The following is a 113,542-nucleotide window of genomic DNA, read 5'->3' on the forward strand; positions in this document are numbered from 1 at the left end:
TTGACGTCGTCGAGGCCATCGTGGTCCCGATCAAGGATGCGGCGGGCTTCGGCAAGGTCAAAGTGGTCCTGCGATGTGCGGCCCCAGGGTACCTGGGTCAGCCAGTCGAGGTAATTGCGGGTGACACCATACTCCGGTGAGCCCTGCTCCAGCATCTGGAGTTTCTGGATCTCGTCGGTGAAGCGCTCGCGAACATGCTCGGGCGGAGTCAGTTCGGCCATGCGCTGCTCGAAGCGTTCGACGTCGGCGGTCTTGTCATCCTTGGCGATACCCAGCTCACGCTGGATCACCTTCAACTGTTCCTTGAGGAAGAACTCGCGCTGGTGCTTCTGCACCTTATCGTTGACCTCCTCGCTGATCTCCGCCTGCAGTCGTGCGACCTCCAGCTCCTTGCCCATCAGCAGCAGCACTTTCTCCATACGCTTGAGCAGTGGCACGGTGTCGAGCACGTCCTGGAGTTCCGGGCCCGGCGCGCTGGTCATGGAAGCGCCGAAATCCACCAGGGGCGAGCTGTCCTCCGGGCCAAAGCGGGACAGATACTGTTTGATGTCCTCGCCGTACAGCGGGTTGGTGCGTAGCAGTTCCTTGATCGCGGAGATGATAGCCAGGGTGTAGGCCTTGAGCTCGTCGGGCTCTTCTTCCGGCGCCTCGGGATATTCCACCTCCACCAGGTAGGGCGGTTTGCGCCGCAGCCACTGCACGATGCGAAAGCGCTGCAGACCCTGGGCAATGAACTGGACCTTGCCGTCGTTGCGTTGGGGGTGGTGGACCCGTACGGCGCAGCCCATCACCTCCAGTTCCTCGCTGGCGGGAATGGCGTTGTCCGGGTCCGGATTGTTGACGTAACAGATGCCCACCACCTGGTGGTCGGTTTCCCCGACCCGTTTCAGGGTGTCGTCCCAGGGGTCTTTATTGACCATCACTGGCTGCACCTGGGCGGGGAAGAACGGCCGGTTCGCCACCGGCAGAACGTACATGCGCCGGGGCATCAGTTGCTGGGGCAGGGCGAGTCCCTTGCTGTGTTCGTCTTTGCCTATGTACTCGGTTACATCCTCAATGGCGTCACTGCTGTTGTCGTTGCTCATCAGGGTCAACTTCTGTCCGGTGAGTGATTGGGCCGAGAACCGTCGGTCCGTTCTTTTTTGCTATGTAACGTCGGCCCCCGGTTTTTCAAGGGTGTGGCGTTGTTAAGCGATATTGCAGGCTCCCTTGAATTTCCCCCTTGCAGCCATCACCTTTGAGCTATCTCTGCAATCATGCCGGCCTGCCCGCCGGCGAACCCGTTAACCGTTAGCCAACAGTCAGGTGCCCAGCATGAGTGAATCGCCCCACGTATTTGATGCCACCATGGAGAACTTTCAGGAGTCGGTCATGGAGGCATCGGCGCAAACGCCGATATTGATCGACGTCTGGGCGGACTGGTGTGCCCCCTGCAAGCAGTTGATGCCGTTGCTGGAAAAACTGGCCAATGAGTACCAGGGGCAGTTCCGGCTGGCGAAGGTGAATGCCGATGAACAGCAGCAACTGACCGCCAGCCTCGGTGTTCGCAGCCTGCCCACGGTGATCCTGGTAAAGGATGGCCAGGCGGTGGACGGCTTCAATGGTGCCTTACCGGAAAGCGAGATCCGCCAGGTGCTGGACAAGCACGTAGAGGCGCCGGCGGAGGACCCCTATGAGACCGCACACCAGCGTTGGCAGGACGGCGACGTTGAAGGCGCGCTGGCGATCCTGACAGAGCTGAACCAGAACGATCCCGACGACCTCAAGGTGCTGATCGATATTGCCCAGCTGAAGGCGGAACTTGGGGATGTGGATACCGCGGAGCAGGTGCTGGATAGCCTGCCACCGGAGGAGAAACTGCAGACCCAGGCCAAGCAGTTGGCGGCACGCATCAAGTTTATCCGCCAGGCCGGTGAGCTGCCGCCGGTGGCGGAACTGGAGCAGACTCTGGCCGCTCATCCGGACGATCCGGCGGCACTGCATCAGCGGGCATTGCAGCATGTGCTGAAAGAGGAGAATGCCGACGCAATGGCGTTGCTGATTCGGTTGATGCAGGTCGACAGCGGTTACCGCGACGGCATTGCCAAGACCACCCTGATTGAACTGTTCGACAAGCTCGGCAGTGGTGATCCGGATGTGCGTACCTACCGAAGAAAACTCTACACCCTGATGCACTGAGTCTGAATAGGGGCGGTCAGTTGCAGGCTCGCCTGCTCTTACCCGCCCCGGCTCCCTAACGATCATGAAACTGCCGCCCCAGCCGGACCATTGCGAACTCTGCCTGCGACCGGTCGCCAGGCTGACGCGTCATCACCTGATTCCCAGGCGGCTTCACCGCAAGAAACGCTTCCAGAAACTGTTCTCTCGTGAAGATCTGATCACCCGTACCCTGTGGGTCTGCCGGCCGTGTTACAACGCCATCCATCAGGTCTGCAGCGAGCATGAGCTGGGGCAGTACTGCAACACCCGGGAACGGTTGATGACACTCGACCCGCTGGTGGATTTTGTCGACTGGCTGCGGGAGAAACCGCCGGAGTTTGTGCCCAAGCGGCGGCCCCGACGCTGACAAAAGCCAACGATCGGGCACAAAAAAACCGACCCCTCGGGGTCGGCTCGGGATGGTCGGGGCGGGTTAGCCGTTGCCCTTGCGCATCTCGTCGTACTCGTCCTCGAAGAAGAACTTCTCCTCCCCGAACGCCGGCTCAAGCTCATGCAGCCAGGTGGCCGTTTCGCTGTACTTGGCGAAGAACGGGCGCTGGAACCAGTCCGGGTTACGGCCCTGGAGGAAGCGCAGTACAAACACCTTCTCGCCATTGATCTCGGTAATGCCCTGCACCTCGACCTTGCCGGGGCCGGCGCTCATGGACGGTCCGCGGGCGGTCCGCGCCAGGCCTGACACCTTCTTCATGGCCTTGCGGTAAATGTTGTAGGCCTCGGCCAGGGGCAGCTCGAAGTAGGCCTTGGCGCCAGTGTCCCGCTCCACGAACATGTAGTAGGGAATGATCCCGAGCTTGACCTGCTTCTTCCACATCTTGGCCCAGTCGTCGGCATTGTCGTTGACGTGCTTGATCAGCGGGCCCTGGGCGCGAATCTCGGCACCGGTGGCGCGGATGCGGCGGATGGCCTCTTCCGCGATGTCGGTGGTGATTTCCTGCCAGTGGTTGTAGTGGGCCATGATGGCCACGTGCTTGCCGGCGTCAACCAGGCGTGCGAACAGATCGATCAGCTCGTCCGCATCCTTGTCGGTGACGAAGCGGTATGGCCAGAAGGTCAGGGCCTTGGTGCCGATGCGGATGCTCTGGATGTGATCAAACTCCGGCTCCAGCAGCGGTTCCAGGTATTGCACCAGGTTCTTGGTTTTCATGACCATCGGATCACCACCGGTCACCAGCAGATCGGTGACTTCGGTGTGCTCCTTCAGGTAGCCGTGCAGTTTCTCCGCCTCAGTGCTGGCCATCTTCAGGTCTTTGTCACCGACAAACTGCGCCCAGCGGAAGCAGAACGTGCAGTAGGAGTGGCAGGTCTGGCCCTGGGCCGGGAAGAACAGCACGGTTTCGCGGTACTTGTGCTGGACGCCGTCGAGCACCTCGCCATCGAGCTCCGGCATGTTCATCTGCATCTGGCCTGCCGGGTGCGGGTTCAGTTCCTCGCGGATCTCTTTGGCAACGGACTGGATCAGCTTTTTGTCTGCGCCTTCGCGATGGAGCTGCGCCATGCGCTCATAGTGCTCCTCTTTCAGCATGCCTTTTTGCGGGAACACCAGCTGGTAGATCGGATCGTTGGGGACCTTGTCCCAGTTGATCAGCTCGTTGATGACGTATTCATTGACACGGAATGGCAGCACGCTGGCAACGACCCGCATTTCGAACAGGGTCTCTTCCGGCAGTTGCTGGATGGCCTCGATCTTGTCGAGCTGGCGGTCCGTATAGACCTGGAAGCGTCGCTCTTCGAATTCCGCAGTGGGGATGCGGTTCGGGAAGGTGACGATGGAATTCATAGATCGCCCTCTGGGTTAGGAAAAAACCAACAAGCCATCCCACAACGGGCTCTGCCCATCGTGATATGGTCTGGAAAAAGTGATGCCGTTGATTAAAAAACGGGCAGGCGAGTATACCCAAATCGGTGAATATTTTCAGGTCTAATTAAAATTCTTTGTAAGTTGGTGTTCTGCCAAGGGTAATGCTGGCCTTTAAGGTAAGGGCTGGTGACGGGGTGGCGGATTCTGGCGCAGTCAAGCTGGCTGAAAAAATCCTTTAGTGTCTGAAATGTTGCTTCGGCATCAACCTACGACCTTGGTCGGGGATGTCTTGAGAGTTTCATAAAAAAACGTCATTCTCCTAAAATTGCGCCGGCAAGTTGGGCTCTTTCTGGGCTTTTTGCAAGCAATGATGTCGTTTTCTTGATTTTTGTTAGTAATACTACGACATAAGATCCGGTGTGGTGGCCTGAGGCCGCCGTCCCGGCCGGCAAGACGGGGGAACTGATCTATGCTGTAGGCAGGCGAGGACCTGCGCTCTGCCCCCGGCCATCGAGCGACCAGCACCGACGGACGCACAGACAGAATTTTCAGGCGGTACCGACCGGTATCGCTGTCCTATTTGTTAATGGGAGGGTTGGATGTACCAGGACGAAGATCCCGTAGAAACCAGTGAATGGCTTGACGCGCTGGAATCGTTGATCGAACAGGAGGGCGTCGACCGCGCCAAATACATTCTGGAGCGGTTGTCTGAACGCGCCAGCCGGGATGGCACCGAACTGCCGTATTCCATTACCACACCGTTCCGCAACAGCATCCCGGTGACCCAGGAAGCGCGCATGCCGGGCGACCTGTTCATGGAACGCCGCATTCGGTCGCTGATTCGCTGGAACGCCATGGCCATGGTGCTGCGGGCCAATCAGCGGCCCGGCGAGCTGGGCGGTCACATTTCCTCGTTCTCCTCGGCGGCGACGCTGTACGACGTCGGCTTCAACTATTTCTTCCACGGCGGTGACGAGAAGCGGGAATCTGACCTGGTCTACTTCCAGGGGCACTCCTCACCGGGCATCTATGCCCGTTCCTATCTGGAAGGGCGTTTTGACGAAGATCAGCTGGATACCTACCGCGAAGAGGTTGACGGCAATGGTCTGTCCTCGTACCCGCACCCCTGGCTGATGCCGGACTACTGGCAGTTCCCCACCGTGTCCATGGGGCTGGGCCCGATCCAGGCCATCTACCAGGCTCATGTCATGAAGTACCTGCACAGCCGGGAGCTGATCGACAAGAGCGACCGCAAAGTCTGGTGCTTCATCGGTGACGGTGAGTGCGATGAGCCGGAAACCCTGGGCTCGATTTCCCTGGCGGGCCGCGAGAAGCTCGACAACCTGATCTTCGTGGTCAACTGCAACCTGCAGCGTCTGGACGGCCCGGTGCGTGGCAACGGCAAGATCATCCAGGAACTGGAAGGTGTCTTCCGTGGTGCTGGCTGGAACGTCCTTAAAGTGGTCTGGGGCCGGATGTGGGACCCGCTGTTCGAGAAAGACAAGGACGGGGTGATGCAGCGGGTGATGGACGAGGTCTGCGATGGCGAGCTGCAGAACTTCAAGAGCAATGGCGCGGCCTACACTCGTAAGCATTTCTTCGGCAAGTACCCGGAACTGGCCAAGCTGGTTGAGAGTCTGTCGGATGAAGACATCGGCAAACTCAACCGGGGTGGCCACGATCCGTACAAGATCTACGCCGCGTACCACCACGCCATCAATAACCACGGTGGCCGGCCGACGGTGATCCTTGCCCATACCATCAAGGGGTACGGTTTCGGCAGTGCCGGCGAGGCCCAGAACACCGCTCACTCCCTGAAGAAGCTGGATGTCGAGGCGCTGAAGGAATTCCGTGACCGTTTCGCGGTGCCGCTGAAGGATGAGGAGCTGAAAGACGTTCCCTACTACCGGCCGGCGCCGGACAGCCCGGAAATGGTCTACATGCGCAAACGCCGGCAGGAGCTGGGTGGTTTCTATCCCAAGCGTCGCAAGGACTGTCAGCCGCTGCAGATCCCCGCGCTGGACATCTTCAAGAATGTGTTGGAAGGCTCCGGTGACCGCAAGGCGTCCACGACCATGACCTTCGTGCGCCTGCTGACCGCGCTGACCAAGGACAAGCGTGTCGGCAAGCGGGTGGTGCCGATCGTGCCGGACGAGGCGCGGACCTTCGGTATGGAAGGCATGTTCCGCCAGCTTGGTATCTACACCTCCGAGGGGCAGAAATACGTGCCCCAGGACCGTGACCAGATCATGTACTACCGCGAGGACAAGCAGGGACAGATCCTCGAGGAAGGCATCAACGAAGACGGCTCAATGGCGGCCTGGATGGCCTGTGCCACGTCCTACAGCACCAACGATTTCCCGTTGATCCCGTTCTACATCTTCTATTCCATGTTCGGTTTCCAGCGGGTGGGCGACCTGGCCTGGGCTTCTGGTGACATCCAGGCCCGTGGCTTCCTGGTGGGTGGTACCGCCGGTCGGACTACGCTCAATGGTGAGGGCCTGCAGCACCAGGACGGTCACAGCCACATCCTGGCCAACACCATCCCCAACTGTAAGGCCTACGACCCAGCATACGGCTACGAGATGGCGGTGGTGGTGCACCACGGCATGAAGGAGATGTTCGAGGACAACCAGAACGTCTTCTACTACCTCACCATCGAGAACGAAAACTACCAGCAGCCGGCCATGCCGGAGGGTGTGGAAGACGGCATCATCAAGGGTATGTATCAGCTGGATTCGGTGGAAGTGGATGGCAACAAGGACGCAACCCGGGTTCAGTTGTTGGGCTCCGGTGCAATCCTCAACGAAGTGCGTGCCGCCGCGGAGCTGCTGCGTGACGACTTCGGGATTGCCAGCGATGTCTGGAGCGTGACCAGCTACAACGAACTGGCCCGTGATGGCCAGCATGTCGAGCGCTGGAACCGCTACCACCCGGACGACACGCCGAAGAAACCGTACGTAACCCAGTGTCTGGAATCCCGTAAAGGGCCGGTGGTCTCTTCCACCGACTATATCAAGCTGCATTCCGAGCAGTTGCGGGCTTACATTCCGGCGACCTATGTCACCCTGGGAACCGACGGCTTCGGGCGCAGTGATACCCGCGAAAAGCTGCGTAGCTTCTTCGAGGTGGATCGCTACCACGTGGCGGTGTCGGCGCTGTCGGCACTGGCTGAAGATGGTGAGGTGAAAGGAGACGTCGTGCTGGAAGCCATGCGCAAGTACGGTATTGATCGCAATAAATCAAATCCGGTGCATAGCTGAGGAGGTGGGTGATGAGTGAACAGGACATCAAGGTTCCCGATCTCGGCGGCGCGGACGAAGTAGAAGTCATTGAGATTCTGGTCAGCGCCGGTGATTCAGTGGCCGAGGAAGACCCGATCCTGACCGTGGAGTCTGACAAGGCCTCAGTCGAACTGCCGGCGCCTGCCGCCGGCACCATTGGCGCGATATCCGTCAAGGTGGGCGACAAGGTCCGCGAAGGGGATGTGGTGGGGACCATCAACGCCGGAGGCGGCGGTGGTTCGGCTGAAGCGTCAGATGCTGACGCTGAAGCGCCGGCGGAGGCCGATAAGTCAGAGGCTGCCGAGGACGCACCGGCAACCGAGGTGCCCGCGTCCGGTGGTTCCCGCACCGAGACCGTCAAGGTTCCGGGGCTGGATGGTTTTGACAACGTACCGGTCATCGAGCTGAACGTCAGTGAGGGTGACACCGTGGCGGCGGATGATCCGCTGGTCACGGTGGAGTCAGACAAGGCCACCATGGAGATTCCGTCTCCGTTTGCCGGCACCATCGACAAGCTGCTGGTGAGAGAGGGCGACGCGCTGTCTGAAGGCGACAGCCTGGTGGAAATGACCGTCACTGAGGCCGGTGGCAGTGCTCCAGAAGAGCAGGCCCCGGCGTCGCAGCCGGCGGCCGCGAAAGCGGACACCGGGACTGCCGCCAAACCTGACCGTCAGCCGGCGGAAGCGCCGGCGCAGACCAGCCAGGAGGTGCCGTCCCCGGGTGCCAAGGTTCATGCCGGTCCGGCGGTGCGCAAGGTGGCGCGGGAGCTGGGCGCGGATCTGACCCTGATCAAGGGCTCCGGGCCCAAAGGCCGCATCGTCAAGGAAGATGTCGAAAGCTACATCAAACAGCAGCTGCAGAAAGTGCAAAGCGGCGGTGCGGTTAGCGGTGGCGCGGGGATTCCCAGCGTCAAGCTGCCGGACTTCAGCCAGTTTGGTGAGATCGAGCGGGAAGCGATGTCGCGCCTGCACCTGGCCACCGCCAACAACATGCAGCGTAACTGGCTCAATGTGCCTCACGTTACCCAGTTTGACGACGCCGACATCACTGACCTGGAGAGCTACCGCAAGGGCCTGAAGGCGGAGGGCGAGAAGCGTGGCGTCAAGATGACCCCGCTGCCATTCCTGCTGAAGGCCTGTGCCCGGGCGTTGGCCGACCTGCCGCAGTTTAACGTGTCTCTCGACATGGAGCGCAAGGAGCTGGTCCACAAGCGCTACATCCATATTGGCATTGCTGTCGACACGCCGGCGGGGCTGATGGTGCCGGTGATTCGTGACGTCGACAAGAAAGGCCTGTGGGAGCTGGCCCAGGAGGCCGCTGAGCTGGCCGCCAAGGCGCGGGACAAGAAACTCAAACCGGCAGAAATGCAGGGGGCCTGCTTCACCATCACCAGTCTTGGTGGCATCGGTGGCACCGCCTTTACGCCCATCGTCAATGCTCCGGAAGTGGCGATCCTTGGAATATCCAAGGCGGCCATGAAGCCGGTGTGGGACGGAGGCGCATTCCAGCCCAGGCTAATGCTGCCGTTGTCCCTGTCCTATGACCATCGGGCGGTGAACGGTGCTGATGCCGCCCGCTTTACCACCCGTCTGAGCCAGCTGTTGGGGGATATCCGGCACCTGCTGCTGTGATCTCTGGCTGGCCGTTGGGCTGACCGAAACCGTGGCCGGTGAGTGATCACCCGCCACGGTTTTTTTATGTCCGCTCCCAGAAGCGGCGTAACTCCTCCCGCATGTCCTCCCTCAGGTAACAGGTCAGGAATCGGCCATCCCTGCGCACCTCGATCAGGCCGGCATTCACCAGCTCCTTGAGGTGGTGCGACACGGTCGGGGCGCCCACTTTCAAAGAATTGATGAAGTCCACCAGCTTGCAGCCGGAATCGGCCACCTCACCGCTGCGCTGATCCCGTATCTGCTGGTAGATACGCAGTCGTGTTGGATTGGCGAGGGCCTTGAAGGCCCTGCAGAGGTGATCCTGGTTGCGGGTGTCCGTATTGCGGGTATCTGTGTTGCGAGTGCCCATGGTGCGCTTGTCCCGATCGGATAAGGAAGAGTGTGGCGGCGGCGTACTAAAGTGGCCTCATTAAAGTTCGATAGTTGTCGAACTGTCAAATAACCCCGATCGGGCAGAGCCCGCAGGAGGATCGTATGACGACCACCCACCCACTGTCCCAAATGTTAACGTTGCCCAATGGCGCGACCCTGCCCAACCGGATTGCCAAGGCGGCCATGAGCGAGGCGCTGGGCTCTGTTGATAACCGTGTGACGGACCGTCTGGCGACGCTCTACCGCACCTGGGCGAGGGGCAAGGCCGGGCTGCTGATTACCGGCAATGTCATGGTCGATCGCCGTCACCTGGGGGAGCCCGGCAATGTGGTGCTGGAGGATCGACGTGACTTGCACAAGCTGCGGGCCTGGGCCGAGGCCGCCTGCAGCGGTGGTGGCCAGGTGTGGATGCAGCTCAACCACCCCGGCAAGCAGAGTCCGAGAATGCTCAACCGGGACCCGGTGGCTCCCAGCGCGGTGCCGTTCCGCAAGGATCTGCGGGGCATGTTTGCCACGCCACGGGCACTGCGGGATGAGGAAATCCGGGACATTGTCCAGCGCTTCGCCCGCAGTGCCGCGGTGGCAGAGGCGGCCGGTTTCCAGGGCGTGCAGATCCATGGTGCCCACGGCTATCTGGTCAGTCAGTTCCTGTCTCCCCATCACAATCAGCGCAACGATGCCTGGGGCGGTGATGCCGAGCGGCGTCGGGCCTTTGTGGAGGCGATCTACCACGCCATTCGGGAGGCGACCTCGCCGTCGTTCTGCGTCGGGATCAAGCTGAACTCGGCGGATTTCCAGCGTGGCGGCTTTACCGAGGCGGAGTCGCTGGCGGTGATCTCACGGCTGGCGGAGCTGGGCATCGATCTGGTGGAGATCTCCGGCGGCAGTTACGAGAGTCCGGCGATGGCCAATGGCGGTGAGGTGAAAGCCAGTACCCGGGCGCGGGAAGCCTATTTCCTGTCCTTTGCCGAGACGGTTCGGCAAACGGTGTCCGTGCCGTTGATGGTGACTGGCGGGTTTCGCTCCAGTGAGGGCATGAATCAGGCGATAGCGTCCGGGGCGACCGACCTGGTCGGTCTGGCGCGTCCGCTGGTGCTGGAGCCGGAGTTGCCCCAGCGACTGCTGGCGGGTGAGTCGGTGACGAGTCTGGTCAAACCGGTGACAACCGGTATTCGCAAGGTGGATGAGATGGCGATGATGGAGGTGAGCTGGTACACCCGGCAGCTCGCTCGGATGGGGCGCGGTAAACCACCACGGACTCAGGACCGGGGGCTGTTGTCACTGCTGGAAGTGCTGGCGGTGATGGCCGGTCAGGGGGCACGGAGCCGACTGCGAGCGGGGTGAGGAAGCGCCCGCGGCCGATCCGCCCCATACCGCATCAGTTGGCGAAGTACATCCAGTCGAAGTAATCGTGCAGGTCCTGCATGGCCATACTTTCAAAAGGATGGGTCAGTTCGAACAGCAGGGTGTGGCTCTTGGCTTCTTTCATGACGTCACCTCAATGGTTGTGGGTCTGACGCTTGGGAGGTCAGGGGCCGTTTAGGCTCCTGGACCACGCTCACACTGTAACAGGAGCATAGTTGATGCCAGTTTCTGAGCGGATGTGCAGGTGATTGATTTGTCGGGGGAACACCAAGGCAAAAGCGGGAATATAAGGAGGGGAAGAGGCGCCGGGCGCCCCGCACTGGGGCGGGATGCCCGGAAATGTCGCGTACGTTGAGCAAAAAAGCCCCGGCAGGAAGGGCCGGGGCCAAAACGCTCATTGTACTGCTTTACGTGCGGAGATTCTTAGAAGTTGTACTGGCCGGCAAACAGGATGCGGCTGGCATCACCGTCGTCGCCACTGACATTCTCACGCTTGAAGTAGGCGTATTCCACGCCCAGTTTGACGTTTTTCACCGGAGACCACTGGTAGTTGGCCATCAGGTTCTGGTTGGTTTCGCTCTTGTCGGCAACGGCGGCACCGTCGTCTTCTGCGTCATCCCAGTCGACTGTGGCGATACCGTAGCCGACATTAACGCTGGAGCCTGCACCCAGGTTGACGCCCATGCCGATGGAGCCGCCATAGCCAGAGATGGCTTCCAGGCTGCTGCCGTCCATGTAGGCGTCTTCAGCGCCGAAGTTTTCACCGGAGCGATACAGATAACCGTTGGCACCGTTGGTGTAGGACACCGTGCCCTGAACTGTCACCGTGTCGCCCAGCGCCATCTTGGCAGCGCCAAAGGCGGCGAAGCCGACGATGCTGTCGTCATCGGTGCCGGTGTCGTAGGTGGTTTGTTTGGCCAGCAGGCCACCAGCATAGGAGAAGCCGCCGGCGGAATCCTCAATGCGGGCGGTGAAGGCGGGCAGTCCCTGCTTGTCGGCGGGGTTGCCAACAATACCGGTGTCGGTGGCTTCCTCAATGGACACCGAGAACGGGCCACTGGTGTAACGGGCCTGGCCAACGCGGCCCTGCAGACCGGCAAGGCCGGCAAGGGAGTCGAAATCCAGGGTGGAGGTATTACCTACGAAACTGTTGTAGTTGGACCAGGTCTGGCCCAGCAGTACGCCCTTGTACTCACCGTAGCCATGACGCAGGCGCAGTTGGCCGGGGCGGAAATCCCCTTCCACAACAATCTTGACGCCTTCCGGCGTGGTGGTGCGAACCCCGAGGCGGGTCTGGACGGCATCGGCGCCGAAATGACCGGTGACTTCGTTGTCTTCTGCTGCGCCGGTGTTGATGGCGGAGAATGCACCTGAACGGGTGGAAATGCCGATCTCTTCATCGATGTCGTAACTGGCATTGAAGCGCGCGTAGCCGTAGATGTCGGCACTGTAGTCGCCTGCGCTGACTTCGAAGGCCGATGCCTGGGAGGCTGTACCCAGAATCAGAGCCGACGCGGTTGCGCGAATTGCGAGTCTCAACTTGTTGCCTTGCATTATTGTTGTCTCCAAGGTTTTTGTTGTTGGGTCGAAATCACATTAGTGACATGCGCATGACACTTCAAAGCCTGTCAGCGCAAAATTAGACGAATGTCTAACCACTTTGTCCGGGATTCGGGACAGCCGGGCAGGGTGCCGTAACGTAAAGCCAGTCGGGGGTTTACCGGTTCCGTGGTTTCAATCGACAGAGCCGGAAGCGCCCTTGCTGTCGTAGAATGGGGCATGACCAAACACAACCTGCTTGCGACCACGACCTTTGCCTTTCTCGATATCGAGACCACCGGCGGCGGCGCCACGTCGGACCGTATCACCGAGATCGGTATCCGCTTCTGGCGTAACGGCGAGGTCACCGGAGAGTGGCAGACCCTGCTGAACCCGGAAACCCGTATCTCCCCGTTTATTGAGAGTTTTACCGGTATCACCAACGCCATGGTGGCCGATGCGCCGGTGTTCGAATCGGTGGCGCAAGAGCTCCGGGAACAGCTGGCGGACTGCGTCTTCGTGGCCCACAACGCACGCTTTGACTACGGCTTCATCAAGTCCGAATTCCGCCGGCTCGGGCAAGCGTTCTCGGCGCGGGTGCTGTGCACCGTGAAGCTGTCCCGCAAGCTTTACCCCCAGCACCGCCGCCATAACATGGATGCACTGATTGCCCGCCATCAGCTGGGCCAGGTTCAGCGTCACCGGGCGATGGGGGATGTCGCCGCGATGTTGGCGTTCTTCGAGCATGCCCTTGCGGACTGCGGCGCCTCCCTGATGGAGTCTGCGATTGGCGAGTTGTTACAGCGTCCGAGCATTCCCTCCCACCTGCCACCGGACATCCTGATGGAGCTGCCGCGCCGTCCCGGGGTGTACCGCTTCTACGGCGAGAACGATGTGCTGCTTTACGTGGGCAAGAGCACCAACATTCAGCAACGGGTGGCGTCGCACTTTTCCGGGGATCACAACAGCAGTCGGGGCATCCGCATCTCGGAGAGCCTGCGGCGGGTGGAGTACACCGAAACCGCCGGCGAGCTGGGGGCGTTGTTGCTGGAACTGAAGCAGATCAAATCACTGCGGCCACTCTACAATCGCCGGTCGCGAGCCGCCAAGCAGCTGGTCAGCATCGAGCTCAGCAAGGATGACCGTGGTTACCTGCGCGCGCGACTGGTGCGGGAGATCGACCCGCAACGGCTGGGGGATTACTACGGTCTGTTTCGCAGCAAACGCGCGGCGGAGCAGGCGCTTCAGGGCATCGCTGCCAGGAATGAGCTGTGCAATCGCCTGCTGGGGCTCGAGAGTGGCGAGCAGGGGCCCTGTTTCCAGCGCAGCCTCGGCCGTTGCCAGGGCGCCTGCGATGGCGGAGAGGACATTGCCCGCTACAATTTGCGTATGCAGATCGCGTTTCATTCACTGCGACTGACCACCTGGCCCTGGTCCGGGGCGGTAGGCATTGTCGAGTGCAATGATGATGGCGAACGCACCGACATCCTGGTGATCTACAACTGGGTTCACGTGACCACTGTGCATTCGGAGGATGAACTCCACGATCTCACCCTGGGTCACCAGAGCCTCACCTTTGACCTGGATTCCTACAAACTGGTGGTCAAATCACTGATGGGACCGGAACGCCACAAACGGCGGATCATCGAGTTGACCGATGCCGGCTTACCCGATGTGCTAATACCGTAACTCGGCGTATGATGGTAAAGGTGTATACGACTTGGGCCGCCGCTGACACCATGCCGGTTGCGGACGGCCAGTCGTCTGGAAACAGAGTGTGAGGATGCAATGAATATAGAACCTGTCAGTCGAGAGCTGTTTGATGATGTCATGGTACCCAACTACGCCCCGGGCAAGATCATCCCGGTGCGAGGAGAGGGCTCACGCGTCTGGGATCAGCAGGACCGAGAATACGTCGATCTGGCAGGGGGCATTGCCGTCACCTCGCTGGGCCATGCCCACCCGGGGCTGGTTGGTGCGCTGACCGAGCAGGCTGAAAAGCTGTGGCACCTGTCCAACGTCATGACCAACGAGCCGGCCCTGCGTCTGGCCAAAACCCTGTGCGACCTGACGTTTGCCGAGCGTGTGTTCTTTGCCAACTCCGGTGGTGAGGCCAACGAGGCGGCGTTCAAACTGGCCCGTCGCTACGCCTGGGAGCACTACGGCGCCGACAAGCACGAGATCATCTCGTTCAAGCAGTCGTTCCACGGCCGTACCCTGTTTACCGTCAGTGTCGGTGGCCAGCCGAAGTACCTGGAAGGCTTCGAGCCGGCACCGGGGGGTATTCACCACGCCGATTTCAACGATCTGGACTCGGTGCGCAAGCTGATCTCGAAAGAGAAAACCTGTGCGGTGGTGGTCGAGCCGATCCAGGGTGAGAGTGGCGTCAAGCCGGCGGACCAGGCGTTCCTGGAAGGCCTGCGGACGCTGTGTGATGAAAACGATGCGCTGCTGGTGTTCGACGAAGTGCAAAGTGGCGTTGGCCGAACTGGTCACCTCTACGCCTACCAGATGTACGGTGTTACCCCGGATATCCTCTCCAGCGCCAAGTCGCTGGGCGGTGGCTTCCCGGTGGCCGCGATGCTGACCACTGCCAAGATCGCCGCCAGCCTGGGGATGGGAACCCATGGCAGCACCTACGGCGGCAATCCGCTGGCCTGCGCCGTGGCGCAGAAGGTGATCGATACCGTCAGCCAGCCGGAGATCCTCAAAGGAGTGGCTGCCCGCTCCAAGCGTCTGCGTGATGGCATGATGGCCATTGGTGAACGCTACGGGGTGTTTGAGCAGGTGCGGGGTGAAGGCCTGCTGCTGGGCTGTGTGCTGACCGAACAGTGGCAGGGCAAGGCCAAGGAATTCCTCAACGCCGGTCTGGAAGAGGGCGTGATGGTACTGATTGCCGGGCCCAACGTGGTGCGTCTGGCGCCATCGCTGATTATCCCGGAATCCGACATCGACGAGGCGCTGGAGCGCTTTGAGCGAGCCGTCAAAACAGTCTGCAGTTAACAACCGGAGGCCTGCCGGTTTGCCGGCAGGCCGCCCTGATTCGCCGTAGATGACAGGAGCCGAGCCCATGTGGCGAGTCCGACCCGTACAACAGGGCGACCTGAAGGACCTGATAAAACTGGCCGGCGACCACGGCAGCCAGGTGTCGTCGACCCTGCCGAAAACCGAAGAGGCCCTGGCCGCGAGGATCGAAGAATCCTTGGCGTCTTTCGCCGGTCAACGCTCTCCTGACCACTACCCCCGTTTCCTGTTCGTGCTCGAAGACCTTGGTCGTGGCCAGGTGCAGGGTGTGGCAGGCATTGATGCCCGCGCCGGTAACGGTCAGCCCTTCTACAACTACCGTATGGACGCCCTGATTCACGCGTCCCACGAACTGGGTGTCTCCCGCCGGGTGGACGTACTCTATCCGTCCCACGCACTGACCGATCGCACCCTGCTGGGCGCCTTTGCTATTGCCCCGAAATTGCGTGGTACGGAGGCGTTCGAGCTGCTGTCCCGGGCACGACTGCTGTTTATTGCCCGTCACCGGGAATGGTTTTCCGAACGCATGGTGGTGGAGATCCAGGGTATCCAGACCGAGGATGGCAAGGTGCCGTTCTGGGACAGTCTGGGCCGGCACTTCTTCAACATGGACTTTGACACCGCGGACCGCTATTCCGGCATGCTCAGCAAGACCTTCATTGCCGAGCTGATGCCACCCAACCCGATTTACGTCACCCTGCTGTCGCCCCAGGCCCAGGAGGCGCTGGCGCAGCCCCATCCAATGACCAAGGCGGTGATGGCGCTGTTGCAGCAGGAAGGCTTTCATGCTGGCCACTACGTCGACATCTTTGATGGTGGCCCGGTCCTGGAAGCCCGCACCGACACCCTGAAAACCCTGGTGACCAGTGACCGAAAACGGCTGCGGCTGGCGGAGACCGATGGCGGCGAACGCTGCCTGTTGGCCGCCTCGGAGGGTGGAGATTTTCGCTGCATCCTGGCGACGGTGTCGGAATCGCTCAACGACGTCCTGCGGGCGCCGCCGGAGGTATTGCAGGAGCTGCAATGCGAGTCCGGCTGCGATGTCACGGTGGCGCCGTTATGATGCGTTCCGCGATCAACCGGCCAACCCAAAGCGGAGGTGACCGATGCTGGTAATACGGCCCCTGCAGGAGCGGGATCTCGACGACCTGATGACCATGGCGGAAGCCGCGGGTAAGGGCCTGACCACCCTGCCGGCGGATCGGGAGCTGCTTCAGCGCAAGATCGATATGGCGCAGGCGTCATTCAACCAGCGCTGCGAACCGGAGGCGGGTCTGTTCCTGTTCGCGCTGGAGGACACCGAGCTGAACCAGTGTGTCGGCATCAGTGGTATCCAGGCCCGAGTGGGGCTGGACGAGGTGTTCTACAACTACCGCCTCAGCACCACGGTCAATGCGTCGCGGGAACTGGGCGTGCACGTGCAGACGCCAACCCTGCACCTGACCAACGACATGACCGACACCACCGAGATCTGTTCGCTGCTGCTGTCTGGTAGTCATCGTCAGGGCGGTAACGGGCTGCTGCTTTCCCGCTGCCGCTTCATGTTCCTGGATGACTTCCGTCGCCATTTCTCCGAGAAGGTGTTTGCAGAGATGCGGGGGGTCTCCGATGCCCAGGGCCAGAGCCCGCTGTGGGATGCCCTCGGCAGTCGCTTCTTCGACATCGAATTCAGTGAGGCGGACTACCTCACCGGCATCGGCTCCAAGTCGTTCATTGCCGAGCTGATGCCCAAGTACCCGATCTACCTGCCGCTGCTGCCGGAGAGTGCCCGGGAGGTGATTGGTCAGGTCCACGACAACACCGCGCCGGCCCTGCGGATGCTGCAGGCGGAAGGCTTCAACTTTAATGGCCTGGTGGACATCTTTGACGGTGGACCGGTGGTCGAGGCGTTCATTCATAACATTCGCACGGTGCGGGAAAGCGTGAACCGCCACGTGCTGATCCGACACAAACCGCTGGAACTGGACGTGCCCGCCGAAGAGCGGGTGATGGTGTCCAACCGGTCGTTCCGGGATTTCCGGGTTACCACGGTGCCGGCCACCTGCATCAGTCCGGACACCGTCAGCCTGCCGCCGGAAGTGGCGGAAGTGCTGGAGGTGGAATCGGGAGATCTGGTGCGGCTGGCGCCACTGAAGGACGGTGGTCCGCTGCCGATCCACACCGCACCCGGACAATCGCGGTAATCATTCACAGTCAACAGCGCCGGGAGGTGCAACAGCATGGCAAAGCTGACAGGTGAACTTTATATCAACGGACTGTGGCTGGATGGCCACGGCCCGTCGCTGGAATCCACCCAGCCGGTGACCGGCGACGAGGTCTGGAAAGGCGAGGGCGCCAGCATCGACGATGTTGACGCCGCCATCCAGGCAGCCCGCAGTGCTTTTCCGGCCTGGCGTCGTCGCCCGCTGGCGGAACGTCAGGCTCTCGTAGAAGCGTACGGACGGCTGCTGGAGGAAAACAAAGAAGCGCTGGCCCACCAGATCGGGCTGGAAACCGGCAAGCCGCTGTGGGAATCCCGCACCGAAGTGGCGGCGATGATCGGCAAGATCGGTATTTCCGTACGTGCCTACGAGGAGCGCACCGGGCTGAAGGAAGAGGATGTGGCCGCCGGCCACGCGGTGCTGCGTCATCGTCCCCACGGCGTGGTCGCGGTGTTCGGGCCCTACAACTTCCCGGGTCATCTGCCTAATGGTCACATTGTGCCGGCGCTGCTGGCGGGCAATACCGTGGTGTTCAAGCCCAGCGAGCTGACCCCCGGTGTGGCCGAGGCCATGGTGCGGTTATGGCACCAGGCCGGGCTGCCGGACGGGGTGCTGAACCTGCTTCAGGGGGCGGCCGATACGGGCAAGGCACTGGCCGGACATGCCGGCATCGATGGCCTGTTCTTTACCGGCAGTTCCAATGTTGGCCATATCCTGCATCAGCAGTTTGGTGGCCAGCCGGAGAAAATCCTGGCCCTGGAGATGGGCGGTAACAACCCGCTGATCGTGCAGGACGTGTCGGACCTGGACGGTGCTGTGCACCATGCCTTGCAGTCGGCCTTCCTGTCCGCCGGCCAGCGCTGTACCTGCTCCCGTCGCCTGCTGGTGCCTCGGGGCGCTGAGGGTGACCGTTTCCTCGACCGCCTGGCGGAAGTGGCAGGCCGGATCAAACCTGGCGCCTTTGATGCCGAGCCCCAGCCCTTTATTGGCGCGGTGATCTCGGTGGAGGCGGCCGACAAGCTGCTGGCGGCCCAGAACAGCCTGATCGATCAGGGCGCCAAGGCGTTACTGACCATGACCCGGGTACAGGAAGGAACGGCCCTGCTGACACCGGGGATTCTCGATGTCACCGGGGTGGAAACCGTGGATGAGGAGTTCTTCGGTCCGTTGCTGACGGTCTACCGCTACGACGATTTCGATCAGGCCCTGACCATCGCCAACGATACCCGCTACGGTCTGTCCGCCGGCATTCTGACCGACGACCGGGCGTTGTATGAGCGCCTGGTGGAGGAAGTGCGTGCCGGCATCGTCAACTGGAACCGGCCACTGACCGGTGCCAGCAGTGCCGCGCCGTTCGGCGGCGTGGGTGCCAGCGGCAATCACCGGCCTTCGGCGTACTACGCGGCCGACTACTGTGCCTGGCCCATGGCCTCGCTGGAGGCGGACAAGAGCACCGTGCCGGCGACCCTGGCACCGGGCCTGGACTTTCACTGACCGCACGGGGGAATTATGCCCAAGCACGCAATTGAGGCGAACTTCGACGGCCTGGTCGGCCCGACTCACAACTACGCCGGTTTGTCCTGGGGGAACGTTGCCTCCAAGAGCAACGTCAACGCCGAGTCCAACCCCCGTGAAGCCGCCCTGCAGGGGCTTGCCAAGATGAAACGGTTGGCCGACCGGGGCTATGTTCAGGGCGTGCTGCCACCCCATGAGCGGCCCCACATCCCGACCCTGCGGCAACTGGGGTACAGCGGCTCCGACGCCGAGATCCTGGCGGCGGCTGCCAAGGACAATCCGGTGGTGCTGGCGGCGGTATCGTCAGCGTCCTGCATGTGGACGGCGAACGCCGCCACCGTCTCTGCCAGTGCTGATACCGCGGACCATCGGGTGCACTTCACCCCGGCGAGCCTGAACGCCAAGTTCCACCGCTCCATCGAGCATGTGGTGACCGGGCGGGCATTGAAGGCAATCTTCTCCGACGAAGCCTACTTCGCCCATCACCCGGCGTTGCCGCCAGTGAGCCAGTTTGGGGATGAAGGAGCCGCCAACCACACCCGCCTGTGTGCGGCTCACGGTGAGCCCGGGGTGGAGCTGTTTGTTTATGGTGCCACCGCGTTTGACGACGACGCACCGGCACCGCAGCGGTTTCCGGCGCGACAGACCCTGGAAGCGTCCCGGGCCATTGCGCGTCTGCACGGTCTCGACGATCACCACGCGGTGTTCGCCCAGCAGAATCCGGCGGCGATCGATGCTGGCGTTTTCCACAACGACGTCATCGCGGTGGGCAACGGCAATGTGCTGTTCTATCACGAACAGGCGTTTCTGGATGAAGCGCGGGTGCTGGCAGACATCCGCCAGCGTCTCAAAGGCGCCGAGCTGGCGCCGGTGCGGGTTGCCGAGAGCGATGTGCCACTGGCAGACGCGGTAGCGTCCTATCTGTTCAACAGTCAACTGCTGAATTCACCGGACGGCATGCTGCTGGCAGTGCCGGGGGAATGCCGTGAGATCGAGTCAGTCAGCCGCTACCTGGATGGACTGGTGGCAGGGGATGGTCCGATTACCGCGGTTGAGGTGTTCGACGTCAAGCAGTCCATGCGCAATGGCGGTGGCCCGGCTTGCCTGAGGCTGCGGGTGGCTCTGCGGGATGATGAGCTCCAGGCCATGCATCAGGGCGTGTTGCTCACCGACGAACTCTACCAGCGTCTCACCACCTGGGTGGAGGCCCACTACCGGGACCGGCTGACCCAGGCCGATCTGGCCGACCCGCTGTTGCTGCAGGAGTGCCGCCATGCCCTGGATGAGCTTACCGGCATCCTTGGTCTGGGCATGATCTACGACTTCCAGCACTGACATCGGTTTATCACGGCCTCGGTGGCTGCTCTGCGGCCACCGAGGTAATCAGCATCGACAGGGTGTATTCGATCAGCTCATCCCGTGGAAAGCTGGCGTATGCACCCGAGCGCCCCATGTCCTGGCGACAGCCCATGATCACCCCGTGCAGGGCGCCACGCAGAAACAGTGCGGTCTGCAACGGATCGCGGATGCGGCTACGGCTGAGAATGCCTGCCGCCAGGCCCTGTTCAATGATCTCCACCATGATGGTCATGACCGCCGTCTCCGAACAGTGCAGCTGCTCGGTCTGGGCATCGTCCGCCTCGCTCATGGTGGTTGCGGCCTGGGTCAGGGCGCCGAAGTACTCCGGCTCTTCCAGGCAGAACCGGTAGTAGGCCCGGCCGATAGCCACCAGTTGTTGCAGGCTGTCGCTGGCGGAGTTCCGCGCCCGTTCAAACCGGCCCCGCAAGCTTTCCCCCGCCCTTAGCACGATGCCGCGCCGGATCGCGCTCTTGTCCCTGAAATACACGTACAACAGGGCCCGGCTCAGGCTGGCGCGACGTGCGATGTCGTCCATGGACGTGCGCTCGTAGCCCTTCTCCGCAAACGTGGCCTCCGCTGCGTCCAGAATGGCGTCATAGCGGGCCTGCTTTTCCCGCTCCCGTCTCGATTTGATTGGTTCGTTCATCGTTTCCGCCGTTGGCCGTGGGTGTGCCCCCCCTCCGTCTGGACGCCTTGTTTCGGCGCCAGAGCCTGGATGGAGCGACGTCAGTATCGCCCAAAAAAACGTTATTGACAAAGTGTCAAAGAGTGACAAGATGTCGAAATCATTTAATGGTGGCCGGTGGACCCGCCGGTATTGAGGGAGGAAAGACCCATGAGGTTCAAGACAGGCGCGTACGGGTGGTTGCTGATCGGTCTGGCGCTGGCCGGCTGCAAGGCGGTGGAGCAGGACGCGGCGGGAGAGGCCGCTGCGCCCTCACGGGAAACCGTGCGGGTGGCCGAGGTGCGATCCGGGGGCGAGGTCAGCGAACCGTTGCGGTTTGCCGGCATCGTGCGCGCCAGTCAGCGGGCGACTTTGACCTTCCAGGTCAGCGGTACCCTGCGGGAACGGCCGGTGGAACTGGGGCAGCAGGTTGAACGGGGTGAGCTGCTGGCGCGAGTCTACAGTCCGGCACTGGAGCCGGCCCGGGACTCGGCGGCGGCGCGGTTGCGGGAGTTGGAGACCCAACTTGAGCAGGCCGAACGGGAATGGCTGCGGTCACAGCGCCTGTATGAACGCGGCGTGGTGTCGGAGCAGGCGCTGGAGCAGCTGGCGGCCAAACGCGACGGCCTGAAAGCGTCGGTGGGCACCGCCCGGGCGTCTCTGGCGGAGGCCTCGCGCCTGCTGGAGGAGAGCCGGCTGCTGGCGCCGTTTGCCGGCCGGGTCGAAGCGCTGCTGGTGGAGCAGGATGAGTTTGTCGGCTCCGGGCAACCGGTGATGCGGCTGTCTTCCCCGCTGGGGCGCGAGGTGGAAGTCCGGGTGCCGGCCTATCTGCTGTCCCACATCGAGCGGGGCGAGGAACTGCCGGTGTGGTCGGTACAGAATCGCGACCAGCCGCCGGTGGTGGGCACTGTGACGGAGATTGCCCAGCCCGGAGCGGTGCGTGGCGAATTGCACCCGGTGCAGGTGCAGCTGCCGGGCAACACGTTGGCGGCCGGGCAGCCGGTGGAGGTGGGCATTGCGCCGACGTTGCCGGCTCACACCACCGTGCCCTTGCTGGCGGTGATGCGCAGTGCGGGTGGTGCCGGTGTGTACCGGGTCCGTGACGGCCGGGCGGAGCAGGTCGCCATTGAGGTGAAGCGCATCCTGGGGGAGCAGGTGGTGGTGGTTTCTGAACACCTGCAACCGGGAGACAAAGTCATCTATGCCGGGCTGACCCGGGTCATCGATGGTGATGCCGTGGAGGTACTGCCATGACGGCCCGCCTGTTACGGTGCCAGCGCCTGCTGGGCATGGTGGTGACCATGCTGGGCCTGCTCGGCATCGCCGCCTATACCACTATGCCGCGGCAGGAGGACCCATCGTTCCCCGCTCGTGCCGGGCTACTGACGGTGTCCTATCCGGGCGCTAATGCCGAGACGGTGGAACGGCTGATCCTGCAACCGCTGGCGGATGAGCTGCTGCAGGTGGAGGAAGTGGACTATACCAGCGGCACCGCCCGAACCGGCGTGGCGGTGGTCAACATTCGGCTGTACCAGACCATCTACGATACCGATTCCGCCTGGGACCGGGTCCGCCAGGCCATGGAACGGGCCCGTCAGGAGTTTCCTGACGACGTCGGGCGGATGGTGCTGGACGACCGTCTCACCAATACCCCGACGGTGGTGCTGGCTGTGGGTGGGGCACCATCGGTGACTGAGCTGAGCGAGGTTGCCGAGCGCCTGAAGACCACGCTGTCGGACCTGCCGGGGCTGTCGCGGATCGAACTGGAAGGCGAGGTGGACGAGCAGATCACCCTGGCCCTAGACGATGCCGCAATCTACCGCCTGGGCATCTCGCCGGCACGGGTGCTGGAGACCCTGGCCCAGCGCAATCAGACCATTCCCGGCGGCTTCGTGGTCAGTCACGGCCGCCGGCTGTCGGTGCTGCCCAACAGTGAGTTCACCAGTGTCGATGCCATCCGTGCCACACCGATTGAGCTGCCCGATGGTTCCCAGGTACCGCTGGCCGCCGCGGCGGAAGTCTGGCGCGGCCCGGTGGAGCCCCGGCAGCCGGAGACCTGGTTTGATGGCGAACGGGTGGTACTGCTGACGCTCTACATGTCGGAGGAATCCACCGATGCCATCCGCTTCGGTCGCGATGTGCGGGAGCGGCTGGCACAGCTGCGCCCGGAGTTCGCGCCCTATACCCTGAAAGAGATGTTCTTCCAGCCGGACAAGGTGGAGGAGCGCCTGGACAGCCTGGCCTGGAGCCTGGTGCTGGCGGTTGCCATCATCATCGCGGTGGTATTCACCGGCATGGGGCTGCGCATGGGGCTGCTGGTGGCGTCGATCCTGCCGATGGTGGCGTTGATCTCCATTGGTCTGTATGACCTGGGGGGCGGCGTGCTGCACCAGATTGCGGTGATCGGTATGGTGATTTCCCTGGGCATCCTGATCGACAACGCCATTGTGATCGTCGAAAACATCCAGACCCACATCGACCACGGTGTTCGCCGGCTCGACGCCTTAAAGCGGTCGGTGCGCGAACTGGCCGGTCCTTTGGGCGCCTCCACCGGCACAACCCTGGCGGCGTTCGCGCCACTGTTGCTGTCCAAGGGTGGGACCGCCGACTTTACCCGGGGAATTCCGGTCATGATCATGCTCACCCTGTCGGTGAGTTACCTGCTGGCGATCTCCGCCGTGCCGCTGTTGGCCGCCCGTTTTCTCAAACCCCGCCGTCGCCACCGTGCCGATCCCCTGGCCGGTCTCGCCGGCCGCCTGGGTAACCTGGTGGCGCGGCGGCCGCTGGCGCTGATCCTGGCCGGCGTGGTGCTGGTGGTGGCCAGCCTGGCGCTGACGCCCTATATGAAGCTGCAGTTCTTCCCCAACGCCGACCGGCCGCGGGTGGTGGTCGAAATGTACATGCCTGAAGGCACCGATCAGGAGCGGACGGCGGAAGTGGCTGCAGTCCTTGAACAGGCGGTTCGCTCCCGACCCGAAGCACTGGAAGTGCATCGCTTTGTCGGGTTTACCGGGCCCAGCTTCTACTACAACTTGTTGCAGGCGCCCCAGGCACCCAACCGGGGGCGGATGGTGATTCGTACCCCAACCCTGGCGGATACAGCGCCGCTGATGGCGTGGATTCGGGGCTATGTGTCGGAGCGGTTGCCGGAGCTTGATGTCACGGTCGGCGTGTTGGGGCAGGGACCACCGCGGGCTGCCCCGGTGGAGGTGAGGGTGCTTCACCCGGATGACGCCGCCCGGGAGCAGGCGGTGCGACAGGTGTATGCCGCGTTGCGGGCGGCGCCCGGTGCTGTCGACGTGCGCCACGATCTGGATCTTGGCGTCGCCAGCATCGCCATCCAGGTGGACGACGCCAGTGCCGCCCGTTACGGCATCAGCCGCTCCGACGTTGCCCAGAGCCTGTATGGCCAGAGTTTTGGTGTGGTGGCCGAACAATACCGCCAGGAGGACGACCCGATTCCCCTGGTGTTGCGTTCTCGCGAAGGCACACAGCTGTCGCTGTCGCGGCTGTTGTCCATCAACATCTACAATGCCCAGGGCCAGGCCGTGCCACTGTCAGCCATTGCCACCGTGCAGACCCGATGGGAGCCGGCCGCGCGTTATCAGCGCGACGGCGTCCGGGTGGGTACGGTGACCAGCAATCTGTTGCCGGGCTACAGCTTTAGTCAGGCGCTGGATGGGCTTGATCAGGCGCTGGCAGAATCGCCGTTGCCTGCCGGCACACGACTGCAGTACGGCGGTGATGCCGAAGGGTCCGGCAAGGCCAACAATGCCCTGCTGACTACCGCCCCGATTGGCATCCTGTTGCTGCTGTTCTTCCTGATCCTGCAGTTCAACTCGTTCCGGCGGGTGGGGATTATCCTGTTGACCGTGCCATTGGCCACGGTGGGTATATTCCCGGGGCTAGTGTTGTCCGGATCACCCTTCGGTTTCCAGTCACTGTTGGGGGTGATTGCCCTGGTCGGCGTGGTGGTGAACAACGCCATCGTGCTGCTGGATGTGGTGGATCGCCAACTGGACCAGGGCGATGGTATCCGCGAGGCGGTACGCCAGGCGGTGACCCAGCGTACCCGACCGATCCTGCTCACCACGGCGACCACTGTCGCGGGGTTGCTGCCGCTGGCCTTCTCCGGCTCCACGCTGTGGCCGCCGATGGCCTGGGCCATCATCTCCGGCCTGCTGGCTTCCACGGTGCTGACTCTGCTGGTGGTGCCGTCGATGTGCGCGCTGGTGATCCGGCGCCCGGTTCCTGAGATGGAAAACGCCCCGGCTTAGTGCCGGGCTATTTAAGCGGTAGGCGCGAGCATCAGTCCGCGTCGGGTCTGGCTCGCACCATCAGGCCCACGCGTTGGCCGACAGGGACGTCCCGGTTGGGGAACACGATGGCTTCCGGGCTTTCTCCGACCTGGTACTGGTTGCGGTCGTCCTCCCAGATCACCGTGCCTGGTGGGTAGCGGGTGAAGTTGGCGACATCGTCTGGCACGTGAAAGCGGAACTGGTCGCCGGAATTGATGATCTCGTGGACCACCTCAAACTCCGTCAACTGGCAGTCTGCGGCCGGCTCGGGCGCAGGCTCGCCGCGCAACAGGCGGCGCAGGGCACGGTGGATACCCTGGAAGCGGGACAGATCGTTGTGGCCAAAGGGCTGCACCTTGCCCAGTTCGATGGTGAAGCTCTCGGCACCCAGATCCACGGAACTGAAGGAGGAGAAGGTGGTGCCGGTCTTGTGCTGCAGCAACAGGGTATCCACCTCGGCCTCCAGCAGAAAGGCGCATTGCTCCGGCGGCACCTGGCGCTCCGGTACGAAGGGGTAGAGGGCGAACTTCTCCCGCTCCGAGGGGCGGATGGCCGTATGCAGATCGTAGTGCACCAGCGCCTCGCTTTCGACGGCGAACTGCCGGCACAGGCGTTCCAGCTGGCTGGCCCGGGTCGCCTCCGGGGTGTCGTGGTAGGGGCGCTTCTGGTGGGCACCGGCAAACAGCCGGTTGAGGTTGAAGTCGATAAAACGCTCGCCCCGGGCCATGGCTGGCGGGTTGCCGAGGATCAGCAGGGCCGGGCAGGCCAGTGACCACTGGCCATCCAGCAGCTCGCTGACCAGCGCATTGAGAACTTCGATAGGGGCGGTTTCATTGCCGTGGACGCCTGCGGACACGATCAGTCTGGGCTGGTCGGGGCCTGGCTGGTCCGGATGCAGTTCCAGCAGACCTGTGTCCAGCCGGTCGACAGTACAGCCGTCCGCCAGGCGGGTGGACACCGCCGGCGTCGACTCGGTGGCATTGGCCAGGGTGTGGGCCAGCCAGTCTTGGTGGTCGCCAAAGAGTTGCTGACGCGGTGTCATGCTCTACTTCTCCCGCCTTGCTGTGAGTGGACGGTGCGCCGACCGTTAGCCCCCGACAGGCCTCTGGTGACGCAGCAGCCGGCGTTCCAGACGGCGGAACACATACACCAGTATAAACGTCAGCAGCATGTAGAGCACGGCCACGCCGATGAAGGCGTCGAATGGCGCGTAGAAGCGGGAATAGATGTTTCGCGCCGCCCCGGTCAGGTCGACGATGGTAACCACACTGGCGATGGCGCTGGCGTGCAGCATGAAGATCACTTCATTGGAGTAGGCCTGCACCGCGCGGCGGGCGGCGCTGGGCAGCACGATGCGGCGCATCCTCAGGGCCCAGCTCATGCCATAGGCCTTGGCGGCCTCGATCTCGCCGACCGGCGTGGCGACGATGGCGCCACGGATAATCTCCGTGGTGTAGGCGGCTGTGTTGAGGGTGAAGGCCAACAGAGCCGGGTAGAACGGCTCGCGGAAGATGGTCCACCAGAAAGTGTCCTGGATGCCCTCAATCTGGGCAATGCCGTAGTAGATGATGTACAGCTGGATCAGCAGCGGGGTGCCGCGGAACAGGTAGGTGTACAGCCAGACCGGACCGGAGATGAACGGCGACTTGCTGGTACGCATGATGGCCAGCGGCAGGGCGACCATCAGCCCCAGCAGCAGGGACAGGAACACCAGTTGTACGGTGGTGACCAGGCCGTCCCAGTAATGGGCGACGGTGATCGCGGTAAAGACTTCGTTCTGGTTCAGCCATTGGGCAATGAAATCGGGCATGGCTCAGTCTCCCTGTACAACGCCGGCGTTGGCACGCTTGTCGAGCCACTTGATGAACAGTTCCGATCCCGCCGTCAGTGCCAGGTAAACGAACGCTACGGGAATGAAGAACAGGAACGGAGAGCGTTCGGCCTTGGCGGCCTCTTCCGCCACCCGCACCATGTCGGTGAGGCCGATGATCGAGACCAGGGCCGTGGTCTTCAGCAGGACCTGCCAGTTGTTGCCGATACCGGGGAGGGCATGGCGGAGCATTTGCGGAATCATCACCCGGCGGAAAGTGTGCCAACGGCTGAAGCCATAGGCTTTGGCGGCTTCGATCTGCCCCACCGGGACCGCCAGGAAAGCGCCGCGGAAAGTCTCAGTCATGTAGGCACCGAAGATCAAGCCGATGGTGAGTACGCCGGAAATGAACGGATCGAACTGGAAGAAAAAGTCGATACCGTAGGCTTCCCAGACGTAGTCGGAGATGTTGTTGACCAGCACCTGGCCGCCGTAAAAGAACAGCAGCATCATCACCAGATCCGGAACGCCGCGGATCAGTGTGGTGTAGGTGGTGGCGGCGCCGATCAGGACGCGGTTGCTGGACAGCTTGGAGGAAGCGCCAAGCAGCCCCAGGACAATGGCCAGGGCCAGTGACAGGAAGGCCAGTTCTACGGTGACGATGGCGCCTTCAAGCAGTGAGGGGCCGTAGCCTTTGAGGTCGAGCATGCGGATGTCCGGAAATCAGGGACGGCCAGCCAGTCCGGCCGCCCCTCTGGGTTTACGCCAGCAGGCGGTTTACATCTTGATGTCGTAGCTGAAGTACTTGTTCATGATGGTGTCGTAGGTGCCGTTCTCCTTCAGGGTGCGCAGGGCGGCGTTGACCTTCTCGGCCAGGTCGCTGTCACGCTTGCGCATGGCCACGGCAACCCCTTCACCCAGCTTGACCGGTTCTCCCACTTCCTTGAAACCGTCCCGGTTCATGATGGTCTGTTCGCCCACCGGATAGTCGACGAAGACCACGTCCAGGCGCTGGCCTTCCAGGTCGAGAACCATGTCCTCGGCGGTGGTGTAGCGCTTGACGGTCACGATGCCGCTCATCTCGTTGGTGACGTGGGTGTCCATGGTGGTGCCACGCTGGACGCCAACCACTTTGCCTTCCATCGCCGCCATGTCGGTAACGTCGGTGTTGAAGTCGTTACGGGCGAACCAGCCACCCGGGGTGTTGTAGTACGGCTCGGAGAACAGCACCCGCTCGGCGCGCTCCGGAGTGATCGACATGGACGACATGATGGCGTCGAACTTGCGGGCCAGCAGCCCCGGAATCATGCCGTCCCAGGCCTGGATAACGAACTCGCAGTTGGCTTCCAGCTCGGCGCACATGGCTTCGGCCAGCTCCACTTCGAAACCGGTCAGTTCGCCGTCAGGGGTCTTGTACTCAAACGGCTCGTAGGGAACATCAAAGGCGATGCGGATGTCGTTCCAGTCCCGGGCCTGGGTCTGGCCGGCGAACAGGGCGAGGGCACAGCTTGCTGCAACAATCAGTTTCTTCATTTTTACTTCTCCAAGTCGTTGCCTTATATGGCTTTATTGTCGACGATGGTCTGTGTTTGTGTGCTCTGTTTCACGCCTTATGCGGCAGGGGGTGAACCCGACGCATAGTGAAACCTGAACTCAAGATAGCACCGACGGCGCATCCCGTCGCCTGTCAGGAGACGCTGGCCAGTGGTGCCGGTCAGCTCAGAACTTGGGTGCGAGGAACTGCTTCATGCGTTCCGACTCCGGGTGGTCAAAGACCTTTTCCGGGGTGCCCTGTTCCTCGATCACGCCCTGATGCAAAAACAGTACCTGGGACGACACATCGCGGGCGAACGCCATCTCGTGGGTGACCACAATCATGGTGCGCCCTTCTTCCGCCAGGCTCTGCATCACCTTGAGAACCTCGCCCACCAGTTCCGGGTCGAGGGCCGAGGTGGGTTCGTCGAACAGCATCACTTCCGGTTCCATCGCCAGCGCCCGGGCAATCGCGGCGCGTTGCTGCTGGCCGCCGGACATCTGTGCCGGGTAGTAGTCCTTGCGCTCGTAGATACCCACTTTCTGCAGGTAGGCCTCAGCGCGTTCAATGGCCTCGGCCTTGGGAATGCCGAGGACGTGAATCGGCGCTTCGATGATGTTTTCCAGCACCGTCATGTGGGTCCACAGGTTGAAGCTCTGGAACACCATCGACAGCTTGGCGCGGATCAGCTCCACCTGTCGGTTGTCGGCGGGAATGCGTTCGCCCTTGCGGTTGGTGCCGAACCGGATTGGTTCACCGTGCACGATTATGTCGCCGGAGGTGGGAGTCTCCAGCAGGTTGATGCAACGCAGGAAGGTACTTTTACCGGAGCCGGAGCTGCCGATCAGGGAGACAACGTCGCCCTTTTTGGTCTCCAGAGAAATGCCTTTGAGGACCTCCAGATCGTTGAAGGTCTTATGGATATCCTTGCAGACCAGGGGCGCTTGTTCCGCCATGAAAGACTCCTGAAACTGTCGCTATGCGGCTGTGTCTGTATCCGGACCCGGGCACGGAAGCCCCGAATCCCTTAAAGAATAGTTGCAATTGGGACAGTACACGAATTTCGCAATTCGATGAAACGTCGCCGTCGGGCGGAGTCGTCCCAGCTGGACCGGCTCCGCAAAAGGGGCCTTTTTTACGGACCTTGGGGCTGGAAATCAACCGTTTTGTTAGTGGCGGCCTACCACAGAATTGCGTGCCTGATTGTCGACAAATGTAAAAAATGTTGCAGTCTTGATGGGATTCACGGTCCCGATCGGAGGCATTGGCAGATGGAGTTCAAGGTCGTACACTCGGGACCATGACCCTATCCATGAGCTCGATCATCGAGGAAATAACAACAATGGCGTCACAGTCGGTCCTGGTTGAGCGTGGCCTGCTTCGAGTGGTTGCACGCAAGCTCGGGGCTGGCGAAGTGTCCTTCAGTAATGAGGGCGTTGCCTACGACGTAGAGATCGATGGTCAGGAAGTGTTGAAGACTTTCCTGTCATTTGGCGAAGCGGTGCAGTTTCTGGACATGGTCTCGCCCAGCGAAACCAGTTGATTCCAGCCCCGGCCAGTCTGCCTCGATGCTGATGGCCTGCCGGCGGTTGGCCGCTTTATCCTGCCCGTTGTGTTGTTACCCCTGCGAATCTGACAAGTCGCGTTGACGCTGGCCTTCCCTGGCCGGTCGTCGCTTAGTGAGTGCTGGCAGCGGCCTGCGCGGCGGGAGAGCGGGCCAGGTAGGCCAGCGCCTGGCGGGTGTCGCCTTCGGTGATGGGATGGAACCCGGGCGAAAGCCAGCGCAGCGTCGCCCGAACCAGGAAGGAAAAGGTCGGCACGTTGCCGTTCTTTCGACCCACCCGCTCCAATTCCAGCAGCACCCGGGGCAGCAGACTCTTGCCAAGCCGGCGCAGACGGGGGGAGTCGTCCTGCCGGAACAGCGTGCGTCCTCCTTCGGCAATGAAGTAGACGATCAGCGGAAACACCAGGGCCATCAGCGCCTGTCGGCTGACGTAGAAGCCGAGCTCGGTCTCGCACAGGTGCTGGAACAGGTCAAACGCCACGGTCCGGTGTTCCACTTCCTCCGCCAGATGCCACTTGAACAGATCCACCATTGTCGGGTCGCCTTCGGCTTCCCAACTGGTGTTGTCCATGGCCCATTGGCCGAGCACGCCGGTGAAGTGCTCAATGGCGGCAATGATCCCCACCCGCAGGATCAGCCAGGGTTTCTCCAGACCCGGTTGTTGCAGTGCCGATACCCCCAGCGGCTGCTCACCCAGCAGGTTCTTGAACAGCCAGTTGACCCGCTCCAGGTAGGCGTCCGAATCCAGGCCGTGGCGCTGCAGGTAGCCCTGGGCCTCTGAGTGGGCCCGCGAATGCACCGCTTCCTGACGAATAAACCCCACCACGTCCTCGCGCAGGGCGTCATCGGTCACCAGCGGCAGGGCCTTGTTGTAGACCCGGCAGAACCACAGCTCGCCCTCCGGCAACAACAGGTGAATGCCATTGATCAGGTGGGTGGAGAAGGGGTCGTCCGGCAGCCAGTACAGTGGCGTCTGGTCGAAATTGAACTGAACCTTGCGGGCTTTCAGGGGATGGTTGGTCATAGCGGCGTTCATGGCGGACTCCTTAACTCGCATTACGGGGTGATATCGAGCTTGGCCACCAGACGGGAAACCCCCGGGGCAAAGCGACTCAGCAGTCGGGTGGCCCGGGCTTCCGGACCCACCAGGGTCAACGCCGGGTTGGTCAGCACGGTCTGCAGGATACGGTCGGCGACGTCGTCAGCAGTGACCACGCTGCCGCGCTGGTACAGCGCTTCGGCCTTGTTCCGCTTGTGTTGCTCCTCTTCTTCGCTGAGCCCGGCATAGACGGTGTTCTGGGCAATGCCGGTGGCGACAAATCCGGGACACACGGTGCTGACGCCAATGTCGTGCTCGTCCAGCTCGGCCCGCAGGCATTCGCTCAGCATGTACACCGCCGCCTTGCTGGTGGAATAGCCGGCCAGCTTGCGGTTGGGGGCAAAGGCCGCGGCCGAGGCCACGTTGACGATGTGACCGCCACGCTGGTTATCCACCATCTGTTGGCCAAACAGGCGGGAGCCGTGAATCACGCCCCACAGGTTGACCTTGAGAATGCGGTCCCAGTCCGCCGTGGAGGTTTCCAGAACACCGCCCGCCATACCAATGCCGGCGTTGTTGATGACGATGTCGGCACCCCCCAGTTCGCGCCCGACCCATTTGGCCAGTCGTTGCATGGCGGTCGCTGAGCCCACGTCCACCTTGCTGGCCCAGGCCTGGGCACCCAGGGTCCGTACCAGGTTGGCCGTCTCCTCGGCGGCGGCTTCATCAATGTCCACACACACCACGCTGGCACCGGCGGCAGCAAACCTGAGGGCGCTGGCCCGACCGAAGCCGGAGCCGGCACCGGTGATGACGGTGACCTTGCGGGCCAGCGGCAGGTGGTCCTGTTCCGGTTGCACCCGGGCCTGCTCCAGGGCCGTACTCATGCGACCGTTCTCCACCCCGGTCACGAACTCGCCGATCCAGCTGGCAATCTGCTCCGGGTGGCTCAGGGGCACCCAATGGCCGGCGTTGATGTCCCGGCGATAGAGTTCCGGTACCCATTGATGCAATCGTTCAAACAGTTGCGGGCCTACGTAGTTGTCGCGGCTGGGGACAATCAACTGAACCGGGCAGCAGGCCGGTCGCTGTTGCGGACGCAGCAGTTTGAAGCGGAAGTTGGCGCGGTAGAGCTGAACGCCGTAGCGGCCATCCTTGCGCTGGCTGGGATTGGGCACCGCCTCGGCCACCTGCTCGCGACGCTCGAGGTAGCTGGGCCAGAGCTTGTCGAGGCCGTTCTGCCAGGCCGCTGGAGCCAACACCGGCAACTGGAAGAAGGCCACGTACCAGGAACTCAACAGTTGGCTGGCCAGTTTCAGCTTGGCGCTGGCCGAGCCGTTCAGGGTCTGTTCCCGCAGCCAGTAACCGACATGATCCAGGCAGGGACCGGAGATGGTAGTGTAGGAGCGGATGCGAGCGGTGAGTTCGCCGCTGGTGACCGATTCCCAGGTCTGGATCGATCCCCAGTCATGCCCGGCCAGGTGAAACGGCCGTTCCGGAATGAGGCTGTCCACCACCGCCTTCAGGTCCGCCGCCAGCAACGGCATTCGGTACGCTGCCACCTCGGTGGGCGCAGTGGACTCGCCGGCGCCGCGGACATCGTAGGCGATCACGAAGTACTTCTGCGCCAGTCGCTGGGCGACGGCGTCCCATACCGTGTGGTTGTCCGGGTAACCGTGAACCAGAACGATAGGCACCTTGCGGGCGTCGCCGTAGGTGACCACATTCAGACGGACTGGGCCGTTGACGACCTGATGGCTCTGTTTCATGCACACGCTCCGAATGTTTCCTCTAAACCCAGAAGGTTATCAGCGCGGCTGCTGGTGGCCATTTGCGCAACGGGCCGCACTGTCGGCATTTCGGGACAGGTCAGAAGCGGAAGGGATTGGCGGGTGTTCAGTCGCCGTTGGTGTCTGGCCGCTGGTTGGGGTCAACCCAGATGATGCCCTGATCCATGGCCTCCAGGGTGTGCATGGAGTCACTGACGTAACGAACGTGGGCCATGGCGGCGTTGCGGGCCGCCCGGGGCTGACCGGCAAGGATGGTGCGAAGGATGCGCTGGTGCTGACGATGAATCCGCTGGCGGAAGTTTTCCCGCGGATTGAGGTTGGCCACCGAGGCCTGAACCGTCATCAGCATCAACTGTTTGACGCTGCTCAACAGGTGCACCAGCACCGGGTTGTGGGAGGCTTCGACAATGGCCAGGTGAAACGCGTGGTCGCGGCGGGCATTGGTGAGCGGATCGGCGGCGGTCATATCCTCGAAGGCTTTGGTGATCAGGTAGCGGTCGCGTTGGCTGGCCCGCTCGGCGGCCAGGTAGGCGGCCTGTCCTTCCAGTTGCTCACGCACCTCCAGCAGGTCATAGAGGGTGCGGGGATGGCCGGCAAACAGCTTCAGCAGGGGACTGTCGGTGTGGGGCTCCGGCAGCATGGGGGCAACGAAGGAGCCGCGGCCATGCCGGGTTTCGATCAGACCTCGTCCCTGCAGCTCATGCAGGGCCTCCCGGACGATGGCCCGGGACACGCTGTAACGGGCGGCCAGCTGACGCTCGGAGGGAATCTTTTCCTCCGGCAACAGACTGCCGTCCATGATCAGCCGCTCCAGCCGATCGCTGATGTCCTGGGCCGTGGTGATCTGTCGTTCGCTCATCGTTCCTGTCGGTCTTTGGTGCTGCCGTTGTAGTCCAGTGGTTGGGCAAGTGGTTGGACCAGTCATTGCCCCTGTAGTTGATGACGGGGCAGTGAGCTGGTATCCAGCAAGAGGCCCACTATGGCGGAGCCCGGGAGATTCCGGCAAGCTCCGGACGGCAAAAAACTGGTCTGACCAGTTGCTCTGGTGCTGGACTTGGCCCACCTGCGGGCACGATCATTTCCTGAACACCTGGGTGCCGGTCGCCTTGATTGGCTGCCTGGCACCTTCCAGACTGACAGGAGAAACCAATGCTGACCGTGACTCGATTGGATCAGGCGGACGCCCGACTGCTGCTCGCCGGGGCTGCGGCCCGGGCCCGGGCGATTGGCGTGCCGATGTGCATCGCCGTCACCGACGAGTCCGGCAACCTGCTGGCCTTCGAGCGGATGGACGGCGGCAAGGTCACCAGCATCACCGTGGCCCAGGACAAGGCATTCACCGCCGCGGCGGCCCGTAAGGCGACCCACGAGTACAACCAGGCCTGTGTGCCCGGCAACCTGGTGTTTGGCATTCACACCGCGTTGTCTGGCCGGTTGAGTGTGGTCGGTGGCGGTCTGCCGGTGCTGGTGGAGGGCGAGGTGGTGGGGGCGATTGGCCTCAGCTCCGGCACTCCGCAACAGGATATCGACTGTGCCCAGGCCGGAATCGATCATTTCCTGCAGCACCGCCAAGCGGTGCAGTCATGACTCTGGACGCAGTAACTGAACAACCGCGACAACAACAATCGGTGGGGCTCTCCGGGCCACACCGGACGACAGGATGAGACCGTCAACATGAGCGACCAACCCAGGGTGAGTCAGGCGCAACTGGCCGCCGAGCTTCGGGCGTTTATCGACCCGGACTACGTCATCACCGACAACGAAACTATGAAACCCTACGAATGCGACGGCATGTCCATGTACTGCGAGATGCCGTTGCTGGTGGTGTTGCCGGAAACCGTGGCCCAGGTACAGCAGGTGATGCAGGTGTGCCATCGCTACCAGGTGCCGGTGGTGGCCCGGGGCGCGGGCACCGGACTCAGTGCCGGGGCGATGCCCCATGCCGACGGTGTGGTGCTGTCGCTGGCGAAGTTCAACCGCATTCTGGAGATCGATCCGCTGGCCCGTACCGCGCGCCTGCAGCCCGGGGTCCGCAACCAGGCCATCAGTGAGGCGGCGGCCCAGTACGGGCTCTATTATGGCCCGGACCCGTCGTCGCAGATTGCCTGCACCATTGGCGGCAACGTTGCCGAGAATTCCGGCGGTGTGCATTGCCTGAAGTATGGGCTGACCGTGCACAACGTTCTGAGTGTGGAACTGATCACCGTCGAGGGAGAGCGGGTGACTCTGGGCAGCGATGGCCTCGATGTCTGCGGCATGGATCTGCTGGCCCTGGCCACCGGTTCGGAAGGTCTGCTGGGGATTGTCACCGAAGTACAGGTGCGGTTGCTGCCCGTGCCGGAAAGGGCGCGAGTGGTGCTGGCGGGCTTCGACAGCGTGCAGAAGGCCGGCGACGCGGTCGGGGGCATCATTGCTCACGGCATCATTCCCGGTGGTCTGGAGATGATGGACAGCCACGCCATCATTGCCGCCGACGATTTCGCCGGTGCTGGCTACCCGCGGGAGGCCAAGGCGCTGCTGCTGTGTGAGGTGGACGGCACCGAAGAGGAAGTGGAAGAACACATCGAGCAGGCGGAAACCCTGTTCCGGGAGCTTGGCGCCACGTCGGTGCGCACCTCCCGCAGCGAGCAGGAGCGGGCGCTGCTGTGGAAGGGCCGTAAATCGGCGTTCCCGGCGGTGGGCCGGATCTCGCCCGACTACTATTGCATGGACGGCACCATTCCCCGCAGTCAGCTGGCGTTTGTACTCACCGAGATGGAGCGATTGTCCCAGGAATACGACCTGCGGGTGGCGAACGTGTTTCACGCCGGCGATGGCAATCTGCACCCGTTGATCCTGTTTGATGCCAATGTCCCCGGCGAATTTGAGCGCACCGAAGCCTTCGGCAGTCGCATCCTGCAGCTGTGCGTGGAAGTGGGTGGCTGCATCACCGGCGAGCACGGCGTTGGGGTCGAGAAAATCCGCCAGATGGCAATCCAGTTCAACGACCTTGAGCTGGCCCAGTTCCACGCGGTCAAGGCGGCCTTTGACCCCCCCGGCATCCTCAACCCGGGCAAGGGCGTCCCGACCCTGAGGTTCTGCCAGGAATACCGATCCCTGGAGCACAAATGCCAACAGCACGCCGTGGAGGCCGACCATGACTGATCGCAGCGAACAACTCCTGGAGCAGGTGCTGGCGGCAAAGGCCGCCGGCCAGCCACTGCGCATTGTCGGGGGCAACAGCAAGGCATTTCTGGGCCGCCAGGCCGATGCCGAGACCCAGGATCTGAACGTCGGCGAGCATCGTGGCATCGTCGATTACAACCCGGTGGAACTGGTGCTGACCGCCCGTGCCGGTACCCCGCTGCGGGAGATTGAGGCGGCGTTGGCTGAGCATGGCCAGGCGCTGCATTTCGAGCCGCCGCATTTCGGTGACAGCGACACCCTCGGCGGCACGCTGGCGGCCAACCTGTCCGGTCCGGCACGGCCCTGGAGCGGCTCGGTGCGGGATCAGGTGCTGGGTATCCGGCTGATCAACGGCAACGGCGAGCACCTGCGCTTTGGTGGCCAGGTGATGAAGAACGTGGCCGGCTACGATGTCTCCCGGCTCCAGGCCGGTGCCCTGGGCACACTGGGGGTGATGACCGAGATCTCGCTGAAAGTCATGCCGCGGCCAGCGGCGAGCCTGACCCTGGTGCGAGAGATGTCGGCCCAGCAAGCGATACAGCAGATGAACGCCCGGGCCGCCGAGCCCAAGCCACTGACCGCTGCCTGCTGGCAGGGAGGCCGGATGTACCTGCGGCTGGCCGGGGCGCAATCCGCGGTGGAAGCAACGGCGGCGAAGTGGGGCGGTGAGGTGCTGGAGCAGGCCGATGGGTTCTGGCGTTCGCTGCAGGACCAGCAACTGGACTATTTCAAGGGTGAGGCACCGCTGTGGCGATTCTCGGTACGCGCCAATGCCGCCCTGGCACCGCTGCCGGGTGCCTGGCTGCTGGACTGGGCCGGGGCCCAGCGCTGGTACCGTGGTGACGCCGAACAGCCGCAGCTGGAACAACTGGCGCGGGAAGCCGGCGGGCAGGTCAGCTTGTTCCGTGGTGGCGACCGCAGCGGTGAGGTCATGCACCATCAGCCACAGGCTCTCGCGGGCCTGCAGACTCGGATGAAGCAGGCCTTTGATCCGCACGGACTGTTCAATCCGGGCCGGCTTTATAGCTGGCTGTGACGGTGCTCCCGAATAACCGACTCCAAAAAATAACGATCAGTAGCGACTGACAACAGTAGATGAGCGACCATGCAAACGAACCTTGTTGCCGAATTTGCCAACACCGCTGAGGGCCAGGAGGCGGAATCCATTCTGCGGGCCTGTGTCCACTGCGGTTTCTGCACCGCAACCTGTCCCACCTATCAGGAACTGAACGACGAACGCGACGGTCCTCGGGGTCGAATCTACCTGATGAAGCAGTTCCTCGAGGGTGGCGAGGTGACCGAGAAGACCCAGCAGCATCTGGATCGCTGCCTGACCTGTCGCAGCTGTGAGACCACCTGTCCCTCCGGTGTGGAGTACGGTCGTCTGGTGGACATCAGCCGCGGTTTGCTGGAAGAGAGGCTGGAGCGCCCGACCCGTGATCGCCTGTTACGCCAGGCCCTGGCGCGGGTATTGCCCAACCGCCGGCTGTTCGGCGTGTTGCTGCGGATGGGGCAGTGGTTCCGGCCGCTGTTGCCGGGCGCACTGCGAGCCAAGGTGCCACCGCGACAGGCGCCCAAGCCGTGGCCGGCGGCCAGTCACTCTCGGGTGGTGCTGGCGCTGGCCGGCTGTGTCCAGCCGTCCGCCACGCCCGGTACCAATGCCTCGGCGGCGCGGGTGCTGGACCGTCTCGGCATTACCATGGTGGAAGCGCCCGAGGCGGGCTGTTGCGGAGCGGTGAACTATCACCTGTCCAATCATGACGCTGGCCTGGACGCCATGCGCCGCAACATCGATGCCTGGTGGCCGGCCATCGAGGCGGGGGCGGAGGCGCTCATCATGACCGCGTCGGGGTGTGGTGCCATGGTGCAGGACTATGGCCACCTGTTGAAGGATGACCCGGTCTACGCCAACAAGGCCCGCAAGATCAGCGAGCTGACCATCGATCTGGGCGCCTATCTGCTGCAACAGGATCTGGAACCCCTGACGGTGCGTCAGACCCCCGGCAAGGTTGCCTTCCACTGCCCCTGCACCCTGCAGCATGCGATGAAGCAGAGCGGCACCGTGGAACAGGTCCTGCGCAGGGTCGGTATTGATCTGGCGGAAACCACTGACAAGCACCTGTGCTGTGGTTCCGCCGGGACCTACTCCATCACCCAGCCCGAGCTCAGCCAGAAGCTGCTGGATAACAAGCTCAAGGCCCTGACCATCGATCAGCCGGCGGTGATTGCCACTGCCAACGTCGGTTGTCAGATGCACCTTGGCAGCAAGGCTGAGGTTCCGGTCAGTCACTGGATCGAACTGCTGGATCGCTGATCAGGGACCTCTGTCCCCGGTTCACTCCAGACGGTTGCCGTTGGGGACGGCCTCGTCCATCGAGGCCAGCACCACGGCGCCGTCCTGCCGGCGCACACCGGTCACCAGGCATTCCGAACGCATCGGCCCGATCTGCTTGGGCGGAAAGTTCACCACGGCCAGCACCTGACGGCCCAGCAGGTCGGACTTCTGGTACAGGTCGGTGATCTGGGCGCTGGATTTGCGTACCCCGATCTCGGCGCCGAAATCGATCTTCAGCCGATAGGCCGGCCTTCTCGCCTCGGGAAAATCCTCCACCTCGATCACCGTGCCGGCGCGCAGCTCCACGCGCTGGAACTCGTCCCAGCTCAGGTCGTTGGTGGACGATATCGATTCGCTCATGTCGTGGCTTCCTCTGTGGTTGGGGATTGGCGGCGACGGGGCCAGCCGGCGATCAGTGAGCCGCCGACGATGATAAGGCTGGCCAGCCACAGTGCGGTACTGGAGCTTGCCTGTCCGGCCAGCACCAGCAGCACCACGGATATCAGCGGCGCGCTGTAGGCCAGGGTGCCCAGCAGCGGCAGGTTGCCGTGCTTGACGCCGTAATCCCAGGTAAAGAACGCGATGCCGACCGGCCCCAGCCCGAGGCCAAGGACCCCGATCCACTGGCTGGTCTGCTGTGGCCACACGGTCTCCTCCCACATCAGGTGGCACCCCAGGGCCAGCAGCGCGGTGACCAGACAGAACCAGCCCACGGCGTCGGTGGGCACCGAGCGCACCAGCCGGCTCAGTACCGAGTAGCTGGACCAGATCAGTGCACAGGCCAGCGCCACCAGATAGCCCGGCAGGCTGTCCCAGGCGAAGCCCTGAGCGTTGCGGCCAACCAGCAGCCAGCACCCGATCAGGGCGAGAACCGCGCCCACCAGATGCTGGCCGCGCAGGTGCTCACCGGGCAATAGCGCCGAGAACAGCACGATCAGCAACGGCCACATGTACGCCAGCAGGCTGACCTCCACCGCCGGTGCCAGGGTCATCGCCTTGAAATAGCAGAAGTGGTAACCGAACAGGCCGCCGACGCCAATCAGCCAGGCCAGCGGCGACTGGCGCAGGTAGGCGGTCCCGGATTCGCCCCGGGACCACCAGCGACCGCACATCAGCAGGAACGCAATGGCAAAGGTGATCGCCATCAACTGGAATTCCGGAATCTCCCCGTCGGTCAATTTGGTCAGCAACGCCAGGGTGCCCCAGAGCAGGACAGAAATGGCGCCGATCAGGGTGGCGGTGGTGCGAACAGGCATGGTGTCAGGTCCGGTAATCAGAGACTCCTTAGTCTATGCCGGCACTGGCGACGCGTCTTTGTCGTTTGGGCGGAGTTATTTCGTGCGTCGGCGGAAATGGCTGGGGGACTGGCCAAAGTGGCGCCGGAAGCGATCGCTGAAGGCCGCCTGACTGCGATAGCCGACCTGTTCTGCCACCGCCTGGATGGGCTGACTGGTGGTTTCCAGCAATTGCCAGGCCTGCTGCATCCGCTTTTCAACCAGGTATTGCTGGGGCGATAGCCCGAGCTGACGGCGGAACAGCTCGGTGAGCTGGCGCACGCTGAGGTGGGCCACGGCGGCCAGCTGCGACAGCACCAGCGGCTGTTGGAAGTGATCGTCGAGGTAGGCCTGCGCCGCCGCGATGCGATGGTCGACCGCCAGCACCGGCTGCTGTCGCTCCTGCATCAGTTGCAGCAACAACAACAGCATCTGGCGCTGACTGGCAGCACTGCCGGCAGCGGAACGGACCTGGTGGTGCAGGAAGGCCAGGTAGTGACGCAGCGCCGGGTCGAGCGGAAAGAACAGTGGCAGGCGATCCATCGCCGGCGCCAGCGCATCGGGAATGTCCGCCACCAGAAACTGGTTGTCGTCGCCGGCGGCAAAACCATGGTCATGCCCGGCCGGAATCACCGCCGCCTGCTCCCGGGACACCGCGCCGCCGGTGTGGGCAATGGTCAGCGACAGCTCTCCCGCCACCGGCAACACCAGTTGGTGGTGATCGTGGTGATGACGGGTGACTTCGTCGCTGTAGCTGCGGAGCTCAAGAGTCAGGGGTGTGGTCATGGTGGTAGTATATCGCGCGCGCACTATTGTGTTCAGGGACACAAGTACCGAGACATCATGAGACAGTTCCTCAATACCTTTTTTCAGGCCAAGGAGGCCGTGCAGCAGTTGGCCAGGCCGTCGACCAGCAGTGCCGGGCAGGGGGCACCGCGGCCGTTGTCCGAAGAGTTCAGGCAGCTGCTGGAAACCCGGGTGGTGCCGCTGCTGGCACCGCTGGAAGACTTCCGGTTGCACAAGCTGGGTCAAAAGAGCTGGCGCAAGACCTGGTTCCTGCGTCTGGGGTGGCTACTGTACCTGCCGGCCCTGGCGCTGGATATCGTCATGCTGGAGGACGGCGATCTGACGATGTACACCCTGTTGGTGCTGATCGCTGCCGTGATCTGGGTGTTCTATCCGGAGATCCAGTACGTGCGGCACTACAAGCAGAAACTGATGCCGGTGCTGGTGCAGGCTTTCGGTGACTACCACTACAGCGAAGACGGCTGTGTCGACCTCGACGCGCTCAAGTCGTTCGAGATTCTGCCGGTCTACTCCTCCAAAAGCAGTGAAGACTACATCCGGGGTTCGGTGGAGGAGGTCGGGTTCGAATTCTGTGAACTCAAGCTGGAGCGGCGCGCCAACCGGAACAGCACCAACGTGCACCGGGGCGCGATCCTGGTGATGACCATGCCGTTCGAGTTTCCCGCCGTCACCGTGGTGCAGCCGGATTTCGGCCGGGTGGGCAATCTGCTTGCCGGTTCCGGTGGCCGCGAGCGGGTCACCCTGGCTCATCCGGAGTTTGGGCAGCGTTACGACGTCACCGCTGACGACCCGGAATACGCCCGCCAGCTGCTGACCCCCGCCATGGCGGAGCGGATCATCGAACTCGATGACCTGTTCCGGGCCCGGGCCCAGGGCTCCGGCCTGAGTTGTGAATTCCGTGGCAACCGGGTGGTGTTCCTGTTGTCCTATTTCGGTAATCTGCTGGATACCATCGACATCGATGTGTCCGCCTACGACCTCGAACACATGCCGCTGATTGAGCAGGAACTGGCGATGGTCACCGGCATGGTGCGCCAGCTCAAGCTGGATTGGCTGGCCAGCCGGCACACGAGCGCGTGGCGAGCGTCATAACAGCGCCTGTGTCTGGCGGTAGGCCCGTTCCGCACCGGGGGTGCCGAGTTCCATCGCCCGCTTGGCGTCGGCGCTGCTGCGTTCGTAGCGATGCAGGTGATAATAGGTCCCGGAACGTTCCAGATACGCCCGGCCATCGTTGGGCCGCAGGCGCAGATAGCGTTGCCAGTACTCGAGGATCAGCTCCAGGCGTCCCTGCTTGAACAGCACCAGATCCGTTACCCGGTAAAGTTCGAAACGCTCTGGCTCAAGTTCAATCGCCCGATCCAGTGCGTCCTTGGCGCTGTCCAGGCGATGTTCGGCAATCTCTGCCTTGGCAAAGTTGAACAGGGCATCGGCATCCTGCTGGTCGACCCGGCCGGTGACCGGGGTGTAGGCCATCAGCTCCCGGTCCGGATGCTGCAGGCGGGAGAACAGATAGCGGCGCAGGCTGATGATGTTCTCGCTGGTCGGGTCCAGGGCGTAGGCGCGTTCGATGTCGTTCAGCGATTCGTCAAGCAGGTTCAGTTTGGCGTGGATGCGGGCACGTTGATGCAGGTAGTCGGCGTCGTCCGGGTAGTCCGCAATGGCGCGGTTGATGTCCGCCAGCGCCGCCTCGGGTTGTTCCAGCCGGCGCAGGGTCTTGGCTCGCAGGTAATAGGCGCGGTGGTCAGCGCCGCGGTTGATGGCGATGTCCAGCCGCTGCCGTGCCAGTGGGTAGTTGTTGGCGATGTAAGCCATGCGCCCGGCTTCGTAGATGGCGTAGCCTGGCAGCTGTTTCAGGTTGGGATTCTGGTCGGCGTAAGCCTGAGTGTCATGGGCAAACGCCATCATTGCTGGCGCCGAGCCACCCCATTTGGGGGCCAGTGCCTGCAGGTAGCTCTGGCGCGCGATGGCGTTGGCTGGGAAGTGTTTGATGGCCCGCCTCAGCGCCAGGGCCGCTCTGCTCTGGCTGCCGTTTGCCTGGGCGGCGCTGATCCGCAGACAGGCGGCCCACAGCGACACCAGGCCCAGTTCACGGGCCCGGTCCAGATCCTCACTGGCGCGCTCGAACCACTCGGTCATGCGGCGGAAATTGCCTTCCGGGGTTTCGTCACGGTAGGCACCGCCACGGGCCTGCCAGGCCTGGTGGGTACGGTAGGTGGCCCGGGCCAGGTAAGCGGTGGCTTCGTTGGGCCAGCGTTCTATCCAGCGATCCAGGCCTGCCGCCCAACGGTCTTCTTCCAGTTCGAAGGCCTCGTAACTGGCTTTCAGGGCAAGCTCCTGGCGGATGTCCTGCTTCAGCGCCGCCTCTGTCCGCTGCAGGCGCTCGCCCAGCAGATCATAGCGACCGTCCTGCAGCAGTTGCCTGAGGGCCAGGGCCTCGCTGGCCCGGGGTGGCTGGTAGCCGTTGGAAAACTGGGAGGAATACTGCTCCGGCCGTGATCTCGGCTCCCGTTCGACACTCAATGTTGGCAATGTCTGCACCGGGTCCGTTCGTGTCGCGTGGGCTGGCGCTTCCTGAGCCTCACCCGGAGCCTCCTCCTGAGCCCGCGGCCGGGCACTCATGTGGGCTGGTGGCTTGTCGCTGAAATGGCGCTGACCATTGGCATCCACCCATTGGTAGAGCTCGGCGGTCGCCGTCAGTGGTGCGATCAACAGGGCCAAAACCAGGCCTGGTGAAACTCTGGTGGTCACAAACGCTCCTTGTCGTGTAAACCGTCATCTTACGGGCAATCTGTACCCCATTTGCCCACACCCGTGATCAAATCGCAATGCTTAAGGAGCCTCCCGAAGATTCTCCAGAGGTACCCAGCCAGAAGCTTTGCCATCACTGCTGTGGCACCAGGCCCAGCCGTTCAGGATTCGAGTGCCAGACAGTGTATCGCCAGGATCAACGTCGAGTTCCCTGGCGGTATAGTCTTCCAGAGCCGTCCCGAAGCCATCCCTGTCCCAATGGATGACCTGGGCGGGAACCCAGCCTCCGGGGAGGCCCTCAACGGTGCAGAAGTACCAGTTATCCCAGTCTTCCGGTCCCTGGTACTGCTCGCCGATGGTCAGCGCCGCCCCTTTGGTGAAGTGGATGGGCTGGGGAAACTCGCTACGGTGAGCGGTGACAACGACGTAGTTCTGGGGCATTACGAAACTCTCTCCGGGGGTCAGGGAATCATGCCGTAGGGCATGGTGCGTAAAAGCTGTATAAGTATGGCTCTTCACTTCTTTTGGTGGGTAACTATTTATTTTCCTATCGTTTTTGGTCACTGTTATCCCATCCGATTAACGCGACGGATGGTGACTACCGTTGGATCAATGCACCCTTTACCAACAGATTCTTGGGCTCTCCTCGCCCTGGTTTGTCTCAGGCGTCGAGCTTGATAAGAGCCAGGGAGACGTTGTAGTCCAGGTCGATCTAGACCGCAGCGCCAAACTGGTCTGCCCTCGCTGTGCCCGTACCTGCCCGGGCTACGACTCACGGGAGCGTCGTTGGCGTCATCTCGATACCTGCCAATTTCGGACGCAAGTGGTTGCTCAAGTCCCTCGAGTACAGTGTCCGGAGCATGGTTGCCTGACTATCAGCGTACCCTGGGCTGAACAGAACAGCCGGTACACATTGCTGTTTGAAGCCTTTGTGATTAGTTGGCTCAAGGCAGCTTCGATCTCTGCCGTCAGCAAACAGTTGCGTCTGAGTTGGACCGCCATCGACAACATCATGGATCGAGCGGTGCGTCGGGGGCTGGCCAATACGCCCAACCGGGATACTACTCGGCTGGCGGTCGATGAGACGGCATTCCGCAAGGGGCACGACTATGTGACGATCGTTTCCAATGCCGAGGGGCAAGTCCTCGCGGTGGAAGACGGCCGGTCTTCAGACAGTCTTGGCCGTTTTTACGAAAGCCTGAAAGAGCCGTGCAAACAGTCGATTATCTCGATCTCCATGGACATGAGCCCGGCCTATCAGAAGGCCACGTTTGACCATATCGAGAAAGCCCACCGGAAGATTGCCTTCGATCACTTTCATGTTGCACAGATGCTGACCCGGGCGCTTGATTCCACTCGCAAGGCTGACATGGCGCGGGCGGATCGTTCGATGCGTCAGGAGATCCACCGAAGCCGATATACCTGGTTACGTCACCGCAAGAGCCTTGAGGGACAGCAGGTTCGGCAAATCCGGAACTTGTCGGATGCGCTTAAAGACACCGGCCTGGTGTGGTACCTCAAGGAAAAGGCTCGAGACATCTGGCAGGGGTATCGTGTCAAAGGTGCTCGTTCAGCTTGGCTGGAATGGGTTCAGATGGCTCGGCTACTAATGCGAAACTTTGTATCCGAACACAGCTCAATACAATGGTCGATAAGGCTGGGTCGCTATAAGCCATTGATATTTTATCGCTTTATTGTTTGGTTGAAGATGTATGGCCGAAACATTTAAGTGTTCAGCTACTTTGTTCCCAATTAGTAATCAGAGAACATAAATCATGAATGTGTTGCTTTTAGTCGGGCTTTGGTATTCCTCGGGAAATGAATCTCTGAGCATCAGCGGCGTACCTCTCACATAAACTGTCAGAGTACTGGATCTCAGACCTGAACCCTGACGCAATTTGTTGTGTTGAAAGCTCCTCAAATCCAACGACCATCGCAGAGGGCAAGGCCTCTTTGTCCCAGCCAGACAGTTTGATGGCATCCAACAATCGCCCGTTGATTAACTCATAGTCTTTGGCGCCCGCATCAGCACCGCGGGACGCTGAAGAATCTGCGCATAACGATAGACCAATGAATACTCTTGCCACGGGGAGGAGGCGCTCATCGTATTTGAAACGCGGAGAAGCCTGAAGGCTAACGGATGCTAATGTGATAGAAAGCGCCAGGACCGACCACCGCACCTTAAATAGATCGGATCTAATCTTCACTCTTTGTATCGTTTTCATCGACACTTTCCTTTTCAGCAATCTTAGTCACAACAAGGTAGCCAGAATGAAGAACGAGCCCGAAAACAAACCATAAAGAGACTGTCAGAAAGTAGCTTAATTCTGCTCCGAAATAACTTGCGACCATTGTCGCACTAACAGCTAGCAGAAAGGCATTTGCACCAACGCACCGGGCCCAGTAAAGCCGCGTTTTCTGTAGATCTTTGGTGGCAAGGCCGAGCAGGAGACAATAGTATAAAAAGCTGCCAGCCAAGCCGGTAGTGATCATAATAACAAGCACGTCAGAGCTCGCTATAAGCCAAAAGCCCCCGAGCAGCAAGCTCTTTTCTCGCCATTTCAGACTCTTTCTTGGCCATGATATTAATGCCAGAAATAACAATGAGAGATGGAACGCTAAACGCGCCTAACGCTCCCACAATGCGGTTACTGAGTCCAAGCCTCTTGGCAACTTCCTTGACCAACTCACTTTCTTTCAGCGCCTGCAATTGAGCGCTCACAAAAGCCCTAGGACCTTTCTGCGACATCAAAAAAACACCGGTGGCAATTGACGAAATAGTAAAATCAGGAAGCGAGAGGGGACTGAACTGACTCGTAAGTTTTTCTTTGTCTTTAGAGAACTGAAAAAATTCTAACAACTCATCATCAGACAAAGACCACATATACCAGAAACGCTGCACACTTAGGTCACCAATCAACCCCATCAACTTGGTTGTCAAACCACCGTAAGGGACATCATGGATTATTGCGCTATTTACCTGTCTTCGATCCGACGCGGGAAGGTGGCGGTACAGAGCGATACCATTTAGGATCGGAGAGTATAATTCTGGATTTCTTGCAATTTGCACTTGGTGCTCACTAAGCCCCATTAGATCGGCCAAAGCAATTAGCGGAGTACTTCTGAAATCAGCTGTAGTGTATCGCTCGGCAGCAGTAACATTGCCCATAACACTCTCCTTGTTGAGCGGGAAATATCCATTATTTACCCCTGGAAATCCTAGCCCGGATTTCTCACGGGGGATAAAAGAAAGCGGCTGAAAGTGCTATGGTTTTAAGAGCCTAACCAATCCACCAAGCACCAACAGCCACTTCCAAAATGGTACCTGAAAAACTAACCTTCTCGCCACTCGCACGCCGCCAGATTGAAGCCGATTTCTCCGGTGGCCATATCACCTCCGATGCCGGATTACTGCTGCTCCGTGAAGTCGACAGACAACATCGGTTGACTTCGCGCCTGGCTTCGGTGCTACAAGACCCGCGAACACCAGAGATGGTGCGCCACAAGCTCGACACCATGGTTCGTCAACGGGTCTTCGGCGTGGCGGCCGGTTACGAAGACCTGAATGATCACGAAGCCCTGCGCTTTGATCAGGCACTTCAAACAGCGGTTGACCAGGACAATGATCTGGCCGGCAAATCCACGCTATGTCGGATGGAGCAGCGAGTAGACCGGCAGGCGATGGTGAAGGCCCACGAGCTGCTCTGGCACCATTTCATCGAGCAGCATGACGAGCCGCCGAAGCAAATTGTGCTCGACTTTGATGGCACCGACATTCCGGTCCATGGCGAGCAGCCGGGCAAGTTCTTCAACGGTTACTACGACCACCATTGCTACTTTCCGCTGTACGTGTTCTGTGGTCGCCACCTGCTGGTCAGTTACCTGCGCACCAGCAACCGCAGTGACAGCCGCCACAGCTGGGCCATTCTGGCGCTGCTGGTGCGCTTCATTCGCCAGTACTGGCCGGATACCCGCATCGTATTCCGGGGTGACAGCGGTTTTTACCGACCCCGGATACTGAGCTGGTGCGACCACAATGATGTCGATTACATCGTTGGCATCAGCAAGAACAGCCGCCTGCTCAAGGAAGTGGACGTGCCCATGATGCTGGTACGCACGACCCAGTGGCAGGTGAAAGAAAAGGTGGCGGAGACCTTCCGCTTCCAGTATCAGGCGAAGTCCTGGAAATACCCTCGCTGGGTGGTCGCCCGCCTGGAAGAAGGCGAGCTGGGCTCCAATCCCCGGTTCATCATCAGCTCCCGTTACGATGACGGGTTCAAGCTCTACTACGAGCAGTACTGTGCCCGGGGTGACATGGAAAACCGGATCAAGGACCAGCAACTGAGCCTATTTGCTGATCGCACCTCCAGCACCCACTGGTGGACCAACCAGTGGCGATTGATCCTGTCGGGCTTTGCCTACACCTTGTTCGAACGGCTGCGGAGCCACCTGAGGAAGACACCGTTCGAGCGTATGAGTGCCAGCACACTGAGACTCAAGCTGATCAAGGTGGGTGCGGTGATCATCCGCAATACCCGTCGAGTCCGGGTGCTGATGAGTGATACCTACCCGTACAAAGATGAACTCTCAGATCTGGTGCGCCGACTGGTTCCGGGATAGAACCCTGGGCTCCCCCGGCCCGACGCAATGGGGGGAAGGGGGTAGTGTGTCCGGAGGACGGCTACCGTTTAAATATTGAGCGGTTAGGGCCTGAGCTGAGCCGGCATGGCGATGGGTCGACCAGTCTGCGAAACTTGTTGGCAGCCTATGAGAAATCCGGGCTAGAGTCGCCAAATTAAATATCTCTGTCAAGCCTCAAAATAAATTTTGACCCTGAATTCAGATACTAATGCGGAATTTTGTATTCGAACACAGCTCGACACAATGGTCGAGAAAGCTAGGCGACCATAAATCACTGATATTTTTGACATCATTATTCTCTTGACGTTCCATGATCGAAATTCTTAAGTGTTCGGATACTTTGTTCCCCATTAGTATGCGGTGAGGTTGCCATCAGGATGGCGTGAATCCCCCCTACCTCAGCGCAGCGTTGTATCTGGCGTATCAGTGCCCGAACCCGGTTCCCAGGCTGAGCACGAATCCCCGGCCCGGGGCGAGGATGTTGCCTTCTGTGAGGTGTTCCCGGTAGCGCTTGTCGAGCAGGTTGTTGGCCGTCAGGGTCAGCTCCAGATTGGTGAACGGTCCCGGATTTGCGAACGCCCAGCCCAGGCGAAGGTCCAGGGTGGCGTAGCCGGGGGTGGCGAGTTCGGTGTGGCTGGAGAACCGGTCCGCGGTCCGATCCTGTTCGGCAACGGCGCGTACCTGGGTGTGCCAGCGCAGGCCCGGGCCCTGCCAGTCACCGATCCCAACGGTGAGTTCCGGAGCCGGCATCTGGTACAGCGGCTCGTCGTCCTGCTCGTTGGTGCCCCTCAGCCAGGTGGCGGAACCATCGATGGCCAGCTCGCCGGCGCTTTCGTTCAGGGCGGACAACGCCAGGGTGAAGCCCGCCTCGGCGCCATAGATGGTCACCTCGTCCAGGTTTTCGGTCTGTTTCAGGGGCAGGTTGTTCTGGGGATGGAGAGCCCCGGTGACCCGACCGGCGATGTAGTCATCGATGCGGGTGTAGAACGCCGCGACCTGGTAGCGGGCGGTCGGGGTGCGACCCTTGAGGCCCAGTTCCAGCGTGGTGGACTTTTCCGGGTCCAGTTGCGGGTTGCCTTTGTGGAAGTAGCCATCGCCGCGGCTGGCGTCCTCGAACCGCTCCCGCATGTCCGGAGCCCGATAGGCGGTGCCCAGATGAACATACGGGTTGATCAGGGCGCTGACATGGTAGAGCGCGCCGGTGGACCAGGACAGGGTGTTGGCGCTGTTGTCCAGGCCCTCGTTGCGGGCACCGGGGCCGTTGCCCATTACCCGGGCGTCGCCGTCGACCCGGTCGTAGCGGGCGCCCAGTTGCAGCTGCCAGCGGCCGAGGTCGATGTCGTCCTGGAGGAAGATCCCGTGGCTGCGGATTCGGCCATCGCGGAACGGCGAGTTGGCGACCGGGCTGTCAGACATGGGCGGTTTGAAGGTGAAGCGTTTCGGGTCGGCAGTCATCTCCCAGCTGTCCAGGCCCAGGCTAACCAGATGATGGTCTGCCAGTGGCAGCAGGTAGTTCAGTTGGCCGCCGTCGGTGCGGAAGGTGACGTCGTTTCGCACCTGGTTGCGGGCCTTGAGATCCCACCAGGCCCGAATCTGGCGATCAACCTCCTGGCGGTAGAGGCTGGCGGACAGGGTGCCCGGTCCTAGGTGAACGTCGTAGTCCACGGCCAACAGCGTACGTTCCTGGCGCGGGGAATGAATGGTGAGGCTGCCGTTGCCCCCGGGCCCGGCCTTGCGGGAACCGGGGTACCAGACGTCGCGGTCGGCGTGATGCTGGAGGTTGACACTGAGGGTCTGGTCATCGCTGAGGCGATAGGCGTAGCGGGCCAGCCAGCTGTTGGAGCTGTAACCGCTGTTGGCGACGTCTCCGTCCGGTGTGTCGTAGTCATCCAGGTCCTTGCCCGCAGCGCCCAGAACCAGGCCATGGTCCTGACTGGAGGCCCGCACCAGAGCGCCCCCGGCAAGGTGGTTGTCAACGCTGCCGGTGCTGGCGTTGAGCCGCCCCGACAGTTCGGGCCGGGCGCTGAAGGCCGGTTCCGGGGTGCGTAGGTTGATGGCGCCGCCAAGGGCTCCGGTGCCGTGGAGCACCGATCCCGGGCCTTTGACCACTTCCACCGAGTCCAGCAGGCTCAACGCCGCCAGCGAGGCGATGGCGCCCTTGGGCTGGGCCGAGTTGAGACGTTTGCCGTCCACCATCATCACCACGCTTTCTTTCCGCAAGCCCCGCAGCACCGGATTGCCGCCCCAGGCGCCACCGTCTCCCTGCACCGCCAGCCCGGGCTGGCCCCGGAACAGATCGCCGGTGTTGGTGGCGGCATCCCGTGGCTGTGGCGCCAGGCGCTCGACTGCGCGGGCGGTATCGAGGGTGTCGGCTTCGTGACCCTTGGCGGTTATCACCAGCTCCTGCAGAGCGGCAGGTTCAGCGCTGCCGGTGGCGGGCAGGGTAGCGGCAATGGCCAGTGCCAGCAGGCAGGTGTTGCGGGGCGGGTTCAAAGGCATAGCGGTTCTCCAGACGATGACTGCGGATTTCCATGGCAGGAATGGTCGGTAGCATATCTAACTGAGATTGATTCGCGTTTGACTATTATCAATGGTAACCGGCCATCACTGGGGTAGTTTTGACCCCAGGATCTAAAGAGCCTCTGAATTAGAGGCTCCCTAAGGAGAAGCGATGGCGGCGTGGGTTCGGCGGCTACTGCGTGGGATCGGCAGTCTGACCGGTGTCCTGCTGCTGGTGGCGTTGTGGGAGTGGGGCAGCATCCGCTATGGCAGCTTCATGCTGCCGGGGCCACGGGACACCCTGACGGCGATGGGTCGACTGGCGGAACAGCAGGCCCTGCTCGCTGCCATGTGGGCCACCAGCTGGCGGGCGATCACGGGGTTTGCCCTGGCAGCCCTGGCGGGCATGGCGTTGGGCCTGGTGGCGGGCCTGTCCCGGACCCTGGGGCGGCTGTTGGAGCCCGTGGCCACGGTGCTGTTGGGGATTCCGCCCATTGCGTGGATCGTGCTGGCGATCCTCTGGTTTGGCAGCGGCTCGCTGGCTTCCATCTACACCGTGGCGGCCACCACCCTGCCGATCGCCTTTGCCGGCGCCCAGATGGGCGCTCGCACGCTGGATGCCCGGCTGGCAGAGCTGGCGACGGCCTACCGTCTGCCGCTGGCCCAGCGGCTGTGGGATCTGTATCTGCCCCACGTTGCCTCCTATGTGTTCCCGGCCCTGATCACCGCGCTGGCGGTGGCGTGGAAGGTCACAGTGATGGCGGAGCTGTTGGCAACCGATACCGGCATCGGTGCCGGGCTGGCCCTGGCGCGGGTGAACCTGGATACCGCTGCCGCCATGGCCTGGGTGGTGCTGGTGGTGGTATTGCTGCTGGTGGCGGAGCACGGCGTGCTGCGACCGTTGCAGCGGCGCATGGAGCCCTGGCGCACGGGACACTAGCGCCGGTGCGGCAGGGAAGCAGAGGCGTTTGAGCGAACTGAACCAACGAAACGGTAGCAACAAGGTAGCAACGAAAGGGAACCGCACAATGTTGGAGCTGGACCGGGTAGGGGTGGCGCTGGGGCCCAAGGCGATCTTCAATGACCTCAGCCTTACCATCGGGCCGGGGGAGTCGGTGTGCCTGGTGGGGCCGTCCGGGGCGGGCAAGACCACGCTGCTGCGACTGGCTGCCGGGTTGTTGGCGCCGACGTCCGGCGAGGTAACCAATGGCTTCCGCGAAACCTCGGTGGTGTTCCAGGAACCAAGGCTACTGCCATGGCGGCGGGTGACCGACAACATCGCCCTTGGCCTCAAAGCGCGCGGTATTGGGCGTCGGCATCGGCGTGCCCGGGCTCGTGAGCTGGCGGCGACGGTGGGTCTGGGGGAGAGTCTGGACTGCTTTCCCCATCAGCTGTCCGGTGGTATGTGCCAGCGGGTGGCGTTGGCCCGGGCGCTGGCGGTGGGAGCCGAGCTGTTGCTGCTTGATGAGCCGTTCAGCGCCCTGGATGTGGGGCTTCGCAGCGATGCCCAGCAGCTGATGCAACAGCTGGTGCAGGAGCGGGCGCTGGCCATGATGCTGGTGACCCACGACCTGATTGAGGCGTTGCGACTGGGCCATCGGGTGCTGGTGCTGGCCGGCTCTCCCGCAGATTTGGTGTACGAACTGCCCGTTACCACACCGTTTAACGAGCGCACGCCGGCCTGGCTCCATGAAGCCGCTGCCAGACTGTTGAGGCAGCCTCTGGTGCAGGCCAGCTTTCAACCACTGGTGGATCGGGAGGCCGCATGATGTCATGCCACCGTCGACAATTCCTGCAACTGCTGGCCAGTTCCGCGGTGCTTGCGGCGGTGCCGCTTGGCAGCTTCGCCCGAACGCCGGCGCTGACGGCTGCCACCCCCATGGGGCTGCCACAACTGATCCTCAGCCGTGCTCTGGCGGATGAGCGGGTCCAGGCCGCCACCGGGGGCACGGAACTGAAAACCTGGCGAGACCCGGACCAGCTCAGGGCCTGGCTGGCCCGGGCGGAAGTCAGCCTCACCGCGATGCCCACCAATGTCGCGGCCAACCTCTACAACCGGGGGGTGCCGCTGGTGCTGCTGAATGTGTGTGTCTGGGGCACCCTGGGCGTGCTGGGGCTGGCACAACAGGGGCCGCTGACGCGTCTGCAGGACCTGGCCGGTCGCCACGTCGGCATTCCCTGGCGAGGTGACATGCCGGATCTGGTGTTCCGCTACCTGTTGCAGCGGCAGGGATTGGAGCCTGGCCGGGATCTCACCATCAGCTATCAGGCCAGTCCGTTCGAGACGGTGCAGATGTTCGTGGCGCAGCGGCTGGATGCGGCGGTGCTGCCAGAGCCGGCACGCACCGCGACACGGCTGCAGGCCCGTCAGTTTGGCGCCGAGACCCGGGAGCTGGACCTACAGCAGGTCTGGGCCGGAGGTGGCGACGAGTCGCCGGGCTTGCCTCAGGCCGGGGTGGTGTGTCGGCGGGAATTGCTGGAACAGCAGCCGCAACAGGTGGCCGCTGTGCAGCAGGCGGTGGTGGATGCGGTGAACTGGATTGTCCAGAATCCCGAAGCCGCCGCGGAACTGGGCGCTGCCCAATCCGCACTGTCCCGGCCGGTGTTTGCCGGGGCCATTCCCCGTACCCGGCTGGCGATGGTTCCGGCAGCGCAGGCCCGTCCGCAACTGGAATCGTTTCTGGGGGCCTTGTCGGCGCTGTCACCGGCGTTTATCGGGGGCAAACTGCCGGACAATGGCTTTTACCTGCCGGCTGCTGACGGGAGGAGAGCAGGGTGACGTCGAACCCTCCCTGGCAGGGCGCGTGGCTGGCCTATGGTTTTCGGCCGTTCTTTCTGCTGGCGGCGGCGTATGCGCCGCTGGCTCTGGTGCCCTGGGTCGGGGCTCTGTTGCAGCAGTTCGTGTTGCCGATGTCGTTATCGCCGCTGGTCTGGCATGGACACGAGATGCTGTTCGGGTTTGCCTTCGCCGCGCTGGCCGGGTTCCTGCTGACGGCGATCCCGTCCTGGGCCGGTGTGCGACCACTGACCGGAGCCGGGCTGGCGTCACTGGTGGGGTTATGGCTGCTGGGCCGGGTGAGCTTCTGGTTTGGCGCCAGCCTGCCGGTGTTGGTGGTGGTGGCGCTGAACCTGATGTTCTCGTTGGCGTTGTTGGCCTGGGTACTGCCGTCGCTGTTGTTGCCCAGGGGGCGGCGCCACCTCAGTCTGGCGGCGGTGCTGGGCGCGATGGTGATGGTTCAGGCGGCTTTCTACGGTGCCTGGCTGGCGCCCGCCGCCGGTTTGCCCGCGCCGGCGACCCTGCTCAATACCGGGGTCAACCTGATGGTGTTGATGGTGGTGTTGACCCTGTCCCGTATTCTGCCGGTGGTTACCCAGGCGGCGCGCCGGGACGCCGGGCTGCTATCCCCGTGGCGACTGTCACCGGCCCGGGCCCACCTGGCGGCCGTGACTTTGGGGCTGTTTGTGCTGGCGGACCTGTGGGCGCCAGGGCATCCGGTGACTGGCTGGCTGGCGCTGGCCGCGGCGGCGGCCCAGGCAGACCGTCTGTCGGAATGGCCCTGGGGGCGGGCAATGGCGCGGCTGTACCTGTTGCTGCTGACGCTGGCCTACCTGTGGCTGGTGGCGGGATTGGTGCTGGTGGGACTGGCAGCGCTGAGCGACGCCTGGCCCGCCTACGCCGGTCGTCACGCACTGTCGGTGGGGACGCTGGGCACGTCGATCCTGGCGGTGTTCTGCATCGCCGGCCTGCGTCACACCGGGCGACCACTGCGCCTGCCTCGCCTGCTGTGGCCTGCGTTGCTGACGCTGGCGGCCACCGCGGCCCTGCGGACCCTGGTGCCGCTGTGGCTGCCCCAGTACTACCTGATGGCGGCCGTGGCGCTGCCGTTCCTGTTGTGGGCTGCGACCTTCGCCTGTTACCTCGTTGGCTACGGTCGCATGCTGGTGACCGCCCGGCCGGACGGCTTGCCCGGCTAATCGACGGGCACTCTTTCTCTGCCGGGAGGTACGTTTCTGCTGGGTGGTGCTTTTCTACCGGAAAGTACTTTCCGCCGGGAGGTACGCTGTCTGGCCGGATCAGGCTGTGACCGGATCACCCTGGCGGTGGTCCTCAAGCACGCGACCGCATTGCACACAATCCGCTTCATGCTCCGGGTCCACCCAGGGCTCGGCGAGGGCCTGACGACACCAGTCCTCCAGCGCCGGCAGGGTACGGATCTGGTCCATGTACGCCTGTACCTGTGTATCCTGGCACAACCCATAGGTTTCAAAGCGCAGCACGATGGGGGCGTAGAACGCATCCACCGCCGAGAATCGGTCGCCGGCCAGGAAAGGGCCGCCAAAGCGTTCCAGTCCCTCCAGCCAGAGTTGGTGGATTCGCTCGATATCCCGGACCAGGTCGGCAGGGCGCTCGGTCAACTCCACGCGCAGGGCAATGTTCATGGAACACAGGTCGCGCATGGTGGTAAAGCCGGAATGCATCTCGGCGCAAGCGCTGCGGGCCCAGGCCCGGTTATCGGTGCGGGAGGGCCAGACCTGGGGGTGACGTTCCGCCAGGTGCTCGACAATGGCGAGTGAATCCCACACCAGCAGATCGCCCTGCTGCAGGGTCGGTACCTTGCCGCCGCCTCCAAGCGCACGGAACGGCCCCCAGGCGCTGTCATCCCCGAACGGCAGTAATCGTTCTTCAAACGGAATGGCGAGTTCTTTCATCAACAGCCAGGCGCGCAGCGACCAGGACGAGTAGTTCTTGTTGGCGATGTACAGCGTGGTCATCGGTCGTCTCCTTGACAGCGGTGGGGTGGAGTCAGGCATGGGTCGTGTCATTGCTGGTGGCTTGGTGGCTCCGACAGTTTGAATTACCGTAGCTTGCCGGGTGGTGATAGGTCCATCAATCATATGCGTACGGGCGTTAACGTGAGGTGAACGGCCCGTTTCCAATACCGGTTTGGGCGATGCCTTCGGATTTCTTTCGCTTTGATGTTTCTCTATACTTTGTGGCGGTTCACATCCCTGAATCCGTTTTTCTGGCAGTCCTGTCCGAGCCTGGGCCCATTCCTGTTCCTGCCGTGTAAGCCATCCGTTCGCCACTGAAGAGGTTCTGTACTGTCGTGAGCGCCTTGTCCGAGAATATCGTCGCCGATTGGGAAGCCCTGTTGGGGGCGGAGAGTGACACCAGCCTTGCAGAACTGTCGCTGGTGGTGAACCGTCATTCCCAGGTGCTGGCTGACCACTTCTACCAGGTGATGATGGAAGACGAGAGCGCCAGTGTGTTCCTGTCCCACGATCAGGTGCGCCATCGCCTCCATGGTTCCATGAAAACCTGGCTGGAGCGCCTGTGTACGGTCGATGAGCATTACGACATGCGGGCGGTGATCGCCCAGCAGATCAAGGTGGGGGAGATTCACGCTCGCATTGATGTGCCGGTGCATCTGGTGCTGCGGGGGGCTCGGACCCTCAAGGACCGGTTCCGGGAGTTGCTCGGCCAGGCGGTGGACGTGCCGGTGGAAGATCACCGCCACTGTTTCGGGCTGTTCTGTAACCTGATGGATCTGGCGATGGAGATGATGAGCCAGGCCTACGCCGTATCCCACGATCGCAAGGCGCGCACCAGCGAGGCGTACCGGCTGTTCTCGATCAGCCAGAACCTGTCCACCGAGCGGGAAAAGCAGAAAGCCGCATTGCTGGACTGGGAAAACAGCCTGATGTTCGATTCCGCCATGGGCATCGCCGCCCACAAACTGCCGCGGATTGAGGATTCGGAGTTTGGTCTGTGGTTCCGCCATAAAGGTGCCCATGCGTTCCAGGGCGCAGCGGAAACCGATCTGATCATGGAGGCGATGGCGGAGATTGATCACGTCCTGCTGCCCCTGTTCAACCTGGATGGTCTGGAGACACTAGAGCGGGTGGAAAAACTGCGGGAGATTCGTGGCCAGGCCAAGGGCATCCACTATCAACTGGAAACCCTGTTTGACCAGAGCATGGAACTGGAATCCGGTAAGGACGTGCTGACCCGCCTGCTCAACCGTAAGTTCCTGCCTGCGGTGCTGACCCGGGAGGTCCAGTTCTGCCGCAAGAGCAACCGGGGCTTTGCCGCACTGCTGGTGGACATCGATCACTTCAAGAACGTCAATGACCGCTATGGTCACGAATCCGGTGATCTGGTGTTGCAGCAGGTTGCCACCCATCTGACCAACAGCTGTCGCAGTGGCGATTTCCTGTTCCGCATGGGCGGAGAGGAATTCCTGATCATCCTGGTGGACATCAAACCCGACAGCGCCCTGCGGGTGGCTGAGCAGATGCGCACTCAGCTGGCCGCGGACCCGTTACTGTTGCCCAATAACCAGAAACTCAACATCACCGCCAGCATGGGCCTGGCCCTCTACGATGGCCACCCCGACTACCAGAGAATCCTCCGCAAGGCCGACGACGCCCTCTACCAGGCCAAAAACGGCGGTCGCAATCAGGTTTGCGTGGCGGAGTGATCTGGGGCCCTGACCGGACTTGTTGGGCCTGGTTGAAAATGCTTTACTGCCAGAGTGTAAAAAAACCAACAAGGATAGTTAGTTATGAAAAGCACCTTCGTGATGACGGGCTCGCGGGGCTGGTCCTTATGTGCCCCTGTTCTGGTTGCTGGGTTGTTTCTGGGAGGGTGTGGAAGTGACTCTGACGATGAGGCCGAACCCGATCCCGCTCAACCGGAACCACTTGAACTGAAATCTATTGATCCGGCGGAGTTTTCCTCGCCTGATGACGTGGCGGTCCTGGCCGGCACATTGTTCTTTGACCTGGCCAGCGCCAGCTCATTTGATGAAGATCGTCTTCAGGCCGGGCGGGTACCAGCGTCTTACCCGTGGTGTAACGATGGCGGCGAGTACGTTCCTCCCCCGCCTAGTGGCGAAATTTTCGCCACACCGTTTCTTGATGATGAGTTGTTGGAGGGGGTGGGCGTCTTCTACATGCAGTGTGTGACCAATGACGAGATGGTTAATGGCTTTGTTTTTAGTGGATCTGAAAGCCCTCGGCCAGCTCAGCCCAATATTGTGATCGCAGGGTATGAGGGTACTTCAGATGAACCGCATTTCCTGATCGAAGGCGATGATGGTTCGGCGCTTGAGTTCCTGGGAGTAAGTCATCAGAAGGTTACCAGCACGGGCGTCCAACGCTACAGTCGTTGGACGGTTGCTTCCCAGTTTTCCAGTCCTTTCGGCAAAGCCGCTTTAAACGTGCAGATGCAGTTTGGTAAGCGCCTAGCTCCAGATTTTTTCGGTTACGGCCCCCATGACAATTTCGTGACTTGGAGCACCTTTTTCACCCGTGAGGTGACCCATGTGGGTAACTCCGGCAATACCGAAGTCGAACTGAATGGTCTTTGGGGTATTCAATGGGCAGACGACTGTGGTGGTGGACTGGTTGAACTGGAAACTCTGGCACCGCTGCAACAAACCGAGGCCAATGAGCCCTACATTGCCGGCAAGCTTCGTTTAATGGCGGCGGAGAAGGCAACTGATGCTGAACTGGTGGGCCCAGATGAATTGGTCGTCACCCTGGATGGCGTCTCCCGAAGCTACAGCAAGTCGGATGTGAACGATTTGGTAGAAGCGTGCGTGACGCAATAGCCTGCCGAACCCACTAATCCGAAAGCCCCGTTCCGGCTCTGTCAGAGGGCTGGGGCGGCGGCTGAATCAGATATCTCTCAAAATAGCGTTGCACAATGGCGTTGACGTCAATCTTATTGATGCCCTGATTGAACACCCGTTGCCAATTCTGGGTGCTATTTGATCTTATTGCGGGCAATCACCTCAGCTTGCTTGGGTGTAGGGATGTAATCTTGAACCACACGGCTCGCGGGTTGTGTCCTATATTCCTCGAAACTGAGAATGTCGGCGATTCCGCAGAGTCCTCCGCCAGGGCGACGACGCCCTCTACCAGGCCAAAAACGGCGGTCGCAATCAGGTTTGCGTGGCGGAGTGATCTGGGGCCCTGACCGGACTTGTTGGGCCTGGTTGAAAATGCTTTACTGCCAGAGTGTAAAAAACCAACAAGGATAGTTAGTTATGAAAAGTACCTTCGTGATGACGGGCTCGCGGGGCTGGTCCTTCTTTGCTCCTGTTCTGGTTGCTGGGTTGTTTCTGGGAGGGTGTGGAAGTGACTCTAACGATGAGGCCGAACCCGATCCCGCTCAACCGGAACCACTTGAACTGAAATCTATTGATCCGGCGGAGTTTTCCTCGCCTGATGACGTGGCGGTTCTGGCCGGCACATTGTTCTTTGACCTGGCCAGCGCCAGCTCATTTGATGAAGATCGTCTTCAGGCCTGGCTGGCACCAGCGTCTAACCCGTGGTGTAACGATGGCGGCGAGTATCTACCTTCCCCCCCTAGTATCGAGTTTTTCGCCACACCATTTCTTGATGATGAGTTGTTGGAGGGGGGGACCGGCACCTACGTGCAGTGTGTGACCAATGACGAGATGATTGATGGCTTTGTTTTTAGTGGATCTGAAAGCCCTCGGCCAGCTCAGCCCGATATCGTGATTGCAGGGTATGAGGGAGGTGAAGATGAACCGCATTTCCTGATCGAAGGCGATGATGGTTCGGCGCTTGAGTTCCTGGGAGTAAGTCATCAGAAGGTTACCAGCACGGGCGTCCAACGCTACAGTCGTTGGACGGTCGCTTCCCAGTTTTCCAATCCTTTCGGCGAAGCCGCTTTAAACGTGCAGATGCAGTTTGGTAAGCGCCTAGCTCCGGATTTTTACGGTTACGGCGACGCCCATGACGATTTCGTGACTTGGAGCACCTTCTTCACCCGTGAGGTGACCCATGTGGGTAACTCCGGCAATACCGAAGTCGAACTGAATGGTCTTTGGGGTATTCAATGGGCAGACGACTGTGGTGGTGGACTGGTTGATCTGGAAACTCTGGCACCGCTACAGCAAACCGAGGCCAATGAACCCTACATTGCTGGTAAGCTTCGTCTCACCGCAGCCGAGAAGACCGCTGATGCTGAGCTGGTGAGCCCGGATGAATTGGTCGTTACCCTGGACGGTGTCTCCCGAAGCTACAGCAAGTCGGATGTAAACGGTTTGATAGAAGCGTGCGTGACGCAATAACCTGCCAAATCCACTAATCCGAAAGCCCCGTTCCGGCTCTATCAGAGGGCTGGGGCGGTGGCTGATTCAGATACCTCTCAAAATAACGCTCTACGATGGCGTTGACGTCGATCTTCTCGATGCCCTGATTGAACACCCTTTGCCAGCGCTGGCCCGCCGGTGTTGTTTCAAAGGCTATGTGAAGAGTGCGCTTGGCTAATAGTTGCGGGTTCATCCGAACCTGATCTTTGACTTCAGCGGCCCATGGGTTGTGCAGGGTCAGGTAGTCCAGAACGTAGCGATCAATCACCGCCGCATCGACCCTTCCTGCTGCCACCTTGAGGATGTTCTGGGTGTCCGTCAGCACCGGATGCGCTTCGATCTCTCCTCGTGCAATCGCCCCGTCCAGTTCGGGGGTATTGATGTAATCCTGAACCACACCGAGTCGATAGCCTCGCAGATCTGCAACGGTTCGCCATTCAATGGGCCTCGCCGTAGATTCCACCAGCCCAAGCGGGCTGTCCCCGATGCTCCCTGAGACAGAGAACGCGTCCGATTCCAGGAAATACTCTGGAATATAACCGACGTAGCGGGCTTCCTGGCGGGCGGTGGCAATGGTTCGGGACCAGGGGAAGAAGTCCACATCAAGCTGATGCCCCATGGCCTCGAAGGCCGCCCTGGCCACGGCAATGGAAGCGCCGTTCTCGGGCAAATCGGCACCGCTGTAAGGTGGCCATTCCAGCGAAGTAAGGTGCACGGTTTCAGCGCGGCTGGATTGAGCCACGAGGGTGAGGAGTGTAAAGACAAGCCATAGAGCAACAGGACGCATGGTGGTCGCGGTATCCACAAAAGCACAGTAATTGTAGTCCAAAAGTTATTACGCTTTGACTGCCGCGGTGGATGTGAGTCGGTTTCCGCGAGTTAAAGAGCGTGCATTGATAGTGGGTGGTCACTCTCGAAAATTGGTGTGTCACAAAAGGTGACAGATAGTTCTGGATGGTGTTTTATGAGTCGTTTCCTGACGCGGTGCCTTGTGTCTCGGGCTTGTGTCGAGTTTGTCGCCATTCTGATTTTCTGTCGATTAATCATGGAAATGGCAGTAACTTCATCTGTTAGTTTTTCAGGGAGAGCAATTTTGAAAATGATGCGTCTGGCCCCGGCTCTGTTGTTGGCGGGGGTGCTTGCTGCGTGCGGTTCCGGCAGTGATTCCCCCGCAAATGAGAAACCGGTCGATCAGCCCGGTGATGTACCACAGCCGCCGGCCAATGGTGATCTGGTGGACATCGCACCGGCACCGTCTCCCTACAACCGCGACGTGGCGTTTGAGTTGACGCTGGCCTACCAGTCGCAAGTGACCCATTTGGACGTGAATGAAGACGGTGTCTGGTGTGACGTCAGGCGCCTGGGCGGCTATGGCAACGACCTGTATACAACCTGGAACTGGCAGCCGGGCTGGGCGCAGAGCCTGCAATGTCATGTGGGCGCCCAGCAGATCTTCAGCCACCAGCCTGACGATGGTGCGGTGATTGTGGATATGGCGATGCTGGAGGCCAACCGCATTCTGGTGCTGGAGGCTGTGGCAACTGGCCGGTTCATCGGGGCAACGCCGGATCAGGAGGTGGATGACAGTGCTGAATTCTATGAACTGCGCCTTACCCAGCTAGACGGTAACGGCGAAGTGCTTCAGCAGCGCTGGCTGGAGGATACGCCAAACGGAACCGAACTCAATTTTTACTCCTACGATCTGGCGACAAAAGAGGTCTCTTATTCGGTATTTGAGGCTTTGAGCCATGACGATCGTCCCCAACTGCCCCTCAACGGGTTTGCCCGGTTACAGGTTCAGGATGGTGTGCCTTACCTGCTGGCGCATACCTATGGCGTTAAGGTCTATCGCCTGAACTCCGACCTGACGGTGGCCTGGGATCAGCAGGTGATGCCCGCCTACCCCTGGCTTTACAGGGAAAAACTGAGCAACGACAGCCGTCTGGCCATTCGTGAGGATGGTTCCGTTGCGGTGGCCTACGAACTCTTTGACGAAGACGTTGCTGTCTACAACGCCCATTTCGGGCAACCGCTGTTGGATGCCAACCCAGGCGCTGATATCGGTGTCACGGTTCTCAGCCCGGACGGCCAGCCGGAGCGGGCATTCCTGGCTGGTATGCGGGATCACAGTGAAGGGATTAATGCCCTGTTCTGGCAATCCGATGAGCTGATCCTGACTGGTTCCACGCTTCACGAGAAAGCGGATGCGGCTGGCGGCACCACTGAGTGGGATGGTTACGTGGCCAGGGTAGACAGTACTTCCGGCGAAACCACCCAGTCGCAACTGCTCCATATCCACGACGAAGACGTCGCGTACGATGCGCTACTGACTGACGGTGGTCGCTTGCTGATTGCGGGTAAGTCAGGCTATGGCCAGGCCGATACCGGCAGCCAACTCAATTATGGCTATGGGGTGATCTACGAAGTGAGTGACGACGGCAAGGTCGAACCGCTGCTGAAGCTGGACCGGCCGCGAGATTCGGTGGTGAGAGGCATCCAGGTTGTTGGTGATACCCTGTATTACCGCTTCGACTTTGACGGCTTCATCACCCATACCTGCGACAATGACGATACCCAGTGTTGGCTCAAGTCAGGAGTGAGCAACTTGGCCTTGGATTGAGCCATTCTTTAATCGGGATCGGGATCGGGATCGGGATCGGGATCGGGATCGGGATCGGGATCGGGAAAAGAAAAGGACGGCGATCCCTGCCGGTCCAAAAAGGCGTCAGGCCAGTGCTTGGCGCCGGCGTGTTGCGCCGAGCAGCAGCAGGCCGAGAGCCAGCAGGGTTACGGCCCCCGAAACGAATGCCGGCATTCAGTCGATAGACGAACCATTCGTCCGGCCGATTGCCGGTACCAAACTTGAACTTCGGATGGGAATGAGGCTCCTTAAGTAAAAGCCTCAATAAATGAGGGCCCTCATGTGCGGCCGCTACAACGTTATTGATGATCCGGACGTCCGTCATTTGATGGATATTCTGGGCATCCAGCTCTACCCACAAACCCGCTACAACATCGCCCCCGGTGGCAAGGGGCAGATTGTCTATCACCGGGAAGGGCAGCGTCTGTTGGACGATGCCTACTGGTCTCTCCTGATAGAGCCTCGTCCAGGTGCCTCAGGTTACCGCCCGTCACCCCGGTACAGCACGTTTAACGCCCGTGCGGGCAAACTGGGCAGCAGCCCGCTATGGCAAAAACGCGTCCGCTACCAGCGCGCGATTGTCCCCGCCAGTGGCTTTCATGAGTGGGTCGGCGAGCGGGGGAGCAAACAGTGCCATAACATTCGCTTGGCCGAGGAGGCCATCGCTTTCGCTGGCCTTTACGAAGTGTGGAACTTCAATGACGAAGCGGTCACCTCATTTACCATCGTCACCCTGTCGCCTCATCCCCGGTTCAGTCATATCCACAGCAAGAGTATTCCGCTGATGCTGACGGAAGACGAATACGATCTGTGGCTTGATCCCGATCTGACCACCACCGACCCATTGCAGCCACTGCTGATTTCCCGGATTCGTCAGCCTCTGGTAATTGAGCCAATCCGCTCACCGGAGAGTCTGGAGATCATCGGGCCGGTGGAGAGGTTGACGGCTGACGGGGCGCGGTGACTTGATGAATACTTCCGCACAGTCTCCCGGTTTGCGGCGCATCCCGGGAGAAGTTGCTGCCTGAATCAGTATCGGAACTGGGCTATCTGCGTGTGGAGGCCTTCGGCAAGTCTTGCCAGTTCCTCGCTGGCCGCGGATACCTGCTCTGTGGAGGCGGCAGACTGGTCGCCGATGTCGCGGATCTGAGTCATGTTCTTATTGATGTCCTCGGTAACGGAGATCTGCTGATCTGCGGCAGTGGCGATCTGGCTGTTGTAACGCCGTATTTCTTCAACGGCATCCGCAATGGCCTGAATCGCCGTACCGCCCAGTTCTGCCCGTTCCAGTGTCTGCTGCGCCAGCTTGTGTCCTTGCCCCATGCCCGACACCGCCGTTTCGGCGCTGGTCACCAGGTTGCCGATCAGTGCTTCAATTTCCACTGCCGACGTTTGTGTTCTCTTGGCCAACGATCTGACCTCGTCCGCCACCACGGCGAAGCCGCGTCCCTGCTCCCCGGCGCGGGCGGCCTCAATTGCGGCATTCAGGGCTAAGAGGTTGGTCTGCTCCGCAACCGCTTTGATGACATCCAGCACTGTACCGATATTATCGGTTTCCGCTTTCAGAGTATTGAGTTGCTGCATCACCGAGGTGCTCTGCGAATTCAGCTCGGATACAAAATTGAGGGTTTCGTTCGTAGCCGCTGTGCCACTTTCAGTCTTATCGCTGCAATGGTTCGTGGACTGAAAGGCGGCTTCGGCGCTTCTGGCGACTTCGCTGACCGTTGCCACCATCTGGTTCAACGCGGCGGCAACCTGGTCTGTTTGCGACTTCTGTTCGGCGACCCCCATGTTGGTCTGATGGGTAACGGTGGACAGTTCCTCCGATGCCGAGGCGATACTGGAAGCCCCCTGATTGATTTCCTGAATCAGCCCGCGGAGATTGGTGACCATCATGCCAAACGCGGTCAGCAGCAGGCCGAACTCGTCACCGCGATTGCTACGGCTGTCGACGGTGAGATCGCCCGACGCGACCTTGTTGGCAATGGTCAGTGTTTCGCGGATCGCGTGCGTTATTGAGCGTGTCAAAGTCCATGCCACGATGGCTGCAACCAACATGGCCAGGGCGGTAATGCCGATGATTTCGATAACCGTCAGGTCATAGCGCTCTTCCATCAGGATACGTTCCCGTTCCTTCAACTCCTCCGTTTTGCCGATAGCGTTGTGAGCGGCTTCGTACAGCTGTTCTTCTATGGAAGCGGTGTTTGCTGCCCCGGCGGATATGCTCGCCGTGTAGGTGCTCAACAGAGACTGATAGTCTTCGACATCGGCGCGTATCTGTTCGACCAGGTACCTGTCTTTTTCGTTGTCGATCAGCGCCACCAGCGCTGCCAGAGCGGCGTTGGTTTGCGTCAGATAGTCGGTGGCTCGATCAACGGACTCGGCATTCTCGTGAATGCGATAGTTTTTCTCCTCCCGCTCAGCTTCCAAAAGCGAGATCTCTGCCTTGTTGGCCTGTTTCAGTATCGACACGCGGTGGTTGTAGTCGTTGAGCGAGGTGATGCTCACGACCGAGACGATCAGGATCAGCAGCACCAGAGCCGCAAAGCTGAAAGCCAGCTTCTTTCCTACAGCAAGGTTTCCCCAAAAAGCACTCATCGATTTTTCCTTTGGCAGCCGCTTCCCTTCGAGTCATTTGATCGTCCACCAGAACGGTATACGACATCTTGGTCGTGATTTTTGGTTTGCTTTGTAAAATGTTTGCAAAGTTAATCGTGAGATTAGCTCAGGACCAGGTATGTGCCATTCGCAGCGGCGGGCTAAGTTGTTGGATTCTGGTGCCTGCAGGTGGGGTCGAACCACCGATACTGGGGGTTCAATTTGAAGGAATAGCGTAATTCTTAAAATAATCAATGATTTACGTTTACTCAGTCCTGCGCCAAGCCACACAAGGCTACGATTCGGTTGATACTTGGCGCTGAAGCCTTTGTTATGCTCTGGCTACCACCGGCGATTTTCAACCCAGCCGCACAAGGACGATGCATGCCCGCTGAGACTGTCGCTATAAAACCCGCGCTTCACAACGAATTTCGAGCAATGACGAGTGGCCTTGCAGCCTTCTCTGTCGCAACGCTGCTGATGTTATTGCAAGGGAGCTTCGGTGAACCGAACCAGTTCACAGCAATTGCGGCAATCCTTTTTACAGCGGGTGTGCCGATCAGTGTCTCGGCATCAACTCTTTCCTTGTTCTTTTCCAGACGTCCTCATGTGCCGGTATGGGCGAACAGCCTTCTGGATACGTTGATGAGCTTGGGGTGGGGCGGAGGTATTGTCGGTTTTGGCTTTTTGCTCTTCGCAAAGGATGGCCTGCTGGGAAAGATCTTTTTAGGCTCTGAGGTGGACCCAATCAGTTGGACAACCTGATGGTGTCCCTAAGCTATGATTCGGTTGTTTCCCTGGCTCAGGCTGCCAGAGAGATGGGTTGCCCGTAGTACACCTCATCGGGCGTTTGGTATTCAAGGGTTTGGTGGTACCGGGTCTGATTGTAATGCCGAAAGTACCGGTGGAGCGCCTGTTTCAAGTGGTGTCCATCCTCGAAGGCTGTGAGGTAGACGCACTCGTGTTTGACGCTGCGCCAGAGCCGTTCCACGAAGATGTTGTCATGGTAGCAGCCCTTGCCGTCCATGCTGATCCGGATGTCATGATCTTTGAGAACGCCTGTGAAGGCTTCACTGGTGAACTGGGCACCCTGATCGGTGTTGAAGATCTCCGGCGTTCCATGGCGCTGTAGGGCCTCCTCCAGAGCATCGATGCAGAAGTCTGTGTCCATGGTGTTAGAGACCCGCCAGGACAGCACCTTGCGGCTGTACCAGTCGATGACGGCGACCAGGTGCATGAAGCCCCGGGCCAGCGGAACGTAGCTGATGTCAGTCGCCCACACCTGGTTGGGGCGGTCGATCTTCAGCCCTTTGAGCAGGTACGGATAAACCTTGTGCCCATCACCCGGAATGCTGGTCCTGGGCCTTGGATACACCGCCTGGATGCCCATGGTGCGCATCAGCCGCTGCACCCGCTTGCGGTTTATCCGGTGGCCCTGGCGTTCCAGGTGGACTCGCATCTTACGAGAGCCATAGTACGGCGTTTCCAGATACTGCTGGTCAATCAGGTACATCAGATCCAGATCCTCCTGACATTGCTCACGAGGGACGTAGTACACCGATGAGCGGCTCAGCTTGAGCAACTCACACTGGCGCACAATGCTGACTTGGGGATGACCACGCTCGATCATCGCCAACCGGCGTTGACGGCTTACTGATCGAGCTTGCGCGACAAAAAATCGCGTTCCACTGTCAGTCGGCCGATCTCGCGATAAAGCTCGTCAGAACTGGGCTCGCTGGACTGTTTGCCGGTCTTCTTCTTGCCTTCGAAGAGGTCCGGGGCATTCTCCAGCAGCTCGCGTTTCCAGTTGCTGACCATGGTCGGGTGAATCTCGAACCGGGCAGCGATTTCAGATGTGGTCTGGTCACCCTTGAGCGCGGCCAGAGCGACTTTGGACTTGAATGATGCGCTGTATTGCTTGCGTTTCTTGCTCATGATTCTCCTCCTTGTGGAGATGATGAATCAGAGCTTGGGCACCTGTCCAAAATTTGGGGTCCACTTCACTCAATCATTTTTGCCTTTGTAGCATTTTGTGTAATTGCTTACCTCGTGGGGGAGCATGATAAGAAAGCAAATGCGAAAGAAACGAACAGTGACGGTGACATTGCCCCGGAAATCGAAGACCCGGCGGTTGAAATCAGGGAGGGCTAACTTTGACGGGCTACAAGGTAATCATGGAAGACGATGTATTCCAATGGTCCGGTGAAACTGGCGCTCGATACCACTATCGTGCTTCTGCGGCTCCTGATTCTTAAGCGGGGTAGCTATGTTTTCAACAGTTGAGCTGCGTTATATCAGGCAATGCTTGAAGCAAAAAATCGAAACAGAGCGTGAAGAGCTGAAGGGTATGGATGAAGACAGTGATGAATACATGGAAAAGGCAAATGACCTGATGGCGCTGGACTCAATCGTCGCCAAAATAGATAAAGGAAGGGGTGCAGGTAGATAGTTCAAACTGAGTCAACGTTTAGCGCATTGGTTTATTTATAAGAAACTATGAAAGTGAGCTAACTTTTATGGAAATTCCAAAATCATGGGCGCCAATGCTGGTGTCCGCTGTCAGAGATGCCGTTCGATACAATGAGCGCTTGCTCACAAGCGAAACACTACGAAACCGCGCTGACTATGAAGAGCACCTGGTCCAGCTCACCCAGTTTCTTGAATACGTGAAGGACGAGTATCAGGCAATCGAGGGGGACGTTGGCATTCCGCTAAAGAAGCTGCTCTAAATCGCATTAGTTGATTCTGAGGCCGACAGGAAGTCAGGCCGAACGCGACACCTGCCTAGTGGTGTGACCTGCCAGGGAGAGTCCTGGCTCTATAGTCTTTAACGACATCCTCTACGACACTCCGATACTGTTGATGTGGTATTGTCGTCGGTTCCGTGAGCTGAGGGCTCGCTAACAATTACTTTGGGGATCATAGGGATATGAAAAAGAAGTTAATCATTTCGTTTTTTGTGGTTTTTTTGATCGTTCTTGCCTTGCCTTTCGTTATCAAGGGGCAATCAGTCAACTTTTCGGGCGTTGAGATTACCTTGTTTCCTGGGCACCCGGCACAAGAAGTCTTGGAAGAGTTTTCGATCCCGGAGCCTTATGGCGCTAGCGGAGAAATGGAGTTGATAAACCTTGATGGGAATCAACCATATATGGCTTCTTTTGGCTTTAAGGTTGAAGACGAAGCGGCTGTATATTTGGCAAGAGAGTATTATATAAATCAGTGTGATAAAAATGGGTTTTTTGAGCCTGATGATATGGAAGTAAGGTCAAGCCCTAAGTTACTTTGTAGAAAGAAGGGGGAGGATTATACGCATAGATTTTTATTTGAGCACAGCTGTGATGCTAGTGAGTGCGAAGTATTTGTCCAGGTAAGGTCAATATAGAGAATCTTTGAAAAGGAATTTCGTATGACTGAAAGATCAGATATTGCACCAAACTCTAATGGTTGGAGTCGGCTGAGTTACACATATCATTGCGGTTGGGTTGACTGGGGGCATGCAATACCCGATGGTCCGAGAGGCCTGATCGACCAACTGAGAGATCAAGATCTTGGGAAAAATATGACGCCGGGAGGGCTGGATATAGTCTTTAATGGAAAATCGGCTTTTATAATGAAGTATCGCCAGAATATGGGTTGGAGAAGTATTAGAGTTGGAGCGCCCCGGCACTGGATTGTAAAAATAAAGCCTGACTGAGCAAGAACTTCTAAGCGTTCGCGCACATCGCTATAAAAAGAAGATCCTTATTCCAATTTCATCCAACGCCTCGGCCACTAAATTCCCAGTTTTACTTTGCTCAATCAAACCTGATGGACTATCTTATTTTGGCTTGTCTCAAGTGGTCTGTTGTAGTGATAAGCATGTTGATGAATCATAAAAGGATGAATGATATGGCTTATGCGCAATGGATTAGTATTACCATAGAACCCAAAAACTATGATGTAACCATTAAAAACGTCACCAGTGATTGGGGTAAGTTCTACTCTGGCAGTAAAGACAACGAGGTATCCCCGGAAGACATTGAGGGGAAAGTGATCAAAGCCGGAGAGAAGTTCACCATCAGTTCGTGCGGACGGTCAGACTCAGCTTCCGGTACGGAAGGCTCTTTTGATCTTTACCATGGCAGTTCGCATGTGGGTAACTACTACTGGGATTGTCCCTGGGGTAGCAAAACCAACACCTCCACCTGGACCGCCGACAACTCCGAGTACATCACTCAGGTCACCGGCGGAAACCTCGACAGTGGTGCAATCGGGAACGTACAGCTGGTGAGCTTCTACACCAGCTAATCGCCGTGTTCCTAAGCAGTAAGGCCTGGGGAGTCTCTCAGGCCTTCAAGAAACACGGCTCGGCCCATCGCCAGCCACTTCATCATGAAAGGCGGCGATATTCTCACGCTTCAAAAAGTCTTAGGGCATTCAGATATTAAGCTCACGATGAGGTACAGCCATCTTTCGCCACAATTCATGCAGAAGGTCGTCGAGATAAATCCTTTGTCTATCGTTTACGGTGGCTAGGTGACCAACTTAATAAGGAGTCATCGATGAAAAATGCCGACATGCACGAAAAGTGGATGGAAAAATGCGATCTGGCGCGTGAAGCGCAAGAAACGTACAACCAAGATCCTACCCCGACGAATCTCTCAGAGTTGCAGAAGGCACTCTATGAGCGAGGTTTGTTTGAGGAAGAGATAGACCCTAGTGCAAGTCACACTCATAGGCCGTAATTCTGTGTGGACACTTCGTGGACACCAGAAACAACAAAGCCCGCACGAGGCGGGCTAAGTCATTGAATTCGTGGTGCCCGGAGGCGGAATCGAACCACCGACACGGGGATTTTCAATCCCCTGCTCTACCAACTGAGCTATCCGGGCAAGTCGCTGCTGTGCTGCAACGGGGCGCTATTAAACCGGTTTCGCCGGGGTGAGTCAAGGCCGTGTTTGAAAAAAGTTTGAAACTTTTCGGTCTTGCTCAAACCCTGATCAATTCCGGGCTTATTGCTCCGGTGGCACGTAGCCTTCGGCCTGGTCGAAGGGCTCGTTGTTGAAGAAATGGTCCATCTGGGCCTGAAGGTATTTGCGGGTGTCCGGGTCCATCAGGTTGAGGTGTTTCTCGTTGATCAGCATGGTTTGCTGGTGCTGCCATTCCTGCCAGGCTTTCTTGGAGACGTTCTGGAAAAGCTCCTCGCCTTTTTTGCCCGGCATGGGGGGGAAGTCCAGTCCTTCGAGGTCCTGCTGGTATTTGCGGCAAAAGACGGTACGGCTCATGGCATCTCCTTCTGTGTCGGTGCCTGCGGGTGTGTCTGGACGATAGATGATAACAGAGGCCCGCTAGATCAGCGCAGCCTGTGCGGGTTCGGTCAGTAGCGTGCGGATGGGGGCGGGCAGGCCCAGGGTCAGGGCCTCGTCCCGGTGGAACCAGCCGTGGTCGGGGGCTTCATGGACGCCGGTGTGGCCTACGGTCAGCAGCCGGGCGGGCTGGATGTGCAGGTGGTAGTGGCTGAAGGTGTGGCGGAAGCCGGCCTGGGCGATCGCTTCGCTGCAGGTCAGGCCGAAGGTGTCGGCACAGGCGTCTGCCAGCTCTTCCAGGTTGTAGGCCGGGTCCAGCTCCGGCAGGCTCCACAGGCCGCCCCAGATGCCGCTGGGTGGGCGTCGTTGCAGCAGCACCCGTCCCTCGTGGTCTTCCAGAATCAGCATCCAGGTGGTTTTCTCCGGCTTCTGTTTCTTCGGCTTGGAGCCTGGGTACAGACCCACCTCGTCCCGGGCATAGGCCTCGCAGGTGGCCACCACCGGGCAGTCCTCACAGGCGGGCCGGCTGCGGGTGCAGACCATGGCGCCGAGGTCCATGATGGCCTGGGTGTAGTCCCGCACCCGTTGATGTGGGGTATGGGTTTCGGCGTGTTGCCAGAGGCGATTGAGCACAGCGGTCTGGCCCGGCCAGCCGGGCACTGCATGGTGTCGGGCCAGCACCCGTTTGACGTTGCCGTCGAGGATGGTGGCCCGCTGCTGGAACGCCTGGGCGAGAATGGCGGCGGCGGTGGAACGGCCGATGCCGGGCAGGGATTCCAGCTCATCCTGGTTGCCGGGAAACTCGCCATCGAACCGCTCCATCACCTGCTGCGCGGCTTTCTGCAGGTTTCTGGCGCGGGCGTAGTAGCCCAGGCCGGACCAGTGGCTGAGGACGTCGTCCACCGGGGCGGATGCGAGTTCATGAACGCCCGGGAAGCGCTCCATGAACGCTTCGAAGTAGGGGGTGACGGTGGTTACCTGGGTCTGCTGGAGCATGATCTCCGAAACCCAGACCCGGTAGGCGTTGCGGTTGTGGTGCCACGGCAGCTGCTTGCGGCCGTGGCGGTCGTACCAGCCCAGCAGGCGCTGGGCGAATCGGTCTGGCATTACTTGAACAGCCCCCGGATGGCGTCTTTGACCTTTTCGGCGTCCTCGCTGTCGAGGCGCTCGTCCAGTTCTTCGTTGATTCGCTCTTCAGCCCGACGGCGGCCGCGGTCGATCTCTTCTTCGGCCTTGGCGCGGGCGGCGTTTTCGGCCATGTCCTTGAGGGTATCGCGGAAGCGGGAACCATCGAAGGAGCAGAGCTTGGCGGTGTCGCCGTCCAGGCTGCCGCGGCATTCTACCGGAATGATGACGTTCTCCACATACTTGGTGACCCGGCAGGCCTCGTCGCGGTGAATCTCGCCGACGATTCGCAGGCCGGCTTCGTAATCCACCTCGCTCTGTGCCAGGTCGACGGTGCCGTTGCCCTCCAGCCGCATGCCGGCCAGGGCGGCCACCAGGTCGCTGTTGGTGAGGGTATTGCCGTCGATCACCAGGGTGCCGTGCATGTCGTTGAATGGCGTGGTGGTGCCCCAGCCGGTGTCGCCCAGTTGATCCTGGTTGGCCAAGGCGATGCCGCGACAGGCCATACGGGTCAGGTTCATGCGGGTGAACTGGCCCTCCGCCAGATTGAAGTCAATCCGGCCCTTGGCGTTGCTGCGGATGGCTGCCATGGAGTTGCCGTTGGTGCGCACGTCCACCACCAGGTTGGCGGCACCGTCGAGCATGTCCAGTTCTGCCAGGTCTGTGAGCAGCGGTTGCATCTTCACGCCGGTGAGATCCTGGCGAACCTGCCACTGCGGGTTGTCGCTGCGGGCGTCCAGGGTGGCGGAGGCCTTCATCTGGCCATCGTAGAGGTTGGCGCTCAGTTGCTCGGCTTTCAGCAGGCCGTTGTTGCCGGTGATCACCGCCTTGAGATCGCTGATGGTGAGGTTGCTGGCCACCAGTTGGCCGAGCCCGAGGTCAATATCGAGGCCCAGTCCGCGCAGGGTCTCCAGTGGCAGCAGGTCTGCCTCCGGGTCGCTGGCGGCCTGGGCCGGTGCTTCGCTTTCCGCTGCCGGGGCAGCTTCATTGTCGTCGCCGGCAGGCGGCAGGTAGCGGTCCAGGTTGAAGCTGTCGCCCTGTAGCTTCAGAGCAATGGCGCCGTTGCTGAGGCCGTAGCGGGCGTTGCCCGTCAAGGTGGTGTCATCCAGCGCCAGGGAAAGGTTGTCCAGGGTGACCTGGCCTGCCGGGCCGTTGAGGTTGGTCTTGAACGAGACCGCCTGCAGCACGTCTTCGTCGGCGGTCTCGATCGGTGCCTGTCCGAGGGCGGCGAGCAGTTCCTGCAGCGAGAATTCCGCGATGTTGAGGTTGCCGGCAAGCTGCGGCGCGTCACCAAATCCGTTGACGCTCAGGTTGCTGGTCAGCGACAGGTTGGCCACGGTGACCTTGAGGTCGTTGATTGAGGCGGTTTCGTTTTCAAGATCGGCGGCGAGGGCGCCGGTCAGGCGGGTTTCAACGGTTTGGGCGCCGAAAGGTTCCCCGCTGAGGGCGAACTTGCCGTCAAGACCGTCCACATCGAACCGGTTGAGCGCTTCGTTGGCGGTCAGGTTGGCGCGTACCGAACCATCCACGGCCATCTGGGGCTGGCCCAGGGCGACCCGAAACGCCAGTTGCAGCGGAAAGCTCTTGCCCAGGGTGATGGCACTGGCGTTGGCGGTAACGCCTTCCAGAGCAAAGGACTGGCCGGTGGCCTGATCGTCGTAGCGAACGCGGGCGTTGCTGATCTGGACGCTGTCGACATTGAAGTTCAGCGGCTGCTGTTCGCCGCTCTCCGTCGACGTCACCTGCGATGGTTGTTGGTCGGCGGCCTCGGCTGCGGTAGCGGCAATGTCGCTGGTGGACTCCGGTATGATCCGGGTCCAGTTGCCTTCGCCCTGCGGGTTCACCACCAGGTGGGCATCCAGACCGTCCAGGACAAAGGTGTCCACCTGCGGCGACATCTTCACCAGCGACCAGAAATCCAGCTGCGCCACCAGTTGCTCCAGTGCCACAAAGCGTTCGCCCTCAAGGTTGGCTTCCACCTTGTTCAGCTCCAGGCCAAGGGGAATGAACGACCAGCCAATATCACCCTCCAGCACCAGATCCAGATTGGTGGCTTTCTCGACCACCCGTTCGATCTGCGGTTTGTAGGTGTTGGGATCGATGACGGCAACGGCAATGGCGACAGCGGCGGCGGCCAGCACAATGATGGCCAGCACGGCGAGCACCAGGTAACGAACAGCTTTCATGGCGTTTGCGTCCTTTCTGATGTATCTGGGCCATCAGTGTAAACCGCTCTGACGGCCTGGGGGATCCGAAGTTGTCCAGAGGCTTACTTGATCGAGGATATCTCAGGCATAGCAGAATTAAACCCGAAGAGTATGACAATGCGTTAGTGTTAGGCCAGAATAGGCCCTTTGCCGAACCCAGGCGCGAAAGGTCTTTGTTATTTTCAGGCCCCGGTCGCCCATTGGACGGACCATACGGGACATTCAAAAACAAGAGGAGTCGTTTGTGGCTATCACCGTATCCATTGAGCTGAGTCGGGAGTTCGAAATTCCGGCGGGTTATGACGAGGTATTTGATCTGCTGGCGGATGTTCCCCGGTCGGCGGCTCATTTCCCCAAGGTCGACAAGCTGGTGGACCTGGGCGACAACGCCTATCGCTGGGAGATGGAAAAGATCGGTGTCGACAAGCACGCGATCCAGTCGGTTTATGCCAGCAAGTACTACGCCGATAAAGACGCCGGCAGCATTACCTGGGAGCCGGTGAAAGGCGAGGGCAATGGTGTGGTAAAAGGGTCCTGGTCGATCCGCGCCAACGGCGACAGCGCCACCGCGCTCAAGTTCAAGACCACCGCCGAGTTGACCCTGCCGCTGCCGAGCCTGCTCAAGCTGGCGATCAGTCCGGTCATCAAGCACGAGTTCAACAGCCTGGTCGACACCTACGTCGCCAACCTGAAAAAGGCCTTCTGAACCTGCCGGGCCGGCGACCGCTCGCCGGCACCCCTTGTCCGCCGCTTCCTGCTGTTCATTAGCCGATGGCTAAGGCCTCGATAGTTCCTGGCAGGGGACGCTGGCGGGCAGAATAGGTATAATCCCCACTCACTCGATTTCCGGCGCTATGCCGTCCTTTTGTACTGGAGTCCCCATGGCCGAACGTAAGGCTCGGGTAGAACGCGATACCCTTGAAACCCAGATCACGGTTGAGATCAACCTCGATGGCACCGGTAAGGCCCATTTCGATACCGGCGTCCCTTTCCTTGAACACATGATGGATCAGATCGCCCGCCATGGTCTGGTGGACCTGAACATCGTGTCGAAAGGGGATCTTCACATCGACGATCACCACACCGTGGAGGACATCGGCATCACCCTGGGGCAGGCGTTCAAGCAGGCCGTGGGTGACAAGAAAGGCATTCGCCGTTATGGCCACGCTTATGTTCCGCTGGATGAAGCACTCTCGCGGGTGGTGATTGACCTGTCCGGACGTCCCGGTCTGATCATGGATGTGCCCTACACCCGTGGTGCGGTGGGTGGCTTTGACGTCGATCTGTTCGAAGAGTTTTTCCACGGCTTTGTTAACCACTCCATGGTCAGCCTGCACATCGATAACCTGCGTGGCAAGAATACCCACCACCAGATCGAGACGGTGTTCAAGGCCTTTGGCCGTGCCCTGCGCATGGCCATTGAAATGGACGAGCGCATGGCCGGGATCACCCCGTCCACCAAAGGTGCGCTGTAACCGGCTGGAGTAGGTAAACGATGAAGACCGTCGCCATTATCGATTACGGCATGGGTAACCTGCACTCCGTCAGCAAGGCGGTGGAGCATGTGGCGCCCGATACCCGGGTGCTGGTCACCGACGACGCCGCTCTAATTCGCGAGGCTGACCGGGTGATCCTGCCCGGAGTTGGCGCCATCCGCGACTGCATGGCGGAGATCCGTCGGCTGGGGGTGGATGAGCTGGTGAAAGACGTCTCCCGGGACCGGCCGCTGCTGGGTATCTGCGTTGGTATGCAGGCGCTGATGTCCCGCAGTGAGGAAAACGGCGGCGTCGACTGCATCAATCTGTTTCCTGCCGAGGTGCGTTACTTCGGTGAGGGGCTGACGGAGCGGTCCGGCTCCCACGCTGGCGAGCGCCTCAAGGTTCCCCACATGGGCTGGAACGAGGTCTATCAGACCCAGGACCATCCGCTGTGGCACCACATCCCGGATGGCGAACGGTTCTATTTTGTGCACAGTTTCTACGCCGAGGCCGAGCACAATCCGGACCTGGCCGGCCGCACCCATTACGGCGTTGACCTGGCCGCTGCGGTTGCCCGGGACAACATCTTCGCCGCCCAGTTCCACCCGGAGAAGAGCCACAACGCCGGCCTGCAACTGCTGAAGAATTTCGTCAACTGGACCGGCGCCTGAGCCGGTTCTGATGCCCAACTGACAACAACGGATTCCCTCTCATGCTGATTATCCCCGCCATCGATCTGAAAGACGGCAAGTGTGTACGCCTGCGCCAGGGCCGTATGGATGACTCCACGGTATTCTCCGACGACCCCGTCGATATGGCGGCCCGCTGGGTCGACGCCGGTGCCCGGCGCCTGCACTTGGTGGACCTGAACGGCGCCTTTGCCGGTGAGCCGGTGAATGGCGAAATCGTGCAGGCCATCGCCAAGCGTTTTCCGGATCTGCCAATCCAGATCGGTGGCGGTATCCGTTCTGCCGATACCATCGAGGCTTACCTCAAGGCCGGTGTGCAGTGGGTGATCATCGGCACCAAGGCGGTGAAAGAGCCGGAATTCGTTACTGAGATGTGCCAGCGCTTCCCTGGCCACATCATTGTTGGCCTGGACGCCAAAGACGGCCGCGTGGCCACCGACGGCTGGGCCGAAGTCTCCGAAGTGATGGCCACCGATCTGGCCAAGCGTTTTGCCAGCGATGGGGTGGATTCCATTGTCTACACCGACATCGCCCGCGACGGCATGATGCAGGGTGTCAATGTGGAAGCCACCGCGGCCCTGGCCGAAGCTGGTGGTATTCCGGTGATTGCCTCTGGCGGTGTCACCAACATGGACGATCTCAAGCGTCTGGCGACCGTCGCCGACAAGGGTATCCTGGGGGCCATCACCGGCCGCGCGATCTATGAAGGCACCCTGGATGTCGCCGAAGCCCAGGCCTACTGCGACAGCCTGTAATTTCGAATCTACTGACTAGCGGAGCGCACACTCATGTCTCTGGCCAAACGCATCATTCCCTGTCTCGACGTCGACAAGGGCCGGGTGGTGAAAGGGGTCAACTTCGTCGATATCCGTGACGCCGGTGATCCGGTGGAAGTGGCCCGCAAATACAACGAGCAGGGCGCGGATGAGATCACCTTCCTCGACATCACCGCCAGCCATGAAAGCCGGGACACCACCTACGAGACCGTGGAGCGGATGGCGGCGGAAGTGTTCATCCCGCTCACCGTGGGCGGCGGTGTGCGCACCGTGGACGACATCCGTAAGCTGCTGAATGCGGGCGCCGACAAGGTCTCCATCAATACCGCGGCGGTGTTCAACCCGGAGTTTGTGCGCGAGGCCGCCGAGCGGTTTGGCAGCCAGTGCATCGTGGTAGCAATTGATGCCAAGAAGGTCAGCGGTGACGGTGAGCCCGAGCGCTGGGAGATCTTCACTCACGGTGGCCGTAAGCCCACCGGGCTGGACGCTATCGAATGGGCCCGCAAGATGACCGAACTGGGCGCCGGCGAGCTGCTGCTGACCAGCATGGACCGCGACGGCACCAAAGTGGGCTTTGATCTGGGTCTGACCCGGGCGGTCAGCGACGCGGTGTCGGTACCGGTGATCGCTTCCGGCGGCGTTGGCGAGCTCCAGCATCTGGCGGACGGTGTGACCGAAGGCGGCGCCGACGCGGTACTGGCCGCGTCGATCTTCCACTTTGGTCAGCACACCATTCCCGAAGCCAAGGAAGCCATGCGAGCCCAGGGGATTGAAGTCCGGCTCTGACGACCTGAGCCTGATACCGGTAGCAGAAGGCAGACCTCCAGCGGGGGCCTGCCTTTTTTTATGGCTGACGCCTGGTGGGGCGCTTGGCGAGGGTGGGCGCGACGGGTTGTTTCTCGCCCTCGGCAAACATCGTCTGGTTGTTGTTGCGCAGGGCCCAGACGGCGCTGACGGTGGCGACGGCAATGCCCTGCTGGTCCAGCTGCGGCAGGTGCTTTTCGAGGTAGTCCACGGTGACCTGGTGGGGATGGCCGATGCCAATGGCGCTGCCATTGCGCCTGGCCAGCTGAACCAGGCGCTTGAACTGCTGGTCGACGAACTCCTCGGTCTGCTTGTGATCGAGGAACACATCGCGGGTCAGGGTGGGAATGCGGTAGGCCTCGGCGACATCGCTGGCGACGGAGCTGGCAATGGTGCGGCTGTCGACGAAGTACAGCGGGTAGCGGTACAGCTCCGACATCACCCACTCCATGGGTTCGATCCGCTGGGTCAGCAGGCTGCCCATGTGGTTGTTGACACCCTGAACGTGGGGGATTGCCTGCAGCGAGCGGCGCAGGGTGGTGATCACCTCCTGCCGCGACATGCTGTTGGTGAGACCGCCGGGGCCCAGGTCAAAGTTGTGGGTATTGGCCATGGGCGCATGGAGCATGATCTCCTTGTTGCGTCGATGGGCCGATTCCGCCAGTGATCGGGTAAAGCGCCGGTAGGGCAGGAACGCCAGGGTAATGGGCTGGTCGAGGGCGATCAGTCGCTCGCCCTCCCGCAGGTTGTGGCCCATGTCATCTATGATGATGGCGATGGTGGGCGGCACCGCCTGGCCGTTGGCCCCGGGGGCGTCGGCAAAGGCGGGCAGTGACGCCACCAGGGCGCCGATCAGCAGTAGCAGGCGTAGCATCCGGCTAGTTGTCCCCGTCGTCCTGTTTATTCTGGAAGATGGTCATGCCCTTGAGCAGGTTGAGCGCTGAGCGCAGCTGGAAATCCCGCTCCATGTGGGATTCGTTGGCATCGCTGTTCTGGTCCTGCTGCTTTCGCTGCTCACTGTTGAGCTCGTCTTCACCGTCGCCGTTTTCCAGGTGGCCGCTAAGATCGGCCTCGGTGAAGAACGGCTGGCCCTCGAACTCGGTGAAGCGGGCCGGCCGCACCTCGATGTCGGGAGTGATGCCGCGGGCCTGGATGGAGCGGCCATCCGGCGTGAAGTAGCGGGCGGTGGTCATCTTGATGGCGTGGGTCTCATCCAGCGGAATGACCGTCTGCACCGAGCCCTTGCCGAAGGACTGGGTGCCCATGACAACCGCACGATGATGATCCTGCAGCGCGCCGGCGAGGATCTCCGAGGCGGACGCCGAGCCGCCGTTGATCAGCACCACGATGGGGGTGTCGGCAATGATATCGCCCGGGGTGGCGCTGAAGCGCAGTCGTGAGCTCTGGATGCGGCCTTCGGTATAGACGATCAGGCCTTCGTCCAGCAGGGCGTCTGCCGCACCCACCGCCGCCTGCAATACACCGCCGGGGTTGTTGCGAACGTCGATCACCAGACCGTCCAGCTGGCCGTCGCTGTCGTCGGCCAGGCTGCGGATGGCGTCGCGGAACTCATTGCCGGTTTCAGACTGGAACTGGGTGATGCGCACGTAACCGTAGCCGGGCTCCAGCAGTCGTGACTTGATGCTGGTGACCTTGATCACATCCCGCACCACATCGATCTCGATGGGGGCGTTCTCGGTTTCCCGCATGATGGTCAGGGACAGTGTGGTGCCGGGCTTGCCCCGCATCAGGTTCACGGCTTCCTCCAGTGACAGCCCCTTGACCGGCTGGTCACCCAGCTTGATGATCAGGTCGCCCGCCTGCACGCCGGCTTTCTGGGCCGGGGTGTCGTCGATGGGGGTGATAACCTTGATGAAGCCGTCTTCCATGCCCACTTCGATGCCCAGACCACCGAATTCACCGGAGGTGCTTTCTTCAAGTTCTTCGTATTCCTTTGGGGCCAGGTAGGTGGAGTGGGGGTCCAGGTCGGCGAGCATGCCCTTGATCGCGCTTTCCAGCAGCTGGCGATCATCCACCTCTTCCACGTAGGCCTCTTTGATGCGGCCAAACACCTCGGTGAACTTGCGCAGGTCTTCCAGCGGCAGTTGCTCTTCCGGGTCGGGCAGGCGGATCTGAACCTGCTGGCCGTTGGCGGTCCCTTCGAGGATCACCTCCTGGTCAGGTGCCTGTTCCTGGGCGGCGGTCAGACCGGGCAGGGTGGTGAGACAGATGGCTGTGGCCAATGCACGAAAAGCTGTTGTCTGGCGTGTACTTCTAACCGTTCCCATTCACCCGTCCTGTATACCTGATTGATTGGGGAGCCCTGAATTTTCCTGCTCGACAGTATGGCGTCCCGTGCCTGCTTTGTCAGCCCTGGCCGCCGGCATCCGTCCCGGCTGGTGGGCTCAGCGAGGTGCCAGCCAGCGACGGGGATTCTGCGGTGTGCCCTTGTGGCGGATCTCGAAGTACACCGCTGGCTGCTCGGTGCCGCCGCTCTGGCCGGCAATGGCGATGGCCTGGCCGGCCGCCACCCAGTCACCGGGGCTGGCTAGCAGGCTGCTGCTGTGGCCGTAGAGGCTCATGTAGCCGTCGCCATGATCGATGATGGTCATCAGCCCGAAGCCCCGCAGCCAGTTGGCGAACACCACGCGGCCATAGTGTACCGCCTTCACCTCGGTCTCGGCGTCAGTGATCAGCAGCAGGCCGTTGTGGCGCAGCCGGCCCTGGGCAAGCTGTTCGCCGAAGTTACGGCTGACCCGTCCGGCGGCAACCGGCCACGGCAGTTTAGCGCGCAGTGACCGGAAAGGTTGTGACTCGTTTGGCGCCGGGATGTTGGCAATGGCGGCCTCAACTTCCTTGAGCAGTTTCTCCAGCCGTACCCGGTCGGATTCCAGCTGTTCCCGCTCATTCTGGCGTTGGCTGATCTCGGTTCGCAGTCGGGCCAGGGTCTGTTGCCGTTCCGCCTTCCTGGTCTCCAGCTGTTGCTGGCGGCTGGCCACGTCCCGCTCCAGCCGGGCCAGTTCGGTCTGGGTCCGGTTGACCTCTTCGCGGGTCGTCTTGAGTGCCTGTAGGCTGGCGTTGAAGGCTTCCAGCCGGCGCACCGTGTCGGCGCTGAGGTACTCGTAGTAGGTCATGGTGCGGGCGACATTCTGGGGATCGATCTCATTCAGCAGGACCTTGATCGCCGGGGTGTCGCCCGCCATCCAGGCCGCGCGGATCTGCTGCTGGAGGCTGTCCCGCTGGCGCGCCAGGGAGGCGGTCAGTTCCTGCTCTTTCTCGCCCAGTTGCGCCAGTCGCGTTCGCTGATTGCCGATCTGGCGGCGCAGGTCGCGACGTTCCCGGGTCAGACGGCTGATGGTTTGCTCGGTGCTGACCAGCTGCTCTTCCAGATCGGAGCGGTCCTCGCGGGCGTCCTGGAGCCAGTCATCGATGTCTTCGATGCGTTCCTTGAGGGCTTCGATCTGAGCTGGTGACACGTCATCGTTAGCGGCCAGCACAGGGGCATTAATCAGGGTCAGGAGCAACAGCAGAGCCGTGCCCAGGCCCCGGGTTCCGCAGGTGCGAAAACCGGAGCCGGGTGAGGGGAGGCGGGTGCGCATCAGCGAGCGCAGGATGATGGCGAGATCAGTGCCGCTCGACCAGGCTGTGCCCGGTCATTTCGGCAGGCTGTTCCAGTCCCATCAGGTCCAGCAGTGACGGTGCGATGTCACTGAGGGCGCCATCGTCCTTCAGCGACAGTGACGCCGAGCCCAGGTAAACCAGCGGCACCGGACCAATGGTGTGAGCGGTATGGACCTGGCCGGAGTTGGGGTCGGTCATCTGCTCGCAGTTACCGTGGTCGGCGGTGACCAAAGCCTGGCCATCGACTTCCTCCAGCGCTTCGGCAATACGTCTGACGCACTGGTCAATGCATTCAGCGGCCTTGATGGCGGCTTCCAGATTGCCGGTATGGCCCACCATATCGCCGTTGGCGTAGTTGCACACCACCAGGTCGTACTTGCCGCTCTTGATGGCTTCCACCAGCTTGTCGGTGACTTCCGGTGCGCTCATTTCTGGCTGCAGGTCGTAAGTGGCTACCTTGGGGGAGGGCACCAGAATCCGGTCTTCGCCCTCGAACGGCGTTTCCAGGCCACCGTTGAAGAAGAAGGTGACGTGGGCGTACTTCTCGGTTTCGGCAATCCGCAGCTGGGTCTTGCCCTGCTGGGCCATGATCTCGCCGAGGCCGTTGACCAGTTTCTCCGGCGGGTAGGCACAGCTGGTGTCGATGTCGGCGGCGTATTCGGTCAGCATCACGAAGTCAGCCAGTTGCGGCCGCTTGCGACGCTCAAACCCTTCCAGCTCGGCTTCAACAAAAGCGCGGGTCATTTCGCGGGCGCGGTCGGCACGGAAGTTCATGAACAGCACCGTGTCGCCTTCATTGATGGTGGCTTCCGACTCGCCGGCGGCCTGGATGCGGGTGGCCTTGACGAACTCGTCGTTCTCACCACGCTCGTAGGCCTGCTCCAGGGCGGCAACCGGGCTGTCGGCAGTGAACTCCGCCTCGCCCAGGGTCATCAGGTTGTAGGCCGCCTCGATGCGATCCCAGCGATTATCCCGGTCCATGGCGAAGTAGCGCCCGATGATCGAGGCCACGCGGCCAACGCCGAGGGATTTCAGCTTGGCGGCTGCCTTTTCCAGCGACGGCTGGGCGCTGCGGGGGGGCATGTCGCGGCCATCCAGGAAGGCGTGAACGTAGACTTCCTTGGCACCCCGGCTGGCGGCCAGCTCGGCGGCGGCGAGGATATGATCTTCGTGGCTATGGACGCCGCCCGGGGACAGCAGTCCCATCAGGTGCACGGCACGACCGGCCGCTACGGCCTTATCGATGGCGGCACACAGCACCGGGTTGGTCTGGAAATCGCCGTCAGCGAGTTCCTTGTCGATACGGGTCAGGCTCTGGTACACCACGCGGCCGGCGCCCAGATTCATGTGACCGACTTCGGAGTTGCCCATCTGGCCCTGGGGCAGCCCCACAAACATGCCGGACGTGTTCACCAGGGTTTTGGGGCGCTGGTGCCAGACCTGGTCCCAGAACGGGGTATTGGCCTTGCTGATGGCGTTGTCTTCCGCCGGGTCTCGGTGTCCCCAGCCATCGAGGATAAGCAGTGCAGTGGGCTTGCGCGTCACAGTCATCACATCGTCCGGTTGAATTGCGGTGAAAAGAACTGCGGCGATTCTACCCGTTTTGCCGGGTGCAGGCTATGTGGGGCGCCTTCTGTCCCCGGGGAGGGGTGTGTATAATCGCGCCAAAATCACTGTTTGCAGGGTCAGTTCATGGACAGGTTGTTCGAGTTCGTTGTCAATCATTACATTCTGGTGTCGGTCTTCGTGGTGCTGTTGATTGCCCTGCTGACGCTGGAATCCCGCCGGGGTGGCCAGAAAGTATCGGCCCAGGCGGCGGTCAGCCTGATCAACCGGGACGAGGCCATTGTGCTGGATATCCGCGACCGCAAGGACTTTGGCGAAGGCCACATCACCGGGTCCCTGCACATTCCCCTCAGCAGCCTGAAAGAGCGTGCCGGTGAACTCGACAAGCACAAGGGCAAACAGATTATTGTTGCGGACAAGATGGGGCAGCACGCCGCCATGGCGGTGAAGCAACTGGTCGCCGATGGCTATGAGAATGTGGTGCGTCTCAACGGCGGTATCGCCGACTGGAAAGCCAGCAACCTGCCGCTGGTCAAGAAGTGATGGTCGCCGGGTGACTCCGGTCACCGTCGGGGCCTTGAATTGCCGCGCGATCTGCCGCACTGTCTTACCACAGCACGCAGAACCAGAGAGCTCTGGGCCTGCCGCTCATAACCGAATGATAACCGGGCGCATGCCCATCAAGAGATCGAAAAGGATTCACTATGGCTGACAATCAGCAGGCCGCCGCCGGCAACGAAAACCAACCTCAGTTCGCACTGCAGCGTATCTACGTCAAGGACCTGTCTTTCGAGTCTCCGAACTCTCCGGATGTGTTTCAGGAGCAGTGGAAGCCGCAGGTCAGCCTGGACCTCAACACGTCCCACAGCAAGCTGAGTGACAACCAGTTCGAAGTCGTGCTGTCTCTTACTGTCACCGCCAAAGTGGGCGAGAAAGTGGCTTACATCGTCGAAATTCAGCAGGGCGGTGTGTTCATGGTTCAGGGCATTGAAGGTCCGCAACTGGGCCAGATGCTGGGTGCGTACTGCCCCAATATCCTGTTCCCCTACGCCCGTGAAGCCATCGACGGAGTCGTCAACAAGGGCAGCTTCCCGGCCCTGATGCTGGCGCCGGTCAACTTTGACGCCATCTACGCCCAGGCCCTCAAGCGTCAGCAGGACGAAGCCAAAGGCGAAGCGGCCGAAGAAGGCTCCGCGCACTGATCGCCTGATCGGAGGCCCCCCGGGCCTCTTGATCCTCCCCGGCGTGGCCTCTCGATGGGCGCGCCGGCCCTCCCGCCCAAGCTGTTTATCCATTTCTTCTCGCCAGCGTTTCCCCAGCGCCTTGCCGATGTTTCGAGCGCCCTGCCAGGGCACAACCATCTGGCATCACTGAAAGCCGGTTTTTGAACACTGTCACAACGATGGCCGCCTGGCCCGATCGGCCGTCACCCTCTGCCCGGTATGTCGCATCTCTCATTGACTTGGAGCTAAAAATAAAAAAGAATCACTCTCATTAGCGTTAGCTCTAAGGTTTAAAATGATCCCTCTCACACTCCGGTCTTCCTTTTCGTCCTGCTCACTGTCCGGTTCCCTGCTGCTGACTCTGGCTCTGTCCGGTGTCGTGACGCCCGCTATGGCGGCCAACGAAGAGCAGTCGCACTACCTTGATGAGATTGTAGTCACCGGTACCCGCTCGGCCCGCACTGTCAGCGACACGCCTGTGCGCACCGAAGTGGTGACCCGGCGGGAACTGGAGAAGACCCACGCCCGCTCGGTGGCCGATGCCCTGGAGGATGTACCGGGCCTGCTGCTGCGCAACATTCACGGCAAGGCCGGGCAGGAAGTCTGGTTGCAGGGCATCAACGCCGATCGCGTACTGGTGCTGATTGATGGCATGCCGATGACTGCAACCACCGGGTCGTCGGTGGATGTCAGTCAGCTGGCCATTCTCGATGTTGAACGTATCGAAGTGGTCAAGGGCGCGGTTTCGGCGCAGTACGGCAGTGCCGCCATGGGCGGGGTGATCAATGTCATTACCCGTCAGGTGGAGCCGGGACTGGCGGGCGAGCTGACGATGGATGTCGGCAGCTATGGTGACCAGAACCCCAGCGGCGATCACTGGGATGTGGGCCGCCACAGCCTCCGTGGCGGTGTCGATCTTGGTAATGACCAGTGGCGGCTGCGGGTGTCCGGTTCCAGCCAGGAGTCCGACGGTATCGATCCGCAGCCGGATACCTGGCAGCGGCCGGGGGATGAGTACGAACGTAACCAGTTCAACTCCCGGCTGACCTGGTTGCCACAGGCTGGCCAGGAGGTCTTTGCCGAGGTTGGCGGGTTCGAGGAACAGGCGGCCTCGCGGTTTGTTCAGGCTCGCCCCGGCGGGCTCACCGAGAATCACATCAAGGACGAGTCGGTAGAACGGGTGCGGCTGGGCTCGGGTGGCCACCATCAGTTGTCGGAGCGCCAGCAGCTGCACTGGAATCTGTTGCATGAAACCCTGACCGATGACACCGAGAAGTCCGATGCCGCCAGTCGCTACGATTTCCGCAGCGCGGACCTGACCCTGTCCCAGCTGTCTGCCCACACCGTACTGGCCGCGACCGGGTTTCATACCCTGATGGTGGGGGCCGATTACCGTCACGAATCGCTGGAACAGACCAAGGATGGCGTCTCTGAGCTGTTCGGCGACGACCGTGCCAGCCGCAGCAGTCGGGAGCTGTGGCTGCAGGACACCTGGATGCCCAGTGATCGCTGGGAGTGGGTGGTGGGCCTGCGGGGCCAGTACGACTCCGATTTTGGCGACCACTTTGCCCCCAAGCTCAACCTGCGTTACGACCTGGCGCCGGGGAGCGACGTCAACCACTACATCCGCGCCAGTTGGGGTGGCGGCTACCGGGTGCCGAACCTCAAGGAACGCCACTACCTGTTTGATCACAGTCAGCTGGGTTACGTGGTGGTGGGTCAGCCGGAACTGCGGCCGGAGTCTTCCGAGAGCGTCCAGCTGGGGTGGGGCATAAATGTGCGCCAGCAGGGCTGGTTGGAGGTCAATGCCTTTCTCAACAACATCGAAGAGCTGATCCAGACCGAGTTTGATGCCATGGCCACCACCGAGCGGGGCGATGGCGTGGCGGTCTACACCTATCGCAATGTCGCCAAGGCCCGCACCCGCGGTATCGAAACCACCGCCGGCTGGCAGCTCGCTCCCGGCTGGGAACTGACCGCGGGCTATACCTACACCGAGGCCGAAGACCGCTCCGGCGGCGTCGACCTGACCCGCCGCCCGGAACACCAGGGCCGGGTGGCGCTCGATGGCCGTACCGGCATTCCCGGCATGTCCTGGTCCACCCGTATCCGCAGCCAGAGTTCGGAAGTGGTGGACGCCAGTTTCGGCCGCACCTCGCCAGGCTTCACGACGGTCGACCTGAAGCTCAATCAACGTCTCGGGGACAACCTGAAGCTGTTTGCTGGCGTCGACAACCTCACCGACCGCCAGCGCGACTTCGACAACCAGAACGATTTTGGCCCGGTGGCGGGGCGCTTCATCTACGGCGGCCTGACACTGAAGTTTGCCCGCTGATGACTCGACACGCTGGTGAAACCCCAGTGGCAACCCATTGAAAAAATGAAAACCAACCCTTCACGCTTGATAACAGAAAAGGACAGATCCATGGCACAGACACGCTGGATGATTGGAATGGCCCTGACCACCACACTCCTGACCGGGTGCGGCGGCAGCAGCGACAACAAGATCGACGACAACCCCGATAACGGTGGTTCCGACAATGGCGGTGACGGCATCACCCGCATGGTGGTCGATGCCTCCAGCAGTGACACCATGGCCTACCTCAATCTGGCGTCTGGCGAGGTACTGAACCTGACCGCCGCCCAGGCCGCCGAGTCCGATGACTGGCACCTGGGCCTGCGCCGCTACAACATCCAGCTCAATGGCGGTGCGTCCGGGCCGGGCGCCGTGGTCGGCGTGGTCGGTGATGATCAGGCGGACTTCTATGATGACAGTGGCGAGCCAGTGGCCAACGTGTTCCTCAACGCCACCCCGGATTCCGAACTGGAGCACCTGAAAGACACCTTTACCGCGCCCGCCCGCTGGAGCCAGGACTCTGTTGTCAGTGGTCTCGGCGAAGCCTGGTACAACTACGACCACAGCAACGGCAACATGTCGGCCAACAGCGACAACGGCTATCTGCTGCGCTCCGGCGAAGGCGACAGCTACGCCCGTCTGCGGGCCACCGAGTTCACCTTCCCCACCCGCACCGGGCAGGGCATTACCAGCTTTGAGTTCAGCTTTGACGTCCAGCCCGCCGGTACCGAGCAGTTCACCGGCACCGCCACCTTTACCGGATCGATTCCGCCGGAAGGCGGTGAGCGCTGCTTCGATTTCGACAGCAATGCCACCGTCGACTGCGCCAGCTCCGAGAACTGGGATCTGGTCCTTGGCTTTGCCGATCGCAGTCTCTACCTGCGAACCAACAGTGGCCCTTCCGGCAATGGGGACGGCGGCGCCTTTGGCCCGATGACCTGGAGCGATCTGTCCGATTACACCAGCGCCACCACCGATCCCGGTGGCAATTCACTGGCCAGCCATTTCAACGCCGATTCCACCGGCGGGGTGTTTGTGGATCATGGCTGGTACGCCTACAACCTGAGCGAACAGCACCAGCTCTGGCCCAACTACCGGGTCTACCTGATCGATACCGACCGCAACGATGACGCCTCGCCGGTCTACGCCGTGCAGCTGATCGGCTACTACGGTGACGACGGCGAAAGCGGTCAGCCGGTGCTGCGCTGGCGTGAAGTCACCCTGACCGAAGCAGCGGAGTAACAGCATGGCTGCGATGGATACCATTTCAGAAGTGCCACAGGCGCCGATTGATAACTCGTTGGCCCAACGCTGGCAGGCGTTGCTGGCGGAACAGCCCAATCTGCGGATTCGCAACGCCGCCCGCGAGCTGGGGGTGAGTGAACTGGAGCTGCTGCTGTGCCGTGAAGCCGGTTCGGTCACTCCGTTAGTGGCCGATTTTGGCGGCCTGCTCAAGGCGATGGACCCGGTTGGGGAGGTGATGATCCTCAGTCGCAACGAGCAGGTTGTCCATGAAGTAACCGCCGCCTTCCACGAATTCAAGGTGGGTGGCTCCGGGGCCATGGGGCTGGCCGTGGGGGACATCGATGTGCGGGTGTTCTTCAATAACTGGTACTACGGCTACCGGGTGCTGGAATCCGGACGCGGTGGCACCCGCGAGAGCCTGCAGTTTTTCGATGGTCATGGTCGGGCGGTGCACAAGATCTACCGCACCGATGGCACCGATGCCGAAGCCTGGGAGGCGCTGGTAGCGAGCTTTCAGGCCGACGCTGATACCGTACCGGCGCTGGCTCCGGTACTGAATCCGGCACCAGCGCCCCAGCCCCGAACCCCGGTCGCCGAGGTTGAGCTGGCACCGTTACAGGCTGACTGGGCCGCGCTCAAGGACGTCCACCACTTCCACGCCATGCTCAAGCGCAACAAGGTGGACCGGCTGACGGCGGTAGAGCTGATGGGGCCGGACTGGTGCCGACAGCTGCAGACCCAGCCCGAACTGGCACCATCGCCGCTGGATCTGTTGTTGCACCAGGTGCAGCGCAGTGAATGCCCGGTGATGGTGTTTGTGGGCAATCCCGGCATCGTGCAGATCTTTACCGGCACCGTCAGCAATCTACGCCGCACCGGACCGTGGATGAACGTGCTGGACCCTGGCTTCAACCTGCATGCCAACACCGACGGTATCACCGCCTGGTGGGTGACCCGGCGCCCCTCCACCGACGGCACCATCACCTCGGTGGAAGGCTACAACGCCGACGGCGAGCTGGTGATCACCGTGTTTGGCAAGCGCAAACCCGGGCAGGCGGAATCGGAAGCCTGGCGGGCGGAAGTGCGGGCTCTGGAGGAGGCGTTATGCGTACAACCCTGCTGGCTGCTCTGACGCTGCTGACATCGGTGGCCCAGGCGGCAGACCCGGCATCCGATCTTCGGGTTGTCAGTGCCAACGGTGCCATCACCGAAACCATCTACGCCCTGGGGGGCGAAGAGGCTCTGGTAGCGGTAGACACCACCAGTGTCTATCCGGCAGAGGCCCGCCGCCTGCCCAAGGTTGGCTATCTGCGGGCGCTGCCATTTGAAGGCGTGCTGTCGCTGCAGCCGGATCGGCTGATCACCACCGTGGAGGCCCAGCCGAAACAGACCCTGGAGCGTCTGGCGGCCGCCGGCGTGGAGGTGGAACAGCTGCCGCTGGCCCGTTCGCCCGAGGCCACCATGGCGCGGGTCACCCGGGTGGGTGAGCTGATTGGCAAACAGGCGGAGGCGGCCGCGCTGGTGGCGGAAATGGCCGATGACTTCGCCGCACTTGCCAAGGACGTTGAGGCCCGGGGCTGGCGGCCGAGGGTGCTGCTGATCATGTCTGCCGGTAACCATGGCGTGGTGTTTGGTGGCGCCGACACCGGGGCTGATGCCTTTATCCGGAGTCTGGGCGCCGACAACGCCGTGGCGACAGTGACGGGCTACAAGCCGGCAAGCCGGGAGGCAATCATCAGTGCCAACCCCGATGCGATCATCATCGCCGAAGCGACCCCGGGCCAGTTCCGGATTGAGGACTGGCCGGAACTGGCGCAGCTGCCGGCCTGGATCAACGGCCATCATTACACCGGCGACAGCATGTTCCTGCTGGGGTATGGCCCGCGCCTGGCGGACGCGCTGGCAGAGGTAAACGAGATCCTGCCGAGTCAGCCCGTGTCGGGCCATGACGACTGAGGCAACGGTCAAGCGCCTGCCGCCGGCGCCGGTGTATGCCGCGCTGTTGCTGCTGTCACTGGCGGTGGCGCTGCTGTCACTGACCAGTGGTGCCTACCCGCTGCCAGCCAGGCAGGTACTGGCATTGCTGGCAAACAGCAATGCCGGTGGCACCGCGGCACAGATGGTGCTGTTCGATATTCGTATGCCGCGGCTGCTGCTGGGGTTCCTGACCGGGGCGGTGCTGGCGGTGTCCGGCGCAATCCTGCAGGGGCTGTTTCGCAACCCGTTGGCGGACCCGGTGTTGATCGGGGTGTCCGGTGGCGCGGCGATGGCCGCGGTGGCGGTGATTGTGCTGGGCAGCACCTGGCTGTCGGGCTGGACCCTGTTCGCAGGTCGCTGGGCGATCCCGGTGGCCGCGTTCCTGGGGGCCACCGGCACCACGCTGCTGGCCTGGCGCATTGCCAGCCGCTCCGGCCAGGTCTCGGTGGCCACCCTGCTGCTGGCGGGGATCGCCATCAACGCCATCGCCGCCGCGATCACCGGGTTGCTGACCTTCCATGCCGACGACGGTGAGCTCCGCTCCCTGACCTTCTGGAACATGGGCAGCCTGGGGCAGGCGCGCTGGGACGACCTGGTGGTGGCAGGGCCGTGGATGCTGCTGGCACTGGTGCTGGCGCCCTGGCTGGCAAGACCGCTGGACGCCTTCACCATGGGCGAGGCGGTTGCCGGCCACCTGGGCTATTCAGTGGTGTGGATCAAGCGCGGCGCGATCCTGCTGGTGGCCCTGGGTGCGGGAGCGGCAGTGGCGGTGACCGGGCTGATCGGCTTTGTGGGCCTGGTGGTGCCGCATCTGCTGCGGCAACTGGTGGGCGCCGGCCATCGCCTGCTGCTGCCAGGCTCCGCCCTCGCCGGGGGCGCGTTGCTGGTGGGGGCGGACTGCATTGCGCGGGTGATCGTGGCGCCGGCGGAGTTGCCCATCGGGCTGATGATGGCGCTGCTGGGCGGCCCGTTCTTTCTGTTTCTGTTGATGCGAATGAGGGTGAGCTGATGGTGTTCGATGTAGGCCGGGTCTTGCAGATTGACGACGTCAGCCTTAGTTTGGGTGGCAAGACCATACTGAGCCAGGCGTCGCTGTCCCTGCAGCGGGGAGAGCTTCTGGCGCTGCTGGGTCCCAACGGCGCGGGTAAATCCTCATTGCTGAAAGTCGCCTCCGGCGATCTGGAGCTGCAGAGTGGACGGGTGCACATCGCCGGCAAGCGCCTGCAGGTCTGGCGTCGGCCTGAGCTGGCACGGCACCGGGCGGTGATGCCTCAGCGGGTGGAGGTAAACTTTCCGTTCACCGCCCGCGAGATTGTTGCCCTCGGTTGTTCCCGTGGCAGTCCGGAAGAGCGCGATGAGCTGATCGAGCATTTGCTAAGGCGACTGGAGGTGGCGGCGCTGGCGGACCGGCTGATTTCAACCCTGTCCGGCGGTGAGCAGCAGCGGGTGCAGCTGGCGCGGGTACTGGCCCAGCTCTGGCACAGTTCCGGGCCCCGGTTGCTGCTGCTGGACGAATGCACCTCCGCCCTCGATCCGGCCCAGCAACAGCTGGTGTTCGGATTGCTGCGGGAGCTGGCGAGTGACCAGGGCTACGCCATCCTGGCGGTGGTGCACGATCTCAACCTGGCGGCCGCCTACGCCGATCGTCTGGTGGTGATGTCCCGGGGGCAAACACGGATAGATGGCTGCCCCGGGGACGTCCTCACGCCAGCCATGCTGGAGCGGGTCTACGGATTGCGGGCCCGGGTGGAGCAGTTGCCTGAGGGCTACCCCATGGTGGTGCCCCTGGGGACCTCGGGGGCGTCGTTCGCGCCCATGGCTGCCGCCATGGGTGCAGGTTAGTTACCCGGGCGCTTCAACGTCTTCCTCGGCAAGTCGCTCTCAAGCACCTCCGGCAAAGCCCAGCTGGCGCCAGGCTTCGTAAACCACCAGTGCGGCGGTGTTGGACAGGTTGAGGCTGCGGCTGTCCGCCCTCATTGGCACCCGCAGCCGCCGGTCTTCCGCCAGACCCTCGCGGACCGCCGCGGGCAGTCCGCGGGTTTCGGGGCCGAACATCAGGTAGTCACCGTCTTCGTAGTGAACCTCATGGTAACCGCGCTGTCCCCGCGTGGTGAGGCCAAACAGTCGCCGCGGCTGTTCCCGTTCCAGAAAGCTGGCGTAGTCCGGGTGCACCCGGACTGAGGCGTACTCCCGGTAATCCAGTCCCGCCCGGCGCATTTGCTTGTCCTCCAGGCTGAAGCCCAGCGGCTCGATCAGATGCAGCTGGCAGCCGGTGTTGGCGCAGAGCCGGATGATGTTGCCGGTGTTCGGCGGTATCTCCGGCTCGTACAGCACCACATTGAGCAGGGCCATTACCGCTCAACAGCGAGGGCCACGCCCATACCGCCACCAATGCACAGGGTTGCCAGGCCCTTGTGGGCATCGCGCCGCACCATTTCGTGAATCAGGGTGACCAGTACCCGGCAGCCGGAGGCGCCGATGGGGTGGCCCAGCGCAATCGCACCACCGTTCACGTTGACCTTGTCGGTATCCCAGCCCAGATCCCGGTTGACGGAGATAGCCTGGGCGGCAAAGGCCTCGTTGGCCTCCACCAGGTCCAGATCGTCCACTGACCAGCCGGCCCGCTCCAGACAGCGACGGCTGGCAGGAATCGGGCCGGTGCCCATGATGGTGGGGTCGACGCCGGCACTGGCGTGGGCGCGAATGGTCACCAGCTGCGTCAGGCCCAGGGCCTGGGCTTTCTCGGCACTGCACACCATCACCGCCGCGGCGCCGTCGTTGAGTGAGGAGGCGTTGCCGGCGGTCACGGTGCCGTCCTTGCGGAATGCCGGGCGCAGCTTGGCGAGGCCATCGGCGCTGACGCCATCACGGGGGCATTCGTCCTGATCCACCACCACCGGGTCGCCTTTGCGCTGGGGAATGCTCACCGGCACGATCTGGCCGCTGAAATGACCCGCCTGCTGGGCTGCTACGGCTTTCTGCTGGGAGGCGGCGGCAAAGGCGTCCTGCTCCTCGCGGCTGATGTCGTACTTGTCGACGATGTTCTCCGCGGTGATGCCCATGTGGTAGTCGTTGAAGGCATCCCAGAGGCCGTCGTGCACCATGGTGTCGATCATGGTCCAGTTGCCCATGCGCTGGCCGTTACGGCTGTTGGGCACCACGTGGGGAGACTGGCTCATGCTTTCCTGGCCACCGGCAATGATCATGTCGGCATCGCCGCAGCGGATGGCCTGCACCGCCATATGGACCGCTTTCAGCCCGGAGCCACACACCTTGTTGATGGTGATGGCGGGAACCGAGGCCGGCAGGCCGGCGTGGATGGCAGCCTGGCGAGCCGGGTTCTGGCCACTGCCAGCGGTGAGCACCTGGCCCAGCACCACCTCGTTGACCTGCTCGGGGGCCACGCCGGTTTCCTCCAGCAGGTTGCGGATCACCGCGGCACCGAGCTGGTCGGCCCGCAGGCTGGACAGGCCACCACCGAAGCTTCCGATGGCGGTACGTTTGGCGGCAACAATGACTACGTCACGCATGGCAATTCTCCTGATTGATTGGGCGGTCCGGCGTTATGGTATGCGGCGTTTATGGTGCGGACCTCAGAAAGTCGTTCATTGTACCTGCTAGCCGGTGTGAGCTACAGGCTCAGGCTGCGGCCGCCATCGACGGACAGGATCTGCCCGGTCACGAAGGGCGCGTCGCACAGCAGATAGGCCACCGCACCGGCGATGTCCTCCGGTGTCCCCGTCCGGCCCAGCGGGGTCTGGCGGAGGATGCCCTGGCGGTAGTCGCCGTCATCGTTGTCGTCGTTAGGACGGTAACCATCGTCCTGGTCCGGCCACAGGATCGCGCCGGGGGAGACCCCGTTCACCCGAATCGCCGGGCCCAGGTCGTTGGCCCAGCTGCGGGTCAGGGCCGCCAGGCCGGCCTTGCTGGCGCAGTAGAGCGGGTGATCCGCCAGTGGCCGCTCGCTGTAGATGTCGATCAGGTTGATCACCGCGCCCTGGGTTGCCGTGAGTGCCGCCTGGCAGCCCTGCAGCAGAAAATATGGCGCCCGCAGGTTGGTGTGTAACAGTCGCGACCAATCGTCGGCGCTGGTTTCGCCAACCGGGGTGGGGAAGAACTCCGACGCGTTGTTGATCAGAGCGTCCAGGCGCCCCCATTGGTCGACGGCCTGTTGCGCAAGTGCCTCAACCTGGTTGAGATCGGCAAGGTCCGCCGCCAGGGTGGTGGCGGAACCCTTTTGCTGCCGGTTCAGCTCCCGGGCCAGAGCGTCGGCCTGGGCGCGGCGGGAGCGACAGTGGATCAGCACCCGCCAGCCCCGCTGGTGCAGGTGGCGGGCCATGGTGGCGCCAAGCCGGTGGGCCGCGCCGGTGATGAGAACAACCGGTGATCTCTGGTCCTGCTGATGGGTCATGGTGGCTTCCTAGTGTCCCGTCTGGCTCATTCGTTGACTTACTGAGCCACTGACAACCCGAAGAGCTAGGCGTGCTGGTGACGGTTTGGTGGTTCCAAATCGAGACAGTACAACAACGCTATTCGGGTTGTCAGTGGCTCCCGAAGGGCTTGTCTCTGAGGGCTCTGAGCCTGTGTTGCCACTGTTTGATGTGGTACCACCACATCGGCACAGCGGCGCCTTGGTCAGAACCCTCAGAGACAAGCAGTAAGCCAACGAATGAGCCAGACGGGACACTAGTAAACGGCGTTCTGGGTTAACCGCTGGAGCCGCGCCAGCTTCTCCTTGCGGATGGCGTCTCCCAATGCCTTGCCCTGATGGCCCTCTGCCATCAGCGCCTGAGCATCCACCCGGGCGGTCAGGTCGCGGGCCTTACTCAGCCAGTCGGCCTGGTCGGCGGTCAGAGCGGCGTGGGTGCAGCGGCAGGTCTGCAGCAGGCGTTCAAAGCGGTCAGCTTTGCGCCAGGCATCGACGCGCTCCAGCCAGCCCAGTAGGGCCTCGGCGTCAGGTTGGTTGACGATACACGCGGCTTCCGGTCCCTGCCCGGCAACGAGTGCGGTCAGTTGGATACCGTCGTTGGGGGCCTTCAAGGCCTTGGCTCGGGCCTGGGCGATCCTGGCTGTCAGCGGCGACAGCAGGCCGGCGAGCCGCATCTCGGTGGTCGCGGCTGTGGGGGCCAGGCACCGGAGCGTGGCCATGGCCTGGTTGAATGTCTCAGCCGGGGCGAGTTCCGGTATCAGGACCTCGAGGGCGCCACAGTCCCTCAGGACCTGGAAGAATACCTCCGGGGCCTGTTCGTGCAGGGCCCGCTGGATCTCCTGCCAGACCCGCTCCGCGACCAGATGGGCCACCTCCCCATCGGCGGTCATCCTCGCCATCAGTGCCTGGGTCTCCTCCGCGACCGTAAAACCCAGCGGCGCGAAACGGGCGGCAAAGCGGGCGGTACGGAGGATGCGTAACGGGTCCTCACTGAACGCGGGCGAGACGTGACGAAGCCGTCTGGCTTTCAGGTCGGCCTGACCATTGAAGGGGTCCACCACCAGGCCTGCCTGATCCCGGGCCATGGCGTTGATGGTGAGGTCCCGGCGGATCAGGTCGTCTTCCAGGGTGACGTCCGGTGCGCTGTAGACGGTGAAGCCGTGGTAGCCTTGGCCCTGCTTGCGTTCGGTGCGGGCGAGGGCGTACTCCTCATGGCTGTCGGGGTGGAGGAACACCGGGAAGTCTGCGCCGACCTGTTTGAACCCCTTGGCCAGCATGTCTTCGGGGGTTGCGCCCACCACCACCCAGTCTCGGTCCTTGACCTGTAATTGCAGCAGGTCGTCGCGCACCGCGCCACCGACGAGGTAGATCTCCATAGTGCTCCTTAATTCTGCCCCTGACTTGGTGCTGCCGAGGTGTCTGGCCCGGGGGCTCGTAGCGGGAAACCCTGTTGGATGCAGCTCGGCTGTTGCGGGATTATGCCGAGCCAGGCTAGAAACGCCAACCCAGCTCAATCGCGCCGCCCTGCTCGGTATCGCTGAGCACGGCGGCGATATCCAGGCGGGCGCCGAAGGGGCTGAGGCCCAGGCCCAGGGTGAGCTGGCTGTCTTCCTCCACGCCGCGGTGCTGATCCTCTCCCGCCAGGTTGTGACGAAGCCCCAGGCGCACCTGGGCCAGCATCGCCACATCGAATTCCGCGCCCAGAGCCAGCCAGCGCTGGTCATCGCTGAAGCCAAAGCCCGGCTGCTCGGTGAGGTCGAGTTCTGCGGTCACCACGTGATAGACCCCACGATGGGCGAGGCCCGCGGTTACCTTGGGGTCCACCTCGAATGTCAGCCCACCGCGGCTTTGCAGGTCCATTGGCACCAGGTTGCGGATGGCCAGGCCGGCATTCCACTGTTGGCGTTCACCAAAGGTGTAGGCCGCACCCAGATCGAGGTTTAGCTGGCTGTCATCGGTACGGTTCTCATCACGATCGAAGTCGTCCTCGTCGAATTCGTCGACCCGTACGTCATACTCGAAGGTTTCCAGCCGCACCCATTTGGGGGTGACGCCCAGGGCCAGGTGGTGGTCTTCCGCCAGGCGAATGCTCCTGGCGAAGGCAACTCCGACTTCCGCGATCGAGGCGGCGAGGGTGCGCCCCCTGGATTGCAGGTCGTCGGAGATCGAAATCGCGGCCGCCGCGGCCAGTGGGTCGTCTTCCACCAGTTGCAGCAGCGCCAGGTCCTCGTCGCTGATATCGCCGCGCGCGGTGAAGCGAACGCTGGCGCGGCTGAACACGCCAACCGACAGCTCTGGTGAGGGCACCGCCAGGCTGAAGGCGAGTCCGGCATCCAGGCGGGCGGTATCCCGATCCAGTGCCCGGAGCTGATTGTCCAAGTCTTTGGCTGCGGCCTGGGCCTGCGGGATCTGTTGCTGGCGGGCGCTGTTTTCCAGCCGGTCAATGGTGTCCTGGACCCGGTCGATCTGGTCGACGACGTCTTCGTCATCCGCCAACTGGACGGTGAAGCTGGGGAGAATCAGGTCAACCTCATTACCGCGGGCATGGTAGCGGCTGGCCATCATGGCCGGGTTGGTCAGGTTGGCGGCAGCCGGCTGTGCCACCGCGACGCCCGTGCCCGCCATGGCGCTGGCGCGGGCGCCCGCGACCGGTGACGGTGCGGCCAGAGTGTGAGTGGTGGCGATCAGTACGCCAAGGCCGAGGGTCAGACGGCAGACAGTGTCCGAGGCAGGCACGGTGAACTCCAGTATCAGTTTGTCACGGCGATCAGCTCTCAGAGTACTCCTGTGCTGCCTGGACGTCACCGTCAGAGCCCGTCATCACTGCGTTTTGGTGAGCCCGGGCAGTAGGCGAGATGCGGGGAGGCCGGAAATATGTCCTTACATCCCTGCGCCCTATGTAGCCTTGCTGATTATTTGTGTTCAGATTGGTTGCCAAAGCTTACATTTTTCATAGGAAAAATTTGTTAACTGCTATTAAGTTTTTGGAAAGGTGTCCGATAGCCAATCATGACCCCAAACCATACAGGTGCTGACAAGAGTGTCCGCAAATGGAAGGTGGCCGTTGGCAGGGGGCAGCCCGGAATTGAGCATCACCAGGTATTGAGCCTGTGCGATGTGCTTGGGCAGCGCAGGAGGCAACGACGGAAGGATATGTTTTGACAAAGCTTTACGATCTTCCAGGTTATTGAAGAGTAAGCCGTAATTTGGCCATCAGTCTGATTTCAGGTGGGCCGATTCAGTGATCGGGAAGTGGGTTCATTAAGTTTTGTACATGGATGTCGTAAAACTCAGAGAGCGCTGGCGGTTCCGTTGATGAACTCTGCCAAGGGCGCAGCTCCTCTTCGGGAGCAGACAATTTGACTCGGGCCCTCTAACCAATGGGCATAAAACCTAAGGGGTTTTGGTATGACAAAGACAATCAGTAATGTGATGATGCGCAAGATCGGTTTGGGGGTTGTTGCTGGCGGTCTCGCCATCGGCGCGGGTTCCAGTTACGCCGCAGACTTTGGTGTGACTGCGGATGTTCAGAATACTCTGGAAGTGACTGTTGTCGCACCGATGAGCCTGGGTACACTGTTTGTAAACGCCACCGACGGCACCGGTATCGGTACGCTGGTACTGAACCCGGATGGTTCCTTTACCCCGGGCGAAACAGATCAGGTTATCACCAGCCTTGGCGGCCAAAGTGCGGCTCAGGCCTCGGTTGCAACGGATCAGAACTTTATTGTCAATGTACCTACTGCCGCTCTTGATGCTTCCACCTGGGCTGCGGCTGGCGACGTTGCGACAACATTGCTCGCTGCCGGTGCTGTCGAAGTGCGCCTCGGGGGCACCGCTGGTGACCCGAATGTTGCGCGACTCTACCTGGCCAACTTCACTGTGGGTGATATCACCGACGGTGTTGAGTCCGGTGGTCCTGCGGTTCCTGGTGCCCCGGTAACCATTGACCCGGACTTCGGCGCAACTGCCGTTACCTTCGGTATTGGTGCAGAGGTTTTCACTGATGACAGCGGTACACGTACCCAGTATGAAACCGGAACCTATGAGGGAACCTTTGAGGTCACAGCCGAATTCTAAGGCCTCGGGTGTGACGGGGCGGGGTTATCGCCACGCCACGTCGCTGACCCATCGACAGGAGGTGCCTCGTTGGCACCTCTTTTTTGTGGCTCTTTCTGCCTGGCTGCTGGCCCTGTCCCCGGTCCGGGCGGCCACCGAAATCGAAGAGCTGAGCGTTTTTGATTTTGGCACCATTGCCATCACCGGTAATGGCAGCGTATCGGTGCTGGAGTTTCCCCGCTCCGGCCGCAATCTCAATGTGATTGGTGACATCGTGGTGGTGGCGGTCGGTCAGCCCGGTCGTTATCGTCTTACGGGGTTTCCGCCCAACACCAATATTGATGTCGAAATCGATGACATCACCCTGTCTGCCGGAGGCACCGGCATACCCGAGCTACTTTCTGTTGGCAGCTACGATACCGGTTCGGTGCGTACCAACGAGCTTGGGGAAGTTGAGTTCCAGCTTGGCGCCAGCTTTAGCACCTCCGGCAATGGCGGTAGCTATGAAGATGCGCCCTACAGCGGCAATGCCCAGCTTCGGTTCCACTATTGGGAACCCAGCCTGAGTGACTACGTGACGGTCAGTGAGAACGTCACCTTTGCAGGTGAGGTGCGCAGTAGCTTTGAATTGACAGAAGCCGACCGGCTCAACTTTGGTGTGTTGTACGCGGTTGGCACACCGGATGATCAGGCCAGCCTGAGGCTGTTTCCTGATGGTCGTCGGGATGTGACCAACGCTGGCAACGCCCGTATTGTGTCGCTGACTCAGCCCACGCCCGGTGTGGTTGCGGTCAGTGGGGCTGCGCCCTTCCGGGAACTGGATATTACGGTATCAGCCACGGACGTGCTGCTCCGGCATACTCAGGCTCCTGCCGGTCCCCACTTCATCCTCAATGCGATGGCAACCCTGCCGGATCAGAGTGGCCGCACCGATGAATTTGGTGCCCTGGAAATTCGCGTTGGGGGCACCCTCAGTACCCAGATTACGGCGACCGAGGTCGTCTACCCAGCGGGTACTTACGAGGGGACCTATACCATCACCGTGTCCTACTGACCCTAACCAATGACTTGTGGAGAGCTCGTGACCATGCACAGACTTCCTTCCCTGCGGGCCTGGCCGATATGGGCCCTGCTGATGGTGATGCTGGCGCCGCCGGCCTGGGCAGAGATGCTGATCAGCCCGACCCGGGCAGCCATGGACATCAACAATCGCTCGGCGACCCTGGTCCTGCGCAACACCAGCGACGGCCCCAAGACCTACCGGCTGAGCTGGGAAGACAAACGTATGAGCCCCGAGGGCACCTATCAGCCGGTGGCAGAAGGTGAAGACTGGCCATCCGCGGCGGCCATGGTCCGCTTTTCGCCACGTCAGATTACCGTCGGCGCCGGTGAGAATCAGACCGTGCGGCTGAACTTCCGCCCGCCTGCCGATCTGGCGCCGGGGGAGTATCGGTCCCATCTCAAGCTCAAGGTGATTGCGGAGGAGTCCGAACCTGCGGGGGTGATCGAGATGGGGAGTCAGGATCAGGAGGGCATTGGCTTTCGCCTGTTCATGCAGATGTCCTTCTCGGTGCCGGTGATTGTTCGGCACCAGGTGGCACCGCCGCAGGTGGCCATCGAGAACGTGGAGGTGGTGCCCGCCACTGGTGACCAGAACATGTCGCTGGCGGTGACCCTCAGTCGTCAGGGTGAGAGCAGCAGTTACGGTGACCTGAGGGTGGAAATGCAGCAGGACGCCAACAGCCCGGTGGAGCTGATTGGCCGCCGCAAGGAGCTGTACCTGTTTACCGAAACCGACCGCAAGGTGGTGAACGTACCGCTGAGGGATGCGGCCATACCTGCCGGCTCGTGGATACGGATTGGTTACGAAGGGGTGGCGGAGTACGACGGTCGGCTCTGGGACGAGCGTGTCTTTCAGAGCCGCTGATAGACAGAGGCTTGCCAATAGCAATAGCCCCCAATAGCAACAGATAGAAGAGTTAACTAATTGGCGTGATACTTGCTGCTGTTCCCGGAAACGTCGACTTTTCGACAGCCATTGTCCGGAGACCCGCCCATGTCACGTCGCCAACCTCATTCCCTGCATCGCCGCCTGGCACTGGTGGTGAGCCTGCTGGTGTGGGGCGGCCTGGTACCAGTGGCGCCGGTCTCAGCCCAGCAGGTGAATGACGAGACTGTGCTGCGGATTGAAAACGAGCTGCTGCTGGATGTCCGTCTGGACGGCGCGCCGCTGGGGGCGGCCATCCTGGGTTACCGCCGGGGTGATGAGGTGTTGCTGGCGCTGTCTGAGCTGATGGACGTGCTGCAGTTTCCGGTCAATGTCGACGCCGATGCCGGCCGTGCCGGTGGCTGGTTCGTTGAAGAGGCCCGCAGCTTCTCACTGAACCGGGCGACCGGTGAGGTCAGTGCCGGTGATCGCAACTTCAGCCTGGCGGACGCCGAGGCCATTCCCTTCCAGGGCGATCTGTATGTGCCCACCAGCAGCCTGGAACGCTGGTTTCCGATTACCCTGGCGCCACAGATCCGTCAGCTGTCCCTGGATGTCAGTACCCGGGAGACCATTCCCCTGCAGGAGCGGATGGCCCGATCCAGTACCCGCCGGGTCGGTGGCGTCGGTGGCCTGAGCCGGGAAGCCCAACTGCCATTCCAGCCCACGCCCTATCGGTTCCTGGGGCCTCATGCCACCGACATTCGCCTTAACCTCAGTAGCGTCCTTGAGGACGAGGACGACACCAGTACCAGCCTGGGGGGCAATTATTCCATCCTCTCCCGCGGGGATCTGCTGTGGATGACTTCCACCATTGCCGTCAGTGGCAACAAGGATGATGACGTCAGCGATGGCCGCTTCCAGCTTGAACGATCCGACCTGGATGGCCCGTTGGCGCTGGAGCACGTGGAAGTGGGGGATGTCGATGTGGGCAATGCCCGGGGGCTGTTGATCCGTGGTGGTGGCGCCCAGGAGGGGATGAGTGGACTGTTTGCGGACGAACAGGTCGACCTGCGGGGCGATATCCCGCCGGACTGGGAGGTGGAGCTTTACCGCAATGGCGTGCTGATCGATTTCCAGGTGGTCGGCGGTGACGCCCAGTACGAGTTTCTCAATGTGCCCCTGGAGTTCGGTGAAAACCGGTTCGAGTTTGTCTTCTACGGTCCCTTTGGTGAGAACCGGCGGGAGGAGCAGGTCTTCTACGCCGGTCGCAGTGGTCTTGAGCTGGGTGATGTCAGCTACGAGCTGGCTGCGGTCCAGGATGGTCGCACGGTCTTCGATGTGCGTTCGCCAAGTGCCCGTGGCGATGTGGACAGTGCCCGCTACCTTGGCGATGTCAATATTGGCCTGGCGAGCAACGCGGTGGCCACTTTGGGGGTCGACAGCTTTGTGGTGGACGATGAGCGTCACGAAGACTACAGCGCCGGCCTCAGCATCAACTTCGCCACCCTGCAGACCAGCCTCGGCTACCAGGACCGGGCGCTGGAGCAGGATGAGGCCACCGCTCTGCTGCGTGGTCGTGTGGGGCGTGAGACCACCGGCTCGCTGCGGTACACCCATTACCTCAAGGGCGACCTGGAAGCCGATCAGTTGCCGTCAGATCGCCAACGCTGGAGTGCGACCGGCAGTCTGGCAACCCGGGCGGCGTCCCTGCCGATCAATCTGGACGCCTTTCATCTGGAGCGTCAGCGCAGCAGTGCCTCGGCGGCGTCGATTGGCACCACCCACAGCACCGAAACCGGCTGGCGCCTGTCCAAATCCTTCTTCTATGAGCGCGAGGAGCTGGTTGATGACACCGACCAGCGCACCGGTGGTGCCTTCAACGTCTCCACCAGCCTGCGGCCTTGGCGATTCCGCGCCGGCGTTGGCTACAACCTGTCACCGGATACCGAGATCAGCACGGTCAATTCGTCGGCCACACTGCGGGTGGATTCCCGCATGACGATGAACCTGGACATCACCCACAGCGCCCTCACCGATTACACCACCTACCGGACCGGTTTCAACTGGCTGCTCGACGTTGTCCAGATCAGCCCCCAGATCGTCTATGACAGCAACGAGCGCTGGACCGGCCTGGTAAGCGTGTCCACCAGCCTCAACCCCCGCCCGGGTCACGCCTGGCCCGAGTTCAGCCGGCTGTCCCAGACCGGCTACGGTGCGGCCTACGCCCGAGCCTTCCTGGATGCCAACGGCAACGGCGTTCTGGACCCGGGTGAGGCGCCGTTGCAGGGCGCTCAGATTGACGCGGTGCAGGCCTGGCAGACCGCGCAGACCGATGCCGAGGGCCGCGCCTATCTGCACCGGCTGCGGCCGGACCGGCTGACCGACATTGCCATGGTTTCATCCTCCCTGGCGGACATCGAACTCAATCCGTCGACCCCGGGGGTGTCGATTGAGCCTCGTCCCGGTAGCTGGAGTCAGGTGGATTTTCCCGTCATCCGTACGCTTGAGCTGGAAGGGCATGTCTACGGCCAGGGCGGTAAGGACGACCGCATTCCGCTGGAACGGGTGGTGGTGCAGTTGCTGGATGCCGAGGGCCAGGTACGGGCCAGTCAGCGCACTGCCTTCGACGGTTTCTTTCTGTTTGCGGCGGTACCGCCCGGACAGTACCAGTTGCGGTTGGGGGATGCCTGGCGGGACCGGGTGGTTGAACGGCCCGGGCCGATCAACGCCCGTAGCAGTGGCGGGGTTCTGCGGGACCAGGACTTCCTGCTGGCCGCCGAGGGGCGTCAGCTGGTGGAGTTCGACGAACTGGAACCGTCGACTCCGGCAGAACCGGAGTCGGTGCCCGAAGCCGAGGCGGGGCCGTCGCGGCCGTCGCCATCACCGGGGTTCGCTCCGCCGGTGGAAGATGTCGACGAGCCGGCGGTTCTGATGGACGTTCCCGTCACGGCCCCTGAGCCGGTGCGAATGGAGGCTGCTGGCGCTGGCGCCAGACCGGCCGGGAATTGGTTTGTGCAGCTGGGTGCCTTTGGTGAGCGCGGCAATGCCGAGCGCTATTGGCGTCGCCTGAGTGAAGACGGAGTCTTGCCGGCGAGCGCCGAGGCCCGATATCAGGAGGCCGGCCGCCTGGTCCGCCTGCTGGCAGGCCCGGGACAGCCGGAATCTGCCGCAAGAGGCCTGTGTCAGCGTCTCAAGTCAGAAGGCGCTGATTGCCTGGTCCGGGAAATGACCGGGCAATGACCGAGCCGCGCGGCGGCGTTGTACTGCCAGGCAGTGGCAACCGCTTGCCGCCAGCAAACGACACCGTAGCGGTGGCGGATCGCCGCCGGGGCCGCAAACAGCGGCTGATTGTCCCGATTGGCGCGATTCTTGTTTCTTATCACTGTAGTTTCAGAACACATTAGTTTCGGATGACCTGAGTTTCAGGTGACTTTGGTTTCAGATCACGATCGATTTAGAGCTATGGAGACAGCAATGCGGATTCGACAGGTCAGTCAGGCCCGATTCCGGCGGGCGACGGTGGTTATCGGTGCGATGGCCCTGGTGCTGGCGCCGGTCAGTCTCCAGGCCCAGGAGCAGAACCAGGATGTGTTGACCGAGCAGACCGAGGACTTTCTGGCCGATCGCAGCAGCGTCGGCGCGCTGGTGGGCGGTATCCTCGCCGGTGCCGCCTTTGCCAATCCGTTTGCGCCCCTGGGAGGCACCATCCTGGGCTTCTTTGTGGGCAAGAGCACCGATTACTCCGAGGACGAGAGCGAGGCCAGAAGCGTGGCCCAGCGCCGTGGCTTTGCCCCCTCCGGCAGCGATGGCCAACCGGTGGCGGCGCTGGCGCTCAGTGGTGGCGACGCCGGGACGGGAGAAGCCCTGTCGCTGTCGGAGTCGACACCGACCGTGGCGCCGGTACCGATGTCGGCGGAACCGTCCTCACAGCCTGCCGATGGCCGTCTTGCCAGTCTGGAGCGGGGGACGATGATATCGACCGAATCGGCGTCTGCGGCCTCAACGCCTCGCCATACTCCGGAGCAGGATGACGTTGCCGATATTACCGTCACGGCGGCGCCGGCCGGCTTACCCATGCAACGAACCCGGCAGGGACAGGGCGCGGCGAGCGACGCCGGTGCGGCTGACACCTACGAACCGGTTCACCCAATCATCACTGAGGATGTTGGTGGGACCCAGGAAAAACTCGATGAACTGGCGGCGATTATCCGCGCTGAACAGGGGCGGCCGGAGTTCGTGCCTCACGAACGTTGCCCCAGCAACCGGGCGCCCGGCTATCGCAAGAAGATCGCCGTCGCCGGTTTTGCTGTCGAAACCCCGGAGCAGGGCGTGCTGGGTGGTTTTGAGCAGCCCGGCCAGCGGGTTTCCGAGTTGCTCTACCAGCGCTTCCAGCAGGCTCATCAGGTGCAACCCTACGCTGCGCCACAGCAATTGATGTACGCCAGCCTGGAGCAAACACCTCACTGGACCGAGTTCGACAACCGGCTGCGGGATTACTCCGCCGTCAGCCGCCAGATGGGCGTGCAGTTCGTGGTCTCAGGGGTGATCCGCAACCTCGGTGTGCGCAATGGCGAGGCCTGGGATACCTCGGTCTATTCCGGCCTGCAACGGCGCTGGAGCGGGGCGGATACTACCCGTGACTTTGTGGTGGATGTGGTGGTTCACGACGGTTACACCGGCCGGGTGGTGATCGAGAAACGCTACGCCGCCTCCGGCCGCTGGGATCTGCCGCGCACCGAACGGGCGGGCTTTGGCTCGGCGCGGTTCATGAGTACCGGTTATGGCGTGGCGGTGGACAACCTGTTGGCGGACATCAGCGATGACATCACCGACAAGATCGCCTGTCAGCCGATGCTGGTGCCGATTCTGGAGGTTAAGGGCAGAGATCTGCTGCTGGACATCGGCACCAAGTCCGGGCTGTTACCCGGGGCGCGAATGGAGCTGGTACGCAGCGAGACCTCGTTGATGCGGCCGGATGCGCCGCCCCAGTTGTGGGAAACCGGGGTGGAGCTGCACATCCACAGTCTCAGCCTGGACACCAGCCGGGCGTGGATGCCCCAGACCGGGGGTGAGCTCAATATTCAGCAGGGGGATTACGCCGTCATCTACTGACGGCGCATAGCAGGTGGTCGCTCAGGCGGCCTCGCGGGCGGCAATGTCGCGGATTTTTCCCACCATGGCCCGCAGGCCGTTGCCACGGGTCGGCGAGATGTGGCGGAACAGGTCGAGGCGCTCGAACAACTCGTCAATGTCGGTGCTCAACAACTCGCGGGGCGCCTTGCCATTCAGGGCCACCAGAATGATGGCGGCGAGGCCGCGCACAATCATGGCGTCGGAGTCGATCAGCAGGTAGAGCTTGCCGTCGTCCTCGTCCAGGTGGTGAATCAGCCACACCTGGCTCTGGCAGCCATGAACGTAGTTTTCTTCCACCCGCTCATCGTCCGGAAAGGCTGGTAACTGCTTGCCGAGATCGATGATGTAAGCGTAACGCTCTTCCCAGTCATCGAGGAACTCAAAGGCGTCGAGCACGTCTTCCAGGTTGACGTCCTTGCCCAGCGGGTTGTCACGGAACTGTTGTTCGGTGGCGGTCATTTACAGCATCCCCAGTTCAAGTTTGGCCTCATCACTCAGCATATCGTTGTTCCATGGCGGGTCAAAGGTCAGCTCGACCGTGACCTTGTCCACGTTGGGGACATGCTCGACTTTGCGCTGGACGTCATCGGTGATCACCGGGCCCATGCCACAGCCGGCGGCGGTGAGGGTCATCTTGATGTGGACCTGGTTACCTTCCGGGTCGCCGTTGAGAGCGCCGTTGATCACGTTGCATTCGTAGATCAGTCCCAGCTCCACCACGTTGACCGGAATCTCCGGGTCGTAGCAGTTGCGCAGCGCTTCCCAGACCTGGTTCTCGTTGACGGAGCCGTCTTCCGGAGTCTCGTAGCTGCTCTCCAGCGGCTTCTTGCCCAGGGCATCGGCGTCGTGACCCTCGATTCGGGCGAGGTTACCGTTGACGGCCACCGTGAAAGACCCACCCAGTGACTGGGTAATGGTGACGAAGGTGTCGGCGGGCACCATGATCTCGGTACCGGCGGGAACCAGGCGGGCTTCCACCTCGCGTTTGGTCAGAACCACTTCCCGTTCTTGCATGCGCTCAATGACCTCGTGACTGTGGGACTGGGCCTTACGGCTCAGGCCACGGTGAAACTTTCGCCGCACCCGCATTCCGCCGTGGCGTTGGGGTTGCGGAACTGGAACATGGAATTGACACCCTGGGTGATGAAGTCGATCTCGGTGCCATTCACCATCGGCAGGTGCTCGTGTTTGACGTAGATGTCGATGCCATCCACCGAAAACACGTCGTCATCGTCCGCCGGTGTTTCCACCCACTGGGTTTCATACTTGAAGCCGGAGCAGCCACTCTTTCTGATGGCCAGGCGAATGCCCTTGGCGTCCGGTTTGCGCTCCAGTTGTTTGCGGACATGGGACACCGCGCTGGGTGTCATGGTGACCCCCATGGTGGGGGTGAAGGTTTCTGCGGTCATGGAACCACCCTTGAATCAGACAAACAGGCGCTGAATTTTCTGCAAGGCGGTGAACAGTTGCTCCACCTCTTCCAGAGTATTGTAAAACGCGAACGAGGCCCGTGCCGTACCGGGAACCCCATAGAAATCCATCAGCGGCATGGCGCAATGGTGGCCGGTGCGGATGGCAATGCCCTGCTGATCGAGCAGGGTGCCGATGTCGCTGGGGTGCAGGCCATCGATCAGGAACGACATCACCGCCGCCTTGTTGCGGGCGGTGCCGATGATCCGCATGCCCGGCACGCTGTCGGCGAGTTCGTGGGCGCGTTGGATCAGGGCGCTTTCGCTCGCTTCCAGGGCCACCCGGTCAATGCCGTTGAGGTAGTCAATGGCCGCGCCCAGGCCCACCGCTTCGGCGATGGCGGGGGTGCCGGCCTCAAACTTGTAGGGCAGGGCGTTCCAGGTGGTCTTCTCGAAACTGACCCGCTCGATCATCTCGCCGCCGTATTGGTAGGGCGGCAGTTCCTCCAGCAGCTGTTCGCGGCCATAGAGCACGCCAATGCCGGTGGGGCCGAACACCTTGTGGGAGGAGAACGCGTAAAAGTCGCAGCCCAGGGCCTGAACATCCGGTTGCAGGTGAGGTACCGCCTGGGCACCATCGACGACCGTAATGGCGCCGATCGCCCTGGCGCGGGCAACCAGCTCGGCAACCGGGTTGATGGTGCCAAGGGCGTTGGACACGTGGGTAAACGCCAGTACCCGGGTGCGTTCGCTGAGTTGCTGCTCGAGATTGTCCTGGTCCAGCTCGCCTTCCGGGGTGATGGCAATCACCTTGAGGGTTGCGCCGGTGCGCTCGGCCAGCATCTGCCAGGGTACGATGTTGGCGTGGTGCTCCATGTGGCTGACCAGAATCTCATCGCCGGCCGACAGCTTACCAGTCAGGCCATTGGCAACCAGGTTGATGGCCTCGGTGGTGCCGCGGGTCCAGATGATCTCGCGGGTGCTGGCGGCGTTGAGGAACTGGCGGACGGTCTCGCGAGCCCCTTCGAACGCCACGGTGGCGGCATCACCCAGAGAGTGGGCGCCACGGTGAACGTTGGAATGCTGCTGCTGGTAATAACGGTCCATGGCATCCAGCACCGCCTGCGGTTTCTGGGCGGACGCGCCATTGTCCAGATACACCAGCGGCTTGCCGTTGACCTGCCGGCTGAGAATCGGGAAATCACGGCGGATCGCGGCGACGTCAAACCCGCCGGTGGTGGGCGTGGCGCCGGATGTGCGTGCCATGGAAAGATCCGTCATACCTCAGGCCTCCTCGAATGTCTGATCGATGAAGTGGTTGAGCCGCGCCTGGGCGGTTTCCCTTACTGCTTCGACCGGGATCTGTTCGATCAATTCATTGATGAACGCCATGGTGAGCAGGGTACGGGCATTACGCCGGTCGATACCGCGGGAGACCAGATAGAAGATCGACTCCTCATTGAGCTGGCCAACGGTGGCGCCGTGGGCGCACTTGACGTCGTCGGCGTAGATCTCCAGCTCGGGTTTGGTGTCGATCTCCGCGCCGGTGGAGAGCAGCAGGTTCTTGTTGCTCATGTTGGCGTTGGACTTCTGGGCATCCTGATGGATGTGGATGCGACCATTGAACACCGCGTGGGACTGGCCGGCGGCGATGTTGCGGTAGGTCTCTTCACTGTCGCAATGGGGCGCAACGTGCTCGATCACCGTGTGGTTGTCGTAATGCTGCCTGCCCTGGGTAACCACCACGCCGTTCAGACGGCAGTTGGCGCCGGATTCTTCCAGTCGAACCTGCAGGTCGTGGCGACGCATGGGGCCACCAAAGCCGACGCAGTGGCTGTCGAAACGGGAGTGAGCGGCCTGTCGTACCCCGGTGGCGCCGACATGCTGGACATTCTCGCCTTCGGCGGACAGTCGCACGCTGGTGATCTGGGCGCCCTCGGCCAGCACGAACTCGCTGACGGCGTTGACCATCACCGGCTCGGCGCCGTTGGCGATGTATTCCTCCACCAGGGTGGCCTGGCTGTGGTGGCCGGCGTCAACGTAGATCCGCGGATAGGCGGAGCCGCTGACGTGGGCGTCGGTTTCGCTGATGATGAACAGCGGGTGCTCCAGCACGGCGTCTGGAGCCAGTCGGATCAGCAGGCCATCTTCGAAACGGGCGGAGTTGAGCCGGGCCAGTTGCACGGCGTTGGCATCCAGGGTGTTATCCAGGCGTTCCGCCAGTTCCCGGGCTTCGTCATCCGTCAGGTCGGCAAAGCGTTTGATGGTGACGCCGTTGGTGTCGGGAAAGTCGCTGGCTTCCGGTACCATCACGCCGTTGCGGAACACCACGTGGTGACCCGGAGCCGCGAGGGCGGTGCCGTGCTTGCCAGTGGTTGGCAGGCTGGTGGCCAGCTCGTCAGACAGCTTGAGGTAGCGGCTGGAGTACTTCCAGTTTTCCGTCTTGCGGGTCGGCAGCGGCATATCGGCCAGTGCCGCGCCCCGCTGCTGGCGCAGCTCAAGCAGCGGCGCCGGCAGAAAGTCACCAGCGGGCTTGAGGAAAGCGCTGGAAAGCGTCGGTGCGGGTTTCATTCCTGCGATCTCCTTCAGCTGGCTGGGGTGGCTTCGTCTGCGTCCTTGATGCCGAGCCAGCCGTAGCCGCGCTCTTCCAGCTCCAGGGCCAGCTCGCGACCGCCGGATTTGATGATTCTGCCACCGGCGAGAACGTGTACGTGGTCCGGGACAATGTGGTTCAGCAGCCGCTGATAGTGGGTCACCATCAGAATGGCCCGGTCGTCTGAACGCAGGGCGTTGACGCCGTCAGACACCACCTTGAGGGCGTCAATGTCGAGGCCGGAGTCGGTTTCGTCGAGGATCGCCAGTTGCGGTTGCAGCAGCAGCGCCTGCATGATCTCGTTACGCTTTTTCTCACCGCCGGAGAAGCCTTCGTTGACGCCGCGCTTGAGGAACGCCGGGTCCAGGTCCACCTGTTTGGAAACCTCTTTCGCCAGCTTCATGAATTCCGCCGCGTTCATCTCTTCCTCACCACGGTGCTTGCGCATGGCGTTGACCGCGGTGCGGAGGAACTGCAGGTTGCTGACGCCGGGAATCTCCACCGGGTACTGGAACGCCAGGAATATGCCTTCGCGGGCGCGCTCTTCGGTTTCCTGCTCCAGCAGGTTCTCGCCGTTGAGCAGTACTTCGCCGTCGGTGACCTCAAACGCTTCATTGCCTGCCAGCACCTGGGACAGGGTACTCTTGCCGGAACCGTTGGGGCCCATGATGGCGTGAACTTCCCCGGCCTTGATCTCCAGGTTGATGCCTTTGAGGATCTCTTTGCCCTCAACGGAAGCGTGCAGGTTCTTGATGCTCAGCATGCGTCGGATTCTCTCTCGTTAATCTGTCTGAATTCTGTGTCCGTGGCCGCGCGCTTGCCCGGCCATCCTGATCGTTGCAGCCGGTGCCTCAGCCCACCGAACCTTCCAGGCTGACTTCAAGCAGCTTGCCGGCCTCGACGGCGAACTCCATCGGCAGCTCCTTGAACACCTCCTTACAGAAACCGTTCACGATCATTGAGACGGCCTGCTCCGGGTCAATACCGCGCTGGCGGCAGAGGAACATCTGCTCGTCGCTGACCTTGGAGGTGGTGGCCTCGTGTTCGACGATGGCGGATTTGTTCTTGCTCTCGATGTACGGGAAGGTGTGGGCGGCACAGCGATCACCGATCAGCAGCGAGTCACACTGGGTGAAGTTGCGGGCACCCTCGGCGGTGGGGCTGAACTTCACCAGACCACGATAGGCATTGCTGCTGCGACCGGCGGAAATCCCCTTGGAGATGATGGTGCTGGACGTGTTTTTGCCCATGTGAATCATCTTGGTGCCAGTGTCGGCCTGCTGGAAATTGTGGGTCAGGGCCACGGAGTAGAACTCGCCCACACTGTTGTCACCGCGCAGCACGCAGCTGGGGTATTTCCAGGTGATGGCGGAGCCGGTCTCGACCTGGGTCCAGGACACCTTGGAGTTGTTGCCGATGCAGGCGGCGCGTTTGGTCACGAAATTGTAGATGCCGCCCTTGCCGTTCTCGTCACCGGGGTACCAGTTCTGCACGGTGGAGTACTTGATCTGGGCATTGTCCAGTACCACCAGTTCCACCACCGCAGCATGCAGCTGGTTCTCGTCCCGCATCGGCGCGGTGCAGCCTTCCAGGTAGCTGACGTAGCTGTCGTCATCGGCAACGATCAGGGTGCGCTCGAACTGGCCGGTGTTGGCCGCGTTGATGCGGAAGTAGGTGGACAGTTCCAGCGGGCAGCGGACGCCTTTGGGGATGTAGACGAACGAACCGTCGGAGAAAACCGCGGAGTTGAGGGCGGCGAAGTAGTTGTCGCCGGCCGGCACCACGCTGCCCAGGTATTTCTGGACCAGCTCGGGGTACTTCTGCACCGCTTCTGAAATCGGGCAGAAGATCACGCCGGCTTTCTCCAGCGGCTCCTTGAAGGTGGTGGCCACTGACACCGAGTCGAACACCGCATCCACCGCGACGCCGGCCAGGCGCTCACGTTCGTGCAGCGGGATGCCCAGCTTTTCGTAGGTTTTCAGCAGCTCCGGATCGACATCGTCCAGGCTCTGGGGCATGTCTTCTTTTTTCTTCGGCGCCGAATAGTAGGAGATGGCGTTGTAATCCACCTTGGGAAAATCGACGTGGGCCCAGTCCGGTTCGTCCATCTCCAGCCAGCGACGATAGGCTTTCAGGCGCCATTCCAGCATGAACTCAGGCTCGTTCTTGATCGCCGACAGACGGCGGATCACGTCTTCGTTGAGGCCGGGTTCGAAGGTATCGGCTTCGATTTCGGTAACGAAACCGTGCTCGTATTCCCGTTTGATCAGCTCGTTCACCTGTTTGTCGGTGTTCGCCATGATCGTCGCTCCGTATGCTTTTCTCATCAGGGGTCTGCGACCCGTGTACCAGGCGGGGCGTGGGCCCCACCAGCGGCTGTCATCTGTGTGCTTGCTGTCGGGGTCGCGTCGCCAGGTGCCTGGTCAGTGTCGCCCCGCAGTCGGTTATTGATTGGCGAAGTCCCTGTCGCGAATTGCGCAAGCCTGTCTGGCCATTGAAAAAAAGAGGGTTTTCCAGGCTTCTGGCGAGTGATTGTACAATATCAGACCAAAATAGTCAGGTATTATTGTTCAGCGGATGGTCGGAGCTGCTGGGGCGGTTTGGTGGGCGGTCAGGCAGTGCGGCACGCCGGGCCCCTGGCGCGACACCCGCGGCCATCAAAAATGAGTGTGCAGATTATACAGGAATCCGGGGGGCTGGCACCAAGGCTCCTTGTCTCGCCAGAAAAGCTGAGCCAGAAGAGCCGAGCCGCAACACGTCGCCGATGAGTGGGGGAGTGGTCGACAGATTGATTACCGGTACAGCGACGCCAGATCGGTGGAGTAGCTGACCCCCACCAGCTTCCAGCCTTCCCGGGGCTGGTAGAAGGTAAACGTCCAGGCGATGGCGGCGGTGTCGAACTTCTGCAGCCAGACGGTGCGGTAGAAATCCTCACCGATGCTTTCGGTCAGCACGTGGCTGTAGCCGATGGGATCGCCCACCTGTTCGGCGACCCGGCGGAAGTAGCTGTCGGCTTCCCGGGCGGAGGCGTCGAACGGAGCCTGCTCCACCCCCAGAAAGGGGCGCAGCGCCCGGTAGGCCTCGGCGAGCTGGCCGTCGACGGCGCTGGCGAGGAAGCGTTCGGTGGTGGCCTGCAGCGCGGCCGGAGTGTCCAGGGTATCGGCACTGACGGTGCTGGTGACGCTCAGTAAGCTGGCGAGTGCGGTGAGCGTCAGCAGCAGGGTCAGTAATGAGCGCACGGATCGGATCTCCTAGTCGATGGCTGGGGCCTGGTGGCGAGTGAGGTAGCTGAAGTCCAGGCTGTCCGGCGTGCCCTCGGGCCGCTGGACACGGACAATGTAGCCACTGCCCGGGGCGCAGTCCAGCGCCTTGCCGGCCACGGTTTCCATGGCGTCAGTGGCAAAGTCGACATTGCCGCCCGGAGTGATCAGACTAAGGCGATCACCCACCGCGAAGCGGTTCTTGACCTCCACCGTCAGGGTCTGGTCGTCCTGGGCGATGATCTTGCCCACCACCTGCTCGGTGCCCTGCTGTGAGGAACCCTGCTCGTAGGTCTGGTATTCCTGGGGCAGGTGACGACGCAGGAAGCCCTCGGTATAGCCCCGGTTGGACAGCGCTTCCAGTTCATCCATCTGTGCCATGTCGAACGGCTGGCCGGCTGAGGCCCGATCGATGGCGCGGCGATAGACCTGGGTGGTGCGGGCGACGTAGTAGGGACTCTTGGTGCGGCCCTCGATCTTCAACGAGTGCACGCCCATCCGGCACAGCGCCTCCACATGCTGGACGGCGCGCAGATCGCGGGAGTTCATGATATAGCTGCCGTGTTCATCCTCATAGGCGGGGATGAAGCTGCCCGGCCGGTTGGGTTCCTCAAGCAGCACCTCTTTGGGCTCCACCGTCTCGGCGACCGGTATCAGGTCGCCCGTGCCGTCTTTCTGGTGGCTCACTTCCCGGTAGTTCCAGCGGCAGGCGTTGGTGCAGGTACCCTGGTTGGCGTCACGATGGTTCATGTAGCCGGACAGCAGGCAGCGGCCGGAGTAGGCCATACACAGGGCGCCGTGGACAAACACCTCCAGTTCCATCTCAGGCACCCGGTCGCGGATGTCGGCGATTTCTTCCAGAGCCAGTTCCCGCGACAGGATCACCCGCTCAACCCCCTGGCGTCGCCAGAACTCCACCGTCGCCCAGTTGACCGCGTTGGCCTGCACTGACAGATGGATTGCCTGCTCCGGCCAGCGCTCCCGCACCAGCATGATCAGCCCCGGATCGGACATGATCAGGGCATCCGGTTGCAGCTCCACCAGTGGCGCCATGTCGTCAAGAAAGGTGCGTACCTTGCTGTTGTGGGGGGCGATGTTGGTGACCAGATAGAACTGTTTGCCCTGCTGGTGAGTGCGTTCAATCCCGGTGGCCAGGGAGGCGACGGTCTTGAAGCTGTTGTTGCGGGCGCGCAGGGAATAACGGGGCTGGCCAGCGTAGACCGCATCGGCCCCATAGGCCAGGGCGGTTTCCAGGTGTTCCAGGGTGCCGGCGGGAGCAAGCAGTTCGGGGGTGGTCATGGTGGTCTCCAGATCGTCGGTGACAGGGCGGCGATCGCCTTGGGCAAAAGCGGGGAGTGTGCCTTATGCCAGGCTTGGGCGGCTTGACCAGGCTCAAGGATCGGACTGGCTATTTCAGCTAACATGTGTACGCTGAACTAATCTGCGAAATCGTGAGGAAAGGGACAATGAGTGACGATGCCAGGAGTGAACT

Annotated in this window: 101 protein-coding genes, 1 tRNA gene and 1 pseudogene (2 of these 103 only partly in view); 57 read left to right on the forward strand and 46 right to left on the reverse strand. The window is 61.6% G+C overall.

What is annotated here, in order from left to right; translation table 11 throughout:
* A protein-coding gene (lon, locus tag J2887_RS03175) for an endopeptidase La (protein WP_227174003.1) crosses the window boundary here: on the reverse strand, window positions 1-1,085 show its 5' portion. 1,354 nt of this gene lie to the left of the window's left edge; the window shows 1,085 of its 2,439 coding nt (coding positions 1-1,085); the start codon lies at window positions 1,083-1,085; its stop codon lies beyond the left edge, outside the window.
* A gap of 229 nt (window positions 1,086-1,314) precedes the next feature.
* Between lon and trxA the strand changes: the two genes are divergently transcribed.
* Window positions 1,315-2,178 (forward strand): thioredoxin, encoded by an 864-nt coding sequence (trxA, locus tag J2887_RS03180; protein WP_227174004.1) that lies wholly within the window; start codon window positions 1,315-1,317, stop codon window positions 2,176-2,178.
* Between the two features lie 64 nt (window positions 2,179-2,242).
* A complete protein-coding gene (locus J2887_RS03185; RefSeq protein ID WP_227174005.1) occupies window positions 2,243-2,566 on the forward strand; it encodes a hypothetical protein in 324 nt (107 codons plus the stop codon).
* A gap of 66 nt (window positions 2,567-2,632) precedes the next feature.
* Here J2887_RS03185 and J2887_RS03190 read toward each other — a convergent pair whose 3' ends face one another.
* Window positions 2,633-3,997 (reverse strand): KamA family radical SAM protein, encoded by a 1,365-nt coding sequence (locus J2887_RS03190; RefSeq protein ID WP_227174006.1) that lies wholly within the window; start codon window positions 3,995-3,997, stop codon window positions 2,633-2,635.
* A gap of 620 nt (window positions 3,998-4,617) precedes the next feature.
* Between J2887_RS03190 and aceE the strand changes: the two genes are divergently transcribed.
* Both aceE and aceF read left to right on the forward strand, forming a co-directional pair.
* Entirely contained in the window at window positions 4,618-7,281 is a 2,664-nt protein-coding gene (gene aceE, locus J2887_RS03195) for a pyruvate dehydrogenase (acetyl-transferring), homodimeric type (protein WP_227174007.1), read from the forward strand.
* A gap of 11 nt (window positions 7,282-7,292) precedes the next feature.
* The gene (aceF, locus tag J2887_RS03200) at window positions 7,293-8,933 is read left to right on the forward strand and encodes a dihydrolipoyllysine-residue acetyltransferase (RefSeq protein WP_227174008.1); all 1,641 of its coding nucleotides are present in this window, start codon (window positions 7,293-7,295) and stop codon (window positions 8,931-8,933) included.
* A gap of 64 nt (window positions 8,934-8,997) precedes the next feature.
* On the opposite strand, the gene J2887_RS03205 is transcribed toward aceF, so the two are convergent.
* Window positions 8,998-9,324: an ArsR/SmtB family transcription factor gene (locus J2887_RS03205; protein ID WP_227174009.1), complete on the reverse strand. Its 327-nt coding sequence runs from the start codon at window positions 9,322-9,324 to the stop codon at window positions 8,998-9,000.
* Between the two features lie 125 nt (window positions 9,325-9,449).
* Between J2887_RS03205 and J2887_RS03210 the strand changes: the two genes are divergently transcribed.
* Complete coding sequence (locus tag J2887_RS03210; protein ID WP_227174010.1) at window positions 9,450-10,691, forward strand: NADH:flavin oxidoreductase/NADH oxidase family protein; 1,242 nt, start codon at window positions 9,450-9,452, stop codon at window positions 10,689-10,691.
* 444 nt (window positions 10,692-11,135) lie between these two features.
* Here the strand turns inward: J2887_RS03210 and J2887_RS03215 are convergent, their stop codons facing one another.
* A complete protein-coding gene (locus tag J2887_RS03215; RefSeq protein WP_227174011.1) occupies window positions 11,136-12,266 on the reverse strand; it encodes a DcaP family trimeric outer membrane transporter in 1,131 nt (376 codons plus the stop codon).
* Between the two features lie 225 nt (window positions 12,267-12,491).
* Between J2887_RS03215 and J2887_RS03220 the strand changes: the two genes are divergently transcribed.
* The 6 genes from J2887_RS03220 to astB all read left to right on the forward strand — a co-directional run bounded on the left by J2887_RS03220 (window position 12,492) and on the right by astB (window position 20,326).
* Window positions 12,492-13,940 (forward strand): exonuclease domain-containing protein, encoded by a 1,449-nt coding sequence (locus tag J2887_RS03220; RefSeq protein ID WP_227174012.1) that lies wholly within the window; start codon window positions 12,492-12,494, stop codon window positions 13,938-13,940.
* Between the two features lie 99 nt (window positions 13,941-14,039).
* Entirely contained in the window at window positions 14,040-15,254 is a 1,215-nt protein-coding gene (locus J2887_RS03225; RefSeq protein WP_227174013.1) for an aspartate aminotransferase family protein, read from the forward strand.
* A 67-nt stretch (window positions 15,255-15,321) separates the two neighbouring features.
* Entirely contained in the window at window positions 15,322-16,338 is a 1,017-nt protein-coding gene (locus tag J2887_RS03230; protein WP_227174014.1) for an arginine N-succinyltransferase, read from the forward strand.
* Between the two features lie 43 nt (window positions 16,339-16,381).
* A complete protein-coding gene (gene astA, locus J2887_RS03235; protein WP_227174015.1) occupies window positions 16,382-17,458 on the forward strand; it encodes an arginine N-succinyltransferase in 1,077 nt (358 codons plus the stop codon).
* Between the two features lie 36 nt (window positions 17,459-17,494).
* Window positions 17,495-18,970, forward strand: coding sequence for a succinylglutamate-semialdehyde dehydrogenase (gene astD / locus J2887_RS03240; protein WP_227174016.1), 1,476 nt, complete (start codon window positions 17,495-17,497; stop codon window positions 18,968-18,970).
* A gap of 15 nt (window positions 18,971-18,985) precedes the next feature.
* The gene (gene astB / locus J2887_RS03245; RefSeq protein WP_227174017.1) at window positions 18,986-20,326 is read left to right on the forward strand and encodes an N-succinylarginine dihydrolase; all 1,341 of its coding nucleotides are present in this window, start codon (window positions 18,986-18,988) and stop codon (window positions 20,324-20,326) included.
* Window positions 20,327-20,336: 10 nt separating this feature from the next.
* Here astB and J2887_RS03250 read toward each other — a convergent pair whose 3' ends face one another.
* On the reverse strand, window positions 20,337-20,996 hold the full coding sequence (locus tag J2887_RS03250; RefSeq protein ID WP_227174018.1) for a TetR/AcrR family transcriptional regulator: 660 nt from the start codon (window positions 20,994-20,996) through the stop codon (window positions 20,337-20,339).
* A 189-nt stretch (window positions 20,997-21,185) separates the two neighbouring features.
* Between J2887_RS03250 and J2887_RS03255 the strand changes: the two genes are divergently transcribed.
* Both J2887_RS03255 and J2887_RS03260 read left to right on the forward strand, forming a co-directional pair.
* Window positions 21,186-22,268, forward strand: coding sequence for an efflux RND transporter periplasmic adaptor subunit (locus J2887_RS03255; RefSeq protein ID WP_227174019.1), 1,083 nt, complete (start codon window positions 21,186-21,188; stop codon window positions 22,266-22,268).
* Complete coding sequence (locus J2887_RS03260) at window positions 22,265-25,291, forward strand: efflux RND transporter permease subunit (RefSeq protein ID WP_227174020.1); 3,027 nt, start codon at window positions 22,265-22,267, stop codon at window positions 25,289-25,291. Before J2887_RS03255 ends, J2887_RS03260 begins: the two co-directional genes overlap by 4 nt.
* A 31-nt stretch (window positions 25,292-25,322) precedes the next feature.
* Here the strand turns inward: J2887_RS03260 and astE are convergent, their stop codons facing one another.
* The 5 genes from astE to J2887_RS03285 form a co-directional block, all read right to left on the reverse strand.
* Entirely contained in the window at window positions 25,323-26,354 is a 1,032-nt protein-coding gene (gene astE / locus J2887_RS03265) for a succinylglutamate desuccinylase (protein WP_227174021.1), read from the reverse strand.
* A gap of 45 nt (window positions 26,355-26,399) precedes the next feature.
* Entirely contained in the window at window positions 26,400-27,122 is a 723-nt protein-coding gene (locus J2887_RS03270) for an ABC transporter permease (protein ID WP_227174022.1), read from the reverse strand.
* Between the two features lie 3 nt (window positions 27,123-27,125).
* A complete protein-coding gene (locus tag J2887_RS03275) occupies window positions 27,126-27,830 on the reverse strand; it encodes an ABC transporter permease (RefSeq protein ID WP_227174023.1) in 705 nt (234 codons plus the stop codon).
* Window positions 27,831-27,899: 69 nt separating this feature from the next.
* Window positions 27,900-28,655, reverse strand: coding sequence for a transporter substrate-binding domain-containing protein (locus tag J2887_RS03280; RefSeq protein ID WP_227174024.1), 756 nt, complete (start codon window positions 28,653-28,655; stop codon window positions 27,900-27,902).
* 186 nt (window positions 28,656-28,841) lie between these two features.
* Window positions 28,842-29,612: an ABC transporter ATP-binding protein gene (locus J2887_RS03285; protein ID WP_227174025.1), complete on the reverse strand. Its 771-nt coding sequence runs from the start codon at window positions 29,610-29,612 to the stop codon at window positions 28,842-28,844.
* A 386-nt stretch (window positions 29,613-29,998) separates the two neighbouring features.
* Here J2887_RS03285 and J2887_RS03290 point away from each other — a divergent pair, with 386 nt between their 5' ends.
* Complete coding sequence (locus J2887_RS03290; protein WP_227174026.1) at window positions 29,999-30,199, forward strand: hypothetical protein; 201 nt, start codon at window positions 29,999-30,001, stop codon at window positions 30,197-30,199.
* Window positions 30,200-30,332: 133 nt separating this feature from the next.
* Here J2887_RS03290 and J2887_RS03295 read toward each other — a convergent pair whose 3' ends face one another.
* From J2887_RS03295 to J2887_RS03305, 3 genes are all read right to left on the reverse strand, one after another.
* Entirely contained in the window at window positions 30,333-31,256 is a 924-nt protein-coding gene (locus J2887_RS03295) for a metal-dependent hydrolase (protein ID WP_227174027.1), read from the reverse strand.
* Between the two features lie 20 nt (window positions 31,257-31,276).
* Complete coding sequence (locus tag J2887_RS03300; RefSeq protein WP_227174028.1) at window positions 31,277-33,028, reverse strand: SDR family oxidoreductase; 1,752 nt, start codon at window positions 33,026-33,028, stop codon at window positions 31,277-31,279.
* Between the two features lie 127 nt (window positions 33,029-33,155).
* Window positions 33,156-33,908, reverse strand: coding sequence for an FCD domain-containing protein (locus J2887_RS03305; protein ID WP_227174029.1), 753 nt, complete (start codon window positions 33,906-33,908; stop codon window positions 33,156-33,158).
* Between the two features lie 290 nt (window positions 33,909-34,198).
* Here J2887_RS03305 and J2887_RS03310 point away from each other — a divergent pair, with 290 nt between their 5' ends.
* The 4 genes from J2887_RS03310 (at window position 34,199) to glcF (ending at window position 38,528) form a co-directional block, all read left to right on the forward strand.
* Entirely contained in the window at window positions 34,199-34,636 is a 438-nt protein-coding gene (locus J2887_RS03310; RefSeq protein ID WP_227174030.1) for a GlcG/HbpS family heme-binding protein, read from the forward strand.
* 87 nt (window positions 34,637-34,723) lie between these two features.
* Window positions 34,724-36,193, forward strand: a complete 1,470-nt coding sequence (locus J2887_RS03315) for an FAD-linked oxidase C-terminal domain-containing protein (protein WP_227174031.1) — start codon at window positions 34,724-34,726, stop codon at window positions 36,191-36,193.
* On the forward strand, window positions 36,186-37,250 hold the full coding sequence (glcE, locus tag J2887_RS03320) for a glycolate oxidase subunit GlcE (protein WP_227174032.1): 1,065 nt from the start codon (window positions 36,186-36,188) through the stop codon (window positions 37,248-37,250). Before J2887_RS03315 ends, glcE begins: the two co-directional genes overlap by 8 nt.
* A 69-nt stretch (window positions 37,251-37,319) precedes the next feature.
* The gene (gene glcF, locus J2887_RS03325; protein ID WP_227174033.1) at window positions 37,320-38,528 is read left to right on the forward strand and encodes a glycolate oxidase subunit GlcF; all 1,209 of its coding nucleotides are present in this window, start codon (window positions 37,320-37,322) and stop codon (window positions 38,526-38,528) included.
* Window positions 38,529-38,549: 21 nt separating this feature from the next.
* Here glcF and J2887_RS03330 read toward each other — a convergent pair whose 3' ends face one another.
* The 3 genes from J2887_RS03330 to J2887_RS03340 all read right to left on the reverse strand — a co-directional run bounded on the left by J2887_RS03330 (window position 38,550) and on the right by J2887_RS03340 (window position 40,609).
* Window positions 38,550-38,909 carry a tRNA-binding protein gene (locus J2887_RS03330; protein ID WP_227174034.1) on the reverse strand — a complete coding sequence of 120 codons (360 nt, stop codon included), beginning with the start codon at window positions 38,907-38,909 and terminating at the stop codon, window positions 38,550-38,552.
* The gene (locus J2887_RS03335; protein WP_227174036.1) at window positions 38,906-39,805 is read right to left on the reverse strand and encodes a DMT family transporter; all 900 of its coding nucleotides are present in this window, start codon (window positions 39,803-39,805) and stop codon (window positions 38,906-38,908) included. The genes J2887_RS03330 and J2887_RS03335 overlap by 4 nt, the downstream gene beginning before the upstream one ends.
* A 75-nt stretch (window positions 39,806-39,880) precedes the next feature.
* Window positions 39,881-40,609 carry an AraC family transcriptional regulator gene (locus J2887_RS03340; RefSeq protein WP_227174038.1) on the reverse strand — a complete coding sequence of 243 codons (729 nt, stop codon included), beginning with the start codon at window positions 40,607-40,609 and terminating at the stop codon, window positions 39,881-39,883.
* Between the two features lie 57 nt (window positions 40,610-40,666).
* Between J2887_RS03340 and J2887_RS03345 the strand changes: the two genes are divergently transcribed.
* Complete coding sequence (locus tag J2887_RS03345) at window positions 40,667-41,722, forward strand: DUF3137 domain-containing protein (protein ID WP_227174039.1); 1,056 nt, start codon at window positions 40,667-40,669, stop codon at window positions 41,720-41,722.
* On the opposite strand, the gene J2887_RS03350 is transcribed toward J2887_RS03345, so the two are convergent.
* Complete coding sequence (locus J2887_RS03350; protein ID WP_227174040.1) at window positions 41,717-43,378, reverse strand: DUF4124 domain-containing protein; 1,662 nt, start codon at window positions 43,376-43,378, stop codon at window positions 41,717-41,719. The two genes, J2887_RS03345 and J2887_RS03350, sit on opposite strands and share 6 nt — an antisense overlap.
* Window positions 43,379-43,459: 81 nt before the next feature.
* On the reverse strand, window positions 43,460-43,819 hold the full coding sequence (locus tag J2887_RS03355) for a hypothetical protein (RefSeq protein ID WP_227174041.1): 360 nt from the start codon (window positions 43,817-43,819) through the stop codon (window positions 43,460-43,462).
* Between the two features lie 163 nt (window positions 43,820-43,982).
* On the opposite strand from J2887_RS03355, the gene J2887_RS03360 reads away from it, so the two are divergent.
* A complete protein-coding gene (locus J2887_RS03360) occupies window positions 43,983-45,107 on the forward strand; it encodes an ISL3 family transposase (RefSeq protein WP_227174042.1) in 1,125 nt (374 codons plus the stop codon).
* 777 nt (window positions 45,108-45,884) lie between these two features.
* Here the strand turns inward: J2887_RS03360 and J2887_RS03365 are convergent.
* Window positions 45,885-46,547: a hypothetical protein gene (locus J2887_RS03365; RefSeq protein ID WP_227174046.1), complete on the reverse strand. Its 663-nt coding sequence runs from the start codon at window positions 46,545-46,547 to the stop codon at window positions 45,885-45,887.
* Between the two features lie 149 nt (window positions 46,548-46,696).
* Here J2887_RS03365 and J2887_RS03370 point away from each other — a divergent pair, with 149 nt between their 5' ends.
* Window positions 46,697-47,998: an IS1380 family transposase gene (locus J2887_RS03370; RefSeq protein WP_227174047.1), complete on the forward strand. Its 1,302-nt coding sequence runs from the start codon at window positions 46,697-46,699 to the stop codon at window positions 47,996-47,998.
* 444 nt (window positions 47,999-48,442) lie between these two features.
* On the opposite strand, the gene J2887_RS03375 is transcribed toward J2887_RS03370, so the two are convergent.
* Complete coding sequence (locus J2887_RS03375) at window positions 48,443-50,518, reverse strand: TonB-dependent receptor (RefSeq protein WP_227174048.1); 2,076 nt, start codon at window positions 50,516-50,518, stop codon at window positions 48,443-48,445.
* Between the two features lie 172 nt (window positions 50,519-50,690).
* On the opposite strand from J2887_RS03375, the gene J2887_RS03380 reads away from it, so the two are divergent.
* The 4 genes from J2887_RS03380 to J2887_RS03395 all read left to right on the forward strand — a co-directional run bounded on the left by J2887_RS03380 (window position 50,691) and on the right by J2887_RS03395 (window position 54,493).
* Entirely contained in the window at window positions 50,691-51,458 is a 768-nt protein-coding gene (locus J2887_RS03380; protein ID WP_227174049.1) for an ABC transporter permease, read from the forward strand.
* 88 nt (window positions 51,459-51,546) lie between these two features.
* Window positions 51,547-52,287 carry an ABC transporter ATP-binding protein gene (locus tag J2887_RS03385; protein WP_227174050.1) on the forward strand — a complete coding sequence of 247 codons (741 nt, stop codon included), beginning with the start codon at window positions 51,547-51,549 and terminating at the stop codon, window positions 52,285-52,287.
* On the forward strand, window positions 52,284-53,297 hold the full coding sequence (locus J2887_RS03390; protein ID WP_227174052.1) for an ABC transporter substrate-binding protein: 1,014 nt from the start codon (window positions 52,284-52,286) through the stop codon (window positions 53,295-53,297). The genes J2887_RS03385 and J2887_RS03390 overlap by 4 nt, the downstream gene beginning before the upstream one ends.
* Window positions 53,294-54,493 (forward strand): NnrS family protein, encoded by a 1,200-nt coding sequence (locus J2887_RS03395; protein WP_227174053.1) that lies wholly within the window; start codon window positions 53,294-53,296, stop codon window positions 54,491-54,493. Before J2887_RS03390 ends, J2887_RS03395 begins: the two co-directional genes overlap by 4 nt.
* Window positions 54,494-54,592: 99 nt before the next feature.
* On the opposite strand, the gene J2887_RS03400 is transcribed toward J2887_RS03395, so the two are convergent.
* Window positions 54,593-55,291, reverse strand: coding sequence for a glutathione S-transferase family protein (locus J2887_RS03400; protein WP_227174055.1), 699 nt, complete (start codon window positions 55,289-55,291; stop codon window positions 54,593-54,595).
* A gap of 335 nt (window positions 55,292-55,626) precedes the next feature.
* Here J2887_RS03400 and J2887_RS03405 point away from each other — a divergent pair, with 335 nt between their 5' ends.
* The 3 genes from J2887_RS03405 to J2887_RS03415 all read left to right on the forward strand — a co-directional run bounded on the left by J2887_RS03405 (window position 55,627) and on the right by J2887_RS03415 (window position 59,625).
* Window positions 55,627-57,000 (forward strand): GGDEF domain-containing protein, encoded by a 1,374-nt coding sequence (locus J2887_RS03405; RefSeq protein WP_227174056.1) that lies wholly within the window; start codon window positions 55,627-55,629, stop codon window positions 56,998-57,000.
* An 84-nt stretch (window positions 57,001-57,084) separates the two neighbouring features.
* A complete protein-coding gene (locus J2887_RS03410; RefSeq protein ID WP_227174058.1) occupies window positions 57,085-58,134 on the forward strand; it encodes a hypothetical protein in 1,050 nt (349 codons plus the stop codon).
* Between the two features lie 438 nt (window positions 58,135-58,572).
* Window positions 58,573-59,625: a hypothetical protein gene (locus J2887_RS03415; RefSeq protein WP_227174059.1), complete on the forward strand. Its 1,053-nt coding sequence runs from the start codon at window positions 58,573-58,575 to the stop codon at window positions 59,623-59,625.
* A 13-nt stretch (window positions 59,626-59,638) separates the two neighbouring features.
* On the opposite strand, the gene J2887_RS03420 is transcribed toward J2887_RS03415, so the two are convergent.
* Window positions 59,639-60,475: a substrate-binding periplasmic protein gene (locus tag J2887_RS03420; protein ID WP_228752839.1), complete on the reverse strand. Its 837-nt coding sequence runs from the start codon at window positions 60,473-60,475 to the stop codon at window positions 59,639-59,641.
* Window positions 60,476-60,739: 264 nt separating this feature from the next.
* Between J2887_RS03420 and J2887_RS03425 the strand changes: the two genes are divergently transcribed.
* Together J2887_RS03425 and J2887_RS03430 are read left to right on the forward strand one after the other, a co-directional pair.
* On the forward strand, window positions 60,740-62,266 hold the full coding sequence (locus J2887_RS03425) for a hypothetical protein (RefSeq protein ID WP_227174060.1): 1,527 nt from the start codon (window positions 60,740-60,742) through the stop codon (window positions 62,264-62,266).
* 301 nt (window positions 62,267-62,567) lie between these two features.
* Complete coding sequence (locus J2887_RS03430) at window positions 62,568-63,251, forward strand: SOS response-associated peptidase (protein ID WP_227174061.1); 684 nt, start codon at window positions 62,568-62,570, stop codon at window positions 63,249-63,251.
* 65 nt (window positions 63,252-63,316) lie between these two features.
* Here J2887_RS03430 and J2887_RS03435 read toward each other — a convergent pair whose 3' ends face one another.
* Window positions 63,317-64,885, reverse strand: coding sequence for a methyl-accepting chemotaxis protein (locus tag J2887_RS03435; RefSeq protein WP_227174063.1), 1,569 nt, complete (start codon window positions 64,883-64,885; stop codon window positions 63,317-63,319).
* Between the two features lie 384 nt (window positions 64,886-65,269).
* Between J2887_RS03435 and J2887_RS03440 the strand changes: the two genes are divergently transcribed.
* Window positions 65,270-65,650 carry a hypothetical protein gene (locus J2887_RS03440; RefSeq protein WP_227174065.1) on the forward strand — a complete coding sequence of 127 codons (381 nt, stop codon included), beginning with the start codon at window positions 65,270-65,272 and terminating at the stop codon, window positions 65,648-65,650.
* 37 nt (window positions 65,651-65,687) lie between these two features.
* Here J2887_RS03440 and J2887_RS03445 read toward each other — a convergent pair.
* A protein-coding gene (locus tag J2887_RS03445) for an IS3 family transposase (protein ID WP_227174066.1) occupies window positions 65,688-66,820 on the reverse strand; the annotation gives its coding sequence in 2 pieces (ribosomal slippage) (window positions 65,688-66,550 and window positions 66,550-66,820; 1,134 coding nt in all).
* 331 nt (window positions 66,821-67,151) lie between these two features.
* Between J2887_RS03445 and J2887_RS03450 the strand changes: the two genes are divergently transcribed.
* The 7 genes and pseudogenes from J2887_RS03450 (at window position 67,152) to J2887_RS03480 (ending at window position 69,609) form a co-directional block, all read left to right on the forward strand.
* Window positions 67,152-67,334, forward strand: coding sequence for a hypothetical protein (locus J2887_RS03450; RefSeq protein WP_227174068.1), 183 nt, complete (start codon window positions 67,152-67,154; stop codon window positions 67,332-67,334).
* A gap of 139 nt (window positions 67,335-67,473) precedes the next feature.
* The gene (locus J2887_RS03455) at window positions 67,474-67,614 is read left to right on the forward strand and encodes a hypothetical protein (RefSeq protein WP_227174069.1); all 141 of its coding nucleotides are present in this window, start codon (window positions 67,474-67,476) and stop codon (window positions 67,612-67,614) included.
* 200 nt (window positions 67,615-67,814) lie between these two features.
* Window positions 67,815-68,267: a hypothetical protein gene (locus J2887_RS03460; RefSeq protein ID WP_227174070.1), complete on the forward strand. Its 453-nt coding sequence runs from the start codon at window positions 67,815-67,817 to the stop codon at window positions 68,265-68,267.
* Between the two features lie 24 nt (window positions 68,268-68,291).
* Window positions 68,292-68,579, forward strand: coding sequence for a hypothetical protein (locus J2887_RS03465; protein ID WP_227174071.1), 288 nt, complete (start codon window positions 68,292-68,294; stop codon window positions 68,577-68,579).
* 194 nt (window positions 68,580-68,773) lie between these two features.
* Entirely contained in the window at window positions 68,774-69,172 is a 399-nt protein-coding gene (locus J2887_RS03470) for an aegerolysin family protein (protein ID WP_227174072.1), read from the forward strand.
* Window positions 69,173-69,220: 48 nt separating this feature from the next.
* Window positions 69,221-69,400, forward strand: a pseudogene (locus J2887_RS03475) (tyrosine-type recombinase/integrase); the annotation flags it as partial.
* Window positions 69,401-69,426: 26 nt separating this feature from the next.
* Entirely contained in the window at window positions 69,427-69,609 is a 183-nt protein-coding gene (locus tag J2887_RS03480) for a hypothetical protein (protein WP_227174074.1), read from the forward strand.
* A gap of 71 nt (window positions 69,610-69,680) precedes the next feature.
* Here J2887_RS03480 and J2887_RS03485 read toward each other — a convergent pair.
* The 4 genes from J2887_RS03485 to J2887_RS03500 form a co-directional block, all read right to left on the reverse strand.
* Window positions 69,681-69,756, reverse strand: a tRNA-Phe gene (locus J2887_RS03485).
* A 120-nt stretch (window positions 69,757-69,876) separates the two neighbouring features.
* Window positions 69,877-70,149, reverse strand: a complete 273-nt coding sequence (locus J2887_RS03490) for an oxidative damage protection protein (protein ID WP_227174075.1) — start codon at window positions 70,147-70,149, stop codon at window positions 69,877-69,879.
* Between the two features lie 63 nt (window positions 70,150-70,212).
* A complete protein-coding gene (mutY, locus tag J2887_RS03495; RefSeq protein ID WP_227174076.1) occupies window positions 70,213-71,277 on the reverse strand; it encodes an A/G-specific adenine glycosylase in 1,065 nt (354 codons plus the stop codon).
* Window positions 71,277-73,481: an AsmA family protein gene (locus J2887_RS03500; protein WP_227174077.1), complete on the reverse strand. Its 2,205-nt coding sequence runs from the start codon at window positions 73,479-73,481 to the stop codon at window positions 71,277-71,279. The genes mutY and J2887_RS03500 overlap by 1 nt, the downstream gene beginning before the upstream one ends.
* Before the next feature lie 265 nt (window positions 73,482-73,746).
* On the opposite strand from J2887_RS03500, the gene J2887_RS03505 reads away from it, so the two are divergent.
* The 5 genes from J2887_RS03505 to hisF all read left to right on the forward strand — a co-directional run bounded on the left by J2887_RS03505 (window position 73,747) and on the right by hisF (window position 77,231).
* The gene (locus J2887_RS03505; protein ID WP_227174079.1) at window positions 73,747-74,208 is read left to right on the forward strand and encodes an SRPBCC family protein; all 462 of its coding nucleotides are present in this window, start codon (window positions 73,747-73,749) and stop codon (window positions 74,206-74,208) included.
* Between the two features lie 175 nt (window positions 74,209-74,383).
* Window positions 74,384-74,977, forward strand: a complete 594-nt coding sequence (hisB, locus tag J2887_RS03510; protein WP_227174081.1) for an imidazoleglycerol-phosphate dehydratase HisB — start codon at window positions 74,384-74,386, stop codon at window positions 74,975-74,977.
* Between the two features lie 20 nt (window positions 74,978-74,997).
* Window positions 74,998-75,651, forward strand: a complete 654-nt coding sequence (gene hisH, locus J2887_RS03515) for an imidazole glycerol phosphate synthase subunit HisH (protein ID WP_227174082.1) — start codon at window positions 74,998-75,000, stop codon at window positions 75,649-75,651.
* Window positions 75,652-75,692: 41 nt separating this feature from the next.
* Window positions 75,693-76,424: a 1-(5-phosphoribosyl)-5-[(5-phosphoribosylamino)methylideneamino]imidazole-4-carboxamide isomerase gene (gene hisA / locus J2887_RS03520; RefSeq protein WP_227174084.1), complete on the forward strand. Its 732-nt coding sequence runs from the start codon at window positions 75,693-75,695 to the stop codon at window positions 76,422-76,424.
* Between the two features lie 33 nt (window positions 76,425-76,457).
* Entirely contained in the window at window positions 76,458-77,231 is a 774-nt protein-coding gene (hisF, locus tag J2887_RS03525; protein ID WP_227174086.1) for an imidazole glycerol phosphate synthase subunit HisF, read from the forward strand.
* A gap of 58 nt (window positions 77,232-77,289) precedes the next feature.
* On the opposite strand, the gene J2887_RS03530 is transcribed toward hisF, so the two are convergent.
* The 4 genes from J2887_RS03530 to gpmM all read right to left on the reverse strand — a co-directional run bounded on the left by J2887_RS03530 (window position 77,290) and on the right by gpmM (window position 82,421).
* Window positions 77,290-78,123, reverse strand: coding sequence for a divergent polysaccharide deacetylase family protein (locus tag J2887_RS03530; RefSeq protein WP_227174088.1), 834 nt, complete (start codon window positions 78,121-78,123; stop codon window positions 77,290-77,292).
* A 4-nt stretch (window positions 78,124-78,127) separates the two neighbouring features.
* Window positions 78,128-79,537: a S41 family peptidase gene (locus tag J2887_RS03535; RefSeq protein WP_227174090.1), complete on the reverse strand. Its 1,410-nt coding sequence runs from the start codon at window positions 79,535-79,537 to the stop codon at window positions 78,128-78,130.
* A 117-nt stretch (window positions 79,538-79,654) separates the two neighbouring features.
* A complete protein-coding gene (locus tag J2887_RS03540; RefSeq protein WP_416381908.1) occupies window positions 79,655-80,758 on the reverse strand; it encodes a murein hydrolase activator EnvC family protein in 1,104 nt (367 codons plus the stop codon).
* 115 nt (window positions 80,759-80,873) lie between these two features.
* Window positions 80,874-82,421 carry a 2,3-bisphosphoglycerate-independent phosphoglycerate mutase gene (gpmM, locus tag J2887_RS03545; protein WP_227174092.1) on the reverse strand — a complete coding sequence of 516 codons (1,548 nt, stop codon included), beginning with the start codon at window positions 82,419-82,421 and terminating at the stop codon, window positions 80,874-80,876.
* A gap of 141 nt (window positions 82,422-82,562) precedes the next feature.
* Here gpmM and J2887_RS03550 point away from each other — a divergent pair, with 141 nt between their 5' ends.
* The 8 genes from J2887_RS03550 (at window position 82,563) to J2887_RS03585 (ending at window position 91,079) form a co-directional block, all read left to right on the forward strand.
* Window positions 82,563-82,979, forward strand: coding sequence for a rhodanese-like domain-containing protein (locus tag J2887_RS03550; protein WP_227174094.1), 417 nt, complete (start codon window positions 82,563-82,565; stop codon window positions 82,977-82,979).
* A gap of 161 nt (window positions 82,980-83,140) precedes the next feature.
* Window positions 83,141-83,638 carry a protein-export chaperone SecB gene (gene secB, locus J2887_RS03555; protein ID WP_227174095.1) on the forward strand — a complete coding sequence of 166 codons (498 nt, stop codon included), beginning with the start codon at window positions 83,141-83,143 and terminating at the stop codon, window positions 83,636-83,638.
* 316 nt (window positions 83,639-83,954) lie between these two features.
* Window positions 83,955-85,994 (forward strand): TonB-dependent receptor plug domain-containing protein, encoded by a 2,040-nt coding sequence (locus tag J2887_RS03560; RefSeq protein WP_227174097.1) that lies wholly within the window; start codon window positions 83,955-83,957, stop codon window positions 85,992-85,994.
* Window positions 85,995-86,084: 90 nt separating this feature from the next.
* The gene (locus tag J2887_RS03565; protein WP_227174098.1) at window positions 86,085-87,257 is read left to right on the forward strand and encodes an HmuY family protein; all 1,173 of its coding nucleotides are present in this window, start codon (window positions 86,085-86,087) and stop codon (window positions 87,255-87,257) included.
* Between the two features lie 4 nt (window positions 87,258-87,261).
* Window positions 87,262-88,392 carry a hemin-degrading factor gene (locus J2887_RS03570; RefSeq protein ID WP_227174099.1) on the forward strand — a complete coding sequence of 377 codons (1,131 nt, stop codon included), beginning with the start codon at window positions 87,262-87,264 and terminating at the stop codon, window positions 88,390-88,392.
* Window positions 88,365-89,216, forward strand: a complete 852-nt coding sequence (locus J2887_RS03575; RefSeq protein WP_227174101.1) for a heme/hemin ABC transporter substrate-binding protein — start codon at window positions 88,365-88,367, stop codon at window positions 89,214-89,216. The genes J2887_RS03570 and J2887_RS03575 overlap by 28 nt, the downstream gene beginning before the upstream one ends.
* Window positions 89,206-90,246 carry a FecCD family ABC transporter permease gene (locus tag J2887_RS03580; RefSeq protein ID WP_227174103.1) on the forward strand — a complete coding sequence of 347 codons (1,041 nt, stop codon included), beginning with the start codon at window positions 89,206-89,208 and terminating at the stop codon, window positions 90,244-90,246. Before J2887_RS03575 ends, J2887_RS03580 begins: the two co-directional genes overlap by 11 nt.
* A complete protein-coding gene (locus J2887_RS03585) occupies window positions 90,246-91,079 on the forward strand; it encodes a heme ABC transporter ATP-binding protein (protein ID WP_227174104.1) in 834 nt (277 codons plus the stop codon). Before J2887_RS03580 ends, J2887_RS03585 begins: the two co-directional genes overlap by 1 nt.
* A gap of 39 nt (window positions 91,080-91,118) precedes the next feature.
* Here J2887_RS03585 and trmL read toward each other — a convergent pair whose 3' ends face one another.
* From trmL to traF, 5 genes are all read right to left on the reverse strand, one after another.
* Window positions 91,119-91,583 (reverse strand): tRNA (uridine(34)/cytosine(34)/5-carboxymethylaminomethyluridine(34)-2'-O)-methyltransferase TrmL, encoded by a 465-nt coding sequence (gene trmL, locus J2887_RS03590; protein ID WP_227176043.1) that lies wholly within the window; start codon window positions 91,581-91,583, stop codon window positions 91,119-91,121.
* 5 nt (window positions 91,584-91,588) lie between these two features.
* Window positions 91,589-92,767, reverse strand: a complete 1,179-nt coding sequence (locus J2887_RS03595) for an acetyl-CoA C-acetyltransferase (protein ID WP_227174106.1) — start codon at window positions 92,765-92,767, stop codon at window positions 91,589-91,591.
* Between the two features lie 101 nt (window positions 92,768-92,868).
* Window positions 92,869-93,648: a pteridine reductase gene (locus tag J2887_RS03600; RefSeq protein WP_227174108.1), complete on the reverse strand. Its 780-nt coding sequence runs from the start codon at window positions 93,646-93,648 to the stop codon at window positions 92,869-92,871.
* Window positions 93,649-93,923: 275 nt separating this feature from the next.
* A complete protein-coding gene (locus J2887_RS03605) occupies window positions 93,924-95,042 on the reverse strand; it encodes a multifunctional CCA tRNA nucleotidyl transferase/2'3'-cyclic phosphodiesterase/2'nucleotidase/phosphatase (RefSeq protein WP_227174110.1) in 1,119 nt (372 codons plus the stop codon).
* A gap of 115 nt (window positions 95,043-95,157) precedes the next feature.
* Window positions 95,158-96,402: a conjugal transfer protein TraF gene (gene traF / locus J2887_RS03610; RefSeq protein ID WP_227174112.1), complete on the reverse strand. Its 1,245-nt coding sequence runs from the start codon at window positions 96,400-96,402 to the stop codon at window positions 95,158-95,160.
* A 696-nt stretch (window positions 96,403-97,098) separates the two neighbouring features.
* On the opposite strand from traF, the gene J2887_RS03615 reads away from it, so the two are divergent.
* From J2887_RS03615 to J2887_RS03635, 5 genes are all read left to right on the forward strand, one after another.
* Window positions 97,099-97,746: a hypothetical protein gene (locus J2887_RS03615; RefSeq protein ID WP_227174113.1), complete on the forward strand. Its 648-nt coding sequence runs from the start codon at window positions 97,099-97,101 to the stop codon at window positions 97,744-97,746.
* Between the two features lie 10 nt (window positions 97,747-97,756).
* Window positions 97,757-98,779, forward strand: a complete 1,023-nt coding sequence (locus J2887_RS03620; protein WP_227174114.1) for a DUF4402 domain-containing protein — start codon at window positions 97,757-97,759, stop codon at window positions 98,777-98,779.
* A gap of 33 nt (window positions 98,780-98,812) precedes the next feature.
* Window positions 98,813-99,652, forward strand: a complete 840-nt coding sequence (locus tag J2887_RS03625) for a molecular chaperone (protein WP_227174115.1) — start codon at window positions 98,813-98,815, stop codon at window positions 99,650-99,652.
* A gap of 129 nt (window positions 99,653-99,781) precedes the next feature.
* The gene (locus J2887_RS03630) at window positions 99,782-102,895 is read left to right on the forward strand and encodes an SPOR domain-containing protein (protein ID WP_227174116.1); all 3,114 of its coding nucleotides are present in this window, start codon (window positions 99,782-99,784) and stop codon (window positions 102,893-102,895) included.
* Between the two features lie 234 nt (window positions 102,896-103,129).
* Window positions 103,130-104,767 (forward strand): flagella assembly protein FlgT middle domain-containing protein, encoded by a 1,638-nt coding sequence (locus J2887_RS03635; RefSeq protein ID WP_227174118.1) that lies wholly within the window; start codon window positions 103,130-103,132, stop codon window positions 104,765-104,767.
* 21 nt (window positions 104,768-104,788) lie between these two features.
* Here J2887_RS03635 and J2887_RS03640 read toward each other — a convergent pair whose 3' ends face one another.
* From J2887_RS03640 to yegQ, 9 genes are all read right to left on the reverse strand, one after another.
* The gene (locus tag J2887_RS03640; RefSeq protein ID WP_227174119.1) at window positions 104,789-105,247 is read right to left on the reverse strand and encodes a SufE family protein; all 459 of its coding nucleotides are present in this window, start codon (window positions 105,245-105,247) and stop codon (window positions 104,789-104,791) included.
* Window positions 105,248-105,802 carry a putative Fe-S cluster assembly protein SufT gene (sufT, locus tag J2887_RS03645; protein WP_227176044.1) on the reverse strand — a complete coding sequence of 185 codons (555 nt, stop codon included), beginning with the start codon at window positions 105,800-105,802 and terminating at the stop codon, window positions 105,248-105,250.
* 41 nt (window positions 105,803-105,843) lie between these two features.
* Window positions 105,844-106,197 carry a HesB/IscA family protein gene (locus tag J2887_RS03650; protein WP_227174121.1) on the reverse strand — a complete coding sequence of 118 codons (354 nt, stop codon included), beginning with the start codon at window positions 106,195-106,197 and terminating at the stop codon, window positions 105,844-105,846.
* Between the two features lie 15 nt (window positions 106,198-106,212).
* Window positions 106,213-107,478: an aminotransferase class V-fold PLP-dependent enzyme gene (locus J2887_RS03655; protein WP_227174122.1), complete on the reverse strand. Its 1,266-nt coding sequence runs from the start codon at window positions 107,476-107,478 to the stop codon at window positions 106,213-106,215.
* A 3-nt stretch (window positions 107,479-107,481) separates the two neighbouring features.
* Window positions 107,482-108,768 (reverse strand): Fe-S cluster assembly protein SufD, encoded by a 1,287-nt coding sequence (gene sufD / locus J2887_RS03660; protein ID WP_227174123.1) that lies wholly within the window; start codon window positions 108,766-108,768, stop codon window positions 107,482-107,484.
* A 14-nt stretch (window positions 108,769-108,782) separates the two neighbouring features.
* The gene (gene sufC, locus J2887_RS03665) at window positions 108,783-109,553 is read right to left on the reverse strand and encodes a Fe-S cluster assembly ATPase SufC (protein WP_227174124.1); all 771 of its coding nucleotides are present in this window, start codon (window positions 109,551-109,553) and stop codon (window positions 108,783-108,785) included.
* 88 nt (window positions 109,554-109,641) lie between these two features.
* The gene (gene sufB / locus J2887_RS03670; RefSeq protein WP_227174125.1) at window positions 109,642-111,090 is read right to left on the reverse strand and encodes a Fe-S cluster assembly protein SufB; all 1,449 of its coding nucleotides are present in this window, start codon (window positions 111,088-111,090) and stop codon (window positions 109,642-109,644) included.
* Window positions 111,091-111,582: 492 nt separating this feature from the next.
* Window positions 111,583-112,029, reverse strand: a complete 447-nt coding sequence (locus tag J2887_RS03675) for a hypothetical protein (RefSeq protein WP_227174126.1) — start codon at window positions 112,027-112,029, stop codon at window positions 111,583-111,585.
* Between the two features lie 12 nt (window positions 112,030-112,041).
* The gene (gene yegQ, locus J2887_RS03680; protein ID WP_227174128.1) at window positions 112,042-113,349 is read right to left on the reverse strand and encodes a tRNA 5-hydroxyuridine modification protein YegQ; all 1,308 of its coding nucleotides are present in this window, start codon (window positions 113,347-113,349) and stop codon (window positions 112,042-112,044) included.
* A 167-nt stretch (window positions 113,350-113,516) separates the two neighbouring features.
* Here yegQ and J2887_RS03685 point away from each other — a divergent pair, with 167 nt between their 5' ends.
* A protein-coding gene (locus tag J2887_RS03685; protein WP_227174129.1) for a helix-turn-helix transcriptional regulator crosses the window boundary here: on the forward strand, window positions 113,517-113,542 show its beginning. It continues 490 nt past the right edge of the window; 26 of the gene's 516 nt are visible here — the first part of the coding sequence; the start codon lies at window positions 113,517-113,519; its stop codon lies off the right edge, out of view.

The organism is Marinobacter sp. CA1, assembly GCF_020546665.1.
GTDB lineage: Bacteria > Pseudomonadota > Gammaproteobacteria > Pseudomonadales > Oleiphilaceae > Marinobacter > Marinobacter xestospongiae.

What these genes read in the sequence shown, in the direction of transcription:
- trxA (WP_227174004.1), top strand. Translation starts at nt 1,315, where the DNA reads ATGAGTGAATCGCCCCACGTATTTGATGCCACCATGGAGAACTTTCAG.
- J2887_RS03185 (WP_227174005.1), top strand. Translation starts at nt 2,243, where the DNA reads ATGAAACTGCCGCCCCAGCCGGACCATTGCGAACTCTGCCTGCGACCG.
- J2887_RS03190 (WP_227174006.1), bottom strand. Translation starts at nt 3,997, where the DNA reads ATGAATTCCATCGTCACCTTCCCGAACCGCATCCCCACTGCGGAATTC.
- aceE (WP_227174007.1), top strand. Translation starts at nt 4,618, where the DNA reads ATGTACCAGGACGAAGATCCCGTAGAAACCAGTGAATGGCTTGACGCG.
- aceF (WP_227174008.1), top strand. Translation starts at nt 7,293, where the DNA reads ATGAGTGAACAGGACATCAAGGTTCCCGATCTCGGCGGCGCGGACGAA.
- J2887_RS03205 (WP_227174009.1), bottom strand. Translation starts at nt 9,324, where the DNA reads ATGGGCACTCGCAACACAGATACCCGCAATACGGACACCCGCAACCAG.
- J2887_RS03210 (WP_227174010.1), top strand. Translation starts at nt 9,450, where the DNA reads ATGACGACCACCCACCCACTGTCCCAAATGTTAACGTTGCCCAATGGC.
- J2887_RS03215 (WP_227174011.1), bottom strand. Translation starts at nt 12,266, where the DNA reads ATGCAAGGCAACAAGTTGAGACTCGCAATTCGCGCAACCGCGTCGGCT.
- J2887_RS03220 (WP_227174012.1), top strand. Translation starts at nt 12,492, where the DNA reads ATGACCAAACACAACCTGCTTGCGACCACGACCTTTGCCTTTCTCGAT.
- J2887_RS03225 (WP_227174013.1), top strand. Translation starts at nt 14,040, where the DNA reads ATGAATATAGAACCTGTCAGTCGAGAGCTGTTTGATGATGTCATGGTA.
- J2887_RS03230 (WP_227174014.1), top strand. Translation starts at nt 15,322, where the DNA reads ATGTGGCGAGTCCGACCCGTACAACAGGGCGACCTGAAGGACCTGATA.
- astA (WP_227174015.1), top strand. Translation starts at nt 16,382, where the DNA reads ATGCTGGTAATACGGCCCCTGCAGGAGCGGGATCTCGACGACCTGATG.
- astD (WP_227174016.1), top strand. Translation starts at nt 17,495, where the DNA reads ATGGCAAAGCTGACAGGTGAACTTTATATCAACGGACTGTGGCTGGAT.
- astB (WP_227174017.1), top strand. Translation starts at nt 18,986, where the DNA reads ATGCCCAAGCACGCAATTGAGGCGAACTTCGACGGCCTGGTCGGCCCG.
- J2887_RS03250 (WP_227174018.1), bottom strand. Translation starts at nt 20,996, where the DNA reads ATGAACGAACCAATCAAATCGAGACGGGAGCGGGAAAAGCAGGCCCGC.
- J2887_RS03255 (WP_227174019.1), top strand. Translation starts at nt 21,186, where the DNA reads ATGAGGTTCAAGACAGGCGCGTACGGGTGGTTGCTGATCGGTCTGGCG.
- J2887_RS03260 (WP_227174020.1), top strand. Translation starts at nt 22,265, where the DNA reads ATGACGGCCCGCCTGTTACGGTGCCAGCGCCTGCTGGGCATGGTGGTG.
- astE (WP_227174021.1), bottom strand. Translation starts at nt 26,354, where the DNA reads ATGACACCGCGTCAGCAACTCTTTGGCGACCACCAAGACTGGCTGGCC.
- J2887_RS03270 (WP_227174022.1), bottom strand. Translation starts at nt 27,122, where the DNA reads ATGCCCGATTTCATTGCCCAATGGCTGAACCAGAACGAAGTCTTTACC.
- J2887_RS03275 (WP_227174023.1), bottom strand. Translation starts at nt 27,830, where the DNA reads ATGCTCGACCTCAAAGGCTACGGCCCCTCACTGCTTGAAGGCGCCATC.
- J2887_RS03280 (WP_227174024.1), bottom strand. Translation starts at nt 28,655, where the DNA reads ATGAAGAAACTGATTGTTGCAGCAAGCTGTGCCCTCGCCCTGTTCGCC.
- J2887_RS03285 (WP_227174025.1), bottom strand. Translation starts at nt 29,612, where the DNA reads ATGGCGGAACAAGCGCCCCTGGTCTGCAAGGATATCCATAAGACCTTC.
- J2887_RS03290 (WP_227174026.1), top strand. Translation starts at nt 29,999, where the DNA reads ATGGCGTCACAGTCGGTCCTGGTTGAGCGTGGCCTGCTTCGAGTGGTT.
- J2887_RS03295 (WP_227174027.1), bottom strand. Translation starts at nt 31,256, where the DNA reads ATGAACGCCGCTATGACCAACCATCCCCTGAAAGCCCGCAAGGTTCAG.
- J2887_RS03300 (WP_227174028.1), bottom strand. Translation starts at nt 33,028, where the DNA reads ATGAAACAGAGCCATCAGGTCGTCAACGGCCCAGTCCGTCTGAATGTG.
- J2887_RS03305 (WP_227174029.1), bottom strand. Translation starts at nt 33,908, where the DNA reads ATGAGCGAACGACAGATCACCACGGCCCAGGACATCAGCGATCGGCTG.
- J2887_RS03310 (WP_227174030.1), top strand. Translation starts at nt 34,199, where the DNA reads ATGCTGACCGTGACTCGATTGGATCAGGCGGACGCCCGACTGCTGCTC.
- J2887_RS03315 (WP_227174031.1), top strand. Translation starts at nt 34,724, where the DNA reads ATGAGCGACCAACCCAGGGTGAGTCAGGCGCAACTGGCCGCCGAGCTT.
- glcE (WP_227174032.1), top strand. Translation starts at nt 36,186, where the DNA reads ATGACTGATCGCAGCGAACAACTCCTGGAGCAGGTGCTGGCGGCAAAG.
- glcF (WP_227174033.1), top strand. Translation starts at nt 37,320, where the DNA reads ATGCAAACGAACCTTGTTGCCGAATTTGCCAACACCGCTGAGGGCCAG.
- J2887_RS03330 (WP_227174034.1), bottom strand. Translation starts at nt 38,909, where the DNA reads ATGAGCGAATCGATATCGTCCACCAACGACCTGAGCTGGGACGAGTTC.
- J2887_RS03335 (WP_227174036.1), bottom strand. Translation starts at nt 39,805, where the DNA reads ATGCCTGTTCGCACCACCGCCACCCTGATCGGCGCCATTTCTGTCCTG.
- J2887_RS03340 (WP_227174038.1), bottom strand. Translation starts at nt 40,609, where the DNA reads ATGACCACACCCCTGACTCTTGAGCTCCGCAGCTACAGCGACGAAGTC.
- J2887_RS03345 (WP_227174039.1), top strand. Translation starts at nt 40,667, where the DNA reads ATGAGACAGTTCCTCAATACCTTTTTTCAGGCCAAGGAGGCCGTGCAG.
- J2887_RS03355 (WP_227174041.1), bottom strand. Translation starts at nt 43,819, where the DNA reads ATGCCCCAGAACTACGTCGTTGTCACCGCTCACCGTAGCGAGTTTCCC.
- J2887_RS03365 (WP_227174046.1), bottom strand. Translation starts at nt 46,547, where the DNA reads ATGGGCAATGTTACTGCTGCCGAGCGATACACTACAGCTGATTTCAGA.
- J2887_RS03370 (WP_227174047.1), top strand. Translation starts at nt 46,697, where the DNA reads ATGGTACCTGAAAAACTAACCTTCTCGCCACTCGCACGCCGCCAGATT.
- J2887_RS03375 (WP_227174048.1), bottom strand. Translation starts at nt 50,518, where the DNA reads ATGCCTTTGAACCCGCCCCGCAACACCTGCCTGCTGGCACTGGCCATT.
- J2887_RS03380 (WP_227174049.1), top strand. Translation starts at nt 50,691, where the DNA reads ATGGCGGCGTGGGTTCGGCGGCTACTGCGTGGGATCGGCAGTCTGACC.
- J2887_RS03385 (WP_227174050.1), top strand. Translation starts at nt 51,547, where the DNA reads ATGTTGGAGCTGGACCGGGTAGGGGTGGCGCTGGGGCCCAAGGCGATC.
- J2887_RS03390 (WP_227174052.1), top strand. Translation starts at nt 52,284, where the DNA reads ATGATGTCATGCCACCGTCGACAATTCCTGCAACTGCTGGCCAGTTCC.
- J2887_RS03400 (WP_227174055.1), bottom strand. Translation starts at nt 55,291, where the DNA reads ATGACCACGCTGTACATCGCCAACAAGAACTACTCGTCCTGGTCGCTG.
- J2887_RS03410 (WP_227174058.1), top strand. Translation starts at nt 57,085, where the DNA reads ATGAAAAGCACCTTCGTGATGACGGGCTCGCGGGGCTGGTCCTTATGT.
- J2887_RS03415 (WP_227174059.1), top strand. Translation starts at nt 58,573, where the DNA reads ATGAAAAGTACCTTCGTGATGACGGGCTCGCGGGGCTGGTCCTTCTTT.
- J2887_RS03430 (WP_227174061.1), top strand. Translation starts at nt 62,568, where the DNA reads ATGTGCGGCCGCTACAACGTTATTGATGATCCGGACGTCCGTCATTTG.
- J2887_RS03435 (WP_227174063.1), bottom strand. Translation starts at nt 64,885, where the DNA reads ATGAGTGCTTTTTGGGGAAACCTTGCTGTAGGAAAGAAGCTGGCTTTC.
- J2887_RS03440 (WP_227174065.1), top strand. Translation starts at nt 65,270, where the DNA reads ATGCCCGCTGAGACTGTCGCTATAAAACCCGCGCTTCACAACGAATTT.
- J2887_RS03450 (WP_227174068.1), top strand. Translation starts at nt 67,152, where the DNA reads ATGTTTTCAACAGTTGAGCTGCGTTATATCAGGCAATGCTTGAAGCAA.
- J2887_RS03460 (WP_227174070.1), top strand. Translation starts at nt 67,815, where the DNA reads ATGAAAAAGAAGTTAATCATTTCGTTTTTTGTGGTTTTTTTGATCGTT.
- J2887_RS03465 (WP_227174071.1), top strand. Translation starts at nt 68,292, where the DNA reads ATGACTGAAAGATCAGATATTGCACCAAACTCTAATGGTTGGAGTCGG.
- J2887_RS03470 (WP_227174072.1), top strand. Translation starts at nt 68,774, where the DNA reads ATGGCTTATGCGCAATGGATTAGTATTACCATAGAACCCAAAAACTAT.
- J2887_RS03480 (WP_227174074.1), top strand. Translation starts at nt 69,427, where the DNA reads ATGAAAAATGCCGACATGCACGAAAAGTGGATGGAAAAATGCGATCTG.
- J2887_RS03490 (WP_227174075.1), bottom strand. Translation starts at nt 70,149, where the DNA reads ATGAGCCGTACCGTCTTTTGCCGCAAATACCAGCAGGACCTCGAAGGA.
- mutY (WP_227174076.1), bottom strand. Translation starts at nt 71,277, where the DNA reads ATGCCAGACCGATTCGCCCAGCGCCTGCTGGGCTGGTACGACCGCCAC.
- J2887_RS03500 (WP_227174077.1), bottom strand. Translation starts at nt 73,481, where the DNA reads ATGAAAGCTGTTCGTTACCTGGTGCTCGCCGTGCTGGCCATCATTGTG.
- hisB (WP_227174081.1), top strand. Translation starts at nt 74,384, where the DNA reads ATGGCCGAACGTAAGGCTCGGGTAGAACGCGATACCCTTGAAACCCAG.
- hisH (WP_227174082.1), top strand. Translation starts at nt 74,998, where the DNA reads ATGAAGACCGTCGCCATTATCGATTACGGCATGGGTAACCTGCACTCC.
- hisA (WP_227174084.1), top strand. Translation starts at nt 75,693, where the DNA reads ATGCTGATTATCCCCGCCATCGATCTGAAAGACGGCAAGTGTGTACGC.
- hisF (WP_227174086.1), top strand. Translation starts at nt 76,458, where the DNA reads ATGTCTCTGGCCAAACGCATCATTCCCTGTCTCGACGTCGACAAGGGC.
- J2887_RS03530 (WP_227174088.1), bottom strand. Translation starts at nt 78,123, where the DNA reads ATGCTACGCCTGCTACTGCTGATCGGCGCCCTGGTGGCGTCACTGCCC.
- J2887_RS03535 (WP_227174090.1), bottom strand. Translation starts at nt 79,537, where the DNA reads ATGGGAACGGTTAGAAGTACACGCCAGACAACAGCTTTTCGTGCATTG.
- gpmM (WP_227174092.1), bottom strand. Translation starts at nt 82,421, where the DNA reads ATGACTGTGACGCGCAAGCCCACTGCACTGCTTATCCTCGATGGCTGG.
- J2887_RS03550 (WP_227174094.1), top strand. Translation starts at nt 82,563, where the DNA reads ATGGACAGGTTGTTCGAGTTCGTTGTCAATCATTACATTCTGGTGTCG.
- secB (WP_227174095.1), top strand. Translation starts at nt 83,141, where the DNA reads ATGGCTGACAATCAGCAGGCCGCCGCCGGCAACGAAAACCAACCTCAG.
- J2887_RS03560 (WP_227174097.1), top strand. Translation starts at nt 83,955, where the DNA reads ATGATCCCTCTCACACTCCGGTCTTCCTTTTCGTCCTGCTCACTGTCC.
- J2887_RS03565 (WP_227174098.1), top strand. Translation starts at nt 86,085, where the DNA reads ATGGCACAGACACGCTGGATGATTGGAATGGCCCTGACCACCACACTC.
- J2887_RS03570 (WP_227174099.1), top strand. Translation starts at nt 87,262, where the DNA reads ATGGCTGCGATGGATACCATTTCAGAAGTGCCACAGGCGCCGATTGAT.
- J2887_RS03575 (WP_227174101.1), top strand. Translation starts at nt 88,365, where the DNA reads ATGCGTACAACCCTGCTGGCTGCTCTGACGCTGCTGACATCGGTGGCC.
- J2887_RS03580 (WP_227174103.1), top strand. Translation starts at nt 89,206, where the DNA reads ATGACGACTGAGGCAACGGTCAAGCGCCTGCCGCCGGCGCCGGTGTAT.
- J2887_RS03585 (WP_227174104.1), top strand. Translation starts at nt 90,246, where the DNA reads ATGGTGTTCGATGTAGGCCGGGTCTTGCAGATTGACGACGTCAGCCTT.
- J2887_RS03595 (WP_227174106.1), bottom strand. Translation starts at nt 92,767, where the DNA reads ATGCGTGACGTAGTCATTGTTGCCGCCAAACGTACCGCCATCGGAAGC.
- J2887_RS03600 (WP_227174108.1), bottom strand. Translation starts at nt 93,648, where the DNA reads ATGACCCATCAGCAGGACCAGAGATCACCGGTTGTTCTCATCACCGGC.
- J2887_RS03605 (WP_227174110.1), bottom strand. Translation starts at nt 95,042, where the DNA reads ATGGAGATCTACCTCGTCGGTGGCGCGGTGCGCGACGACCTGCTGCAA.
- J2887_RS03615 (WP_227174113.1), top strand. Translation starts at nt 97,099, where the DNA reads ATGATGCGCAAGATCGGTTTGGGGGTTGTTGCTGGCGGTCTCGCCATC.
- J2887_RS03625 (WP_227174115.1), top strand. Translation starts at nt 98,813, where the DNA reads ATGCACAGACTTCCTTCCCTGCGGGCCTGGCCGATATGGGCCCTGCTG.
- J2887_RS03630 (WP_227174116.1), top strand. Translation starts at nt 99,782, where the DNA reads ATGTCACGTCGCCAACCTCATTCCCTGCATCGCCGCCTGGCACTGGTG.
- J2887_RS03635 (WP_227174118.1), top strand. Translation starts at nt 103,130, where the DNA reads ATGCGGATTCGACAGGTCAGTCAGGCCCGATTCCGGCGGGCGACGGTG.
- J2887_RS03640 (WP_227174119.1), bottom strand. Translation starts at nt 105,247, where the DNA reads ATGACCGCCACCGAACAACAGTTCCGTGACAACCCGCTGGGCAAGGAC.
- sufT (WP_227176044.1), bottom strand. Translation starts at nt 105,802, where the DNA reads ATGCAAGAACGGGAAGTGGTTCTGACCAAACGCGAGGTGGAAGCCCGC.
- J2887_RS03650 (WP_227174121.1), bottom strand. Translation starts at nt 106,197, where the DNA reads ATGACCGCAGAAACCTTCACCCCCACCATGGGGGTCACCATGACACCC.
- J2887_RS03655 (WP_227174122.1), bottom strand. Translation starts at nt 107,478, where the DNA reads ATGACGGATCTTTCCATGGCACGCACATCCGGCGCCACGCCCACCACC.
- sufD (WP_227174123.1), bottom strand. Translation starts at nt 108,768, where the DNA reads ATGAAACCCGCACCGACGCTTTCCAGCGCTTTCCTCAAGCCCGCTGGT.
- sufC (WP_227174124.1), bottom strand. Translation starts at nt 109,553, where the DNA reads ATGCTGAGCATCAAGAACCTGCACGCTTCCGTTGAGGGCAAAGAGATC.
- sufB (WP_227174125.1), bottom strand. Translation starts at nt 111,090, where the DNA reads ATGGCGAACACCGACAAACAGGTGAACGAGCTGATCAAACGGGAATAC.
- yegQ (WP_227174128.1), bottom strand. Translation starts at nt 113,349, where the DNA reads ATGACCACCCCCGAACTGCTTGCTCCCGCCGGCACCCTGGAACACCTG.